Annotated in this window: 96 protein-coding genes and 1 tRNA gene (1 of these 97 running past the window's edge); 55 read left to right on the forward strand and 42 right to left on the reverse strand. The window is 46.0% G+C overall.

Going from position 1 to position 115,343, the window contains the following annotated elements:
- Positions 1-353: 353 nt before the first annotated feature.
- Positions 354-430, reverse strand: a tRNA-Arg gene (locus BUB19_RS20150).
- A 186-nt stretch (positions 431-616) separates the two neighbouring features.
- Between BUB19_RS20150 and BUB19_RS20155 the strand changes: the two genes are divergently transcribed.
- Positions 617-1,360: a porin family protein gene (locus BUB19_RS20155; RefSeq protein ID WP_073097201.1), complete on the forward strand. Its 744-nt coding sequence runs from the start codon at positions 617-619 to the stop codon at positions 1,358-1,360.
- A gap of 53 nt (positions 1,361-1,413) precedes the next feature.
- Here the strand turns inward: BUB19_RS20155 and BUB19_RS20160 are convergent, their stop codons facing one another.
- On the reverse strand, positions 1,414-2,037 hold the full coding sequence (locus BUB19_RS20160) for a PA-phosphatase (RefSeq protein ID WP_073097202.1): 624 nt from the start codon (positions 2,035-2,037) through the stop codon (positions 1,414-1,416).
- The gene (rpoN, locus tag BUB19_RS20165; protein ID WP_073097203.1) at positions 2,037-3,491 is read right to left on the reverse strand and encodes an RNA polymerase factor sigma-54; all 1,455 of its coding nucleotides are present in this window, start codon (positions 3,489-3,491) and stop codon (positions 2,037-2,039) included. The genes BUB19_RS20160 and rpoN overlap by 1 nt, the downstream gene beginning before the upstream one ends.
- A 177-nt stretch (positions 3,492-3,668) precedes the next feature.
- Between rpoN and asnS the strand changes: the two genes are divergently transcribed.
- Both asnS and BUB19_RS20175 read left to right on the forward strand, forming a co-directional pair.
- Positions 3,669-5,120 carry an asparagine--tRNA ligase gene (gene asnS / locus BUB19_RS20170; RefSeq protein WP_073097205.1) on the forward strand — a complete coding sequence of 484 codons (1,452 nt, stop codon included), beginning with the start codon at positions 3,669-3,671 and terminating at the stop codon, positions 5,118-5,120.
- Between the two features lie 224 nt (positions 5,121-5,344).
- Positions 5,345-5,797: a hypothetical protein gene (locus BUB19_RS20175; protein WP_073097206.1), complete on the forward strand. Its 453-nt coding sequence runs from the start codon at positions 5,345-5,347 to the stop codon at positions 5,795-5,797.
- Positions 5,798-5,811: 14 nt separating this feature from the next.
- Here the strand turns inward: BUB19_RS20175 and BUB19_RS20180 are convergent, their stop codons facing one another.
- From BUB19_RS20180 to BUB19_RS20190, 3 genes are read right to left on the reverse strand one after another with little or no spacing between them, the layout of a single operon-like run.
- The gene (locus BUB19_RS20180) at positions 5,812-7,302 is read right to left on the reverse strand and encodes a TolC family protein (RefSeq protein WP_073097208.1); all 1,491 of its coding nucleotides are present in this window, start codon (positions 7,300-7,302) and stop codon (positions 5,812-5,814) included.
- Positions 7,295-8,608, reverse strand: coding sequence for an ABC transporter permease (locus BUB19_RS20185; protein WP_073097210.1), 1,314 nt, complete (start codon positions 8,606-8,608; stop codon positions 7,295-7,297). The genes BUB19_RS20180 and BUB19_RS20185 overlap by 8 nt, the downstream gene beginning before the upstream one ends.
- 42 nt (positions 8,609-8,650) lie before the next feature.
- Positions 8,651-9,991, reverse strand: coding sequence for an efflux RND transporter periplasmic adaptor subunit (locus tag BUB19_RS20190; RefSeq protein WP_073097382.1), 1,341 nt, complete (start codon positions 9,989-9,991; stop codon positions 8,651-8,653).
- A gap of 470 nt (positions 9,992-10,461) precedes the next feature.
- Here BUB19_RS20190 and BUB19_RS20195 point away from each other — a divergent pair, with 470 nt between their 5' ends.
- On the forward strand, positions 10,462-11,223 hold the full coding sequence (locus BUB19_RS20195; RefSeq protein WP_073097211.1) for a class I SAM-dependent methyltransferase: 762 nt from the start codon (positions 10,462-10,464) through the stop codon (positions 11,221-11,223).
- A gap of 190 nt (positions 11,224-11,413) precedes the next feature.
- Here BUB19_RS20195 and BUB19_RS20200 read toward each other — a convergent pair whose 3' ends face one another.
- The 4 genes from BUB19_RS20200 to BUB19_RS20215 all read right to left on the reverse strand — a co-directional run bounded on the left by BUB19_RS20200 (position 11,414) and on the right by BUB19_RS20215 (position 15,346).
- Positions 11,414-11,743, reverse strand: coding sequence for a hypothetical protein (locus BUB19_RS20200; RefSeq protein ID WP_073097213.1), 330 nt, complete (start codon positions 11,741-11,743; stop codon positions 11,414-11,416).
- 408 nt (positions 11,744-12,151) lie between these two features.
- The gene (locus BUB19_RS20205; RefSeq protein WP_073097215.1) at positions 12,152-13,822 is read right to left on the reverse strand and encodes a BF3164 family lipoprotein; all 1,671 of its coding nucleotides are present in this window, start codon (positions 13,820-13,822) and stop codon (positions 12,152-12,154) included.
- 107 nt (positions 13,823-13,929) lie between these two features.
- Positions 13,930-14,220, reverse strand: a complete 291-nt coding sequence (locus BUB19_RS20210; protein WP_073097216.1) for a hypothetical protein — start codon at positions 14,218-14,220, stop codon at positions 13,930-13,932.
- Positions 14,221-14,494: 274 nt separating this feature from the next.
- Positions 14,495-15,346: a hypothetical protein gene (locus tag BUB19_RS20215; protein ID WP_073097218.1), complete on the reverse strand. Its 852-nt coding sequence runs from the start codon at positions 15,344-15,346 to the stop codon at positions 14,495-14,497.
- 21 nt (positions 15,347-15,367) lie between these two features.
- Here BUB19_RS20215 and BUB19_RS20220 point away from each other — a divergent pair, with 21 nt between their 5' ends.
- Complete coding sequence (locus BUB19_RS20220) at positions 15,368-16,270, forward strand: lysylphosphatidylglycerol synthase transmembrane domain-containing protein (protein ID WP_073097220.1); 903 nt, start codon at positions 15,368-15,370, stop codon at positions 16,268-16,270.
- Entirely contained in the window at positions 16,267-17,874 is a 1,608-nt protein-coding gene (locus BUB19_RS20225) for an ArnT family glycosyltransferase (protein WP_143156112.1), read from the forward strand. Before BUB19_RS20220 ends, BUB19_RS20225 begins: the two co-directional genes overlap by 4 nt.
- Before the next feature lie 93 nt (positions 17,875-17,967).
- Here the strand turns inward: BUB19_RS20225 and BUB19_RS20230 are convergent, their stop codons facing one another.
- The 11 genes from BUB19_RS20230 to BUB19_RS20280 form a co-directional block, all read right to left on the reverse strand.
- Positions 17,968-19,086, reverse strand: coding sequence for a 6-bladed beta-propeller (locus tag BUB19_RS20230; RefSeq protein ID WP_073097224.1), 1,119 nt, complete (start codon positions 19,084-19,086; stop codon positions 17,968-17,970).
- A gap of 63 nt (positions 19,087-19,149) precedes the next feature.
- Entirely contained in the window at positions 19,150-19,389 is a 240-nt protein-coding gene (locus tag BUB19_RS20235) for a hypothetical protein (protein WP_073097226.1), read from the reverse strand.
- A 285-nt stretch (positions 19,390-19,674) separates the two neighbouring features.
- Positions 19,675-20,760 carry a BF3164 family lipoprotein gene (locus tag BUB19_RS20240; RefSeq protein ID WP_073097228.1) on the reverse strand — a complete coding sequence of 362 codons (1,086 nt, stop codon included), beginning with the start codon at positions 20,758-20,760 and terminating at the stop codon, positions 19,675-19,677.
- Between the two features lie 76 nt (positions 20,761-20,836).
- Complete coding sequence (locus tag BUB19_RS20245) at positions 20,837-21,100, reverse strand: hypothetical protein (RefSeq protein WP_143156113.1); 264 nt, start codon at positions 21,098-21,100, stop codon at positions 20,837-20,839.
- A 217-nt stretch (positions 21,101-21,317) separates the two neighbouring features.
- Positions 21,318-22,268 (reverse strand): HipA domain-containing protein, encoded by a 951-nt coding sequence (locus BUB19_RS20250; RefSeq protein WP_073097231.1) that lies wholly within the window; start codon positions 22,266-22,268, stop codon positions 21,318-21,320.
- On the reverse strand, positions 22,261-22,596 hold the full coding sequence (locus BUB19_RS20255) for a HipA N-terminal domain-containing protein (RefSeq protein WP_073097233.1): 336 nt from the start codon (positions 22,594-22,596) through the stop codon (positions 22,261-22,263). Before BUB19_RS20255 ends, BUB19_RS20250 begins: the two co-directional genes overlap by 8 nt.
- Entirely contained in the window at positions 22,583-22,831 is a 249-nt protein-coding gene (locus BUB19_RS20260) for a helix-turn-helix transcriptional regulator (protein ID WP_073097384.1), read from the reverse strand. The genes BUB19_RS20255 and BUB19_RS20260 overlap by 14 nt, the downstream gene beginning before the upstream one ends.
- A 346-nt stretch (positions 22,832-23,177) precedes the next feature.
- The gene (locus BUB19_RS20265; RefSeq protein WP_073097234.1) at positions 23,178-23,513 is read right to left on the reverse strand and encodes a hypothetical protein; all 336 of its coding nucleotides are present in this window, start codon (positions 23,511-23,513) and stop codon (positions 23,178-23,180) included.
- Between the two features lie 273 nt (positions 23,514-23,786).
- Positions 23,787-24,884: a non-hydrolyzing UDP-N-acetylglucosamine 2-epimerase gene (gene wecB / locus BUB19_RS20270; RefSeq protein WP_073097236.1), complete on the reverse strand. Its 1,098-nt coding sequence runs from the start codon at positions 24,882-24,884 to the stop codon at positions 23,787-23,789.
- Positions 24,885-24,972: 88 nt separating this feature from the next.
- The gene (locus tag BUB19_RS20275) at positions 24,973-26,565 is read right to left on the reverse strand and encodes an amidase (protein ID WP_073097238.1); all 1,593 of its coding nucleotides are present in this window, start codon (positions 26,563-26,565) and stop codon (positions 24,973-24,975) included.
- 1 nt (position 26,566) lies between these two features.
- Complete coding sequence (locus BUB19_RS20280; RefSeq protein WP_073097240.1) at positions 26,567-27,196, reverse strand: class I SAM-dependent methyltransferase; 630 nt, start codon at positions 27,194-27,196, stop codon at positions 26,567-26,569.
- Positions 27,197-27,400: 204 nt separating this feature from the next.
- Between BUB19_RS20280 and BUB19_RS20285 the strand changes: the two genes are divergently transcribed.
- Positions 27,401-27,934: a DinB family protein gene (locus tag BUB19_RS20285; protein ID WP_073097242.1), complete on the forward strand. Its 534-nt coding sequence runs from the start codon at positions 27,401-27,403 to the stop codon at positions 27,932-27,934.
- On the opposite strand, the gene BUB19_RS20290 is transcribed toward BUB19_RS20285, so the two are convergent.
- From BUB19_RS20290 to BUB19_RS20300, 3 genes are all read right to left on the reverse strand, one after another.
- Positions 27,921-30,590 (reverse strand): hypothetical protein, encoded by a 2,670-nt coding sequence (locus BUB19_RS20290; protein ID WP_143156114.1) that lies wholly within the window; start codon positions 30,588-30,590, stop codon positions 27,921-27,923. The two genes, BUB19_RS20285 and BUB19_RS20290, sit on opposite strands and share 14 nt — an antisense overlap.
- 120 nt (positions 30,591-30,710) lie before the next feature.
- Positions 30,711-31,463, reverse strand: a complete 753-nt coding sequence (gene yaaA / locus BUB19_RS20295; protein ID WP_073097246.1) for a peroxide stress protein YaaA — start codon at positions 31,461-31,463, stop codon at positions 30,711-30,713.
- 2 nt (positions 31,464-31,465) lie between these two features.
- Positions 31,466-36,595: a T9SS type B sorting domain-containing protein gene (locus BUB19_RS20300; protein WP_073097248.1), complete on the reverse strand. Its 5,130-nt coding sequence runs from the start codon at positions 36,593-36,595 to the stop codon at positions 31,466-31,468.
- Positions 36,596-36,675: 80 nt separating this feature from the next.
- Here BUB19_RS20300 and BUB19_RS20305 point away from each other — a divergent pair, with 80 nt between their 5' ends.
- The 3 genes from BUB19_RS20305 (at position 36,676) to BUB19_RS20315 (ending at position 39,969) form a co-directional block, all read left to right on the forward strand.
- Positions 36,676-37,725, forward strand: a complete 1,050-nt coding sequence (locus tag BUB19_RS20305; RefSeq protein ID WP_073097250.1) for a PorP/SprF family type IX secretion system membrane protein — start codon at positions 36,676-36,678, stop codon at positions 37,723-37,725.
- 12 nt (positions 37,726-37,737) lie between these two features.
- Entirely contained in the window at positions 37,738-38,967 is a 1,230-nt protein-coding gene (locus BUB19_RS20310) for a M48 family metallopeptidase (protein ID WP_073097252.1), read from the forward strand.
- A 222-nt stretch (positions 38,968-39,189) separates the two neighbouring features.
- Entirely contained in the window at positions 39,190-39,969 is a 780-nt protein-coding gene (locus tag BUB19_RS20315) for a phytanoyl-CoA dioxygenase family protein (RefSeq protein ID WP_073097254.1), read from the forward strand.
- Here BUB19_RS20315 and BUB19_RS20320 read toward each other — a convergent pair.
- Both BUB19_RS20320 and BUB19_RS20325 read right to left on the reverse strand, forming a co-directional pair.
- Positions 39,966-41,024, reverse strand: coding sequence for an NAD(P)H-dependent glycerol-3-phosphate dehydrogenase (locus BUB19_RS20320; RefSeq protein WP_073097255.1), 1,059 nt, complete (start codon positions 41,022-41,024; stop codon positions 39,966-39,968). The two genes, BUB19_RS20315 and BUB19_RS20320, sit on opposite strands and share 4 nt — an antisense overlap.
- On the reverse strand, positions 41,002-42,696 hold the full coding sequence (locus BUB19_RS20325; protein ID WP_073097386.1) for a 1-acyl-sn-glycerol-3-phosphate acyltransferase: 1,695 nt from the start codon (positions 42,694-42,696) through the stop codon (positions 41,002-41,004). The genes BUB19_RS20320 and BUB19_RS20325 overlap by 23 nt, the downstream gene beginning before the upstream one ends.
- 119 nt (positions 42,697-42,815) lie before the next feature.
- Here BUB19_RS20325 and BUB19_RS20330 point away from each other — a divergent pair, with 119 nt between their 5' ends.
- The 14 genes from BUB19_RS20330 to ftsZ all read left to right on the forward strand — a co-directional run bounded on the left by BUB19_RS20330 (position 42,816) and on the right by ftsZ (position 59,397).
- Positions 42,816-43,790 carry a polyprenyl synthetase family protein gene (locus tag BUB19_RS20330; RefSeq protein ID WP_073097257.1) on the forward strand — a complete coding sequence of 325 codons (975 nt, stop codon included), beginning with the start codon at positions 42,816-42,818 and terminating at the stop codon, positions 43,788-43,790.
- A gap of 327 nt (positions 43,791-44,117) precedes the next feature.
- Entirely contained in the window at positions 44,118-44,567 is a 450-nt protein-coding gene (mraZ, locus tag BUB19_RS20335) for a division/cell wall cluster transcriptional repressor MraZ (RefSeq protein WP_073097259.1), read from the forward strand.
- Positions 44,560-45,465, forward strand: coding sequence for a 16S rRNA (cytosine(1402)-N(4))-methyltransferase RsmH (gene rsmH / locus BUB19_RS20340; protein WP_073097261.1), 906 nt, complete (start codon positions 44,560-44,562; stop codon positions 45,463-45,465). The genes mraZ and rsmH overlap by 8 nt, the downstream gene beginning before the upstream one ends.
- A 2-nt stretch (positions 45,466-45,467) precedes the next feature.
- Positions 45,468-45,848 (forward strand): FtsL-like putative cell division protein, encoded by a 381-nt coding sequence (locus tag BUB19_RS20345; protein ID WP_073097263.1) that lies wholly within the window; start codon positions 45,468-45,470, stop codon positions 45,846-45,848.
- Positions 45,845-47,953, forward strand: a complete 2,109-nt coding sequence (locus tag BUB19_RS20350; protein ID WP_073097265.1) for a penicillin-binding protein — start codon at positions 45,845-45,847, stop codon at positions 47,951-47,953. Before BUB19_RS20345 ends, BUB19_RS20350 begins: the two co-directional genes overlap by 4 nt.
- The gene (locus BUB19_RS20355; protein WP_073097267.1) at positions 47,950-49,416 is read left to right on the forward strand and encodes a UDP-N-acetylmuramoyl-L-alanyl-D-glutamate--2,6-diaminopimelate ligase; all 1,467 of its coding nucleotides are present in this window, start codon (positions 47,950-47,952) and stop codon (positions 49,414-49,416) included. The genes BUB19_RS20350 and BUB19_RS20355 overlap by 4 nt, the downstream gene beginning before the upstream one ends.
- A gap of 1 nt (position 49,417) precedes the next feature.
- A complete protein-coding gene (gene mraY, locus BUB19_RS20360; RefSeq protein WP_073097269.1) occupies positions 49,418-50,629 on the forward strand; it encodes a phospho-N-acetylmuramoyl-pentapeptide-transferase in 1,212 nt (403 codons plus the stop codon).
- Positions 50,630-51,976, forward strand: coding sequence for a UDP-N-acetylmuramoyl-L-alanine--D-glutamate ligase (gene murD / locus BUB19_RS20365; RefSeq protein ID WP_073097271.1), 1,347 nt, complete (start codon positions 50,630-50,632; stop codon positions 51,974-51,976).
- Positions 51,976-53,148, forward strand: coding sequence for an FtsW/RodA/SpoVE family cell cycle protein (locus BUB19_RS20370; RefSeq protein WP_073097273.1), 1,173 nt, complete (start codon positions 51,976-51,978; stop codon positions 53,146-53,148). The genes murD and BUB19_RS20370 overlap by 1 nt, the downstream gene beginning before the upstream one ends.
- A gap of 4 nt (positions 53,149-53,152) precedes the next feature.
- Entirely contained in the window at positions 53,153-54,265 is a 1,113-nt protein-coding gene (gene murG / locus BUB19_RS20375; protein WP_245802915.1) for an undecaprenyldiphospho-muramoylpentapeptide beta-N-acetylglucosaminyltransferase, read from the forward strand.
- Positions 54,262-55,659 carry a UDP-N-acetylmuramate--L-alanine ligase gene (murC, locus tag BUB19_RS20380; RefSeq protein ID WP_073097275.1) on the forward strand — a complete coding sequence of 466 codons (1,398 nt, stop codon included), beginning with the start codon at positions 54,262-54,264 and terminating at the stop codon, positions 55,657-55,659. Before murG ends, murC begins: the two co-directional genes overlap by 4 nt.
- Positions 55,649-56,416, forward strand: coding sequence for a cell division protein FtsQ/DivIB (locus tag BUB19_RS20385; RefSeq protein WP_073097277.1), 768 nt, complete (start codon positions 55,649-55,651; stop codon positions 56,414-56,416). The genes murC and BUB19_RS20385 overlap by 11 nt, the downstream gene beginning before the upstream one ends.
- Positions 56,417-56,427: 11 nt before the next feature.
- Positions 56,428-57,744 (forward strand): cell division protein FtsA, encoded by a 1,317-nt coding sequence (ftsA, locus tag BUB19_RS20390; protein WP_073097278.1) that lies wholly within the window; start codon positions 56,428-56,430, stop codon positions 57,742-57,744.
- A 54-nt stretch (positions 57,745-57,798) separates the two neighbouring features.
- Entirely contained in the window at positions 57,799-59,397 is a 1,599-nt protein-coding gene (gene ftsZ / locus BUB19_RS20395; RefSeq protein WP_073097280.1) for a cell division protein FtsZ, read from the forward strand.
- Positions 59,398-59,399: 2 nt separating this feature from the next.
- Here ftsZ and BUB19_RS20400 read toward each other — a convergent pair whose 3' ends face one another.
- Positions 59,400-59,924: an NADPH-dependent FMN reductase gene (locus BUB19_RS20400; RefSeq protein WP_073097282.1), complete on the reverse strand. Its 525-nt coding sequence runs from the start codon at positions 59,922-59,924 to the stop codon at positions 59,400-59,402.
- A 116-nt stretch (positions 59,925-60,040) separates the two neighbouring features.
- Here BUB19_RS20400 and BUB19_RS20405 point away from each other — a divergent pair, with 116 nt between their 5' ends.
- From BUB19_RS20405 to BUB19_RS20420, 4 genes are all read left to right on the forward strand, one after another.
- Complete coding sequence (locus BUB19_RS20405) at positions 60,041-60,877, forward strand: purine-nucleoside phosphorylase (protein WP_073097284.1); 837 nt, start codon at positions 60,041-60,043, stop codon at positions 60,875-60,877.
- Positions 60,878-61,092: 215 nt separating this feature from the next.
- Positions 61,093-61,758 (forward strand): SDR family oxidoreductase, encoded by a 666-nt coding sequence (locus BUB19_RS20410; protein ID WP_073097285.1) that lies wholly within the window; start codon positions 61,093-61,095, stop codon positions 61,756-61,758.
- A gap of 79 nt (positions 61,759-61,837) precedes the next feature.
- Positions 61,838-63,007, forward strand: coding sequence for an FG-GAP repeat domain-containing protein (locus BUB19_RS20415; protein WP_073097287.1), 1,170 nt, complete (start codon positions 61,838-61,840; stop codon positions 63,005-63,007).
- 44 nt (positions 63,008-63,051) lie between these two features.
- Positions 63,052-64,092: a DUF3500 domain-containing protein gene (locus tag BUB19_RS20420; protein ID WP_073097289.1), complete on the forward strand. Its 1,041-nt coding sequence runs from the start codon at positions 63,052-63,054 to the stop codon at positions 64,090-64,092.
- A 233-nt stretch (positions 64,093-64,325) separates the two neighbouring features.
- Here BUB19_RS20420 and BUB19_RS20425 read toward each other — a convergent pair whose 3' ends face one another.
- Positions 64,326-65,189 (reverse strand): glycoside hydrolase family 16 protein, encoded by an 864-nt coding sequence (locus BUB19_RS20425; RefSeq protein WP_073097291.1) that lies wholly within the window; start codon positions 65,187-65,189, stop codon positions 64,326-64,328.
- A 37-nt stretch (positions 65,190-65,226) separates the two neighbouring features.
- A complete protein-coding gene (locus BUB19_RS20430; RefSeq protein WP_073097293.1) occupies positions 65,227-66,099 on the reverse strand; it encodes a sterol desaturase family protein in 873 nt (290 codons plus the stop codon).
- A 354-nt stretch (positions 66,100-66,453) separates the two neighbouring features.
- Here BUB19_RS20430 and BUB19_RS20435 point away from each other — a divergent pair, with 354 nt between their 5' ends.
- The 4 genes from BUB19_RS20435 (at position 66,454) to BUB19_RS20450 (ending at position 72,527) form a co-directional block, all read left to right on the forward strand.
- The gene (locus tag BUB19_RS20435; RefSeq protein ID WP_073097294.1) at positions 66,454-68,388 is read left to right on the forward strand and encodes a fumarate reductase/succinate dehydrogenase flavoprotein subunit; all 1,935 of its coding nucleotides are present in this window, start codon (positions 66,454-66,456) and stop codon (positions 68,386-68,388) included.
- Positions 68,388-69,125: a succinate dehydrogenase/fumarate reductase iron-sulfur subunit gene (locus BUB19_RS20440; protein WP_073097296.1), complete on the forward strand. Its 738-nt coding sequence runs from the start codon at positions 68,388-68,390 to the stop codon at positions 69,123-69,125. The genes BUB19_RS20435 and BUB19_RS20440 overlap by 1 nt, the downstream gene beginning before the upstream one ends.
- Position 69,126: 1 nt before the next feature.
- On the forward strand, positions 69,127-70,659 hold the full coding sequence (locus BUB19_RS20445; RefSeq protein ID WP_073097298.1) for a Ppx/GppA phosphatase family protein: 1,533 nt from the start codon (positions 69,127-69,129) through the stop codon (positions 70,657-70,659).
- Between the two features lie 128 nt (positions 70,660-70,787).
- Positions 70,788-72,527: a SulP family inorganic anion transporter gene (locus tag BUB19_RS20450; RefSeq protein ID WP_073097300.1), complete on the forward strand. Its 1,740-nt coding sequence runs from the start codon at positions 70,788-70,790 to the stop codon at positions 72,525-72,527.
- A gap of 141 nt (positions 72,528-72,668) precedes the next feature.
- On the opposite strand, the gene BUB19_RS20455 is transcribed toward BUB19_RS20450, so the two are convergent.
- On the reverse strand, positions 72,669-73,028 hold the full coding sequence (locus tag BUB19_RS20455; RefSeq protein WP_073097302.1) for a response regulator: 360 nt from the start codon (positions 73,026-73,028) through the stop codon (positions 72,669-72,671).
- 178 nt (positions 73,029-73,206) lie between these two features.
- Positions 73,207-74,082: a glucose-1-phosphate thymidylyltransferase RfbA gene (rfbA, locus tag BUB19_RS20460; protein ID WP_073097304.1), complete on the reverse strand. Its 876-nt coding sequence runs from the start codon at positions 74,080-74,082 to the stop codon at positions 73,207-73,209.
- A gap of 299 nt (positions 74,083-74,381) precedes the next feature.
- Between rfbA and BUB19_RS20465 the strand changes: the two genes are divergently transcribed.
- Both BUB19_RS20465 and BUB19_RS20470 read left to right on the forward strand, forming a co-directional pair.
- On the forward strand, positions 74,382-75,101 hold the full coding sequence (locus tag BUB19_RS20465; protein WP_073097306.1) for a hypothetical protein: 720 nt from the start codon (positions 74,382-74,384) through the stop codon (positions 75,099-75,101).
- 90 nt (positions 75,102-75,191) lie between these two features.
- Positions 75,192-76,205: a pirin family protein gene (locus BUB19_RS20470; RefSeq protein ID WP_073097308.1), complete on the forward strand. Its 1,014-nt coding sequence runs from the start codon at positions 75,192-75,194 to the stop codon at positions 76,203-76,205.
- Between the two features lie 45 nt (positions 76,206-76,250).
- On the opposite strand, the gene BUB19_RS20475 is transcribed toward BUB19_RS20470, so the two are convergent.
- Positions 76,251-77,126 carry a sugar phosphate isomerase/epimerase family protein gene (locus BUB19_RS20475; RefSeq protein ID WP_073097390.1) on the reverse strand — a complete coding sequence of 292 codons (876 nt, stop codon included), beginning with the start codon at positions 77,124-77,126 and terminating at the stop codon, positions 76,251-76,253.
- Positions 77,127-77,317: 191 nt separating this feature from the next.
- On the opposite strand from BUB19_RS20475, the gene ppgK reads away from it, so the two are divergent.
- The 4 genes from ppgK (at position 77,318) to BUB19_RS20495 (ending at position 80,757) form a co-directional block, all read left to right on the forward strand.
- On the forward strand, positions 77,318-78,079 hold the full coding sequence (gene ppgK / locus BUB19_RS20480) for a polyphosphate--glucose phosphotransferase (RefSeq protein WP_073097310.1): 762 nt from the start codon (positions 77,318-77,320) through the stop codon (positions 78,077-78,079).
- Positions 78,080-78,159: 80 nt separating this feature from the next.
- Positions 78,160-79,086: a phosphotriesterase family protein gene (locus BUB19_RS20485; protein WP_245802916.1), complete on the forward strand. Its 927-nt coding sequence runs from the start codon at positions 78,160-78,162 to the stop codon at positions 79,084-79,086.
- A 44-nt stretch (positions 79,087-79,130) separates the two neighbouring features.
- On the forward strand, positions 79,131-79,733 hold the full coding sequence (locus BUB19_RS20490; protein ID WP_073097314.1) for a 3-keto-disaccharide hydrolase: 603 nt from the start codon (positions 79,131-79,133) through the stop codon (positions 79,731-79,733).
- A gap of 196 nt (positions 79,734-79,929) precedes the next feature.
- A complete protein-coding gene (locus tag BUB19_RS20495) occupies positions 79,930-80,757 on the forward strand; it encodes a universal stress protein (RefSeq protein ID WP_073097316.1) in 828 nt (275 codons plus the stop codon).
- Positions 80,758-80,913: 156 nt separating this feature from the next.
- Here the strand turns inward: BUB19_RS20495 and BUB19_RS20500 are convergent, their stop codons facing one another.
- Complete coding sequence (locus BUB19_RS20500) at positions 80,914-82,557, reverse strand: Na/Pi cotransporter family protein (protein WP_073097318.1); 1,644 nt, start codon at positions 82,555-82,557, stop codon at positions 80,914-80,916.
- A 316-nt stretch (positions 82,558-82,873) separates the two neighbouring features.
- Between BUB19_RS20500 and BUB19_RS20505 the strand changes: the two genes are divergently transcribed.
- From BUB19_RS20505 to BUB19_RS20515, 3 genes are all read left to right on the forward strand, one after another.
- A complete protein-coding gene (locus BUB19_RS20505; protein ID WP_073097319.1) occupies positions 82,874-84,259 on the forward strand; it encodes a 3-keto-disaccharide hydrolase in 1,386 nt (461 codons plus the stop codon).
- 413 nt (positions 84,260-84,672) lie between these two features.
- Entirely contained in the window at positions 84,673-87,696 is a 3,024-nt protein-coding gene (locus tag BUB19_RS20510) for a SusC/RagA family TonB-linked outer membrane protein (RefSeq protein WP_073097321.1), read from the forward strand.
- Between the two features lie 24 nt (positions 87,697-87,720).
- Positions 87,721-89,391, forward strand: a complete 1,671-nt coding sequence (locus BUB19_RS20515) for a RagB/SusD family nutrient uptake outer membrane protein (RefSeq protein WP_084097507.1) — start codon at positions 87,721-87,723, stop codon at positions 89,389-89,391.
- A 198-nt stretch (positions 89,392-89,589) separates the two neighbouring features.
- Here the strand turns inward: BUB19_RS20515 and BUB19_RS20520 are convergent, their stop codons facing one another.
- A complete protein-coding gene (locus BUB19_RS20520; protein ID WP_073097322.1) occupies positions 89,590-90,504 on the reverse strand; it encodes a sugar phosphate isomerase/epimerase family protein in 915 nt (304 codons plus the stop codon).
- A 244-nt stretch (positions 90,505-90,748) separates the two neighbouring features.
- On the opposite strand from BUB19_RS20520, the gene uxaC reads away from it, so the two are divergent.
- Entirely contained in the window at positions 90,749-92,182 is a 1,434-nt protein-coding gene (gene uxaC, locus BUB19_RS20525; RefSeq protein ID WP_073097324.1) for a glucuronate isomerase, read from the forward strand.
- 132 nt (positions 92,183-92,314) lie between these two features.
- On the opposite strand, the gene fucP is transcribed toward uxaC, so the two are convergent.
- The 4 genes from fucP to BUB19_RS20545 are packed head-to-tail and all read right to left on the reverse strand — an operon-like array spanning position 92,315 to position 96,522.
- A complete protein-coding gene (gene fucP / locus BUB19_RS20530; RefSeq protein WP_073097326.1) occupies positions 92,315-93,619 on the reverse strand; it encodes an L-fucose:H+ symporter permease in 1,305 nt (434 codons plus the stop codon).
- 26 nt (positions 93,620-93,645) lie between these two features.
- Complete coding sequence (locus BUB19_RS20535) at positions 93,646-94,686, reverse strand: aldo/keto reductase (RefSeq protein ID WP_073097327.1); 1,041 nt, start codon at positions 94,684-94,686, stop codon at positions 93,646-93,648.
- A 28-nt stretch (positions 94,687-94,714) separates the two neighbouring features.
- Complete coding sequence (locus BUB19_RS20540) at positions 94,715-95,668, reverse strand: glycine N(alpha)-acyltransferase GlsB (protein WP_073097329.1); 954 nt, start codon at positions 95,666-95,668, stop codon at positions 94,715-94,717.
- A 5-nt stretch (positions 95,669-95,673) separates the two neighbouring features.
- Entirely contained in the window at positions 95,674-96,522 is an 849-nt protein-coding gene (locus tag BUB19_RS20545) for a lyso-glycine lipid O-acyltransferase GlsA (protein WP_073097331.1), read from the reverse strand.
- Positions 96,523-96,939: 417 nt separating this feature from the next.
- Between BUB19_RS20545 and BUB19_RS20550 the strand changes: the two genes are divergently transcribed.
- From BUB19_RS20550 to BUB19_RS20565, 4 genes are all read left to right on the forward strand, one after another.
- Positions 96,940-97,764, forward strand: coding sequence for an SDR family NAD(P)-dependent oxidoreductase (locus tag BUB19_RS20550; RefSeq protein WP_073097333.1), 825 nt, complete (start codon positions 96,940-96,942; stop codon positions 97,762-97,764).
- Positions 97,765-97,858: 94 nt separating this feature from the next.
- On the forward strand, positions 97,859-99,199 hold the full coding sequence (locus BUB19_RS20555; RefSeq protein ID WP_143156115.1) for a TolC family protein: 1,341 nt from the start codon (positions 97,859-97,861) through the stop codon (positions 99,197-99,199).
- A 117-nt stretch (positions 99,200-99,316) separates the two neighbouring features.
- Positions 99,317-100,537 (forward strand): efflux RND transporter periplasmic adaptor subunit, encoded by a 1,221-nt coding sequence (locus BUB19_RS20560; protein ID WP_084097509.1) that lies wholly within the window; start codon positions 99,317-99,319, stop codon positions 100,535-100,537.
- Complete coding sequence (locus BUB19_RS20565) at positions 100,534-103,701, forward strand: efflux RND transporter permease subunit (RefSeq protein ID WP_073097338.1); 3,168 nt, start codon at positions 100,534-100,536, stop codon at positions 103,699-103,701. The genes BUB19_RS20560 and BUB19_RS20565 overlap by 4 nt, the downstream gene beginning before the upstream one ends.
- A 16-nt stretch (positions 103,702-103,717) precedes the next feature.
- Here the strand turns inward: BUB19_RS20565 and BUB19_RS20570 are convergent, their stop codons facing one another.
- Positions 103,718-104,548, reverse strand: a complete 831-nt coding sequence (locus BUB19_RS20570; RefSeq protein WP_073097340.1) for a DUF4249 family protein — start codon at positions 104,546-104,548, stop codon at positions 103,718-103,720.
- 4 nt (positions 104,549-104,552) lie between these two features.
- Entirely contained in the window at positions 104,553-106,961 is a 2,409-nt protein-coding gene (locus tag BUB19_RS20575) for a TonB-dependent receptor (protein WP_073097342.1), read from the reverse strand.
- A 195-nt stretch (positions 106,962-107,156) separates the two neighbouring features.
- Between BUB19_RS20575 and BUB19_RS20580 the strand changes: the two genes are divergently transcribed.
- The 9 genes from BUB19_RS20580 (at position 107,157) to BUB19_RS20615 (ending at position 113,962) form a co-directional block, all read left to right on the forward strand.
- Positions 107,157-108,122 (forward strand): vWA domain-containing protein, encoded by a 966-nt coding sequence (locus BUB19_RS20580; protein WP_073097344.1) that lies wholly within the window; start codon positions 107,157-107,159, stop codon positions 108,120-108,122.
- Positions 108,123-108,140: 18 nt separating this feature from the next.
- Entirely contained in the window at positions 108,141-108,800 is a 660-nt protein-coding gene (locus BUB19_RS20585) for a tetratricopeptide repeat protein (protein WP_073097346.1), read from the forward strand.
- Positions 108,778-109,407 (forward strand): hypothetical protein, encoded by a 630-nt coding sequence (locus tag BUB19_RS20590; RefSeq protein WP_073097348.1) that lies wholly within the window; start codon positions 108,778-108,780, stop codon positions 109,405-109,407. Before BUB19_RS20585 ends, BUB19_RS20590 begins: the two co-directional genes overlap by 23 nt.
- Before the next feature lie 48 nt (positions 109,408-109,455).
- Positions 109,456-109,707, forward strand: coding sequence for a hypothetical protein (locus tag BUB19_RS24015; protein WP_143156116.1), 252 nt, complete (start codon positions 109,456-109,458; stop codon positions 109,705-109,707).
- Between the two features lie 77 nt (positions 109,708-109,784).
- Positions 109,785-110,579 (forward strand): toxin-antitoxin system YwqK family antitoxin, encoded by a 795-nt coding sequence (locus tag BUB19_RS20595; RefSeq protein WP_084097511.1) that lies wholly within the window; start codon positions 109,785-109,787, stop codon positions 110,577-110,579.
- A 100-nt stretch (positions 110,580-110,679) separates the two neighbouring features.
- Positions 110,680-111,615, forward strand: coding sequence for a phosphoribosylaminoimidazolesuccinocarboxamide synthase (locus BUB19_RS20600; RefSeq protein WP_073097396.1), 936 nt, complete (start codon positions 110,680-110,682; stop codon positions 111,613-111,615).
- A gap of 237 nt (positions 111,616-111,852) precedes the next feature.
- Positions 111,853-112,233 (forward strand): STAS domain-containing protein, encoded by a 381-nt coding sequence (locus BUB19_RS20605; RefSeq protein ID WP_073097352.1) that lies wholly within the window; start codon positions 111,853-111,855, stop codon positions 112,231-112,233.
- Positions 112,234-112,244: 11 nt separating this feature from the next.
- Positions 112,245-113,159, forward strand: a complete 915-nt coding sequence (locus BUB19_RS20610) for a ribonuclease Z (RefSeq protein ID WP_073097354.1) — start codon at positions 112,245-112,247, stop codon at positions 113,157-113,159.
- Complete coding sequence (locus BUB19_RS20615; protein WP_073097356.1) at positions 113,156-113,962, forward strand: queuosine precursor transporter; 807 nt, start codon at positions 113,156-113,158, stop codon at positions 113,960-113,962. The genes BUB19_RS20610 and BUB19_RS20615 overlap by 4 nt, the downstream gene beginning before the upstream one ends.
- Here the strand turns inward: BUB19_RS20615 and BUB19_RS20620 are convergent.
- Together BUB19_RS20620 and BUB19_RS20625 are read right to left on the reverse strand one after the other, a co-directional pair.
- Entirely contained in the window at positions 113,955-114,935 is a 981-nt protein-coding gene (locus BUB19_RS20620; protein WP_073097357.1) for a bile acid:sodium symporter family protein, read from the reverse strand. The two genes, BUB19_RS20615 and BUB19_RS20620, sit on opposite strands and share 8 nt — an antisense overlap.
- Positions 114,936-114,937: 2 nt before the next feature.
- Positions 114,938-115,343, reverse strand: partial view of a serine hydrolase gene (locus tag BUB19_RS20625; protein WP_073097359.1) — the 3' portion only. Its footprint extends 497 nt past the window's final position; the window shows 406 of its 903 coding nt (coding positions 498-903); its start codon lies off the right edge, out of view; its stop codon occupies positions 114,938-114,940.

Below are 115,343 nucleotides of genomic sequence, written 5' to 3' on the forward strand. Positions count from 1 at the left end.
TTGTTTCTGTACCCAAAGAAATGCTATTTGCTTATAAATAATGTCTGACAAAACTTCAAAGAACTTGGCCCGATTCAAAGAAAACCTTCCGCTTTCTGATCGGCTTGACCTCACTTTCTGACACCTTCTTTTTGGTGATTTTCGGTAAGGGAGTGCAAAGGTAATGAAACTTGTTACTCTTGCAAAAATTTTGAGGATAAAATTTGAAAAGATTTCTAAACGCCTCTCCGGTGTTTCCTCGATTTCCCCGTTTGGGATCACAAAGATGATATCTTTTTTCCGGTTTGCAATGAGAAAAATCTGTTTTTTTCAGGAATATTTTTCTATCGACGCTTTTTCGAAATAGATCCTAATGGTGACCTCGCCAGGATTCAAACCTGGAACCTCTTGAGCCGTAATCAAGTGCTCTATTCAGTTGAGCTACGAGGCCATTCCCTGTAGAAGGAATGCAAAGCTAAAGAATAATCACAATATTACAAAGCGCTGTTATTCATAAAATCGTCAGATCCACAATCAGACAGCGTTATTATTTAAGAATAATTAAGATGTTTAACACTCCAAATCAATCAATATTTCATAATTTAGCCGATCAATTGATCAAGTAATCATTGTATTCATGAAAAAACTAACCATACTACCCTTTGTCATTTTACTTTTACTTTCGACTTTTCAACTCCAGGCCCAGGAGAAAGAAAGAACACCCATCGGAGGCAGGCCGAATATAAAGGGTGATTTGTTTCTGGATTTTGGCTTTAACATGCTTAATAACCGGCCGGACGAATTGAATACCAGATTCATTGCATCGCGGGTAGTCAATATTTATTACCAGACCCAACTGCCGATCGGCGAAAATTCAGGTTTTACTTTCAATCCGGGATTCGGTTTTGGGCTTGAAAAACTGGCTTTTCAGGACAACCTCACGCTAATCCCCGATCCCGAAAAAGGACCCAACTCGAGTCAGCTTGTTCCCATTTCAGAAGTATATGGTGAAGACATCAGGGTAGAAACCAACACCATGGCCATCAATTATATTGATATCCCCATCGAATTCAGGTACCATGCCAACAAAGACGACTTCAATAGCGGATTCCGGGTTGCAGTCGGTGGCAAATTCGGGTTTCTATACAATGCACATTCCAAGATAGCAGTAACCAATAGCGAAGGTTTTAGCCAAAAGGTAAAAAACAGCCAGGAATACGGACTCAGTCCTATTCGCTATGGGGCCTATACCAGACTGGGATTCCCCGGATTTAACCTCTGGGCCTATTATGGGCTGAATGAGCTGTTTGAGGAAGATCAGGGACCCTACGGCACAGCAGCATCCCAATTTAATTTCGGAGTTTCTGTAGCTTTATTTTAGACGAGTGCAATCAGGCAATCATGCAAAGCAGGTTTTTAAAGAGCCTGCTTTTTTTATTGCAGCAAAAAATAATAATAGGCCATAAAATTAAAACAGAAGCCCATGAGAAAACCCCCATATACTTCTCCGGGCTTGTGGGCATTGAGGTATAGACGGGAGGTGCCCACCAGCCCGCTGATAGCAATGATCAACAACAGGTAATAAAACATAGGAGCAGAATAAAATTTCATGGACAATACCGCCACCAGGGCCACCCAACCCCCCATTGCGGTTTGATGCGCACTGATTTTCCAAAAAAATGTCACCAGAGTAAGTGCCACCAGACTAAGCGTAACCGTGCTTAGCGTGAGGATCAGGAGTTCATCCACATTGAGCCTCCAGTAAAAAAACCCGGCAGTCATGCAGTAAAAGACAGCGACCAGAGAGAAGGGGATGAAGCGGTCCCGTTGGCCTGAGAGGTGAAAACCAGGAATGGTGTCTGCGTATTTCATGCCTACCAAACCCAGCAGCGGCACCAGAAAAGTCGAAAAACTGATCAGCAACAAAATGGACCACTTGGCCGCCTGTGGCACCACCGTTGCTTCAGGTACAATGTAAAATAACGTAGCTACCATCAATGAAGGGATAAGCAGGGGCTGAAAAACCACAGATATCCCGAAAGCCAATTTTCTATACACTACAACTCCTTTCTAAGCCTTGCTACAGGAATCTGCAATTGCTCCCTGTACTTGGCTACGGTCCTTCGAGCGATATTATAGCCCTTTTGATTTAATAATTTAACCAGTTTATCATCGGAGAGCGGTTTCCTTTTGTCTTCCTCCTCTACCATCTTGTTCAGCACGCTCTTCACTTCGCGGTTACTTACATCCTCTCCCCCCTCTGTGGCTATACCCTCAGAAAAGAAGTACTTTAACGGGAAGACACCAAATTCCGTCTGGATCGACTTGCTGTTTGCTACCCGCGACACGGTGGAAATATCCATATCGATCCGTTCCGCAATATCCTTGAGAATCATGGGCCGCAATTTGGTTTCATCTCCATCTACAAAAAATTCCTGCTGGTAATCCAGGATGGCCTGCATGGTTTTCATCAGGGTTTGTTGCCTTTGTTTGATGGCGTCAATAAACCACTTGGCCGAATCCAGTTTCTGCTTGACAAAACTGACCGTCTCCTTTAATTTCTTATCTTTCTTGTTACTCTTGTCGTAGGCATTGAACATTTCCGAATAGGACCTGCTCACCTTCAACTCAGGGGCATTTTTGGAATTCAGCGTGATCTCCAGCTTTCCGTTGATATTGTTCAGGATAAAATCCGGAATCACATAATGATTGCGTACCATTCCATCTGCCACCCCGCCGGGCTTGGGATTTAATCTGGTGATCAGGTGAATTACCTCCTTGAGCTCTTCCTCATCTATTCCGGCCTTCTTCAATATCTTGTCGTAATGCTTTTTGGTGAATTCCTCGAAGCAACTTTGTACGATAAAGATGGCTTTCTGCACCAGGGGCTCATGAGGGTCCTCTCTTCTTTCCAATTGGATGATCAGGCACTCCTGCAGGTTTCGGGCAGCTATTCCGGGGGGATCAAAGCTCTGGATCTTGATCAATATCTCCTCTATCTCATCCAGATCAGTTTCTATATTCTGACTGAAGGCCAGATCGTTGATAATGGCTTCCAGGCTTCTCCTGATATAACCATCACTTTCTATACTGCCGATCAGTTGCTTGCCGATGATGCGCTGCTCTTCATCGAGCTTCAGGAAATTCAATTGGGACAGCAGTTGCTCATGCAGGGAAGAGTAGCTCGAAAGTGGCATCTCCCGCTCTTCTTCATCATTGGAATAATTGCCATCTCCCTGCATCTTGTACCCGCCGTACTCCTCATTCAAATATTCCTCTATATTGATATCCTTATCCTCTTTGACATCTGTATTCTCAGCCGCATCCTGAAATTCGTCGGCCTGACCATCGGCATCTGTTTCCTTCCCCTCCTCCAATGCTGGATTAATCTCCAACTCTTCTTCAATACGGGTTTCCAATTCAGCGGTGGGCACCTGAAGAAGTTTGATAAACTGTATCTGCTGGGGAGACAGTTTCTGAGATAAGATCTGACTTAAATTCAGTTTCTGCATATATCTTTAACCTAATGTGGGTTTGTATTGGACTGTTTTTATTTTCCTTAAATTCCTTTGAACTCTCAAATTTAGGAAATAAGATCAAAATTTTGATAAAAAGCTTATTATATCGTTTTTTTGCATTCACTTTATAGCTAACCATTCAGGCAGTGTATTCCTAAAGCGAAATCAGATATGGCATTCAACAAGCGAATAAAAATAAAATCCCTGCTGGAAAACGCTTCAGCAGGCGAAAAAGCCACTTTAATGGGCTGGGTAAGGACCAAAAGAAGCAACAAGCATGTAACTTTTATTGCCCTGAATGACGGCTCCTGCATCCAAAACTATCAGGTGGTGGCCGACCCGGCAAGGATCAGTGAGGAGATATTAAAAAAAGCAAATACCGGGGCCAGCATCAAGGTTCATGGCAGCATTGTAGACTCCCAGGGTGCAGGGCAGCAGACGGAAATACTTGCGGAAAAAATAACGCTGCTGGGAGAGGCTGATCCGGAGAAATTCCCGATTCAGCCCAAAAAACACTCTTTGGAATTCCTTAGAGAAAACGCGCATTTGAGAGTAAGAACCAACACTTTTGGCGCCATATTCAGAATCAGGCACCACCTGGCCTTTGCCGTACACCAGTATTTTCACGACAGGGGGTTCTTTTATGTCCACACGCCCATCATTACGGCCTCAGACGCCGAAGGGGCCGGGGAAACCTTTCAGGTAACCACCCTGGACCTGAAAAACCCGCCCAGGGATGAACACAATAACATCAACTTCGGGGAGGACTTTTTTGAAAGAGCCACCAATCTTACGGTTTCCGGCCAACTTGAAGGCGAACTGGCCGCCCTTGCCCTGTCGGAAATATACACCTTTGGCCCGACTTTCAGAGCCGAAAATTCAAATACTACCCGCCATCTGGCTGAATTCTGGATGATAGAACCGGAAATGGCGTTTTACGATGCAGAAGACAACCAGGACCTGGCGGAAGATTTCCTGCAGTACATCATCCGTTTTGCCCTCGAACACTGCAAAGAGGATTTGGCATTTCTGGACAAAAGGGCAGCAGAAGAGGAAAAAGAGAAAAAAGCGGAACTGAGGAGTGATATGGGTCTGTTAGACCGACTGGAATTTGTGACCCAAAATGAATTTGTCAGGATCAGCTATACAGAAGCCTTTGAGATACTGAAGGATTCCAAACCCAATAAAAAGAAGAAATTTACCTTCCCAATAGTTGATTGGGGCACTGACCTCCAATCCGAGCACGAGAGATTTCTGGTCGAAAAACACTTTAAAAAGCCGGTGATCATTTCAGATTATCCCAAGGCCATAAAATCATTCTACATGAAACAGAATGAAGATGGGAAAACGGTTGCTGCAATGGACATCCTCTTTCCAGGTATAGGTGAAATCGTAGGTGGCTCCCAGAGGGAAGAAAGGCTGGACAAACTCACTGAAAGAATGGAAGAACTTGGCATCAGCCAGGAGGAATTGTGGTGGTACCTGGATACGCGCAGGTTTGGGACTACCCCCCATGCTGGATTTGGGCTGGGTTTTGAGCGCCTGGTACAGTTTGTGACCGGCATGGGAAATATAAGGGATGTGATTCCATTCCCCAGGACACCTGGTAATGCGGAATTTTAACGAAATAGAAATGCATTTAAAAAATAAAAATCCATTTTCCATCTCACAGGATAGAACCGCCCTAAAATGAACCACACCAGGATTCGGCAGGCTACGGGATAAGCCATTCCCTGGGCTAAAATACTTTGCCCTAAAATGGATTGTCTATTGTAAGCTTTTGGTCTTGTTTTTGACTTCTCACCCTTTCATAATGCATTATTTGGGATTAATTCTTAAATTGAAGGGTGGAAAAATTTCTAAAATATCTCAAAACCGAAAGCGTCGGCGGTCACCTGATCCGCATTTCCCTGGCTTGCCTGCTTTTATTTGGCGGGTTCACGAAGTTAAAATTAATCGGTGCGCTGGACTACAATCTTTTCTGGGCCATTTTACTGGCAGGCATCGAAACCTTTGCGGCTTTTGGCTTGCTGATACATTATAAACGGCCGATCCTTGGCCTGGCAGGTGGAGTATTGGCCTTGTTGTCCATCTTTATCAGAATAGTATTTTCGATCGGCTGGGTCAGGGACAACGTATTACAGACAGACTCTTTCATCGTCGCCTTAAATTCCATTTTTGGAATTTATAATAACGGACTTTTTCACATTACCCTGCTGTTCGGTGCCGGTATTTACTGTCTGGGCAATTCCTATAAAGCCTACATCAAGGAAAGAATTACCCGGCCCTGGCCGCATTAAGTCTGATTTACGATTTATTCTTCCTGAAAGCTCATTTCCGGCGTGTACAACAATTGCTGGTTCTCAAAATCATAAAGTGTCAATTTTCTGAGTTCATAATAGGCTGTCCAGTAATCCCTCAAAGATTCTATATATTGCCTTCTGTTGATATCCTTATCTTCCTGGGCAATGCCCAGGTCTGTAATGGAAACATTCCCACTCTGATACCTGCGGAAAGAGATTTCATACCGTTTTTCAGCTACTTCATCGGAAGCTTTGGTGATCTCCAGCCTGTCTTTCAACATGATAAAATTCCGAACGCGTGTAAAAATTGTCTGCTCAAAATTGATGATCTCCTGATCGATTTCATATTCTGTCAGCTTCTGGAGGGACCTGGCGATACTCATTCTGGCCTTGTTTCTGCCCCAGTCCAGGATGGGAACCTCAATACCGAGGGTGACCAGTGCCTGGGTATTGGGGTTGCTATAAATATCTCCCCACATCAAGGCAGCCTTGTTATAGCCATAGCTGGCGTTCAGATTCATCTGGAACCTTTCTCCCCTTCTTTGGGCCACCTCAGCCTGGGCCTCCAGACGCTGTCTGTCAAACCCAATGGCCTCTGACCGGTTTTGAAAGGCATACTCTAAGGCATCCTCCACATTGACCTCAAATTCGGGAATATCATCCGGAAGAGCCAAATTCAGGTCGACTTCCTCATTCAGTCCTATATAAGATTTTAGTCTTAGTGAACGGGCTTCCATATCCAGTCTGGCCTGTGCCACGCCTTGTTTGGCTTTTAATACCTGCAATTCCACCTGCAATAGCTTGTCTTCATAGGTGGTTCCTATATTGTACCTACCCCTTTCGATTTGAAGTATGGCTTCGGAATTGGCCAGGTTCTTGGTAGCAATATCCAGATTGACCTGGGCCACCAAAAAATCAAAAAACATTTCAGTAACAAACTGGCTGATGTCCTCCATCTCCTCTACAAATTCTCTTTTGCTTTCTTCAAACCTGATCGGTTCTATCTTTCGGTCCCATTTGTAGGGATTGTATGCAAATATCGGTTGGTTCAACCGCACATTTACGGGTACTCCACTCCACCGGGTTTGGTTGGCACCATCTGCAGCCAGGAAATTATCAAACCTATTGGTAGAACTATTTACTGAAATCACCCCACCAGTGGGGCTGATCACTTGCCTGAGGCCCAATTCCAGATCCACCAGGTTTTGTCTCACCTCTCTGAATTCAATAGTTCCATCAGGTTGGGTCACATTACTGAAGGCCTGAGAGTATTGCGGGAGGGTGCCCTCCAATCTGAGCTGTGGATTAAAATTGGACTGATACAGCCGATAAAGCCAATAGCGGTTTTCCCTCTGGGTATCTGCCCTCAGGGCTGCGGGGGATTGGGATCTGGCCCGCTCGATAATATCTTCAAGGGTATAGCTTACGGTCTGCTGACCTTGCACAGAAAAAATGGCCAGAAAAAATATCATGGCCAGAAATAGAGTAGCGGTTTTATTCATAGCGTAAAGAGGTTATCGGATCCTGGCTGGCGGCTCTTTTGGCTGGGGTAATACCAAAAACCAAACCTACTGTGGCTGCGACGCCAAAGGACAACAGTATGGAACTCATCGTTATCACAGTAGGGAAGTCTGCAAAAGTAGACACCAAATGGGCCAGTACTATGCCCAAAATCACACCTATTAAGCCGCCGGAAACACTGATCATTATGGATTCAAATAGAAACTGATTCACAATATCGTTCTTTTTTGCTCCCAACGAAAGCCTTAGGCCGATTTCTTTTATTCTTTCCATCACAGAGGCCAGCATGATGTTCATGATGCCTATTCCTCCTACCAGTAAAGAAATGCCCGCAATGGCCCCCAGGACGATATTAAAGATGTTTTGGGTGCGCTGTTGCTGTTTGAGTAAAAGTTCAGGAATGGTGATTTCAAAATCCACAACATTGAAGTGCCTCCGCTCCAGCATCTTTGCCAAAACCTCTGCAGTGGGATTCAGCAATTCACTTTCAGCTACCTGTACCACCATTTTATCAATCTGGTGGTAGTTGCTGGTACCCCCTCCTTCATCATCATTCAACCTGGCCTCTGTCACCAGGTCTCTGTTTTTGTAGCGGATCAACATGGTCTGAATGGGAATGTAAACGTCCATGTTGAAATCCCTGATACCCAATTTGGAAATACTGGATTCTGAGACAATGCGTTCTTCCAGTATTCCTACCACCTCCAGCCATTGACTTCCGCTCTTTAACATTTTCCCAATGGGGTTTTCATTGGGAAAAAACCGTGCAGCCACATTTCTTCCGATGATACAAACCGGATCACCTTTGATCAGGTTCTTTTCGCTAAACATTTTCCCTTCCCGCAGATCGAAGTCAAGTACTTCAAAATAGGCCGGACTGACGCCCACCAATTTGGCGGATCTTCTGATTCCACTTTTTACGATATAGGTATCTAATACGATTTCAGGACTGATTTTATTGATGCCGGGAATCACCTTGCGGATTGCCTCGGCATCCTCCAGTTTTAATCCGGGCGAAAATTTATTTTTCTCCCTTTCCAGATTGCTGTTCTCGTCAATTTGCTCTTCGGTTTGCTCTACTACAGGTTCAATCACAATGTTGTTGACACCCACCAGCTTGATTTGCTCCATGATTTCCTGCTGTGCCCCCGTACCGATGGCCAGCATGGCGATGACTGCCGCAACTCCAAAAATTATACCCAATGCGGTCAGCAATGAGCGCACTTTATTGGCCAAAACCGCTTCAAAGGCGATGTAGAAGTTGGCCAAAAGCCTTTCATTAAACATATTTGACAATTTTTTACTGTTCAGGCTACAATTGACCGAACATCAAGGGGTGGAACGTTTCGGAACAGCGCGTGAGGAAGACAATGATGCCTCGGCAATAGGCTCTTCCTCTTCCTGCTCGTCCAGATTTCTTTTGCCATTTAACTCTTCCAGCAGGTTCACGGCGAGATTTTCTCCCCAATCGGGTGTATTCAAATAAACATAGTCTCCCTCATTCAGCCCTTTTTCGATGACCACATCATTGGCATTGGTAAGGCCAAGCAAAACCTCCTGCTTAACCCCGTTTCTGAGGTAGACATAATTGATACTGTCGTTTTCTACATTCACTGCTTCCAGCGGAACATACAGAACTTCATTGAGTTGATCAGCGATAATCGTATTGCTGGACGTCATGGAAGGTCTGAGCATGGGATCGCTCTCATTCACTTCTATGATCACCTCAAAAACTTTTGCGTCAGAATTGGGCCGCTGCTGTCCGACGTTCGCTACTTTCGTTACCTCGCCGGTATATTTTTTGTCTGGAAAAGCATCCATCCCCAGCTCCACTTTCTGACCTACTTTTACCCGGCGGATATCTACCTCATTTACATAGGTGATGCTTTGCATGGTGGTCAGATCCGGAAGAGTGGCTACGACAGGGTTCCAGGTACTGATCTGAGAGCCTTCCTTCACTTTACTGCCCCTGTAATCTACATATATGACCATCCCCTCCTGCGGGGCCGTCACCACAAACTTATCCAGTACCTCGACCATCTGGTCTACTTCCAGTTGATCCTCCCGGAGTTTGGCAGCAATCTCCATCATCCTGGCGCGTTCCTGAAGCGTTTTGATCCTGTACCTTTCTCTGGCCTGATCCAGCTCCCGCTTGGCCTTCTCTACATTGTATTCGTTCTGTTTGATTATGGCAGGGGGTTCGAACTGAGATTGCTCGAGAATCAATTCCTGCTCCTGAACGATGTATTCCTGATTGAGGATATTGTCCCGCTCTACCCGGAGATTGAGAGAAGTATCGAGCTGAATTTGCTCAAATTGCGCCTTTGTTTGTTCCAGATCTAGTCTCCTGTCTTCCAGGCGGCCAAACAGCTCCGTTTTGTCTATGGAGCAAATGAAGTCCCCTTTTTTTACTACGGTCCCCTCATCCACCATCTTGTCTATGGTAAAGTTTCCTATACGAAATCTTCTGGCTTCTGCCGGTCCAAATACCTGGACGGATCGGAGTGCTTCCAGCTCACCGGAAGTGGTAATCTCTACACGAAACTGCCCTTTATTTACATTTGCCAGAATATTATTTTCGACTCCGGCGCTGCCGGAGGCAAAGAAAAAATACAGGGCCCCGATTACAATCACACTACCGAGAGCGACGTATATTAGGTTCTTTTTCATTTTATCATTATTTATACATACAAAGATATGGTTTTCATTACCAAAGCAGCTCCCAGTGAGCATTTTATATGGCCATTGAAATAAAATCATAATTGTTCATTTATGATTTTAGTTTTCCATTTTTTAAACGTGAAAAAAGGAAATCCGGCGCTATTCTACACCTTTAAAAGGTTACATGTATATTTGCCAGTAGAAAGAAAGTCACATTGAGCCGCGCCGGCAACAGGACCTCGCTTTTTCCGGATCGAAATCCAGACTGGCAAGGACTATTGTAAGTAAGGCTTCGATCTGGCTACTATTGAAATTTTAGGTCTTGCAAAATTGACCACCTGGCGCTGATGCCTGACTTACCTTATGTAGCGGATTCGGATACCTGTACAAAATTTAGCAGAATTTGGCCGTCTCCCATGCCAGGCAGTGCAGTACAGCAACGAATTAGCATGAATAATTACCACCCCTAACTCAAACCTATGAAGGCATTAATCAGTTGGACCATCAGAAATATCCCAAGAAAATACCTGCAACGTGTCAGTCATGTATTCCTGAGAATGGCTGCTGTTTTTTACCGCGGAAAAGAGGTTCAGTGCAATATTTGTCTCCGAAGTTTTCGCCGTTTCCTGCCTTACGGGAGGCAGGCAAGGGAAAATGCCCTCTGCCCCAATTGCCTGGGCCTGGAAAGACACCGGCTCATGTGGCTTTTTCTGAAAAAGAATACAGGTTTTTTTGAAAAACAACTCAAGGTATTGCACGTAGCACCAGAGTTATGCTTTTTGAACCGCTTCAAAAAACTACCTAATCTGGAATACATTACCGGAGACCTGGAATCCCCATTGGCTCAGGTCAAAATGGACATCCACCAGATCCCCTTTCCTGACAATTCCTTTGATGTGGTTTTCTGCAACCATGTTTTGGAACATGTGGCCGACGACCTGCAGGCCTGCCGGGAAATCAACCGGGTATTAAAACCAGATGGCTGGGGCATCTTGCAATCACCTGTATATAACCTGGAGCAAACCCTGGAAGATCCTGAGATCAAAGAACCGGCGGAAAGAGAAAAGGTATTTGGCCAAAGCGACCATGTAAGGAAGTATGGAAAGGATTATGCCAGCAGACTTAGTAAATCGGGGCTAAAGGTAACTGAAAATGCATTTGTAAAAACCCTGCATCAAGACCGTATAAAAAAGCATGCCCTTCCTGAAAACGAAATGATTTTCTTTTGTCAGAAAGGGTAAAAATTACCTTTCTCAGATTAGAGGTAACATCTCCTTAAAACAACCAAATTGACACTAGGACCCTTATTATTGGGAGAGAATGGCGTATAAAATCACCGATTAAACCGTCACTGCAATCTCTATCTGGAAGGTTGCAGATTTGGAAAAGGGTGTGTGGTAGTCTCCTGTCCCCTGTGCTTTTCGAATTGACTCACGATATTCTCCAGTCCAAACACTCTTTGATCTTTCTGATGACACTTTTGTTTAAAAACTGTAAATCAGTGGGCTGACTTCCAAAGTATTCTCCATAATATTCCCTATATACAGGAATATATTGAATCGTGCACAAATCCGGAAAATAGATTACCTCGCAACAATCTGCGCTTCCACTCCCCGCAATCGCCTTCTCCAAGGCCACGTCCTTTTCCGAAAACGGTGCTTCCGTACCACTGACCCCAAACTGCCAGCCGGCCACCAGCATAACCGCTACAGCCCCAAAGGCTGCCATTCCTTTTTTCGAATTTTTAATCCATTTCATCATAATCTTATTACATTTAAGTAAAACATTGATTTAATGGCAGTTAAATTGAAAAAAAAATGATAGTTGCAACTATTTTATTAAAAAATGCAAAGAAATATATAAAATAATCTTTATTTAAGCGTATACGCTGTTTTTTGGGTTAGTAAATATAATTCGATAAAAATTGGAATAGAATTTTCTTCCATGGAGCTAAATAAACAGAAAGATGCATATCTACAGTGAAGCGCTTCTTACATTTTGAAACCTTTCATTTATTCTATTTTCAAGCCTTTTACCCCTTCTATATATTTTTCAGCTAGAATGGAGTCGAAAACAACCAGTTCCGGGTCTTTTTATTTATTTTTTCTAAATATTTGTTGGCTCCTTCCATTTACTGGCAAGCAGCTTTTAGAATCAAGGTTTTAATTTTTACTCCCAATCAGGAAATTTGTCTTTTACGGTTAGGGAAGCAAGAGAAGCTTGCACATCATTATAATAATACTCATAGTTGCAACTGGTAAAGCTGGTATAAATTATTCTCCCCTCTTTTTCGAATAATGTCACCTCAGAACGCGAAACATATTTTTGACCGTTTGGATCAGTTAGTTGGTTGGAAAAATTTATTCTGTATCCTTTTGAATCAGTGTACCCATCTAATTCTTTGACAGTAAGCCCAGCTAAATTTTTATTGGCTTTGTAGCGATTTGCACGTGATTTCAAATAGTCATCAAAATCGAAAGCCGCTCCTTTAGGAAAAGCAATCTTCACCTGCATCGAAGCACCACCACAAAAGGTATTTCCCTGAAGCTTTTCACTATTAAAAATGGCTCCGGTCATGTACATTTCGTCACTTTCCCATAATTCATTTTTCACTTCCAGACTTGAGGGGGAATATTTCCAGCCTGACGGCAACTCCATTCGGTAATAATCGTTCTCAGCAACGTTTTCACTATTTGGATTGGCACCCTGACCTCTTTTTTTCGAGTCTATATCTTTTGCGGATGAAAACCCCTTAAAGCTTTTATCCATATTAAGCCCGGATATCATGCTTCCTTTTAAATCATACTCAAAAAATAGATCTTCTTTAAAATAAGAAAACCCGTATAATTTTTGGAATTCCTCAGAAACAGCAAACGAAGTGAGTGGTTGATCAAGTGTAAAGCGTTCCAATAAGATCCCATCCCAATCCCAGATTTCCAGGAGTGGTCTGAAGATCTCAGGTTGTTCCATCACTTCACTTTTTGGTTTGCCCACATACATCACATAAATATGTGTTGAGGTGGCAAAAGGTTCCACCCTATACATGTTCAATTCTTCCTCCAAATCATTCTTTGGAGGCGTTTCAATTTCTATTTCATGCAATAGCTCGCCCTGATGGTTATAGTACTTAATTTGATTTTGAAAAAAGTAAAAGGCCGCAAGCCTCCCATCTTTTGGGTTAACCACTGTCCTCTTCCCGAAATCGCGGTATAGACGATCTAATTGTCTATTGTTTTCAATATTGGATAGTTCGGGAAATTTACCGAACGTTGTGAGTTCTTCTCCCCGTTGCAGATGAACCAATTGGTGTTCCGGTCCACCTGGTTTGGCATCCATTATATCGCTAATATAGGTGGATTCATCGATCATAACTAACCCATTTACAGGCGAACCATTTGACATGAACAGCTCAACACTTTCACCCATCACCGAACTGTCATTTTCCAGCCTTATTTTTATAAGGTTTGTTCCAGAGACCACTACCAAATGATCATCCATGGCTTGTACCGAATTTTCATTTACATAACTAAATTCATTGGGACCTTCTCCAATTTCCCCAAAGCTGTACAAAAAGGTGAATTCAGGCAATCTGTACACCTTGAACAAATCTTCTTTACCATTGTCAAAAATAACCGCCTTGTCAGGAAACACCAGCATTTTTGAAGGTATCAGAACAGTACTGTCTAAAGTTATTTCCTTGGACACTAGGCTTCCTGAATCCGGAATCTCACTGATCAACCTCTTTGAAGAATCGTTGGATTGACAAGAAAGAAAAAAGAGGGCAAGGACCGGAAGTAATAACAATTTTTTACAATAGATATCTCTCTCGAGGGAATACATAGGCAATTCCTTTAAAATGTACAATTTTGATAGCTAAATAGCATTCAGATTGGGTATAAAAGGGATGGTCTCGCATATACCTTGAGACCATTCCCGATATTTGTCGATTAGCAAGTTCCTGGATCCGACCATGCATCTGCTCTTTGTTCTTCACAGGGGCCATATGGTTTACACCGATAAAAATACGAACAGTTCCAAAATAGGCATGAGTTGTAGGAAGCATAGCAGGTTGTACCTGCACCACCGCTTCCCTCTATCGCCTTCTCCAAAGCCACTTCCTTTTCCGAAAAGGGCACTTCCGTACCACTAACCCCAAACTGCCAACCGGCCACCAGCATAACCGCTACAGCCCCAAAGGCTGCCATTAATTTTCTTGAATTTTTAAGCCATGTCTTCATTTTTTTTTGGTTTAATGTAAAACATTGATTGAATGGCACTTAAATTGATAAAAAAAAAAACGAGAGCTGCAACTATTCTTTTAAAAAAACCTGAAAAAAATTACAAATAATCTGTTTTAAAGCGCATACGGGAGATTTAGATTGAGAAATCAAACTTTTTACTAAACACTTCAGGTTCAGCTAACCTTCAGTCGGTAAGGGAAGATGTAACGGGGACAGGTTCGGATAACAGACCAACTTACCAAACCTTAATAGTTCTGGTGTATGCACTATATTATCTGGCCGCTTTTTTTCTGCTGTTTTCAGTAAAGAATTCTAACCACTCACTTTCACTCCTCGGAGCATCCTGTTGTAAGTCTTGTAGCGTTTTTTGGATACTCTCCTTACCGTACATTTGGTACCTTTCCCACCAGAGTGTGGACCAGAATAAGGGACCGTTTGGAAAATACTTTCCTCTAAGGTTTTCAAATTCATCCGGGTCATTGGACTGCGACCATTCTTTTTTCATCTTGTTCCATCGTTCATTTTTTTCTTGCATGTATTCTAAATAGGGTTTACCGTTTATGGGAGCGACTTTCATTTTCAGTTCGCTGACTAGGATATCCCTAAAAAAAACAGCAAATCCGGTACGGATATCATCCATTTCTTGCAGTTTAAAGTCGCATGGCTCATAAAACCAAAAGTTCCTTCCCAGCTCGTAAAAAAACAAATGGTCATATTTATCTTCTTTTACGAACTGATCGTATATCCGCCTGAACTTCTCCTCGGTTATCTCTATGCCCTTCCTGCCCAGTCTGCCACAGCCCGAACCACAGGTAGAAGGTACTAACGCCAATGGAAGCCTATCTCCATCCAGATGAGACGGATCCGGTTCCCTCCCCGAAAGCTCAGTAGCCAGTTCATAGGCTTGGTCATAGGTGCTAAGAAGTGCTGCAAGTGTATCGGTATTATAATTTCCCACAGGAAATAGCAAAAGTATTTGGTCACTTTTCTGGAAGGACAAGTCAAGTTGACTACCCTGAAAGGAGGGATACGAAACCGAGTCAGTGTTGCAGCTTTGATTTAGTATCAAAGAAAAAATAAAAATATACCGTACTATTTCACCCTTTTTGTTGGATTTCAACATTTTTATTATTTAGTTAACCATGTGAATAAAGCCAAAAAGAAAGATATAATCAAATGGTGCTTAAAATTTTTGCTCTCTGGCATTGCGCTTTATTTTGTCTTTCGTATAGTCGATCCCAACGCTATTTTTGACGCTTTTTTTTCCTCACATCCAGGTTACCTGTTATTGGCTTTTGTTGCATTCAATGGATCCAAAATTGTTGCTGCGTTTCGTCTAAACCGGTTCTATAAAGTAATAGGTGTTTACCTAACCAGTCGCTACAATCTTTTACTTTATTATATCGGCATGTTTTATAACCTGTTTTTACCTGGAAGTGTAGGTGGAGACGCTTATAAAGTGTTTTTACTCCAAGAACAAGAAAGGGCGCGGACGAAGCCCCTACTATTGGCTACGCTTCTCGATCGGGTAAGTGGACTGGCAATGCTTGCCCTGCTCACCTTTGGACTCATTCTTTTGAGGGAAGATTTGACCGGGATACCCTATTTATACCCCCTTGCCTGGTCAGGACTTCTGCTTACAATTCCTGCCTATTTGTTATTGAAAAGAATTGTCTTTACACGTTTTATGCCTGTATTGTGGCCCACCTTTTTTCTTTCTTTCTGGGTACAACTTGGCCAACTGATCTGTGCTTATTTTATCTTAATGGCATTGGGCATTCAGGGAGGTTATTTGGATTACCTGATACTGTTTATGGTATCTTCGGTGGTGGCGGTCTTGCCTTTTACCATTGGAGGAGTGGGAGCCAGGGAGTTGGTTTTCCTTTACGGGTACCGTTTTCTGGTAATTGATGAAAGTCTGGCGGTGGCTTTTACCTTTCTCTTCTTTTCAACCCTGGCAATTTCTTCTCTGCCGGGGCTGGCCTTCTCATTTAGTCCCCTTCCTGCTCCAAGCGGAGCACCAATCTCTCAAATCAAGAAATCATGAACAATTGGATAAAGTTTGTTTTCCTGGCTTACCTTCTTTTTGGTACAATACTAGTGGGAGATTATGGCCTCAGCATGGATGAGCCGGTGCAGCGAAAACACGGTATTGTGGCCTTTGAGTATGTGAACGATCTATTTGGATTTTATCCAGACCTACCAAATCTCACAGTAGAACACCTTCCAAGCTATGATCATCGGGACTACGGCATGCTTTTCCAAATGGTGGCTTACGGCTTGGAGCTTACCATGGGCATTGACAACACCCGGGATGTATTCAGGCTAAGGCATTTGATGGTCTTTGTGCTTTTCTGGGCAGCCTCCTGGGTATTTTTTCGGATTCTTTATTCCAGGTTCCATTCAGTTCCACTGGCCTTAGCCGGGGTACTAATGCTTGTACTCAGCCCCCGTATCTTTGGGAACAGCATGTACAATCCCAAAGATATCCCACTGCTCTGCTGGTTTGTTTTCGCCTTTTATACCCATATTCGCTTTGTGGACGGAAAGGATCGGTATGGACCAGTATTACACGGGTTGGCCTGCGCCCTGGCTATTGGTAGCAGGATTGTGGGTGTCGTATGGCCGGTATTATCACTCGGATACCTCTTATGCCACCTGATTATCCAGAGAAGTTCCAAAGCGGAATTATTGTTATACCTCAAAAGAACCACTTTTTATCTGCTGTTCCTCCTGGTTTTTACCTTTATGCTCTGGCCAGTTCTATGGGAAGATCCAATAGGAGGTTTTTTACATTCCTTTAATAGCATGAAACAGTTTCGCTGGTATGCAGAAATGCTTTACCTGGGTGAAATGGTTCGGTCCACGGAGTTGCCCTGGCACTACATCCCTGTTTTAATAAGTGTGACCACTCCTTTAACGATCCTTTTGGTAATTTTATCAGGATTATTTGTCATGTTTCGTAATGCTTGGAAGTACAAGCAAAAATTATTTATCCAAACCAACTTGGGTCAGGACACGGTAGCATTAGGTGCAGCATTAATTCCCTTAATGGCGGTGGTTTTGTTCGGGTCGGTTTTGTATAATGGTTGGAGACATTTGTATTTTATTTATCCTTTTTTGGTCTATTTGGGTGTATTGGGTATCGATACGTTTATAAATGTGTATAGGCGAAAACGGTCTAAGTTAATTGTGAAGGTATTTGCTGTAGGATTGATAGGCCTGGCCACCTGGGACATAGGTAATACGGCTTATTTTCTTGTAAAATACCATCCCCACCAAAGCGTGTATTTTAACTTTCTTGCCGGTGATGTGGAAAAGAACTTTGAAAGGGACTATTACGGAATGTCATACAAGGAAGGGTTGACTCAGCTTTTAAAGCGGTATCCAGATAAAATTTTGCAAATTTACACTAGGAATGTTTTAGGTAAGATAAACATGATGGTATTCACCAAACAAGAAGCTGCTAGACTTGTCTTTGTGAACAACCCTAAAGATGCTAAATTTTTCATTACCTTATTTATTTTTCGTTCACAGAAAGAATACCGAGAATTTAAGCGAAATGATTACCCATTTAATCAACCAAGTGAATTTGCTATTAGGGTCAAGGACTATAAAACCTTAGAAGTCATTAGACTTAAAGATCCATGATGTGTTCTTAAATTAAGAAAATATTACCACTTTAAATCCTTGAAATTAACTTTCAAATTGAAAAAAATTTGTAAACCTAATTACTAAAATTATCTATTTTAATTTCATTATGCGTACAACAAATTCATCTGCTTTAAGATGATCCAAAACAAAATCAGGCAAGTCCTCAAAATTATCTTCTTCCACATACTCAGGGTCAAAAAAAGAAATAACACTCCCTCTTTCAAACCCCACAAATTGGCCGGTGAATCCATAAAAATCTGATTTTTGCCCGAGATAAATTTGGTTTTTAAGGGTATCCATTAGAAAGACCCGATAACCTCCCTGATCGTACATGCTACCCAAATAACCTTTGTCAAAACCAACAAGAAAATTTCTTAAGTACCGGAAATTCTGAATTTCTTCGATATTTTCTTCTAAGTTATATTTTAGGTTATTAGGAACATTTAAAACATTAAAGTCAAATAATAATATTTGATTGAGTTTGCCTAATCCATCAAATATGTATACATTGTTATCAATGGGTTTATTATAATATACATTTGTTCCGGAAAATCCAAATTGATAATCCATCCAGATAGATTCTACAAGTTCCTCATCAAATCTCAAATATGGTTTCATATTACCTAGTCTCAAATCAGTTTTTAGTATTTTTCTTCCTTCAAAATCACCCCTGTTCCAAGATGACAGTCCGAACAAAAGAAATCCATCGGTGGTTATTTTCACCACATCTGCCTCGAAAGGTAATTCTTCTACCTTTTGCAGCTCAAACATTGAATCGAATATAAATAGTCGGTCTTTGTCCCTAAATCCATCCAGAATATAAACCGCACCACTTTCGTCAACGTCAAAATCCGAAATAGCCATCAACTCATCAGGTCCATTGCCAAAAACTCCGATATTTTGTAGATGGTCCCCTTTTTTATCAAAAACACTGAGTATTTTTTTCGATTTATCAATAATGAAAAATTTATTTTGTTTAAACTGGATTTTATCTATGAATGAAAAATTATCTTTTGTATAATCTCTCTTTAATAAAATGTATTCGGTTTCTAAAATATATTCCTTTGGAAGAAACTCTGTTTGTTGAATTTCAAAAGAAGAAAAGGAAATAGATTTTGTAGTACCATCAAATGCGGTACCATTTTCATCGGAACAACCAAATGATATAATTAATAAGCAAATAATAGTAAATAATTTCATGAAATTCATAAATACTTTATTTAAAAGTTAAAAGGCCTAAAATTGATATAATTTTAGGCCTTCACAACATTTTTAATCCTGGCATCCAGAAGTGTCTTTACAATTAATAGTATTAAGAGATAGACACATAAAAGTCGCTTCATGCTTAGGACCTCCACAAGGTGTCCCTGAACTAGCATATGCAACAATTTCTTCCTTTTCTTGAGCGTTCTCATCTTCAGATACCCCAAACTGCCAGCCGGCCAGCAGCATAAATGCTGCAGCCCCAAAGACTGCCATTCCTTTTTTTGAATTGTTAACCCATTTCTTCATGTTTTTTTTGGTTTAATGTAAAACATTGATTGAATGGCACTTAAATTGATAAAAAAAACGACACCTGCAACTATTCTTTTAAAAAAATATAAAATAAATTACAAATAATCTGTTTTAAAGCGCATACGGGGGATTTAGGTTTCAGCATAGGAAATCATAAGAGTTAACCATTTACCCTGACAGTTGAATTGGCTTTCCTATTGGAAAATTGCTTCAAAATACCCCTCATCCAAACAGCTTACTTGTTTGGCTTAAATTTAAGGGAAAACAAAGCCGCATTTACTACTAATCAGTGTATTCAAATATCACCACATTCGGATCCTCATCGGATGAAATACCAAAAAAACGCTTGTTTTTCTCGTCCACTGCCAGGGAAATCAGCGAATAGTCCAGGGTATAGGTTTCTACCAAATTACCATCGTAATCAAACACATAGATTTCTCTGGCCGTTTCACCTTCCTGAAAGTAAGCATCCATGGACTTCCCAAAATACAAGGCATAGATATATTTTTCTCCTGCCACAACATCCTTATAAAAATGTGATCTGCCCATATCCGTGAATTGCGCCATGGGATAACCTGCGGAATAATCTACCTCAAATTCCGGGATATTATGTTCAGGCCCGTTAACAGAAGTGATCTTTCCGCTGGGTAAGTCCAGAATTTCAATGTAATCCCTTAAAAGCCCTACCTGCACGTACTTTCTATGGTCTGGGCTTATGGAGGTTTTTCCTTGGTGGACAGCACTTACCACATTGGGGGGAGGGGAGCGGTCTTCCAGCATTTGGCTCCATTTACCATAAGCGGAAAGCTGATTTCCAAGTGTATCATAAATCACAAATTGATCGTCCCCATCTGCCAATTGACATATAAGCGTACTGTCCGAATTCCAAAGCATATCCACTGCCAGGAACATGTTCTCTGGCTGACGAAAAGCCTTTTGGTACAATTTACCAGGCGAATTCAGGTCAAATAAGGCCATCAATTTTTGGGTATGGTTGTAAACCCAACATTCGTTGACCGATTTCCCTCGCTGTAATTGATAGGCAGCAACAATTTCCCCTGGACCAAAACCGTCTTTACCCGTTGTATTAATCAGCCTTACGCTATCTGGATCGACCACATGCAGGTGGTAGTCCAGAACCTTGCGCTCTCCCACCACCAGGTATTTCCCTGTCCATAAAATTGATTTGGGATTTAACAAGGATGTTATATTGAGTTTCTTACCTATTAGTGAATCCGGTATGGAAACATCTTCAGGTTTAAAAGTGCGAATGATGTAGTCTTTATCTTCAGATTCACTGGGTGCTTTACCACATGATAAGAGAAATCCAAAAACCAGGAGTATCAAAAACGTTTGTGGGGTGTACATAGGTATATAGCGATAAAAAGGTTTGTACCTTATAATGAGGAAAGATTAAATGTTACCTCTCCTCATTTTTTTAATTTTAAGGGCAATCGGAATAACCACCATACCAATAGGAATCAGCAAATTTCAGACCTATCGGGTGATTACAAGACTCATCCTCAAACTGACAACAAAGTCCTCCATATCCTCCACTCCCCGCAATCGCCTTCTCCAAAGCCACTTCCCTTTCCGAAAACTCGGCTTCCGTACCACTAACCCCAAACTGCCAGCCAGCTACCAGCATAACCGCTACAGCCCCAAAGGCTGCCATTAATTTTCTTGAATTTTTAAGCCATGTTTTCATGTTTTTTGATTTAAAGTAAAACATTGATTGAATGGCACTTAAATTGATAAAAAAAAAAAATTGATAGTTGCAACTATTCTTTTAAAAAAATACTGAAAAAATTGCAACTCATCTGTTTTAAAGCGCATAAGGGGGATTTAGGTACCAAACTTTCAAGGTTGGAAATGGTCAGTTAGTTGGCTTATCCGTCTTTGTTGAATAATTTTAATCAATTCGGTTATAGTCCTATTTGTCTGGCTTTTTTATCAATCATTACTCGATAGGCTTCCTTCAGTTCATCCGGAAGAAAGCTTTTTTCCACAAACCCATGCCATTCAGGTATCGTCTTTTTGAAACGCTCGAATATATTATCGAATGCTTTATAATCGATTTCAAACCTTCTCATAGCTGCTTCAAAATCCCTTCGTGTCAGTTTCCTTTTTTTTCCGTTAAGGGTGAGTGCCAATTCTTCGCTATCTCCTTCAACCACCAATTGGGCAGCTACCATGTCATAAGCGGGACTCAGGTTGTATCCCCTCTTCGGATCTTTAAACAAGGAGAAGTTTTTCAGATGCATGTCATTGTTACCGGTTAGGAAGCAAAATACAACCTGCTCAAAGAAGCTGATGATGTCAAATCCGGGATTGGTCGAAAAGTGAACCAGTGCTTTTCCAATCTGTTCATAGGAACCCCGATACTTCGATTCTGTTAACCGTTCGGTCAGTTGGCACATGTCTTCCATGTGGAATTTTTGCTTTCCTTTTCTATCTATTCGTTTGGTGATATAAGCAAGTTCACCTGACTTTAACTGAATCAGTGAATGCGGAACAGTCCTTATTCCGGCTATGGCTGCCAGGTGCATCGTCAGGTCTTCCAGCTCGGGCAAACTTGGATAATGTTCACTCGGCGGTTTCAATATGTATCCGCCCCAAACACCCATAATCGTCAGTTTTTGAGGCGTATGTTTTTCAGTCATGGTTTCCAGCCCTAAAGAAAGCTTTGCCTGTACGCCGGTTACGGACGACTGGCGCTGTATGACCTTTTCAGCCAGTTCGAGCATCTGATCATTGGTATATTCCAATAGGGGAGGAACGGGCTTACCGAATAGTTTCTTGCTGCATTTTGAGTGAAAATCCATTTCGCCTCCATCCAGTTCCTTGTAACAATATAGACAGCAATTTTTACTCATCTTCTTTTTCCTCTTCCATTGGTTCAATGCTCACTGCACCAATGCAATCGTGACATGTTTTAAGTAACAAACCCATCCGATCACGTGCACTTAGTTTCCAGTTTTTTTCAGCAATATCCAATAACCAACCCTCCGGTATCAGACCGTCAAAAAACGGAAAGAGCACTTTATCCTGAAATGGTTTTTCCTGTAACGGAAGTGTCAAACTTACCGGCTCTGCATTATCTCTTTTCAAGTAAACATCCCTGTATTGAAAATGATATCCTTCCTCATCTTCTTTCAGAATTCCTGCCCAATCTGTGTGCATATACACTTTAGCCTTTCTCATGGATCAGTTTATTGCGATCAATTGGCACTGGGCCGAGTTCATAACCAAACAAAACCAAAACCTGGTTGACCTTATCCTTTTGCAGGGATGGTTTATCACGTTCTAATTCACGTACAAAACGTAAACCTACGCCAGCTTTATCTGCAAGCTCTTGCTGGGTAAGCCCTAGTTCCTTTCTCTTGGCTTTTACAAAACTGCTTAAGGGTAATCCAGGATAGTTATTTCCGGTATTCATAAGTATAGTATTAACCCGTTCGGGTACAAATATACACATTTCAAATGAAATATACCCCATCGGGTATAAATTAGTGAATTTAAACAGATATTGTACCCTTTTGGGTATAGCTTTCATTTCTAGCTACGGATTATACCTGTATGGGTATATTTCATAAGAGAACAGGATCTGCTTCTTAAGCTTAATTTACGTAAATTGAACTGCTAAAATTGGCTTGTCACAAGCAGACAATGTAAGTACTGCAATAAGAATGTTAGTAAATTTATTTTTCACATGATGTTAATTTAGAACATCATAAGGTTTTGACTAAATCTCCTAATAATCAAAAATCACCACATGCGGATCCTCATCGGATGAAATACCAAAAACTCAGCTGTTCTCCTAACACATATTTTTTAAGCGCAGGATTAACGGAACTACGCCCATGATGAACAGATTTGATGACATTGGGCGACAGGGAAGGATCGTCCATCAATTGACTCCAGGTACCAAAAGTGTAAAGCTGACTTCCAAATGTATCGTAAATCACATATTTATGAATAATATGGTTTTTTTCTTGAGTTTCACTTGGTCCTTTACCACAAGAAAAGAGAAAACCAAAAACCAGGGGTATCAAAATCCGGTATGAACCCTGCACAGAAAAAAAAATGAGTCGAGAAAAAATTGGTTTATCTCTACTCATTTAAAATTTAGCATATTAAAAGCAGTCAGAAAAACCACCTTGATCCAATAGGTGGCAAGGTGGTACTAAGTTTGTAGCTTCCAATATTTCCTATTCCAATTGAAATCTCAGTACCAGTCTGGAAAGCTTTCTGGAATAGTATTGAGATTTATTTAGTAAAAAACTGAGTTACTTTCCAGTCCCTTTTATCATTTCAGCACCTGAATGACGGGTATGACCCCAGCCACATGTTCCTGTTGTTTCAAGCCTTTGAATACAGATTGAGCGGGATAATCAACCTAATTTATCTAAAAGAATTTCAACAATCCTTCCTGCGGTATTGCCATCCCATAAATGAGGAACTTTACCGGTTTTCCAGCTTCCGGAAAACAGTTTTTCCATGGCGGCTGGAATGGCTTTGGGATCGGTTCCGATCAGCTCATTCGTACCCTCTGTAATGGTTTCTGGTCTCTCGGTATTGTCCCGGAGAGTCATGCATGGAATGCCCATTACGGTAGTTTCTTCAGTAATTCCCCCTGAATCGGTCACTACTGCTTTGGACCGTTCTACCAGATAATTGAATTCCAGATAACCCAAAGGCTCTATCATGTGCAAGCGCTCATGGCTGATGCCTATCTGTTGCAGCATCTTTTTGGTCCGGGGATGTACCGGGAAAATGAGGGGTAGATCCAGGGTATGGTCGACAATTTTCTGGATCAATTCCTTCAGTTTCTCCTCCTGATCTACATTGGCCGGCCGGTGTAATGTCATGACGAGGTATTTGCCTTTTTCCAGTCCCAATTCGTTCCAAACTTCCGGCTGCTGAAACCGGGGACGGTGCTTGAGCAGGGTATCGATCATCGTATTGCCCACGTAAAAGATGCGTTCCTCTCCTACCCCTGAGGCGCTGAGGTTTCGATTGGCTACTTCGGAGGTAGTGAAAAAATAATTGGTAATGCTGTCGGTCACCATACGGTTTATTTCTTCCGGCATGGACCAGTCTCCTGACCGGATGCCTGCCTCCACGTGGGCCACCTTTACATGCAGCTTTTGTGCGGTGATGGAACAAGCCATGGTAGAAGTAACGTCTCCGACCACCAGGCAGAGGTCAGGTTTTCCTTTTTCCATCAATAATTTTTCGTAGCCGATCATGATAGCAGCTGTCTGTTCGGCCTGTGTACCTCCTCCAGCGCCCAGGTTTTCATCAGGTTCCGGTATGCCCAGTTGCTCAAAAAAACTACCAGACATGTTTTTGTCGTAATGCTGACCTGTATGGATCAACCTAAAAGATATTGCTTTTCCTTCTCCGGAGGCCTTTTTAATGGCGTCAATTATCGGAGATATTTTCATAAAATTGGGCCTTGCCCCTGCAATCAAATCTACATGTACCATAGGTCAAAAGTTATTAATCCGCAAGTTTACCAAATAAATTCGAAAAATTAAGAGAAGTACACGTGAAATATTCCGATGAAAGACCATTTCAATGGTTCCCGCCAATAAATTTGGGAGGTTTACGGTAATGGGTACCTTGTTCGTAGGCATAAGCTATTTCCAGCAATGCCGGCTCAGACCAGGCCGTGCCAAAAACGGAAATCCCCACAGGCAAACCTCCCACAAATCCCATGGGAAGGGTAATGTTGGGATACCCCGCATGGGCGGCCGGAGAGGAACTTCCCAATTGAAAGCTATCCCCATTCACCCAATCCGTTTTCCAGGCCGGGCTGCCCGTGGGAGCGATGATGGCATCCAGATCATTTGTTTGAAGTGCCTTGTCTATTCCTTCCTCCCTGCTCATCCGGTTCAATGAAGCCAGGGCATCCAGATACGCTTGCTCCCTCAGATCACCCTTTTCCTGCGCCTGCTCCAGGTAAACCTGATTGTAATTTTCCAGAGAAATGCTGTCTTCCTTATTGAACCTTATCAAATCTTCCAGGCTCCTGATAGGAGCATCGGGTCCCAAACCCGCAAAATACCGGTTCAAGCCATCCTTGTATTCGTACAACATCACCTCAAAGGAATGTGCGCCGGTACCGGAAGGCTCCACTTCCTCAATGGGAATGATTACAGCCCCCTGACGTTCCATTTCAGCTACGGCTTCCTGCATGAGTTGATCCACTTTAAAATTTCTGCCGGAGGGTCCTTTAAACCAGCCGATTCTTTTATTCTTTAAACCATCTTCCTTCAGAAATGGCAGATAGTCGCTTTGGTAATTTCCTGCGCTGGCCAGGGTTTTTTCATCTTCAGGATCTACCCCTACCAGACATCCCAGGGCAATGGCCGCATCCCTGACTGTTCTGGCCATAGGGCCAGGCGTATCCTGGGTAAAAGAAATGGGGATCACCCCTGAACGGCTCACCAATCCTACTGTGGGCTTGATCCCTACAATACCATTGGCATGAGAGGGACATACAATGGATCCGTTGGTTTCGGTTCCTATTGCCAGAACGGATAAATTGGCCGAAACTGCTACGGCTGAGCCCGAACTTGAACCGCAGGGATTTCTGTCCAGGTAGTAGGGGTTTTTGGTTTGACCGCCCAGCCCACTCCACCCACTGCTGGAAAGCTCCCCCCTGAAATTGGCCCATTCGCTCAGGTTGGCCTTTCCTAGTATCACAGCTCCAGACTCGCGCAACTTTTTGGCCACAAAACTATCCTTTAGAGGTTTGGACCCCGCCAGGGCTCGGGAACCTGCGGTAGTCGCCATTTGGTCATGGGTATCCAGATTATCCTTGAGCAAAACAGGTATGCCAAAAAGATTTCCTGAAGCATTGCCTTCAATGCGCAATAGATCCAGTGAGTCCGCTATAGCCAGCGCATCAGGATTGACCTGCAATACCGATTTTAATTCCGGGCCTGCCTGATCAATGTCCTCAATGCGGCTGAGATAAGCTTCCACCACCTCTCTGACGGAAAGGGAGCCGTCTTCATAAGCCCGGTGGAAGTCCTCAATGGTCCATTCTTCATAGGGAAAATCCATTACTCCATTCTCATTTTCCTGCTGCACTGTGCAGGAATAAAAAAGTACCAGAAATAAAAAGTAATGGAATTTAACCAGCCTAAATAGTATATTCATATCATTCTTTTTTATTTGTTTTTTTCTTTCTGCCAAATGCCCGGATCAAAGCTGCCTCCCCCATATGGTAACTCCCCTCTTCCAGGCTATCGTTTACTTCTTCCAGCACCTCCCATTCAAAATCCGTAAAATCTCTTTGTATCTCTGCCAATGAAAAAAGCATTCCTTCATTTTTTGGTCCACCGGCTTTCGGATTTACCGCACTGAACCGAAGATGGGCCTTGCTGAAGCCCTCCAGAATCAAATATCCTCCCGGTTTCAGGAAATTACCAAGCTTTTGATGATAAGCCCTGCGATCTGATTCCGGGAAATGGGCAAATACCAGGCCCAGGGCATCAAAGGTTTCGGGTTCGTAATGGACATCTTCCATGGCTCCCAGCCGATACGAAATATGAACCTTTTCCCTATCCGCCAGCTTTTCTCCTTTTTTCAATCCTTCCTCACTCCAATCAAAAGCATGCACCTCCCAGCCAGATTTGGCTGCAAAGACGGCATTCCTGCCCTCCCCTTCAGCCGGTAACAATATTTTCCCCGGTTTTAGCCCTGACAGGCTTGAAGCAAAAAAAGCGTTAGGTGCTTCCCCATAGACATAGCTTTCAGCTTTATACCTTTCATCCCAAAATGATTTCATGATCTCCAATTATTAAATGTACGCTTAAAATGGTATTTTTAATGAATTTATGACTTAAATAACGTATGGTAAAACGTACCGCTTACAATAATTCAAAAGAATCATGAAATCGACACGATTAAAATCATCATTAAACACACAGGGCAATGATTATTTTAATCGTCAAAGATTCCATCTGACCATTAAAAAACAAATTATAAACAGATGAAAGTTAAAGTGACCTTTATCCTATTCCTGATGAATGCCCTTGCTATCGCAGGTATGGGACAGGAAGATCCATTCCTCAGGGATTTTCTGGAAAGATGGGAGAATTCCAAAAAGTATTTTATTGCCGTGGCAGAAGCCATGCCGCAAGACAAATACCATGAAATCGTCTATGAGGGGGGAATGAGTTTTGCCGGACAACTCATGCATGTAGCGCTGATCATTGACTGGCATGCTTTCAGCAAATTTGACGGTCAGGATTCCCCCATTCGCCGGGAAGAATTTACTGTTGAAGGAAAAACCAAACAGGAAATGATCCGGGTAGCTGAAAGGGAATTTGATCGTGCGGGTAAATTAATTGCCGCTTTTGACCCTGAAAGATTGGAGGAAAAAGGTGATTATGCCGACTTCACCAGAACGCGAAGGCAATTTCTGCTTTTACTGGCAGACCACGTAAGCCACCACCGGGCTCAAATGATTGTCTTCCTCAGGCTGCAAGGAATAGAGCCGCCCAATTATATCAATTACCAATAACGGTGATCGCACTCTTCTCCGTCTTTTCGAGACCTAAAACCTCGCTGCGGTATTTGACAATTACCGGATAGCTTCCTGTGACAGCCTCGGTTCCGTCTACCATACCTTCCCATTGACATAATGGAAGGGAACCTCCCTCATTCTGGCTTTCGCAGTGATATACCAATGCACCGTTTCTATTGTAAATAAAGATTTCCACCCAGTCGATGTCCTCATCGGCAAAAACCACAAATTTCCGGTCCGGATCTCCCGGAACCAGCGCATTGGGATATCTTACCAATACGGCACAGCCCTCCTCCACATCAAAAGACTGCACCTGCCGGCATCCATTGTTGTCAATTACTGTAAGTTCATAGTTTCCCGGGGACAAAGGCCTGAAACTTGACGCATCGCTTACTTCTGCTCCTTCAAAAACCCAGGAATAGGAGGCAAAGTCACCCGGAGAAATGTTCGGACTGATGTTTTCAGCACTGCACAACTCATAAACATTTTCCAGATTCAAGGACTGAGTCTCAAATTGGGTCACTTCGTATACCGCACTTTCCAGCTGGCAGTTGATTTCATTTCTCAGCACGGCTTCGTACACGCCAGGCTCTTCTACCTCAATTTCCAATTGGCCATCCAACTCAAAGAGCCAGGTATTTCCCGCTTCTGGATCCACGCGGTACCATTCCACCTTATTGGACGGGTCACCTGTGACCACTGCCTCCAGCCGGGTGAAATTGTCTCCACTGCACAGCGGTGATCCTTCTATCGAAATAGAACCGTCATTGGCCTGAATGCTCACTTCAAATGAGATGGGATTTACTGGGCAACTGCTACTGGCACGGGGCTGCACCTCCAGTAAAAATGTGCCGGTAGATGGGGGGAAAAATTCCACATCTCTGCCCAGTATTGTCCTGTCAGGTGCCATCCATCGAATGATCACGTCATTCGGATTGGCATCAAAGAGTTCTGCTGTAAAGATCTGATTTCCAAAACAATCGATGATCCGCTTACTGAAATCGTATTCCAAAGGCTCATTCACAACCACATCCATGGTTCTGGTCCTTGGACACAGGGGAGAACCCGGATCTGCAGAAGTTCCCATGAGCCGGTAGCTACCTGTTTGGTCAATGATAAAACTGCCATCGTCTTCCGAAGCTACTTCATTGCCTGAAGGGTCTGTAAGGGTAAAAAGGAGGTTTTGAGACGTCTGCGGGCTAAGGGCATAGCGTTCGCAGACGGTGAGTGAGGAAGGCACGGAAAAAGAAACCTGAGCCGGACCTGCCACTTCATAAAACTCAGATTTGGTATTGCTGCAGGCATCATTGTCACTCACTTCTACCCGGTAATTTCCTTTGGGCACCTCCACTTCTATCTGGGTTTGATTTTGGAAATCATCCGAATAACTGTTGCCATTCTCTGAAGAAATCCGGTAGCTTCCGGAAACAGAAAGCCCTTTAAAATCGAGGAGCAGTATACCTCGTCCGGCTCCTGCCTCGGTACATTGGGAAGGGGTAGAACTGACTTCAAAATCTATTCCTTCATCTGGATTTTCGTTTTCAATGCTGATCGACTTTCTGATGGTACAGGTACCCACCGAAGCGGAGACGGTGTACAATCTGGGCTCAAGACCAGTGATGGTTCTGGTATCACCAGCAGGGATTTGATTGATGGTTTCCGGCGTTGCGCCGGGAATCGTAATGGATGAAATCGTGGTGTTGGCGGTGATTTCAAAAATGCCATTGCCGGAAGCGCAGCTCTCCGCATCACGTATTTTGGTCAGGCTGAAATCGGGTGCCGCACTAACCGTAAGCGGAAAGGATTTCTCCACATTACAGCCAGGCCTTTCCGGATCTTCCACGCTAAAAAATATCGTATAATCTCCCAGCCCCTCTAAATCGTCCGTATCCAGATTCAACTCATAGGCTTCCGCTATAAGAGTCCTTTGTTGCTGACCGTCTTTACTGTAAGACCATGAGGCCAGGTACGGGGCGTCCGGGCGATAGCTTACGGTACTACCCAAACATGCCTCCCGGGCAGAAGCATTGACATCCACCGCAATAGAGGGGCCCACAAAGGTGGTGGCTACGGCCTCACAGGCTACCGAACTCACTTTGGCATAATACCTTCCGGGTTCGGTGGCCAGGTAGGTATTGCCGGTACCCAAAACCGTATTGGCAGGGTTCAGCCACTCTATCGTGTACCGTCCAAAGTTGGGATCGTTGGGATCCAGGGCCTGCAGGGTAACGGGATCGTTGCCACAAAACACCACATCCGGCGGCAACACGAAGGAAGGCCCACGCTCCACGGTGACGGTCAGACTACCCTGATAATAATTCTGGTTGTCAGCACGAATGACACGCAGGTTTACCTGATAGGTACCAGTCGATGTGAAGGGAAAGGAAATTTCCTGGGCCTGAGCTCCACCCGACTCATAAAAGATTTCAAACCCGGAGGCATCCAGAATACTCCAGATGTACCTATCCGTAGCTGGATCTCCACCTGCTGAAAAGTCGCCATATGCAAAAGCGCCGTTGAGACAAACGCCCTCCGGCCCCTGAAGGTTTGGCTCTGCCCGGAACGATGGGGAAATTACCGTTGATGTGTTCCCCATAAGGAGTATCATTGTTACAGCGAGTACAGCAGTTGAAAGCCTTATGGGTACCGACATTTTCATTTTATGTTTAAATCAGGTAAATTTAATCAGACGCTGCAAATGAATAGCATATTTGGTACCAGTTTTTAATGCCACCTGATTGTATGTAAATCCCGCCATCTTACCATTCCCCGGCTAACGGACAAAAACCCATTCCTCTTCACTACTTTTGTTTACAGAAAACTCATACCCCCCTTTATCAAAGGTTTTCAATTCTTCGGGATTTTCGATTTTATTTTTGATAATAAAGTCAGTCATTAAGCCCCTGGCTTGTTTGGAAAAAATACCAATATTCTTGTATTCTCCGTCTTTAAATTCCTTAAATATAACATCGATCACCCTGGACTTTAAGGCCTTTTTGTTTACTGCTTTAAAGTATTCCTTTGATGCCAGGTTGATCACCGGATCTCCCTTGGCACTCTCATTGATGGCACTTGCAATTTTATCCCCCCAGAAACTATACAGGTCCTTACCCTTTTTATTTTTCAATTTCGTCTTCATTTCCAGGCGATAGGGCTGTATCAGGTCCATAGGCCTAAGCAAGCCGTATAGCCCTGAGAGTATCCGAAGGTGTTTTTGCGCAAAGGCAAAGTCAGCTTCTGAAAAGGCATCCACATCTATATGGGTATACACATCTCCCTTAAATGCCAACAGGGCCTGTTTGGAGTTTTCAACCGTAAATTCATCCTCAAATTGCCGAAACCTCTCTTCATTCAGACTGGCAATATTGTCGCTCACATGCATGAGCTCCCGGATCGCCTTGCTTGATTTTTTCTTCAGAATACCAACCAGCTCTTTGGTCTCCTTTTGAAAGGCAGGTTTGGTGTTTAAACCGATGTCTGTGGTGCTGTAATCCAGTGTTTTTGCGGGTGAAATCAATACTATCATCATCAATCTATTACTACTATGGCTTTTCTTATGGTTCTTTCAATCATTTGTTCTTCGTTTGTAAACTTCACAACCACGGGATATGTTCCCACAGGCACCTTTTTACCATTGACTATACCATCCCAACTGCACACCGATACATTTTCAGCTACTTTGGTTTCCTCACAGACATAAAGTAGTTCACCCCAGCGGTTATAAATGTAAACCAGGAGAGTATCTATTTCTCCCTGCGTGTATATCACAAAATTACGGTTGGGATCTTCCGGTCTTATGGCATTCGGAAACCTTACGTTGATATCGCAGGTTTCCTCCACTTCAAAGTTTACCGTAAACACACAACCTGCCTCGTCAGTTACACGCAATTCATAAGCACCGGCCCGCTCAGGAACCAATACCGCCTCTTCGCTAATCAACACCTCATCCCTGTACCATTCGTACGAAGCCCAGCTGCCTGGATCCAAACTTACCAGATCGCCTGAAACGTTACATATCTCATACCGGTCAGACAACACCGGCGGCACCGCATCAGAAAAAATAATTTCTATATTTCCTGTACCGAGCACACATCCGTTCTCACCGAGAAGCCGGATCTCATAAACGCCCGGGTTGTCGATCACAAGGATAGAATCCGACTCCCCTTCAATCAGGCTTATTCCGGACCCAACACGGTAATACCACTCAATTTGTTCAACCTGTGAAAAGTCGGCCTCAGCCCTGATCTCTGTTTGCGGGACGCCGCACAGTCCGGGACTGCTAAGTGTGACTTCGGCTTCATTTCCGGTACCGATGGAATAGGTTTCCGGATCGGGGATGGCGCAGCCTCCCAGGTCGGTAACCTCCACCAGGTATTCCCCCTGGGGCAAGTCCACACGTATGCTGTCTTCTCCTGTAAAAGCCGCCTCTATTTCCTCTCCTGTTGCCAGGTTCAGAATCCTGTAATTACCCGAAGCCGCTCCGCCGCTGAATGAAATGAATACAGCTCCCTCCAGCACTCCATCCGCTGTACAGGATTCCGGAGCAACTTCCACCTCATAGAGGGTGTTTGCCGGAGGGCTGGCATTTTCTATGACCGCCACCTGCGATGCAGGGCAGCCTCCAGAATAACCCGTAAAGGTGTAGGTACCGGGCGCCAGTCCGGATAAGTCGATTTCGTCCCCAGCTTCCAGGTTCTGGAAAACTTCATCCGTATCTACTGAGATCAAACTGTCCAGAGCGGTGCCCGCTTGCAGAACCAGGCTTCCATCTACTATCTCACAACTTTGCGCGGGACTGATTGCTGTGAGCGTGAATTCCGGAATGGGATTCACCAGCAAGCTGGCCGTTCTTTCTACCGTACAGGTACTATCCTGAGGGTCTCTGGCTTGAAACAAAAGGTCAAAGCTCCCCGGCCCTTCAAGGTCTGCCGTGTTGATTTCCAACACCTCAGTTTCTCCCAATAATTCGTAATCACCTTCTCCGGCTGATCTGATCGACCAAAGGCCGGAAACAGGCGTGTCGGGATTGAAGGAAACATCCTCCCCATAGCACACCTCCTCGGCAGACTGTTCCAGTTCGAATTCAAATGGGGGACCTACAAATACGGATTGAGTAACCGGACATGCTTCAAATATTGCTTCATCCTCCCCATCTGGCAGCGCATAGGATACTGTTACAGTATAGATACTTTCTTCCGTTACCTGAAGTTCATTGGTATTTCCGATGATTTCACCGGCAGCATTTTCCCATACAAATTCGTATTCTGACAAACGCGGATCTTCCGGATCTACTGCGAACAGATTTTTCACATCTCCGCAAAGCGACACCTCATCCGGCAGAATGATTTCCGGTGAAGCCACCACCTCCACCTCTACAGAGAAAACTTCTTCCCAGGGTGTTCCACACCGGTCCACTTCGAGCTGTACGGTAAATACTCCAACCGTATCAAAAGCATATTCCAGGTCCTGAAATTCTTCGCCCCCGTTGAGAAACTCGTCTACCACTTCACCCTCCGCATTAAAAATGGTCCAGTTGTAGGTATCAATATCCGGCTCCCCACCACCTTCGAATAAGCCCACCGCACCTTCCTCATCGGACAGACACAGTCGGTCGGGTCCGTTTAAGCTGGGGTCTGGTATATTACTCCCGGAATTTTGCACAAATGAAGGAAGACCCAGATTACTCGTTCCCGGCATGGGATCTACCGCATTCTGATTGAAGGTGGAAGGGTTACATCCCGAGCCAATCTGGATCTGACCAATCTGATTTGAACCGACTACAGCCACATAAATCTGGCCGTCCGGCCCTATCTGTACCGCTCCCAAATCCAGACCGCCGGTACCGGAAACGGTGGCCCTGCTATCCAAAATACAGCGCTCTATTGCATCCTGGTCAGCTGCACTTTGAAAGCATTCCGAACAGGAGGATGTGTCCGGACTATCCGGATCATCTCCTGCCTCCGTCTCCTGTATATAAAATTCTTCTACACCCGGGCCGCCATTTCTGTAGGACACAAATATACGGCTTGCATCTGAGGAGAATTCCAATCCATAAATATCACCGTCTGACCCGAGATCCAGGCTGGCATATTCCTCCATTTCCCCGGTACTCTGATCAAAATCAAAAATATCGACTTTATTGGTGCCATTTTCCGTATAAGCTACTGCCAGTTTGCTCCCATCTCCTGAAATCTTCATGGTTCCTATGCCGTCACCAAAATCATGATTTCCGCCGATAGAATTAAAAACAGGCTGACCTATTCCTTCACTGGAGACCGGATACATCCTGAAGGTATCATTGCCCTTTTCGTGAAAAACTACCCAGGTGGTGTCTCCGGAATTAAAAGCAGTAGCATGCTCTGTGCTCGGACTGAAAAGAAAATTATCTTTGGTGACCACGTTGCCAATACCATCAGGATTGTCTCCCTTGATGTCCACCACTGAAAAATTTACTTCATTTTCCCCACCTGCACCCTGCTGGGTCGTAAAAAGATAATACAGCGTTTCGTCGGAAGCCACTGGAATCGCCAGTACGCTACTCGCAGACAGGTTATCCCCTCCTATATCCTCTCCGTTCTGCATCGGGTTGCCATTGAGGTCCCAGACGGTCTGGCCATCGGTGTAAAAAAGCACCTGGCCGGCCTGATCCGAAACGGTGGTGACTCCGGCGGGAATATTCTGGGGATGGGGATTTTCAATGGGGCGGGGAGTGGGTGCGTCCGGATCATCCGGGTCCGGATTGAAGTCCAGTCCGGCACCGTCGCCAAAATACCAGATATTGTTCGACTGGTCTTCCACATCCCACATCTTCACGCGTATGCTGGCGTAGGCGTAGCAACTGGAACCCTGCTCCCGCACAAGCACCCAATAAAACCCCGGCCTGCATATTTCATTGGGCGCCTCCGGTCCCCATCCTTCTTCCCTTTTATTGGACCAGAAATACTCAAAATTCTGTTGCTGCTGACCCTGTCCGCCACCAGGCTGCTGCCCTACTCCCGGAATTCCACCAATACCGCCACCACCAATGCCGCCACCAGGCTGACCTCCGGGCTGGCCTCCTCCTTGCCCGCCTCCTTCGCCACTCTGAGCTTCTACAAGCGGCATCAGGTCGAGGCAGGAGGGATCACATAAGGTTGTATCGGCCGGATTAAACTGGGCGGTGAGGTTGTTTTCTATGAATGTTATGTTTTGCGTTACATTGCTGGTCTCTCCGTTGGCAAAAGTAACCGTAAGATTTACTGTTACCTGCTGTTCTGAAGTGGCATCCCTGGGTAAAAGCAGGTGTTCGGCATTCAGATCCATTTCAATTTCTTCTCCCTCCTCATCGGTCAGGGGAGGCAATATTTCCCATTCAAAGCTTACCGGCTGGTAATTCTGTGGCATGACCGTACTGGTAAGCTGCAGGGGATTGTTCATGCAGGGCATCATGGGCTCCCAGGTAAAACCGGCCATTGGGTTTAGATCGGCATTGGGGGCAAAGCGTGGGAATACCGTACCACAAAAATCTGTACCATTAAAAGGCAATTCCTCTACATCCACATCGGCCAGGATCCACTCATCCGGATTGATCACCCTCCCCACGTATTGGGGCCCGCCTTCCACTTCTTCGTAGATATAATACAGTTGATCATCCGGGCCGTACTTGATGTCGTAGATTTGATGTATATCGTTTGCAAGGGGAATATTGACCGGACCTGTTTCGGGGATTTCAGAAGGATCCAGATCGGGATCAATGTCTCCCTCATCGATAAAAACCCGAAACAGTTCATTGCCCTGGCCGTAATACAAAAAATCGCCCTCAGGAGAAACGGACAGGCCTCCTATCGGTTCAGCTCCTCCCGTCCCCACTATAGGTTCTGCGGCACCAAATACACCCGTATCCGGATCAAAGGCCAATGCGACAATGTCCTCACCCGCGTCCTGGGGAATCAGGTAAACGGTCTCGGAAGCTTCATCAAAAAAGAGAGAAGCTGGAGCGATATCCAGTGAAAGCCTGGCGGTCTCGGTAAATAGCCCCTGAGTATCTTCTACCCGGCGGGAAACAAGATCTCCGTTTTCGAAGCTTAGCAAATAATTTGGGGAACTCCCGGATTTGACTACCAAAAGGGGGCCGCTGGCGTTTCCTATGGTACCACCCGATTCGACCGCTCCGGCGGGCGGTTGGTTTGCAGGAGCTCCGCCCTGTTCGTTCATGTCCACCAGACTGTATTCCAGTTGCCCTGCGGGACTGATATAAAAAATGTAAAACTCCCTGTCTCCTCCCGGATTGGGATCATAGCTGAGAGAAGCGATTCCGACAGACTGCCGTTCTGTCTCCTGTCCTCCCAATTCTCCCACTACCCCCTGCATGGCATCGTTCAGATAATTGTACACCAGGGCACCATCTGTGTAAAAAAGAATCTCGCCGGAAATGGGATCTATGGCCATGGCCACGTTATCTTTGCCTAAAGTCAGGCTACCGGGGAGGGTCGCAACCTGAGCCCTTCCGTCCTTACCAAAAGAAATGTAATTGTTTTCTCCCCCCTCGCAGTATCCAAAAACCCATTCATTGTCATTAAAACCCTGAGCATTACCCACCAAGGGAGTATTGATACCAATAAACAAAAATATTGCCTTAAAAATAAAATCAAATATGCTGTTTAAATAGTTAGATTTCATAATTTACATGCTGCTTTACATACACTGTGAAGCAGCAAAACGTTTATAAACTGTTTGGTATTCAATAAACGAATAAAACTTTGTTTCAGTCACAATTAAATACAGTTTTTTTAACCTTGCTGGGAATGCTCGTTACCATGAGCGTTCAGGCACAGGATCCCCAGTATAGTCAATACTATGCGGCCCCGCTGTACCTCAACCCGGCTTTTGCCGGTTCGGAGATCGCCACAAGGATCGGCGTCAACTACCGCAACCAATGGCCGGGGCTGGATGCCAGCTTTACCACATTCTCCGCCTATGGGGATACATTTCTCGACCAGTACAACACGGGAATTGGCTTTTTGGTTACCAATGATCTGGAAGGTGCTGCAGGATTGAGGTCGACCCATATTTCCGGATTGTTTTCCTACGAACTGAGACTGGCTGATGATCTGTACCTCAGACCCGGCTTTCAGGCGAGCTACATGCGGAGAGATATTGGGTTTTATGAAAACCTGGTTTTTGCCAATCAAATCAATCCTTCGGATCCCTTCGGCCCCATATTGCCAGGCAACGATCTGCAGGGTTTTGGAGAGCCTGTAAACCTGCTATCACTTTCATTCGGAGGACTGATTTTCACAGAAAATTTTTGGTTTGGACTCTCCACACATCATGTAAACCAGCCCAATCAAAGTTTTATAGAGGAGGGCATCAGCAGATTACCCATCAAGTATTCTATCCATACCGGGTACCGGATCTCTCTGGGCAGAGGTGCTCCCAGAAGGGATTTTACCCACACCTACAAGGAACGCTATTTTACGCCTACGATCAACTACAAGCGACAGGGACCTTTTGAGCAATTGGACCTGGGGGCCTATGTCTATACCGAGCCCATTGTTTTTGGTCTATGGTACAGAGGCCTGCCCTATAAGCCCATCGAAAACCAAAGCAACAGGGATGCCCTGGTGATGATGGTAGGCTTCAATCTGCCCTCCGGGCTAAATGTAGGGTATAGTTTTGACTACACGGTTTCGCAATTAGGCATACAATCCGGCGGAGCTCATGAAATCAGCCTTTCCTATATCTTTCCACCCAGCAATCCGGGGGCTCCCAGAAAACGAGATACCATTCTTCCTTGTCCTAAATTTTGATAAGTTTGCAAAATGGACCAGGAAAGTTTAAAATACCTTTTGATGGGGATCATTACCCTGACGTTTATTTTTGACAAAACCATCAACTTTCTCAACATCAACAGGGGGATAGGCGAAGTCCCGAAGACGCTGGACGAATATCTGAGCCGGGAAAAACTAACTGAAAGCAGAAGGTACCAGCAAACCAATTACACCTTTGGCTTATATACCGGGGGCTTTACGTTTCTGCTAACACTAATTTTTATTGGTTTTGGCTTTTTTGGGTGGCTGGACGAATGGTTGCGGGAATTTGGCCTTACCGGCATCCCCTTGTCTCTGGTTTATTTTGGTGTGCTCTTTATCGGATCAGATGTATTGTCCATTCCTTTCGATTATTATCACACCTTTAAAATAGAGGAGGATTTCGGGTTCAACAAAACCACCGTCAAAACCTTTTTCACAGATAAAATCAAAGGATACCTGCTATCTATTGCGATAGGAGGAACACTGCTGGCGATTTTGGTATGGCTGATCATGGAGATAGGACAGGATTTCTGGTGGATCTTTTGGCTGATAGCAGCCCTGTTTATGCTTTTTGTCAATATGTTTTATGCCGGACTGGTACTCCCCTTATTCAATAAACTCACTCCTTTAGAAGACGGTGAGCTCAAAAACACGATCATGGACTATGCCAGGTCGGTAGAATTCCCCCTGGAAAATGTATTTGTCATGGACGGCAGCAAGAGGTCTTCCAAGGCAAACGCCTTTTTCTCGGGACTTGGAAAAAGAAAAAAGGTGGTCTTGTTTGACACTCTGCTCGAACAGCATACTACCGAAGAACTGGTTGCGGTCCTTGCCCATGAAATCGGCCATTACAAAAAAGGGCATATCCGAACCGGCATGATCACAGGAATATTGCAAACGGGCATCATCTTGTACATCCTTTCTTTATTTATATTTAGTGAACAAATCAGTTACGCTCTGGGAGGAAACCAAATGGCGATCCACCTGAATATCATCGGTTTTACCATGCTGTTTTCCCCCATATCCACTATTCTTGGGATCTTTATGAACTGTCTGAGTCGAAAGAACGAATTCGAGGCCGACGCATTTGCCAAAAAAACCTATTCCGGCCAACCGCTGGCAGAAGCATTGAAAACCCTATCGGTAAAAAGCCTGTCCAATATCAACCCCCACCCCCTGTATGTGTTTGTCAACTACTCCCACCCCCCATTACTTAGCAGGCTGGCAAGATTAGAATAAGACCTAAGGACTGCAGGATTGATTGCTGGCCTGGCCGGAACAAATCGGCTCGCCGGTATGCCAGGGGCTGCCGCCAGACTCCGGTCAGGCTTTTTGGAAGAAACTTGAAATCTGCCGGATTTTTTTGCATTTTTACTGCTATCAATCTTTGATTGCAGCGGGGATAGCATAGTTCTACCCGATCCTGTGTTGATAAATTGAACCCTTCACCCGTTTAAAAACATGCAAGAGACATTAGAAAAAATCGGTGCCCATCAACAACTGCTCTCACCAGAAGAAAAGAAATTTCTGGACGACAACGGTTACCTGAATCTGGGCAAACTCCTTTCGGACGATCAGCTGAAACAAATTCGCCTGAAAACCCGAAAATTACTGGAATTGGAAGGAGAAAAAGCCGGTAGTGAACTTGAGCAGTCCGTTAATATCAGGCATTCCAAAGAAACTGGTGCGCACAGGTTGGCAGACCTGGTCAATAAGGGAGAAGAATTTGACCTTTTTTACACCCAGCCACGGGTATTGGCGGCAATAAGCCAGGTTTTAGGTAATGACTTCAAGCTGTCCTCCCTGAATTACCGGGCCGCATTGCCCGGCGCCGGATTGCAGAAATTACATGCAGATTGGCCGGTGGCTGTTGACAAGGGTAAGTACCAGGTATGTAATTCTATATGGTTGCTGGATGATTTTACTACAGAAAACGGTGCCACCAGAATTGTACCCGGCACCCATTTGCAAAACAAGCTGCCGCAGGACCTTATGGAAAACCCGATGGATCCGCATCCGGAGGAGGTCCTTATAGAAGCCCCGGCAGGATCTGTATTTATTTTCAACTCGCATACCTGGCACGGGGGCACCACAAACAGAAGTGAGGCACCAAGAAGAGCTATTCATAGCTATTTTTGCCGCAGGGATCAAATACAGCAAACAGATCAGAAGAAATACATCAAAACGGACACGCTTCAAAGAATCAGCAGGGAGGCAGCATTTATACTTGGTCTCGATTAAAGAAAATTTATATCGGTATAGATCGGATATTTCATCAGGTATTGCAGTGCCGTCTCTACTTTAAACCCTTCAAAAAGCACTTTGTACAGGTTTTCGGTGATGGGCGCTCTGGTATCGGTTGATTCCAGATACAGCTTGATCAGCTTGACAGTGTTGATCCCCTCTGCTACTTCCTCCATATTGGCGACGATATCATCCAGGCTTTCTCCCTTAGCCAGCCGGTATCCCAGGGTATAGTTTCTGGATAAGGTAGAATTGCAGGTGGTTACCAGATCTCCAATCCCCGCCAGGCCCAGAAAGGATTTCGTTTCTCCTCCCATGGCATTGCCCAGGTGGATCATCTCCACCATTCCGCGGGAAACGAGCAGGCCCTTCGCATTATCTCCCAGTCCCATTCCGGAAAGTGCGCCGGCAGCAATAGCAATGATGTTTTTGAGCACCCCGGAGAGCTCAACGCCCACAATATCCGAATTGCCGTACACCTGAAAATTATCAGAGCGCAACAGCCTTTGTCCCTCGCGGATCACTTCATCGTATCGACTGGCAACGACAGTGGCGCCTGGCTGATCCTCCAGCAATTCCTTCGCCAGATTGGGACCTGCCAGGCAACCGATCCTTTCCACCACCGTTTCCTGGAGGATCACTTCGCTCATGGTACAGATATGCTCCCGCTTGATCTCTGCCATGTTTTCAAGAGTTTTTCCTGCTGCCAAATTCAGGGATAATCCTTTGGTACCATGAATCAGCATATGATAGGGATGCAGGAAGGGCGCAAACTGCACCATTACTTCCCGGAAAGCAGCAGAAGGAATCATGGGAAACATGATATCACAAGCTTCGCAGAGTATTTCAGGGTCACTGGTAGCCATTATCCTTTCAGCCAGTTTCCTACCTTTAACCATGTGGCGTTCATTGATGGCATCAACTACGCCCTGGTCTCTGGCATATACCATTACCTCATTCTTTTCTGCCAGTAAATTCGCGATGGCTGCACCAAAACTACCGATGCCAATCACGCCTACAGGTCTGGCTTCAGATGACTTTTTCCAACTCATACCCATCAAGTCTGTTATGGTAATAGTACAATAAACTGATATCTTCTGTCACTATGTTTCCCTGATCATTGCGGATCAGTGGCCGTCTGGCATGATACATGCCCACATTTTCCAGTCCATGCCGGATGATATCCTCCAGGGGCATTTCCAGATGCGGAGCCATATGAAGCTTTCCTTCAGCCCGGAGTTTTTTGATGCATTCCAGCACTTCTGCTGTCGCTTCCTTAAACGTGTCGTAGGAAAGGTAAATATCTTCTTCCGGTAGCCGCAACAGGCTAAACAGATCCAGTTTTTTATTGGCCCGTTTGATCAGGCGAAAGGCGGTAAAAGCCACCAGGTGACTACTGAAAACCCGGTTAATCTTATGAAATTCTTCTACTATGCGCCTCCCGAGTTTTTTGGTGTACTCCTCCTCCCGCTGCAGATCGACCGTTACTTTGCCATTGGAAAGAAAATAATCCCGGCAGTCTATCAGTCTTCCCTGTCTGTCCCGGCTATTGCCCTCGGCATCTACGTGATTTCCCAGAATGTCCATCGCACTTCCGATGGACACAGAAATATCCGACCCTTTGGTAAAAAATTTGACCAGAAATTTAGATATTTTGTAGGAGGTAGAAAATTCATCCGATTCGCTGTAATACCGCTCCTGTCCCGTATAGTTGAGGTGATCATGAATCAGGCTTGGCGCCTCCAGCACAAAATGATAATTGATGGTAACCGGCACAATGAAAACCTTCTCAAATTCCTTTTCGCTTTCCTGATAATTGGCTCTCTGGGCTTCTATGGCAGTACTCAGCAATCCCAATTTCAGTTTTGATTCGATATTTCCATTTCTGGATCGGGTGCCTCCCGGAAAAAACAGGCTGTGGCAACCAAATTGAATGGCCTCTCTGGAATAGGTCTTCAAGGTCTCCAGGTAAACCTGGTTTTTTTTCCTCCTGTCTACCTTGTATGCTCCCAAAGCATTCATGAAATAGGCAAAAATCTGAATATTGAACAAGTTCAATCCGGCTCCATAGATAAAAGGCGGCAAGCCAAGTGTGCTGATGGTCCAGCCAATCAATATGCTGTCCAGATTGCTGAAGTGTGTCGGTACCATCACGATAGTCCCCCTTGACGCAAGCTCCCGAAGCTGGTCGGTTTCTCCTATGATCTGAATTTTGTCCTGCAGGCTGTATTGATTGCTGAAAACAGACTTAAATCCCTTTACCCTGGCGGTATTCAGCAATCTGGAAAAGCCAAAAGTCACGATGCTTCGTGTCATTTTATAATGGCTATGCTTGAAATTGCTCGCAATTTCCTCTGCATACCGGAGTATAATGGATCTTAAAATTTCAAAATATTTTTCCTTTTTCTCTGTTTCGCTCGCCTGTTGCTCGGCCCCTATGGCCAAAAGTGAGGACTTTACTTTTGACCAAAACTTCGCCTCGTCATCGGGATCTACTAGCCAGGGATTTTGCTTGATCCGCATCCTTTCCCTGTACAGCGTCAGTTCCAACTCCTCCTTCAGCGCCTGTAACTGATTGCCGGTCAGGCTTCTGATCCTCTCCATACTTGACGCTACTACTTGCTGTATAAATTCTTTCCGGCTTTTACTCAGCTTCACCACGGGCCACTCGTCTTTTTTGGGTAGTATGGGTGTATACTGATGTTTGATATAGTCGTCTGTCAAGAGCTTGTCATTTGTTTGTTCAAAGATAGCCAAAAATAAAATTCCTTAAACAGAATATTCAGGAAGGCAGTTTTGTCAATGATGTAATAGATTGTATTATTGCAGCATCCAAAACACAAATGAAGCAGGATTTACAGCAGATACAAACCCCGATAGCCACGGAAATGGCTGATTTTGAGAAAAAATTCCGCTCTTTCATGCAGAGTAAGGTCAAGTTGCTTGACCATATTACCAGCTATATTGTGCGGAGGAAGGGCAAGCAGATGCGGCCCATGTTTGTTTTTCTCAGCTCCGGATTGAGCGGGAGCATCACGGAAGCTACCTACCGGGGGGCTGCGCTCATCGAGCTGCTACACACAGCCACTCTGGTCCATGACGACGTGGTGGACGATGCCAACTACAGACGCGGTTTTTTCTCTATCAATGCCCTTTGGAAAAATAAAATAGCCGTGTTGGTGGGGGATTATCTGCTGTCCAGAGGTCTGCTTCTGAGTGTGGAAAACAATGATTTTGACTTACTCAAAATCGTATCCAATGCAGTAAGGGAAATGAGCGAAGGCGAACTCCTGCAAATTTCCAAGGCAAGAAAACTGGACATCACAGAAGATGTCTATTATACCATCATCAGGCAAAAAACTGCCAGCCTGATCGCATCCTGCTGCGCCGTGGGAGCAGCCACCGCCGGCGCAGACACAGAAAAAATCGAAAGAATGCGGCTATTCGGTGAGAAAGTAGGTATGGCGTTTCAAATCAAAGACGATCTCTTTGATTACGGGGAGGATGTAGTGGGCAAACCCGTAGGCATAGACATCAAGGAGAAAAAAATGACGCTTCCCCTGATATATGCACTCAGTAATGCCAGTTGGATGGAAAAGAAAAAAATCATTTACCTCATCCGCAACAAAAGTGAAAACAAACGCACTGTCAGTGAGATCATTGATTTCGTAAAAGGTTCCGGCGGTCTGGAATATTCACAAGATATCATGAATAATTTTTACCAGGAAGCGCTGCGCATATTGGACGATTTTCCAGCTTCTGACTATAAGTCTTCACTTTCCTCTCTGGTGACCTATACCATCGAAAGAAAAAAATAAGGCTCCCATTATTTGGTTTCTATACCATTTTCCTGAAAGCTATGGGAAAATGTCCCACCTTTTTTGCCAAACACCAAAAACCTGATTTCCTCTACAGAGCCAATGAAATCAGTCCTGAAAATGGACGCTCAGGCTTGTACTGGCTGCATCTAGCCACTGATCCCTAGTAGCTTGCGCACAAAACAGTCCAAATAATTTTACACTAAAAAATTGTGTTTGTGGTTTGTTTTGGATACTTTTATAATAATGTGGTAAAAAGTGGGGCAAAGTGGTAAAAAGTGTTAGGCTATTTACTACTTTTGTAATCAAAAATCAGGCAGTAGCAGTATGGCATCTTTCACCGGTGAGTTTGAATGTAAACTGGATGCCAAGGGCAGGTTGGTATTGCCTTCAAAGATGAAGGCTTTATTGCCAGACTCCTTGGGTCAGGAGATGATGCTGCGCAAAGGTCTGGAGCCCTGTCTGGAATTGATCCCCATGCTGGAGGTCCGCAAAGACCACAGCAAACTGGCCAGTCTTGACGACACCGATGATGAGGTCAGGGCGTTTAAAAGGTCATTTTTCAGGCGGGAATCGCCGGTGGAGTTGGATGCCGCAGGGAGATTTGTCATTCCAAAAAACATGCTTCGCCATGCGCAACTGGAGAAAGATGCTACAGTAATCGGCATAGGAACGAAAGTTGAGATTTGGAACCCTGATCTTCATGAAGAATTTTCAGCCAAAGAAGAGGCTACCTATAAAAGTTTGAATAAAAAGTTTTTAGGCAAAAGTGGATAACCCAGAATACCATATTCCGGTAATGCTCGAGGCCTGTATTTCGGGCCTGGCCATAGACCCCAACGGGATCTATGTAGACCTCACCTTTGGCGGAGGAGGGCATTCCCGCGCTATCCTCAGCAAACTGAAAGAGGGGCATTTGTATGCCTTTGATCAGGATCCTGATGCGGCCCGGAATGTACCTGAAAATGAGCATTTCACTTTTATCATGGCCAATTTCCGTGACGTGAAAAGGTATCTGAAGATTTATGGGGTAAGCAAGGTAGATGGCATACTGGCAGACCTGGGGATATCGTCGCATCAGATTGATACTGCGGCCCGGGGTTTTTCCACGCGCTTTGAGGGAAAGCTGGATATGCGCATGAGTCAGTCAGGAGAGCATACAGCGGCAAGCGTACTGAATACCTATTCGGAGGAGGAGCTGCACAAAGTATTTGGAATCTATGGTGAGGTGAAAAATGCCAAGACCCTGGCAAAGGCAGTGGTGAGCAGCCGGACTGGTGCTCCATTTGACAGCATCTCGGATTTTAAAAAGCTGCTGGACAAATATGCTCCGAAGGGCAAATACGCCAAGTATGCTGCGCAGGTATTTCAGGCGCTGCGCATAGAGGTCAATCAGGAAATGGCAGCTTTAGAGGAAATGCTCGAACAAAGCATTGATCTGCTACGTACCGGCGGCCGTCTGGTCATCATGAGCTATCATTCCCTGGAAGACCGGATGGTTAAAAACATGATCGCCAAAGGAAAACTGTACGGAGAGCTGGAAAAAGACTTCTATGGTAATCCACTCAGACCCTTGGAGCCTGTGAGCCGCAAGGCCATAACCGCCGATCCGAAAGAAGTGGAGATCAACAAACGGGCCAGAAGTGCCAGGCTGAGAATTGCACAAAAAAATTAATCATGGGAAAAAATACCTTTAGAAAACCGATAAAGCCAACAGGGAAAACCAAAAAATCCTGGTTTAATCCTTTCGCATTTATGGAAGACAAGCTCGATGTGAGCGGTCTGCTGGGAGAGAGTGTACCTGTAAAATTGGTGCCTCCCTTTTTGTATGCGGCCTTTCTGGCCATGATTTATATCTGGAGCAACCACCAGGCAGAGAATACAATCAGAAAAATCGACCGGATGCAGCAGGAAGTGGAAGACCTACGCGCAGATGTGACCACGCTGGAAGCAGAATACATGTTTGCCAGCAAACAATCGGAAGTCGCCCGGCGGATCAAACCCTTGGGCATAGAAGAAATTGAAGAACCTCCATTGAAAATAGTTTTGGAAAAGTGAATATCAAAAAATCCATATTGCTCCGGGTCAGGCTCTCCTTTTTGGTGGTAAGCCTGATCGCTGTGGCTATTTTTTACCGCATAGGTACCATACAACTGGTGGAGGGAGAGAAGTGGCGCCAGATGTCCGAAGACATCAACCTGCAATACCGTCCGGTAAAAGCTACCCGTGGCAATATCTATAGTGCCAACGGAAGTTTGCTGGCCACCAGTCTGCCCTTTTACCGGGTGGCCATGGATCCCTCTGTCGGTAAAGCGAGTGTGTTGAAATCCGGTGTGGACAGCCTGGCTACCAGGCTTGCCGGCTTTTACAGAGACCGGTCTGCTGCTGCCTATAAGCGGATGATTATGGATGCCAGAAATCAGGGAAAGAAATACCTTATCCTAAACAGAAAACAAATCGGCTACCAGGAGAAACTGGAAATGATGACCTGGCCCGTATTCCGGGAAGGCAGAATGGGCGGAGGTGTAATTTTTGAAAAAATCGATAAAAGGTACCGGCCTTTTAAAAACCTGGCGGGAAGAACGGTTGGTTTTTTGAACGAAGACCAATACGGCGTGGGCCTGGAATACAGTTTCAATGAATATCTGGAGGGACGAAACGGAGAGGCCTTGTTTCAGAAAATTGCGGGGGGAAGTTGGAAACCCCTGCATGATGCGGAAGACATCAAGCCTACCGACGGCTATGACATCGTGACCACCCTGGACGTGAACATACAGGATGTCGCCGAATCGGCTTTGCTCCGGCAATTGATGAATAAGGATGCAGCTTACGGATCCGTGATCGTGATGGAAGTAAGCACAGGACATATCAAAGCCATCGCCAATTTGCAAAAAAACAAAAACGGCTACGGTTATGGCGAGTACTACAACTATGCAGTGGGAGAACAGGGGCTTACAGAACCCGGCTCCACCTTTAAGCTACTATCTATGCTGGCACTGCTGGAGGAAGGCAAGATCAACCTGCGCGACAGTATTGATACCGGGAATGGTTCCTATAAGTTCTATGACCGTTTTATGAGGGATGCCAAAAACGGAGGCTATGGCAAGATCAGTGTCAGGGAAGTTTTTGAAAAATCTTCCAATGTAGGTGTTTCCAAAATGGTGCATGAACATTTTGGGCACCAGCCACACCGCTTTATAGAATACATTAGCCAGGTAAAACTGGATCAGCCCCTGGGTTTTCAACTGCAGGGCGAAGGAATGCCTTATTTCAAAGACCCTAAAAACAAGGACTGGTATGGCACCACCCTTCCCTGGATGTCTATTGGTTACGAATTGAAAGTCACCCCCTTGCAGACTCTTGCCTTTTACAATGCCATCGCCAATGACGGGAAAATGGTTAAACCACTTATCGTCAGGGAGATTTCAAGGGGCAACAGCGTAGAGAAAAAATACCAAACCGAAACGATCAGCAAACGAATCGCCTCCGAGAAAACTGTCAAACAACTGCAAAGCCTTTTGAAGGGAGTAGTCGAGAGCGGAACGGCAAGAAATATCAAAAACGAAACCTACAGCATTGCCGGGAAAACAGGCACAGCCCAAAAACTGGAGAATGGCAGGTACACGCAAAAGTACTTCACATCTTTTGCCGGGTATTTTCCTGCCGACCGGCCTAAGTACAGCGCGATTATTGTAATCGACAGCCCCAAGGGCTTCAATGCCTATGGAGGGGATATATCTGCGCCGGTATTCCGGGAAATTGCCGATAAAATTTATGCCCAAGACATGGAAGTACAGGATAAACCGACCTTGGAAGCCAGGCATCCTGCCTCCGACCCGGAAGCCTTTCCTTACATCCGGGCGGGAAATGTAGAAGAATTACGCATGATCTGTAACAGCATGGGGATATCCAACCACTATACGGGAAATGAGACCTGGGTGCGGTCTACCATTTCCAACAAAGCCATTCATTGGGTGAGCAATGCGGTAGAAGCTCCGACAGTACCAGATGTTAGCGGTATGACCCTGAAAGATGCCATTTACATACTGGAAAATAAGGGGCTGCGGGTTCAATTTTCAGGCAAGGGAAGAGTTACCGGGCAATCGCTGCCGAAAGGCAGCAGCTATAGAAAAGATCAGGTCATAAAACTAACATTAAGTTGAGCCAAAAACTTAAGGACATATTGTACAAAGTCTCTCTGGTATCTACCAGGGGTGATATGGAAACTGCAATCAGCCATCTGGCCTTTGACAGCCGAAAGGTCCAGGCAGGGTCGGTTTTCATCGCCATGCCCGGCACCCAGGTAGATGGCCATGACTATATCGAAAAGGCCCTCGACAGGGGTGCAGTAGCGGTGGTCTGTGAAATCATGCCCAGGGAACTCCGGGAGGGTATTGCCTATATACAGGTTCTCAATAGCTCCAAAGCTTTGGGACTGATGGCCGGCAATTTTTATGGTCAACCCTCCGGAAAACTCAAACTGGTGGCAGTGACAGGCACGAATGGCAAGACGACTACCGTCACACTGCTACACCAACTTTTTTCGGAGCTGGGATATACCTGTGGGTTGATCTCTACAGTAGAAAATAAGATCGACCACAAAACCATTCCTGCCAGCCATACTACTCCTGATGCAATAGCCATCAACGAACTCCTGCTCCAAATGCTGAAAGCGGGCTGTACCCATTGCTTTATGGAAGCCAGCTCCCATGCCATAGTACAGGAAAGAACAGCGGGATTACGGTTTGCCGGCGCCATGTTTAGCAACATCAGTCACGATCACCTGGACTACCACGGAAGCTTTGATGCCTACATTCAGGCCAAAAAAAAGCTCTTTGACGAGTTGCCGAAAGAAGCCTTTGCGCTCGTCAATGCGGATGACAAACGGGGTATGGTCATGCTGCAGAACTGCAAAGGCCGGCATTTTACGTTCGGACTGCGCTATCCGGCAGATTTTAAAGGCAAGATCCTGGCCAATTCCCTTCAAGGTCTGGAAATGGACCTGGAGGGCAAACAGGTTTGGTTCCGCTTGATCGGAGAATTCAACGCCTACAATCTTTTGGGCGTACTGGGCATTGCCCTGCTATTGGGTGAAGAGGAAGATGAGATTCTCCGCCAATTGTCCAGGCTGAAGGGTGCACCGGGGCGGTTTGATCAGGTGGTACATGCAGGCATTACCGCCATCATAGACTATGCCCACACCCCGGATGCCTTAGAAAATGTTTTGACTACTATCCAAAAACTAAGGACCGGCGGTGAAACGCTGATCAGTCTGGTGGGTTGCGGAGGCAACCGGGACAGGTCCAAACGCCCGATCATGGCAAAAAAAGCCTGTCAGCTCAGCGACCAGGTCATCTTCACCTCCGATAATCCACGGGATGAAGACCCTATGAATATCATTGGAGAAATGGAGGCAGGTATCAGTCCTGTAGATCATAAAAAAACCCTCATCATTGCAGACCGGCGGGCTGCCATAAAAGCGGCCTGCAACATGGCTAAAAAAGGGGACATCATATTGATTGCAGGGAAAGGACATGAAACCTATCAGGAGATCAGAGGAGTAAAACACCCTTTTGATGACAAGGAAATTGTAAAGGAATTTTTGAATTTATTACATCAGGAATAATATGCTGTATCATCTTTTTGATTATATCGATCAAACCTCTGATTTTCCGGGTGCCGGAGTATTTCGATACATATCTTTCCGCGCAGGGATGGCGGCATTTTTCTCCCTGCTGATCACAATTACTTTAGGTAAGACGATCATCGATTGGATCAGAAAAAAATCTATCGGAGAATCTGTACGAGAACTGGGCTTACAGGGGCAGATGGAAAAAAAAGGAACTCCGACTATGGGTGGATTGATGATCATGGCCGCAATTGTAATCCCTACCCTGCTGTTTGCCAATATCTACAACGTCTACATCATTTTGTTGCTGGTCACCACCTTATGGCTGGGGGGGATCGGCTTTCTCGACGATTACATTAAAGTGTTCAAGAAAAACAAGGAGGGTCTGGCCGGCTGGTTCAAGATTGCGGGGCAGGTGAGCATCGGCGTTATCGTAGGCGTGACCCTTTACTTCCATGAAGACGTAGTGGTACGCGAATTCCAGGACACTGTCTCCATAGCAGAAGGCATCGTAGATACCCCCGCATTCCAGGATGTCAAATCCATGAAAACCACCATTCCATTTCTGAAAAACAATGAACTGAATTACGATGTGGTTTTCGGCTTTCTGGGAGACAGCCTCACCCCTTTTTTTTATATCATTCTCGTAATATTCGTCGTAACTGCCGTCTCGAATGGTGCCAATATCACTGACGGTATTGACGGGCTTGCGGCTGGCACCTCTGCCATCATCGGGCTTACCATTGCCATTTATGCCTATATCAGTGGCAATGCGATTTTCTCTCAATACCTGAATGTCATGTTTATTCCCAATTCCGGCGAGCTGGTCATTTTCTGTTCTGCTTTTGTGGGGGCATGTGTAGGTTTCCTCTGGTACAACTCCTACCCCGCCCAGGTATTCATGGGCGATACCGGCAGCCTGATGATCGGAGGGGTGATTGCGGTACTTTCCCTGACATTGAGAAAAGAGCTTTTGCTGCCTGTATTGTGCGGGATATTTCTGATCGAACTGCTTTCCGTGATCATTCAGGTAACATATTTTAAATATACGAAAAAGAAGTATGGAGAGGGCCGGCGAATTTTCCTGATGTCTCCTCTGCACCATCATTATCAGAAAAAAGACATTCCGGAGGCCAAGATTACAGTAAGGTTCTGGATACTGGGGATTTTATTTGCCATCATGGCATTGGCCACACTAAAACTGAGGTAAATGCAGCAGACGACCATCATCGGATCAGGAGAAAGCGGCTTTGGCGCAGCTTTATTGGCCCATAAACTGGGGCACAGGGTATTTGTGTCTGATGCCGGCGCCATCCGGGAAGACCGGAAAAAAGTGTATGCGCAGGTGGGCATTTCCTTTGAAGAGAGGCAGCATTCTATGGATAAATTGATGCAGGCAGACGCCTTGATAAAAAGTCCGGGCATTCCTTTTTCAAATCCCGGCATAGCCAGATTGCTGGCCGCGGGGAAGCCGGTTATTGACGAGTTGGAGTTTGCCTATGCTTTTACCAAAGGCAAAGTCATTGCCATCACAGGTACCAATGGCAAAACAACGACCACCTTACTCACTCACCATTTGATGGCCTCCGCCGGGATGGATGTGGGCCTGGCTGGAAATGTAGGCAAAAGCTGGGCCTTACAGCTTTGCGATGAAGATCATGCCTGGTGGGTTTTAGAGGTAAGTAGTTTTCAGATAGAAGGGTTTGTCCGATTCCGGCCTGAAATTGCGGTATTGCTGAATATTACCCCGGATCACCTGGACCGGTACGATTACGATCTTTCCCGGTATGCTGCAGCCAAAGTAAAACTCACCGAAAATATGGATAACAAGGGCCATTTCATTTACCACCGGGAGGATGAAAATATACAGGCTGCCATCCACAGGATAAAAGGCAGCCCCAGGCATTATCCCTTTGCCCTGGAGCCTGCTCCCGGGAATAACTCTTACCTGCAGGAGCAAGAGCTGGTGATCGAGACAGTGGAAGGCAAATGCGCCTTCCCGCTCACATCAATGGCCATTAAAGGCAAGCACAACTACCTCAACACCATGGCCGCCCTGCTGGCAGCCAGACTGGCTGGGGCTGGCGCAGAAAGGCTCGAAGAAGGCCTTAAAACCTTTAAAAACGCTGCACACCGGATGGAAGTGGTGGCCCACATCCATGGCATTGAATTTATCAACGACAGCAAGGGTACCAATGTGGATGCCACAGGTTTTGCCCTTCAGGCATTTGAGGCGCCGATAATCTGGATAGCAGGAGGAGTGGATAAAGGAAATGACTATGGCCTGTTGGAAGACAGGGTAGCAGGCAGGGTTCGACTGCTGATTTGTCTGGGCAAGGACAATGAAAAGCTGAAGAAGGCCTTTGCCGGAAAAATCCCGGAAATACTCGAAACGCAGCAAATTGCCCAGGCCGTAGAATGGGCCCTGGAAAAAGGCAGATCAGGAGACGTGGTGTTGTTGTCTCCAGCATGTGCGAGTTTTGACCTATTCAGAAATTACGAAGACCGCGGTGACCAGTTCAGGGAAGCGGTCTTACAAATGAAACAAAAACAGTGATGGTGAGAGTAAAAGTTTGGCTGGAAGAAAACCTCAAGGGTGACCCGATCATTTGGGCCATAGTGCTGCTCTTGTCCCTGATCAGTGTGCTGGCGGTTTACTCTGCCACGGGTTCGCTTGCCTACCGCAAGATGGGTGGCAACACTGAGATTTACCTTTTTAAACACAGTGCGCTGATAATAAGTAGCCTGGTGGTCATGTGGGCGGTACACAATATTCCCTACAAGTACTTTTCCAAGCTAAGTTTGTTTGCCTTGTGGGTCAGTGTACCCCTGCTATTGTTCACCTATTTGTTTGGCTCAAAGATCAATGAAGCCAGCAGGTGGATCACCATCCCGATAATAGACCAGGCCTTTCAGCCTTCTGACCTGGCAAAACTGGCTCTTATCGCTGCGGTCGCGGGCATGCTCGCCAAAAGACAGAGGCAAATTACAGATATCAGAATCACCTTTATCCCTCTGCTCATCTGGATCGGCACCATATGTTTGCTGATTGCCATCGCCAACATGTCAACGGCTGTCATGTTGCTCTCTACCTGCCTGCTGCTCATGTTTATTGGCCGGGTGCCGGTAAAATACCTGATGGTGGTATGTATGGTAGGGGCCATTGTACTCAGCACCGCCATCTTCATGGGGCAGAGAGGTGGGGTATTCTTTTCGAGAATCGAAAAATTTATAGACGAGGACCCTAATGAGATTCCCTTTCAGGCAAAGCATTCCTACATCGCCATTGCCACGGGAGGTATCACCGGTAAAGGCCCTGGAAAAAGTGAGCAAAGGAATATACTTCCTCATCCCTATTCAGATTTTATTTATGCCATTATCATTGAAGAATATGGCATGGTAGGCGGAGGTGTTGTGCTCTTTCTCTATCTGGCCCTGCTGTACCGGGGTATGCGGGTGGTAGCGATCTCTACCCGCCCGTTTGGGGGCTTGCTCTCGGCAGGACTTAGCTTTTCGCTGGTCATACAAGCCATGATCAACATGGGCGTGGCTGTAGGTTTGGTACCGATTACGGGTTTGCCATTACCGATGGTAAGCATGGGAGGCACCTCGCTGATATTTACGGGTATATCTCTGGGCATCATTCTCAGCATCAGCAGAGGGGATCATGAAGATGCCTTTTTGTCTGAAGAGAAAGCAATGGGAAACATGGTAAAAAAAGTAGCTTGATATCTTGAAAGGTAAGGGAGAAACATATCGGATCATCATCAGTGGAGGCGGGACCGGAGGACATATCTATCCGGCCATCGCCATCGCCAAAGCCTGGAATGAAAAATATCCTGAAAGTGAGGTGCTGTTTGTCGGTGCTGAAGGAAAAATGGAGATGCAGAAAGTACCGGAGGCAGGGTATAAAATAGAGGGTCTTCGGATTGCAGGGCTGCAAAGGAGATTGACCATAGAAAACCTCTGGTTTCCCTTTAAGGTACTTGACAGTCTCCAAAAAGCCCGGAAACTCATTAAAAACTTTAAACCTCACCTGGTAGTCGGGGTGGGCGGATATGCCAGTGGCCCCATACTGTTTGCTGCACAACGAAAAAATATCCCCACACTGATCCAGGAACAAAACAGCTATGCAGGTCTGACCAATAAAATCCTGGCCAAAAGGGCGGATGCAATATGTGTGGCCTATCCGGATATGGACCGTTACTTCCCCGCCAAAAAGATACGGTATACCGGCAACCCGGTACGAAAAGACATCCTGGAGCTTGCCGATAAAAGAGAAAAAGCACTGAGGCATTTTGACCTGGATCCCTCAAAGCCGGTCATTCTATCCATTGGAGGAAGTCTGGGCGCCCGTACTTTGAACCGGGCACTGCTGCACAATATGGACACATTTGACAAACACGGATATCAGGTACTCTGGCAAACAGGAAGCTTTTATCATGACGAAATCAGCAAAAAGGTACAGGATTCAGGTTTGAAAAACATACGGCCACTGGAATTTATCAAAGACATGGACCTGGCCTATGCTGCAGCGACGCTGGTCATTTCAAGGTCAGGCGCCCTTTCGGTATCCGAATTGAGCCTGGTGGGTAAGCCGGTTATCTTTATCCCCTCGCCCAATGTGGCAGAGGACCATCAAACCAAAAATGCGATGGCTTTCGTGTCACAGCAGGCCGCAGTATTGCTCAAGGATGAGGATGCGGTTTCAGAACTTGCAGCTATGGTACACGACTTGCTGCAGCATCCTGAAAAACAAAAAACCCTTGCTGATGCCATCAAAACACTGGGGAAACCAGGAGCAGCAAAAGAAATCGTTAAAACCATGGAAAACCTCTTGCAATGAACCTCAGAAACCTCCATAGCGTCTATTTTCTGGGTATTGGTGGTATCGGCATGAGCGCCATCGCCCGTTGGTTCAATCACCTGGGTATTCCCGTGTATGGCTACGACAAGACCCCTTCCCCACTTACCGAAGCCCTGCAACAGGAAGGGATGCAGGTAAGCTATGCCGACGATAGCAGCCAGATCCCGGGTGAATTCACCCAGGAGGCTGGTGAGAAATTGGTGGTTTGGACCCCGGCGGTACCCGAAAACAGCCGGCTTTATACCTATTTTAAAAATAACGGCTATACCATCAGAAAGCGATCCGCAGTATTAGGACTGATCACCAAAGACATGGAGTCTGTGGCTGTCGCAGGTACCCATGGCAAGACGACCACCTCGTCCATGATCGCTCATCTGCTCAAACATGCCGGACACAATACGGCTGCATTTCTGGGTGGGCTGACCCAAAACTACCAGAATAACCTGATCCTTCACGATGAGGGCAGCAAAGAGGCGCCTGTAGTAGTGGTGGAAGCAGATGAATTTGACCGTTCCTTTCTTCAACTGCACCCCAATATCAGCATTGTCACGAGCATAGATCCCGATCATCTGGACATTTATGGGGATGCCGGGCAACTAGTGGAAGGTTTTGTCTCCTTTATCCGGCTTACCAATCCACAGGGACATCTGTTTATTCACCACAAAGCCTACGACAAAATCAAAGACCTTGACCTGGGCGAGGCTGCCGTTCACTTGTACGGGTTGAACGCCGGTACCGTCCATGCGGAAAACATCAAGGCCGGTACCGTTTCCTTTACGTTCGATTACGTTTCCGAAAGTCACAGAATTGACCAACTGGAATTGAAGGTTCCCGGCTTCCACAATATAGAAAACGCGCTAGCAGCGATTGCTGTAGGACTACATTATAAATTATCCGAGACCGCCATCAGAGCAGGCATATCCAGCTACAGGGGTGTGAAAAGAAGATTTGAGTGCATTCACTCCAGTGAAAAAATTACCTATATCGATGACTATGCCCACCACCCGGAGGAAATAAGAGCCTTTCTGGAATCTGTTCGTGCGATGTACCCGGGAAAAAAACTTACAGCGGTATTTCAACCCCACCTCTTTACCAGAACCAGAGATTTTGCAAAGGGTTTTTCCGAGAGTCTTTCTCTGGCAGATGAGGTGATTTTGCTGGACATCTATCCGGCAAGAGAACTACCGATTCCCGGTATCAGCTCCTCCATGTTGCTCCCGGACATTAGCAGTCCGGAAAAACAGGTGTTGGCCCGGGAAAACCTGCTAGCCTATCTGAAAGAGATAAAACCCGAAGTGCTGGTCACCATCGGGGCGGGTGATATTGATCGCCTGGTTATTCCAATTGCTAAATGGATAGAAGATGGAGAATAAAAATCGGTGGAAATATAGGAAATCGATGCTTATGCTTTTCGTAGGGCTGATACTGTTTGGCTTTATCGCATTCGCTGAGCACAAAACGACCTCCCGCAAGGTTGCCGGCCTGGAGGTTTATGTGGAAGGAGTGAGTGATGTCTATTTTGTGGAAGAAAAGGAGGTCATCGCACTGCTGAAAAATGCATTTCCAGGCTTGAGCGAACCGGCAGGCACTGCTGATATCTCCATTGAACAGATGGAGAAAAAGGTGGAAGCACATCCCCTGGTCAGGAATGCGGAGGTCTATCAGGATCTGAAAGGTACCATTAGGGTTAAAGTGAGTCAGCACGTGCCCATGGCCAGGATCGTCAGGCCCCTGGCGGCGGATGGGTACATCAGTACCTCGGGAAAGATCCTGCCCACTTCACCAAATTACACCTCTCGGGTACTTATCCTGGAAGGCAGCCGTGCCCCATCCCTGCTCAGGGAAAAAGACCTGACAGAGAAGGAAGCCCAGCTCCTGGAATTGATCCGTCATATCTACCAGGATCCCTTTTGGAGCGCGCAGATCAGTTCTCTGGAATTGTTAAAGAATGGGGAGGTCAACCTTTACCAGCAAGTGGGTCGTCAGGTCATTGAATTTGGCAAACCAGAAAACATCGGATTGAAATTCAGGAAAATAAAAACCTTTTATAAGAAAATATTGCCCGAAAAAGGGTGGAATACCTATGCAAGGGTAAACGTAAAATATAAGGATCAAATCATTTGTGAATAATTGTTAGCGCTATGGAAAACGAAAAACTTATTGTTGGACTGGACATCGGTACGACGAAAATCTGTGCGATTATCGGCCGTAAAAATGAATACGGAAAGTTGGAGGTACTGGGTATGGGCAAAGCAGTATCAGATGGTGTGATCAGGGGCATTGTCACCAATATTGACAAGACTGTCAATGCCATCACCAAAGCCGTGAATGAGGCCTCCGAGATGTCCAATGTGGACATTGGAGAGGTAATCGTGGGTATTGCGGGCCAGCACATCAGGAGCGCCATTCACCACGGTGTGATCATCCGAAACCCAAAAGACGATGAAATTACGGTAGAGGATGTCCGGCGGCTGGCCAATGACATGGAAAACATAGTGGTCCCTCCGGGAAACAGTATCATTCACGTCATGCCACAGGACTACACCGTAGACTATGAAGAAGGCGTACGGGATCCGGTGGGAATGTCCGGCGCCCGCCTTGAAGCCGACTTTCACATCATCACTGCTCAATCAGCCGCTATCAATAATATTGACCGATGTGTAAAGCGGGCCAATCTGCAATCCAAGGCACTGATCCTGGAGCCACTGGCCAGTTCACTCTCCGTATTGAGCGACATGGATAAGGAGGCGGGAGTTTGCCTGGTTGATATCGGAGGAGGTACAACAGACGTGGCGATATTTTATGAAAACATCATTCGCCACACTGCTGTGATTCCTTTTGGTGGCAACATCATTACCGCAGACATTAAGGAAGGCTGTATGGTCATGCAACACCAGGCAGAACTATTGAAAACCAAATTTGGCAAGGCCATTTCAGAGGAAGCCAATCCCAACGAGATCGTCTCTATTCCGGGATTACGCAACAGGCCTCCCAAGGAGATTTCGGTCAGGAACCTGGCCTCCATCATCGAGGCAAGAATGGAAGAAATCATCGAGATGGTACAATCGGAAATTGCAACCAGCGGCGTATACAAGAAGCTGGCCGGAGGAATCGTCCTGACAGGAGGGGGTTCCCTGCTGCATGGCGTTGGCCCGTTATTTGAATACATGACCGGACTGGATACCCGGATTGGCTACCCCAATGAGCACTTGGGAAAATCAAAAATCGAGGAAGTCAAAAGCCCCATGTTTGCCACTACGGTAGGGCTGGTTTTGGCCGGCTTCAAAGCGCTGGATGACCGCGAAGATACCTATAGGTTAAAAGAAAGTACCGGTAATTCCGGCCTTAAAAAGGGATATAAATCCGAACAAATGGGCCGGGATATTTTCGGCTCCATCACCAAAAAGCTCAAAAATTTCATCACTGATGATATCGGAGATGATCAGCAACAGTATTAACAATCCAAAAGCTAACAATATTTAATTACTGACCGAGGAAAAATGTCAAGCGCCATGAAAGACTATAAATTTGATATTCAAAAAAATCACCGTTCGATCATCAAGGTCATCGGTGTAGGTGGTGGGGGCTCAAATGCCGTAAACCACATGTTTAACCAGGGGATAAAAGACGTGGAGTTTGTTGTGGTCAACACAGACTCTCAGGCACTGAAAAGTAGCCCTGTCCCTTTAAAATTACAAATCGGTGCCCATCTGACTGAAGGCCTGGGAGCGGGTGCAAATCCGGAAAAGGGCAAAAATGCTGCCCTGGAAAGTAAGGAGGAGATCAGGAAGCTCCTGGAGGACAATACCAAAATGGTATTCATCACGGCCGGAATGGGCGGGGGTACCGGAACTGGCGCCGCGCCTGTGATTGCTAAGATTGCAAAAGATATGGATATCCTTACGGTAGGCATTGTCACAGCCCCTTTTGTTTTTGAAGGACGTAAAAAAACCTTTTCGGCACAGGCTGGCATAGAGTCCCTGCGCGAAAACTGCGATACCGTACTGGTAATACTGAATGACAAGTTAAGGGAGATGTATGGCAACCTGCCTATCCGGCAGGCGTTCGGAAAAGCAGACAATATCCTGAGTACTGCTGCCAAATCTATTGCTGAAATCATCACCGAAACCCAGGAGGTCAACGTAGACTTTGAAGACGTCAAAACGGTAATGAAGGACGCCGGCGCCGCTGTGATGGGATCGGCCATGGAGGAAGGAGAAGGCAGAGCGCTCAAGGCCGCCGAAAAGGCCATTTCCTCTCCCCTACTCAACAATGTGGACATCAAGGGAGCAGAAAAAATCCTGCTGTCCATCATGTCCGGCGAAGAGGAAGAACTGTCCATGGACGAATTGGTAGAAATAACAGAGTTTATACAGAACCGTGCCGGAGATATGGCAGACGTCATCTTCGGTCAGGGCATAGATCCGGATCTGAAAAAAGGTATTCGTGTGACGGTGATTGCGACTGGGTTTGAAACAGATTCCCTGGCAGAGCAACCCTATTCCGGCAAAAAGGATGAAGAACAAACCCGGAAGGTCATCCATCTGGAATCCGGAAAAACCTCAAAAGTGGACGAAGATGTTACCCATTCCGGACAAACTGTGACCTTTTCCGTACAACCACCGCAGCAGTCTCCTCAGGCCTCGGAAACACCAAAGGAAGAAGAAAACAGCCATTCTGAAAAAAATAAGCATGAAACCAATGAGGGGCAGAAAGGAGCGGACGAGGAATTCGAATACGTGTCCCCAACGCCTGCACCCGAGCCCAAGAAGGTGTTGACCCTTTTCGATAAACCGGAGCAGTCCTCCCCGCAACAACCCGAAAAAAAAGAGGAAGAGTCCAATGTCTATCAAAACGATTATTTTGAACAGATCAAGGAAAAGGCCATGAAACGTGCCCATGACCGATTCGAAAAACTTCGGCAAATGAGATCGGTCAATCAAAGTCCGGAAGAGTTTAAAGAAAAACTGGAGATCCCGGCCTATCAGAGAAAAAACATCAAACTCCATCAGGTGCAACACAGCTCGGAGAGGAGCTTGTCAAAATTCAATCTCAACGATGACAACGAAATCATCAGCAACAATAGATTTCTCCACGACAATGTGGATTAAGGTTAAAAATCGACTAGCAACCTGGCCTGCTCATGCAATAAGCTCAGGTACAGCTTATTGCTGAGCAGGCCATCTGTCATATTTTCCTCAATCCTGGCCAGCTTGATCTTGTTGGCCAGAACATGCATTCCCAGGTAATTGAAAATATCGGTCAGGTGGCTCAGCGCAATGCCACCTCCACCGATGCCTGAAGAAATGCCCACCAATGCACATTTTTTGGATCGAAAACTATTGGGATAGGTCATTCCGTCGATAAAGGATTTGAGGATTCCGGGAAAAGATCCATTGTATTCGGGAACAATAAATACAAATTTTCTTCCCTCTTTTACCCGGTTGTGGATCAGGTTATATGCTTTATTTTTACCATTATTTTCGTAGAGTGCAGTGAAAACAAAGTCGTCCGGAAGTTCTGTTAAATTGATGATCTCACTGTTTACACCGATCTGACTCAGTATTTCGCTGTAAAGTACTGCTATCCTGGCAGAAACAGCTTGTTTCCTGTTCGTACTTACTATTATTTTTATCATAGACCTTTGTTATCGATGACATAAATACAAACACACCCACCATAAAGTTTCTTATTTGCTATATTTGAAACCGGTCAATTTATCTTTACCAGGCAGCAGCCTCTTCCCTTATCAGCATGCGAAAAGAACCTGAAATCACCTATACGGAAAAAATCAATCATGCCGCCAGGCACTTGCAGGATCTCATAAAATCAAAACCGGAAACCGCTATCATTCTGGGTACCGGGCTGGGTAGCCTGATCAATGACATCAGCGTTGAGTTCAAAATCAGCTATGAAGATATCCCTTATTTCCCGGTCTCTACAGTCACTTCACACCATGGTAAGCTGATCCTGGGTACGCTTGCAGGTAAAGCGGTATTGGCCATGCAGGGACGGTTTCATTATTATGAGGGGTATTCCATGAAGGAAGTAACCTTTCCCATTCGTGTGATGAGAAAATTGGGCATCAAGCATTTGCTCATTTCCAATGCATCGGGGGGCTTGAATGCGCAACATCAGATCGGTGATGTGATGATCATCAATGATCACATTGATTTGTTTCCCGAAAACGCCCTCCGCGGACCCAATGTGGAAGGGTTTGGCGAAAGGTTTCCCGATATGAGCGAGGCTTACCACCCCCAATACATCGCCTGGGCCCTTGAAATCGGAGAAGCAAACGGAATCCGTACGCATCAGGGCGTATATGCCGGAGTACAGGGACCTAACCTGGAAACACCTGCAGAATACAAATACCTGAGCAGAATTGGTGCCGATGCAGTGGGAATGAGTACCGTTCCTGAGGTAACGGTTGCCGTACATAGTGGCATGAAAGTCTTTGCCATTTCGGCGATTACCGATTTGGGCGTACCCGGTAAAATAAAAAAAATCAGCCTTCAGGACGTATTGCAGGCGGCAGCACATGCCGAACCCGCCATGCGAAAAATCATGCTGGGATTGCTGGAGAAATTGTAAGGGCATCGCCTGCTTGGGTTTTTGCTTTGCCGCTTTGGGGATAGTCCGGGGGCAAGTGGGAGATCTGCAGTCCCCAGGTCCGGTTGCTTCAGATCACAAGTCTGTCCATTTCCAGGACCAGAATTGGAGCAAAATTAGATTTTCGGAGAATTTTAAATTTTTATTTTGTCTTGGAACAATTTTTGGATGGCTTTAAAAAACTAATTTAAATTATTATGGAAAAAATATTGATTATTGGCGCAAATGGAAAAACCGGCCGTTTGATAGCCGAACAATTGTCTGCTCATGCTGACTATACGCCCGTTGCGATGATTCGCGACAAATCCCAGAAATCGTTTTTTGAAGAAAAAGGGATAGCTACCGTTTCCGGAGATTTAGAAGAAGATTTTAGTGGAGCATTCGATGGAATTGAAAAGGTGATTTTTGCCGCCGGCTCCGGCTCCAAAACAGGGAAAGACAAAACCAAACTGGTAGATGAAATCGGCGCTATCAGGAGCATCGATCTCGCAAAGCAGAAACAGATAAAAAAATATGTCATGCTAAGCTCCAGAGGTGCTGAAAATGCCGAAAAAGCGGATGAATCCATGCAACACTACCTGCTCGCGAAAAAAGCGGCAGATGAACACCTGAAAACTTCAGGCCTGCCTTATGCCGTAGTGAGACCCGGCAAACTTACTGACGGACCCTATACCGGAAAAATAAAGGTGGCACCGGTTTTTAACGAAAAGGGAGAAATATCCAGAGCGGACGTCGCTGCAGTTTTGATCCATATGCTTGATACCTCTCTGGAAGGTACGCAGGTCTTCGAAATCCTGGGAGGAAAGGTGGACATACCAGAGTCCGTTCATCTGTTTCTAAAATCTGGGCAACCCGTAGTTTGACACCTTTGCATGCTATCAATTAGGTAAATATCACTTTTATTGGTTACATTTAATGTTGACAGAACCCAAACCATAAATCATGATATTCCTCCCACTTATTTTAGCAGCTTCGGTTTTTATGCAAAAGGAGGCCACACCATCTTTTGCAGCAGAAACCCTGGATGATCAAATTGAAATCGGGTACGGACTGGGCATAGGAGATGTGGACGGAGATGGAAAACCCGACATATTGCTGGCGGACAAAAAAGAATTTGTCTGGTACAGAAACGGAGATTGGAAACGGTTTGTGATGGTAGAAAATCTCACTGACAATGACAATGTATGCATTGCTGCCAGAGACATCGACGGAGATGGAAAAGTAGAAGTGGCAGTGGGTGCACAGTGGAACCCGGGTGAAACCTCAGACCCCAGCAAGTCCGGATCCGTGCACTACCTGATCCGCCCAGAGGATCCCACCCAGAAATGGGAGCCAGTGCAATTGCACCATGAACCAACAGTACATCGCATGCGGTGGATTCAGGCGGACGAAGGCAAATTTCATTTGGTCATGCTTCCCCTTCACGGTAGGGGTAATTCAGGCGGAGAAGGTGATGGCGTGAAGGTGATCGGATATGAAATGCAGGACAAGACAGGCCGGGACTGGAAGCATTGGGTAATCGACCAATCCATGCACATTACCCACAATCTGGAAATTGTTCCATCAGATAAATCCAGCGAATCGCTCTATATCGGTGGAAAAGAGGGTGTGAAGACCTTCCATTTTGCCGGTGGCAAGTGGAGCCCGCACCCTGATGGTGCCTGGCTGGTAGACGATTATGGCTTTGGGGAAATACGGGTAGGCAAGAACGCCGCGGGACAGCATTTCCTTACCGGGGTTGAACCCTTTCACGGTCCTACCCTATCGGTTTACCTTCCCGGGGATGGAAGATTTTCGCAGGACAATCTGGAACGGAAAGTACTCACCTCTGAAATGAAGCAGGGACATGGTCTGGCCACAGCTGATTTACTTGAGCAGGGTGAGGATCAGATCGTTATTGGTTGGAGAGAAGCAAATGATGCAGGAAATATCGGTATCAAGCTATTCTATCGCGACGAAAACCAATCCTGGAAAGAGCACTGGGTAGACCGGGACGATATGGCTTGCGAAGATTTGAAAGTGGCAGATTTAAATGGAGATGGCAAACCCGACATCATAGCGTCCGGGAGATCTACACATAACCTTAAAATATACTGGAACAAGAGCCTTTGAGCGGGTTTGGTCCAGTCCGCAATACCCAGCTAAACCATTCCCCTATGTGTGACCGCATCAAAATTATCTTCGCTTTGGCATTGCTGCTGTCTGTCAGTATCCCGGGCTCGGGACAGCAACTGGCTCCCCTGGCCAACGGATTTATCAAAAGCCTCGATCAGGAGCTGAAGGCCCAGGCATGTTTTCCATTTGACCACACCGAAAAATTCAACTGGCATTTTATCCCCCGGGAACGAAAGGGCCCTACATTCCACGATTTCAACGGCCAACAGAAAGCCGCTGCCTTAGCCCTGATGCGGGCATCTCTGGGAAAAGCCGGTTCCGAAAGAGCCGAGGCCATCATTGAACTTGAAAACGTATTGCGCGAGGTAGAAAACCGACCCCCGGACGATACCTACCGCGACCCCTTAAATTACCACTTCAGCATTTTTGGGGACCCCGATGGTTCCGGCGAATGGGGCTGGCGTCTGGAGGGGCATCACCTTTCGCTCAATTTTACCTCGTCCAGAGGTACCCTGGTTTCTGCCACCCCTTCATTTATGGGCAGCAATCCAGCCATTGTACTTTCAGGTCCTCAAATGGGCAAACAGGTATTGGCGGAGGAAACCAACCTCGGATTCGGTTTACTCTTATCGCTCACAGATGCACAGAAAAAATTAGCTAAATTCAGCGAGGAAGCGCCTGCAGACATCATTACCTCCAATGAGCGCCAGGCGGGTCTGCTGGAGCCACACGGGATCCACTTCTCCTCCCTGCAGGGTCACCAGAAAGAGTTGTTAAAAAAACTTGTCTTGCTGTATCTTTCCCGAAATACGGCTGAATTTCAGCAAAAACTACTGGACCGTATCGGGCAGGCCGGATGGGATTCATTTTCCTTTGCCTGGGCAGGGAGCGAAACCAATCAGGTCGGAGAAGCCCATTATTACAGAATACAGGGCGCCGATTTGATCATTGAATACGACAATGTGCAAAACAACGCAAACCATGTACATACCGTCATTCGTGACCTTAATAATGATTTTGGTGGCGACTTGCTTCGTGCTCATTATGAGCAGGATCACAATCCTCCAAAAGCCGATGAATAGTAAAATTTTGACACCCATGCCGAAGCGATTAAAAGAGCTCCTTCTCAGCCTTTTGTCAGAACTGAGCGGCACGGGAAGGACTGGAAGCAATTTTAATGCTGCTCGCGGACAGAATGGGACTTCGGAATAAGCAATTTATTTCAAAGAGTTTTTTTTAGGCTTCGATTGCAAAGAAAGATGGCCTAAAAATTATTTTCGGATATCTTACTCCTGATCTTCCGCAATGGCGAGGATCATTTCCTTTGATACACCCTTACATAATCTACCACATAATGACTGGGGAACGTTGAGTCTGTGGGGTCACCTCCATTGCTGCCAATGGCCAGGTTGAGCAAAATATAATGGGGCTGATGAAAGGGATTGGTTCCATCAGGATTTACGGTCTGCTGCAGGTCAACTTCATTGAGCAGCAGCTCATCCAGATAGATCCTTATGTAACTCTCTGTCCAGTCTAATTTCCAGATGTGGAATTTTTCCGACCATTTGGGATCTTTTGCCAGCAAATCCGCAAAAGGCAATTTGGCTTCATCCCAACTGGCTCTTTTTTCAGCATGGGCCCATGCGGTATTGGCAAGGATGGTAGGTTGTCCGTCCGATAAGTAGTACTCCATCACATCGATTTCCCCGTTGGCTGGCCAGGCTCCTGCAATACCCAGCGTCCAAATGGCAGGCCACAATCCTTTGGCTGTGTCAATTTTTGCCCTCACTTCCATCATACCGTACTGAAAGGAAAATTTGCCATTGGTATTAATGCTGGAAGACGTGTATGTCGCGTGGGATCTGCTTTCCTTCCAGTCCTTACTTCCCTTTGCAAAAGCCGGATTTCTTACCCGCTCCCGCCTGCCTTCAATGATCAGGTAGCCTTCTGCTACACGTGCATTTTCAGTTTGATACCACTGCAATTCCCTGTTTCTCTGGAAGCCGTGCTCAAAAGACCAAAACCGATGATCCGGTACCCCTTCCTGTGAAAATTCGTCTGCCCAGACCAATTTGTAACCAGGCTTGTCAGGAATCGGGTCCGGAGATGTAAATGGCACTACCTGGGCATTACTGCCCAAATGGAAAAGAAAGGATATTACCAAAAGGAGAAATTTCATTGGTTCTTGCTTTGTTTGGCTGCAAGTTAGTCCAATTTTACTTTTTCTTTTTATAGGGATAGGTTATCTGCTCCCAAAATGTTTTTGGAAATTCTTCCATCCCCTCAAAACCAAGGGGGATATCTCTGCCTTCGTGAGGAATGTAGGCTGTCCCAAACAAATAGTCCCATACACTTAACGTCAAACCATAGTTTACGCCGTAGGAGCCTTCAGGTAGTTTTTTGGAATGGTGCCAGATATGCATGATAGGGTTGTTCAAAACATATTTTAAAGGACCATAGGTGATCCGCAGATTGGCGTGATTCAGGTGGCCGATGGCTGTGGCAAAGATATGCACCAGGAAAAAATCAACCAGGCCAAACCCTATCATGGCGAGGGGAATATACTGGGCGCTCTTGTACAAAATGGTTTCCATCCAGTGAAACCTCAGGTGGGCCGCAAAGCCCATTTGTTCGACGGAATGGTGCACCTTATGAAATTCCCATAGCGCCGGTACCCTGTGGAGCATGCGGTGTACATTCCATTGTATAAAGTCTGCCAGAATGAACAGCAACAGGTACTGCCCCCATTTCGGCCAGGAGCTTACTTCAATGGCTACCAGATTGGTAATGCCAAAAATGCCCAGAAAATCATTAAAAGCTTCTACAGCGACATTAGAGATGGCGTTGTAGGCGATTAAAGAAAAAAGAAAGAAATTAAAAAACATGTAAAATCCATCCAGCCAGAAATCTTTTCGGAGCGCCGGCTGCGACTTTCTCCAGGGAAATACGAGCTCAAGGAGCCATACTGCCAGGGATAAACCCACGAGCCACCAAAAGTAATTGGTCCAGGAGGGATACATGATTTCATTGATCAGGTAATTGAAATACCCGTAGTAGGCATCAGAAACAATGCGGATGTACTTTTCCATCTTTCTCTAGTCTCAATACAGGATGCAAGCAGCGATATGAAGGCTTGCCTGTTCCGTTTTGCATCCAATCTGATTGCCGTTTAACAGCTATTCACCGTTGCCTTTAACAGGCAGCAACTGGCCGGAGTCTTGGCGAAACACAAGCTACTTGCAAACAAATTAATCCCAAATACAGATCACAGGGATTTTTTTATAACACCTCACAAAGGTAGCGAATCCACTTCTTCTGACAGTGACAGAGGTTACATTAGATACCCTTGCCTGACAAAATCAGCCGACTCACCGACTCTACCGTTGGGAACAGTGCGGAATATTTGCTATTATTAAAGTTATTCCGACAGCCAAATAATTTAGATGTATTTCACCACAGACACCGCCACTTCTCCCAACGCGAAAATCCCTGAAGGAGATTTGAAAGACAAATGGTCGAATTTCAAAGACCAGGCACGCCTGATCAGTCCGGGCAACAGACAGAAATACCATATTCTGGTGGTCGGAACAGGGCTTTCAGGGGCGTCGGCAGCGGCCAGTCTTGCGGAGTTGGGGTACCAGGTGTCCACTTTTTGTTTTCAGGACTCTCCGAGGAGGGCCCATTCCGTTGCCGCGCAGGGAGGGGTAAATGCGATGAAAAATTACAAAAATGACGGGGACAGCATATACAGGATGTTTTACGACACCTTGAAAGGCGGCGATTTCAGGGCCCGGGAAGCAAATGTATACCGGCTGGCAGAATGTTCTTCGCATTTGATCGATCAGGCGGTGGCGCAGGGCGTGCCATTTGCCAGGGAGTACAGCGGTTACCTGGCCAACCGTTCTTTCGGAGGAGTTCAGGTGAGCAGAACTTTTTATGCCAGGGGGCAGACAGGCCAGCAATTGCTGCTGGGTGCCTATCAGGCCATGATGAGGCAGGTGCATCTGGGAAAAATCAGAAGTTATACCCGCCATGAAATGCTGGATCTGGTCACTGAAAATGGATTGGCCAGAGGAATCATCGTGCGCAATATGGACACCGGCGCAATCAGTCGGCATGCTGCAGATGCCGTAGTGCTGGCCACCGGGGGATTTGGTAAAATCTTTTATTTGTCCACCCTGGCCATGGGATGCAACGGCTCCGCCATTTGGCGCGCCCACAAGAAAGGTGCCTGGGCCGCTTGCCCCAGTTGGACACAAATCCACCCTACCTGTCTCCCTCAGGCCGGAAATTACCAGTCCAAGCTAACGCTCATGTCTGAGTCACTGAGAAATGATGGCCGGATATGGGTACCACGAAATAAAAATGAAAACAGAAAAGCTGTAGAAGTTCCGGAAGAGGACCGCGATTACTATTTGGAAAGAAAATATCCCTCCTACGGTAACCTTGCGCCCCGGGACATCGCCTCAAGAGCGGCAAAAGAGCGCATCGATGCCGGGTACGGGGTAGGCCCCTTAAAAAACGCTGTTTATCTGGATTTTAAAGATGCCATCAGCAAACATGGAAAAGGTACCATAGTAAAACGATATGGTAATCTGTTTAACATGTATGAAAAAATCACTGGTATAAATGCCTACGAACAGCCCATGATGATTTCACCCGCAGCACATTTTTCTATGGGAGGCCTTTGGGTAGATTACGAGCTGAGTACAAATATCCCTGGACTTTACGCCATAGGAGAAGCCAATTTTTCCGATCATGGTGCCAACCGGCTTGGTGCCAATTCCCTTCTTCAGGCCTGCGTAGATGGATATTATATCCTTCCACAAACCTTACCCCAATTTCTAGCCCAACAGGGAAAAGCAAACCAACCTGATAGTGACTCGGAGGCATTTTTCCTGGCAGAGCAGCAGGTTCGAAGTAGACTGGAAGGGCTTTGCGCCATCAATGGCAATAAAACTGCAGATCATTTTCACCGGGAGTTGGGAAAAATTCTTTATGACAAATGTGGCCTGTCCAGGTCTGCAAAGGGACTCACCGCCGCGATCGAAGCAATCCGTATGTTGAAAAAGACCTTTTATGAGGAGCTGAAAATCCCGTCGGTGCTGAACGGAATCAATGAGGAACTGGAGAAGGCTGGCCGAGTAGCAGATTACCTGGAAATCAGCGAACTGATGTGTGTTGATGCCCTGAGCAGAGAAGAATCCTGCGGGGCGCATTTCAGGGAGGAGTACCAAACTCCGGACGGAGAGGCCAGGAGAAATGATAGCGAATATAGCTACATTTCCTGCTGGAAAAACAGCGGTGATATACCTGTACTCATCCGGGAGCCGCTACATTTTGAATTTACCAAGCCTACAGAAAGGAGTTATAAATAATGAATTTTAAACTAAAAATCTGGCGTCAGGACAATGCCCAGGCAGCTGGCAAACTGGTAGACTATGAAGTTGAGAACATCTCAGCTGACACCTCATTTCTTGAAATGCTGGATCAGTTGAATGAAACACTCATCCTGAGGGGAGAAAATCCCATTTCATTTGATTACGACTGCCGGGAGGGTATCTGCGGCCAATGCTGCCTCTTTATCAATGGGAGGGCACATGGACCGCTGGCCCATACAAGTACCTGCCAACTGCACATGAGATCTTTCAGGGAAAGTGAAACTATCTATGTAGAACCTTTTCGTGCCGGGCCATTTCCGGTTAAGAAAGATTTGAAGATAGACAGAAAGCCACTTGATGAAATAATCGCTTCCGGCGGTTATGTCTCAGTAAACACCGGACAGGCTCCGGAGGCCAACGCTACGCTTATTGATTCCGACACAGTTGAGCAGGCGTTTGATGCCGCTTCCTGCATAGGATGTGGCGCCTGCGTGGCCGCCTGCAAAAATGGTAGCGCCGCTTTGTTTACGGCTGCCAAAATCAGCCACCTTTTCCGCCTGCCACAAGGCAAAATAGAACATAAACAGCGGGTGAAAAATATGGTAAAAACCATGGATAAACTGGGATTCGGTGCTTGCTCCAATACCGGAGCATGCGAAGTGGAATGTCCCCAGGGTATTTCCATCAGCCATATCGCCCTGATGAATAGAGAATATTTTAAAAAATCACCCTGACATGAACCTGGCGGCAATAGATATCGGTACCAACAGCATACACATGATTATCGTAAAGGTAATCTCCGGAAACCATTTTGACATCCTGATGCAGGAAAAGAACATGGTCAAACTAGGTCTAGGTGTTTTTGCCAACAACAAACTCAGCGACAAGGCTGTGGAAGATGGGGTGGCTACCATCAAAAAGTATGTTCAACTCGCCGACCAATACGGGGTAGATGATATCATCGTATCGGCCACGAGTGCCACCCGGGAGGCGAAAAACGGACGGGAGTTTTTGGACCGGCTGATCCACGAGGCTGGTGTATCGCCCAGGCTAATTTCGGGAAAAGAGGAGGCCAAACTGATTTTTCTGGCTGTAAAGGAAGCCATCTCCATCAAAAAGGAAAAAATTCTGGTCCTGGATATTGGAGGAGGTAGTACTGAAGCTGTTCTGGGAGATGAAAACCAGATCCATTTTGGACATTCCATGAAACTGGGCGTACTGCGCCTGCTGGACCAGTTCGGTCACCAGGGCATACTGACCGGGGAGGAGCAGAAATCTATACAATCCCATATCAGGCAGGCAGCATCCAAGATAATGGAGAAGGCCATGTCCATCGGCTTCGACAGGGTAGTAGGTACATCCGGGACCATCCGATCCCTTGCAGAAGCCTGTCTGGAGAAAAAAGACAATCCCTCCCCGGAAAGTGTCAATGCCGAAGAAGTACAACTGGAAGACCTGATCAAACTGCGCGACAAGCTTCTGAACCTGTCTCCTGAAAAACGAGCTGAGGTACCGGGAATAAGCGCCAACCGCACAGACGCAATCCATCTGGGTGCCATATTGCTGGTTGAGCTGCTGCAGATGGCGGGTGTCAACAGCCTCACCATATCGGATGCTTCGCTTCGGGAAGGTATGATCATCCACCATATCGGAAAACGGGAGCTTGCCGTGGACGAAGGCAATCAGGGAAAGACCTTGAAAGAAAAAAGCTGTTTCCTGCTGGCAAGCCGGTATGAAACCGAGCTGGAAGCCAAAAAACATGTTTCAGGCCTGGCCCTCCAACTATTTGATCAACTCAAACACCTCCACCAGGCGGGAGAACAGGAACGGAGTATGGTGTACCACGCTGCACTGATCTACGATGTCGGTCTTTTTATCCAGTTTCAGGATTTCCACAAGCATTCCAGGTACATTATCAAACACAGCCAGTTGAGGGGCTTTACCAATGAAGAAATACTGCTACTCGGGCACCTGGCACGGTACCACAGAAAAAAGGGCCCAAAAAAAAGACACAAAAAATTCAAAAAACTATCTGCAGAACAGCAGCAAAAAGTAAGGTTGCTCGCGGGTATCCTAAGGATTGCTATCGGATTGGATAAGACCAAAAACCAGTGGGTTCAGAACATTTATTGCCTTCCCAAAAAAGAGAAGCTACAAATACAGGTATTTTCCATCGAAAATATCACACTTGAAATATGGGAAGCACGACGCTTTTCGGACACCTTGTCAAAGTACCTCAAAAAAGAAATTGAGATCGTTGTGGGCTAAGTAAGATGCTTCCGGTGATAAAAATCACTTTTTCCGGCCGAAAATAGGGTCACATTTGTAACTCCTTTATGCTGGCTGATCCGTGTATATCCCGGATTAGCTGATCGACAAAATAAATAAAGATACCGATGGACCTGAAAAAATATATACCTTCCCTGCAATGGCTCCCCTACTACAATCAGACTCAGCTCAAGGGCGATTTATCGGCCGGAATAACCGTTGGCATTATGCTTATCCCCCAGGGAATGGCCTATGCCATGCTTGCCGGATTGGAGCCCATACACGGTCTGTATGCCGTAACTGTGCCCCTGGTCATCTATGCCCTGTTCGGGAGCTCCCGGCAACTGGCTGTAGGACCCGTCGCGATGGTTTCCCTGCTTACCGCTGCCGGTATCAGTAGCCTGGGGCCGGACTCTCCGGAAGCATACCTGCTTTATGCACTCACCCTGGCATTTCTGGTGGGAGCGATTCAATTTTTTATGGGCGCCCTTCGTTTGGGCTTTGTAGTCAACTTTCTTTCCCATCCGGTGATCAACGGATTTACTTCTGCCGCAGCCATTATCATCGGGCTCAGCCAGGTCAAACACCTTCTAAACATTTCTCTTCCCAATAGTGAACACGTACAGGAAATGGTTGTGGCAATCGGCCAGCATATCGGCGACATACACTGGCTCACCTTTGGATTGGGCGTTCTGGGCATTCTTATTATCAAGTTTGGAAAAAAAATTCACCCCGCTCTTCCGGCGCCTTTGCTGGCGGTAGCTCTGGGAATACTGCTGGTATGGGGTTTTGGGCTGACAGACAAGGGAGTGAAAATCGTAGGTGATGTCCCTGGTGGCCTTCCTGCGCTCTCATTTCCCTCCTTCGACATGAGCACCTGGAGCACCTTGCTACCTATAGCGCTTACCATTTCCCTGGTTGGTTTTGCCGAGAGTTTTGCCGTAGCAAAAACCATACAGGCAAAACATAAAAACTACAGATTGGACGCCAATCAGGAACTGGTAGCTTTAGGTTTATCGAATTTTGGGGCAGCCTTCTTCAGTGGTTATCCGGTCACTGGCGGTTTTTCCAGAACTGCGGTGAACAATCAGGCCGGAGCAAAAACAACACTGGCTTCCGTTATCAGTGCCGGCCTGATACTTCTGACTCTGCTCTTTTTTACCGGTCTGTTCTATTATTTGCCTTCTGCCATTCTGGCGGCAGTAGTATTGGTAGCGGTAGCGGGCTTAATAGATTTCAAAGAACCAGTTAACCTCTGGTACAAGGACAAAGCGGATTTTGCCATGCTCATCGCCACCTTTCTCATCACCCTGACCATGGGCATTGAGACTGGTATCATTATGGGCATGATCTTGTCGCTGCTGGTAGTGATATACAGGGCTTCAAGGCCCCACATGGCCCAACTGGGCCGGGTGCCTGGTACCAAAATTTACCGGAATATCCGCAGGTTTAAAGATCTCGAAATCAATAAAAACCTGCTCATCGTCAGGATTGATGGCCCCATTTATTTTGCAAATGTAGAATACATCCGGGATAAAATGGACCTGTGGCTTTCTGAAAGAAAAAATCAAACCAAAATGATCATATTCAATATGGAGAGCATTACCAGCATAGACAGCACCGGAGCCCATGCCTTATACGAGTGGATACAAACCTGGCGCTCTGACAAGATCGATGTATGCATCACCGGCACCAAAGGACCCATCCGCGATGTACTGGACAAATGGAAGCTGATCGAATGCATAGGTGCAGACCACATGTTTATGGATGACTATTCCGCTACAGCGTTTTTTGAGCAGACCCTGGACACCAAAAGTCAGGAAAAATACGCCCCCTATGCGCTTCAGAGCAATGCGGAGAAAAAATAAAAAGACGATAAGCAACCGGAAGATCCTGCCACATGGTAGGGAAGAAGGCCGATTGGGATAACAATAACATTGGCCTCCGGCAAAGCCAGAGGCCAATGTGCTTTCGATCAAAAATTAATCTTAAACCCTACAAAAACTTTTTCAATCCCGGAAAATTTCCGGTATGCTTTCCTTCACTGAAAGTTTGGAAAGAAATTTCTTAATATTTCGATGCTTTCTGGCCTTCTCCTTATCTGTACGGTCCATGGATCCGCTCAGGATATAAATTTGAGAACCCAATTTTTCGGTGTCAATTTGCTCGAGAAAATCCCAACCACTCATCTGTGGCATCACAATGTCAACAAACATGTATTGGGGATTGATCTCACCAATTTTTTCCAGGGCCGCCGCAGCCGATGAAAATTTGAATATCCGGTAAGGAGAATGGATATTTTTATGAATGTATTTCTCCGTAACGAAAGTACTTACCTCATCATCGTCTATCAATACAATATTAACCATTCGAAATACTTTTGCCCTGTTATGAAAAACATTTTCAACAGGACAAACATAAAACAAAAAATAAATACATCCAAATTATCAGGAATTATTTAGCGTATTTTTTGTCTTTCAAATGTTGTTTTTTGTATTTAATACCAAAACAGATGACTGGGATAAGACCAGAAAATCAGCCGTTGTTTCAGAAATTGTACTTCTGACTTACCAAATTTTTAAGGTAGTCGCCGTAGCCGCTTTTCCCTAGCCTGCGGGCAGATTCCAATAATTTTTCTTCATTGATAAAGCCATTCCGGAATGCAATTTCCTCAATACAGCCGATCTTCAAGCCCTGCCTTTCCTCTATCACTTCCACAAACTGCGCAGCCTGAAGCAGTGATTGATGGGTTCCGGTATCAAGCCAGGCCGTCCCCCGGTTCAAAATGGCCACATTCAGCTTACCTTTTCTCAGGTATACATTGTTTACATCGGTAATCTCAAGTTCTCCCCGGGAGCTCGGTCGGATATTTTTGGCAATTTCCACCACCTCATTGTCGTAAAAATAGAGGCCCGGAACCGCAAAATTGGACTTGGGTGCCTTCGGTTTTTCCTCTATACTCAGTACCTTATTCTGCCCATCAAACTCCACTACCCCATATCGCTGAGGATCATTGACATGATACGCAAAAACCACACCCCCTTCAGGATCAGTGTGTTCGGTAAGCGTCTTGTACAAACCTGTACCATAAAAAATATTGTCTCCAAGGATCAATGCCACTTTATCTTTACCAATAAACTGCTCCCCTATGATAAAGGCCTGTGCCAGGCCCTCGGGCTTTGGTTGTATTGCAAAGCTGAATGTGCAACCCAAATCTGATCCATCCCCAAGTAGTTTACGGAAGGCTTCATGGTCTTCAGGTGTGGTAATGATCAGGATATCCCTGATGCCAGCCATCATCAACACCGATAGGGGGTAATATATCATGGGCTTGTCGTAGACAGGCATCAATTGCTTACTTACAGCGATGGTCAGGGGGTAAAGCCTGGTTCCTGAACCTCCGGCCAAAATTATTCCTTTCATGAATTTAATGGTTTGATACTTTTAATCATGTAATTTTCCGCTTGCATGAACAAAAATTTCTACCCGGCAAAACGGTAAAAAACTGATAAACTAAATTATTTCATCCTATGCTATCATAAAAATATGACCGTTACTAAATTATGAATTATTTCTTATCCCATGAAATTTACTTTATAAAACTTCAATTTGACGGGATTCAAGTTCAATATTTACGGGAGAATTGATAATTTTGACCCTTTGTCATGCGTTTGTTCTCATGGCTGCGCAACCTGCTTTCCTAACCTACACAAAACCTGCAAATGAAAAAACAAACAAATATTTATCTGATAGTCCTCTTAACCGGCTTTTTTTCCTACCAATCGCTTTCGGCACAGAATTTTTACAAAGAAAAAATTTCCAGAAATCAATACTTTCAGGCTGGCCTGGGACTCGGAGCCATGTATGCCGATAATTCCGGACGTTTTCGCGGCCTTGAAGTCAAGACGGGGCCTTCGGTGAGCTTTGCTTACGGCCGGAAGATACATTCCAATATAGACCTGCGTACAAACCTGGGCTACCAAAGGACCCAAAGCCAGGATCAAAATTATTTTTCTGATCAGGTAGTTGCGTCCTGGCGGGGCAGTGGTGAAGCTATCGGAAGCAAAAACAACATGATTTACCTCGATGTCATGCCTACCCTGCATATAGTAGGATCTGAAAACCATACCCAGCGAAAGCGTGTCAATTTGTATATCGGAACCGGCATAGGTATGCTGCTCAATTTTAATGAGACGACAACCATTGACGCAAATGGCAGCGAGACCAATAACAGAAGCCATGTTGTGGGTTACATTCCGGTTAGGGGTGGCCTCAGTTACCGATTAAACCTATACACCGACATCGCGCTTGAGGGCAGCATTCTGATAACCTTCTCTGACGAACTTGATGGCAATGTAGGATTCAATCGCTTCAACGACTACCCGGTGTCCGGACAGGTGGTCTTCAGAAGATACCTGAACCCTATCCGGGGCATGGAATAGCAGGCTTTCAGGCCAACCCTTTTTACCTGCAGGAACTTTTATTTGCCAAATCAACTTATTAGATGTATATACACATAAAGTGATTTGTTTATGAATGCAACGATAAAAGCTATCCGCCCACTGGGCTTTCAGTGGCAAACTCAGGACCCATTTTTGTTTTGTGCCCATCACCACGATTTCTTTCCGAGGGGAAAGTCCGACATGTCTCCGGCCGACGGACTCGAAAACCGCATGATCGGCCAGGATTTTTCCGGAAAAGACGGCTGGAGCATGTACCATGGCAGCAAGGTTCCGGGTTTTCCTGCACACCCACACAAGGGGTTCGAAACCGTCACTATTGTAGAAAAAGGATTGGTAGATCATTCCGACTCGCTGGGGGCAGCGGGCAGGTTTGGCAATGGTGACACCCAATGGATGACCGCCGGAAGAGGGGTGATGCACTCAGAGATGTTTCCCCTGCTCAATGAAAAAGAAAAAAATGAACTGCACCTGTTTCAAATTTGGCTAAACCTGCCAAAAGCCAGCAAACAGGTACCGGCTCATTTTAAAATGATGTGGAATGAAGAAATACCGGTGGTGAAGACGACGGATGCAAACGGGAGGCAAACCACGATAAAACTGATTGCGGGCAAATACGGGAATCAGGGTGCTTTAGCGCCCGCCCCGGATTCGTATGCGGCCAACCCTGCCAATGAGGTGGGCATATGGTTGATCCAGGCAGATCCGGAGGCATCTTTTACCCTTCCGCAATCCTCAGCGGGTACCAACAGAAGCTTGTTTTTTTACGAAGGCGATTTTATCGATATCGGGGGAGAAAGGATTGCAGATGCGCATTCCGTTGATCTGGCTGAAGAAAAAGCCATAACCGTTAAAAATGGAGGTCAGACCGGATATTTCCTTTACCTTCAGGGCAAGCCCCTTTCGGAAAAGGTGGTACAGCACGGCCCCTTTGTGATGAACAGCAATCAGGAAATTCAGGAAGCGGTACACGAGTTTCAGCGAACACAGTTTGGGGGCTGGCCCTGGGAGAGCCACGAACATACTCACGGAAAGGAGAAAGGTCGCTTTGCCATACATGCTGATGGCAGGGAGGAAATCAAGTAGAATAATTAGCAAAGCCGGCAGCAGAAAAACTGCCGGCTTTTTTATTTATTTCACATATCTGGATGAGGCGAGATAATCGTAGCTCATGGCAACACTTTTGATGGGTTCGTAATTGTACCTTTCAACCTCTACATAATATCCCTTCATGCCCTGTGCGTAAGCGGCTTTGAAAATGGGTTTGAAATCCATGTCTCCACTCTGGCCGATTTCCTCTTCGTCTTTAATGTGAAGCAGGGGAAACCTACCCTTGTATTTTTTAAGGTAGTCTACCGGATCAAATCCTCCTCTTTTGGCCCAATAGACGTCCAGCTCCATACAGAAAAGGTCTGGATCCGTATTCTCCAGCATGAAATCGTACATCACTTTTCCCTCTATTTTTTCAAATTCTCTGGCATGGTTGTGAAAACCGAACACCAGCCCATTTGCCTTTGCGACGGCTCCTACCTGGTTATAGTAGTTACACCAGATCTCCAGTTCCTTTAAAGTATCCGGCTTGGGCATGGAGGGTTTGATGAGGTAATCGGCCCCCACGGCCTTATGGGCTTCGGCAGCTTTTTTCCACCAGTCCATGGCAGCCGTATGGTTGGCTCCCCGGAAGTCCCTGGGACCACCGACATGGGCGCTTTGCATGGTCATCCCCAAATCAGAAACCATCTTGCGGATCTCTGAAGGAGACATCCCGTAGATAGTCCCATCTGAGTAATTGGCCGCTTCAAGGTTCTTAAAACCAATGTCGGCAACCTGTTTCAAGACCCCCACGACATTGCCTTTGATGTCCTCTCTCAGGGAATACAATTGCAGTCCGATTTCCTTTTTGGCCGGAATGCCGCCCAGCGCCCACTGACTCCCCGCAGTGACCGACAGCAGGCCCAGCGCTCCTGCTTTCTTTAAAAATGCCCTTCTTTGACGATTATTTTCCATAGGTTTATTATTTGGTATTTTTATTAAGAATACATACATTAATTCCGGCCATAAAGCTAGGGAGAAAATTAGATTTACGGATCGAAAACATTTGTTTTCGGTTTTTACCGGTCATCTGGAATAAAGTCAGGCGTTTTTTTCCTAACTTGAAAGGCAAAATAAATTAAAATTGAATTATTAATGGAATTTGAATGGAGATATTAGGATTGGACATTGGGGGTTCCGGCATCAAGGCCGCTCCGGTAAACATTGAAACGGGAGAGCTTACCGCTGAAAGATTCAGGGTTCCGACGCCCAAACCTACCAAGCCGGAAAGTGTGGCAGAAGCAGTTCAGACCTTGGTCCAACATTTCAACTGGAGTGGCCCTATTGGTTGCGGATTTCCTACCGTGGTCAATAATGGGAAGTGCATGACAAAAAGCAACATTCACAAAAGCTGGGTAGGTGTGCAGGTAGACCAGTTGCTTGCAGAAAAAACCGGATTGCCTGTTACGGTCATCAATGATGCCGATGCGGCAGGACTTGCGGAAATGACTTTTGGTGCGGGTAGGGGCAAAATGGGTCTTGTGGTGACAGTGACCATAGGTACCGGATTAGGCACAGGCGTTTTTTACAACGGACAGTTGATCCCCAACTTCGAATTGGGGAGGATCTATTACAAAAACGGAGAAATCATAGAATATTTCGCTGCGGACTCGGCCAGAAAAAGTGAAAACCTCAGCTATAAAACCTGGGGTAAACGCTTCAACAAATTCCTGAAGCATACTGTCAGGATCATTTCACCGGATCTGTTTATTCTTGGTGGGGGCGCCAGTAAAAAGCTGGACAAGTTTGAAAATGAAATTACGGTGGATGTGCCCGTCATTGTTGCGGAAAACAAAAATGAAGCCGGCATCATCGGGGCTGCGGTTGCTGCCCATCTGAAAATGCACAAAGCCCAGACGGTATCATGAGGTCCTGGAATTTTTTTGTAGGAATGTACTTTTTATTCTTCGCAAGCCTGTCGGCGGGATTGTGCCAAAAAGGAACGATTATGACCGTAAAAGGACCGATTCCAGCCAATCAATTGGGACAAACCCTGATCCATGAACATGTCCTGGTAGATTTTATCGGGGCAGACAGCATCTCTTCTTCCCGCTGGGACGAGGAAGAAGTACTTAAAACGGTTGCTCCCTATGCTGCCGAAATCAAATCACTTGGCCTCAACAGCCTGATAGAATGCACTCCGGCCTATCTGGGACGAGACCCTGCATTGCTATTGGCATTATCAGAAAGGACCGGACTACAAATCCTTACCAATACCGGCTACTATGGCGCTGTTGACAACAAATATCTTCCGGAACAAGCTCATACGCTCTCTGCAAGGGAGCTGGCTGATATCTGGATATCCGAATGGGATTCAGGGATTGACCATACCGGCATCAGGCCCGGATTTATCAAAATAGGGGTGAATAGTGACAGCCTCTCAGACATGCACCAAAAGCTCATTTTGGCTGCAGGCCTCACCCACCTGCAAACCGGCCTGACCATAGCTTCTCACACCGGACCCTATTTGCCAGCCAGCCAGCAAGTCGCTATATTGAAGGATAATGGCATCCATCCATCTGCATTCATCTGGGTTCATGCCCAAAACGAGCGCGACATGGAACGCTATAGCCTCCTGGCCAAAGAAGGTGTGTGGATAAGCCTGGACGGCATCCAACCTGAAAATCAGAACACGTATCTGGAAAAACTTAAATTTCTAAAAAAGGAGGGCTATCTGGATCAGGTTTTGATTTCTCATGATGGAGGTTGGTACAGCCCCGGCGAAGAGAATGGTGGTAATTTCAGGGAATACACCACCATATCCAGGGAATTTATTCCATTGTTGCGGGCAAATGGCTTTACCAGGTCCGATATCCGTAAGCTGTTGGTGACCAATCCCGCAAAGGCCTTCACTATCCGCAAAAAAACATTATAAAATTAAACTATAAATCAGATACATTAATTAAAAACCCAAATAACATGAAAAGAAAGAGCATTTTACCCCTACTGCTGATTGTTTTTCTAATCGCGCAGGGCAGCTATGCCCAGGAGCCAAAAATGAAAACGATATTCAATGGCAAAAATCTGAAAGGATGGACGGTAGAACCGGAAGATAACATATGGTGGTCCGTAGAAGACGGCAACATAACGGTGGAAAATGATCCTACCAAAACCGGTTCTACGCTCTGGACCAAAAAAGAGTATGGTGATTTTGTATTTCAAATGGATTTTCTGATGGGAACCGGCACCGTTGACTCGGGTATTTTCCTCAGATCCGAAAAAGACCAGATCCAGATTGGAATTTCAGGATCCCTGAAAAGAGACATGACCGCATCACCCTACATTCCCGGAAAATCCTACCCCGTAGAAGCGAAAGGGGTAAAAGAGGTATTGGATAGGGAGGACTGGAATACAATGAAGGTAAAGCTTGTGGATCAGACCTACACCGTCTGGATCAATGGGCAGGAGGTAATGACCTACACCTCAGAAAACATGCCGGACAAAGGTCCTATAGGACTTCAGCTTCACCCTAATAATGAGATGAGCATCGCATTTAAAAATATACAGGTAGGAAAATTATAAGCTCATATCCGCCCGTTAAGGATAAAAACAAAACCTCTCTATCTATCATTTAATTACGTGACATTGATCATGTTTTTTGTAAAAGCCTTTTGTTTATTTTGAAAAGTACCGGAAAGTCGAGTGTCCGCGTATTTCCCGGAAAAACCTGGCGGTTTTTCCGGGACAAAATATAGCTTCTAACCAAAAAACCATAATCATGAAACGCATCATCGTTCCCGTAGATTTTTCTCCGTATGCTGAAAACGCCTTTCTCAGCGCCGCAAAGATAGCGGCAAGAGGAGATGCCAGCATTTCCTGTGTAAATGTAATTACATCAGATCTGGATTGGAAAAATCTCTCTGAGAAAGAGAAGGCCAAATACCCTGAAATCCTGGACCTGGAGGCGGAAGCAAAGGATAAGTTAAAAAGCTTTATACTAGACCATAAGGTAAAAAGCACTCCTGTTGAAGGTCTGGTAGAGGTGGGTGTTCCAAATCAGGTATTGACGGAATTGGCACACAAGCAAAAAGCTGACCTGATCGTAATCGGCGCATATGGTAAGGGATATGAGGAGGGTAAATTTATCGGTTCTACGACCCAGAAGGTAATGCGAAATGCAAACTGTCCCGTACTGGCCGTTAAAAAAGTACTGGATGGCAGGGCAATGAAAAAAATGGTATTTGCCTCTCTGTTTAACGAAGTCAGCAAGCCGGCCTTTACCAGGATGAAGCCCCTAATCAAAAATATCGGCGCTTCGGTTTATTTCCTGTTTATCAATACCCCTTCTAAATTTACAGACAGTGGAAAGGCGGAAGAGCAAATGCGGAAATATGCCATCGGGCAGGAGGACCTGATCATTCACCGCCATATTTTCAACCATGAGGATGCGGAAAAGGGAATAGTGGCTTTCGCAGAAAAGGAAAATGCCGGAATCATTGGCATTGCTTCAAATGTAAGAAAAACCAATGCTTCCTACCAGATCGGAGTCACGGATACCGTCCTGTTTAAATCAGACATTCCCGTTCTGAGCGTAAAATTTGAATAGCCATTTTTTCCACCCGGCCGGACCTGTATAAAATCCGGCCGGGCATTTGCCCCCATCAGGTCAGGTCTACTACTACCGCCCGCGAAAAACACCACTACTAACAAACTCATCGCATTGAGCCTGGTCAACCGCTCAGGTGCCATACCTGGACTTTGCCTACTTCACAGAATCCATTTTGCTTTTACGAATGGATGCAATCCCTTCCCATACCTGCGCCAGTCCGGAAAATACCTGCTCGATCACATTGGCCATGGTAGAAATACTCACATCTGCTTTTTTTGTTTTTAGCTGACTATACAATCGCTGAAGCAGGCTGGAGTAGTTGGATTTCAACCTGGCTCTTACGGTCTGGACTACAGATTCATCTGTTTCTCTCATGGCAACGTAATCCTCAAAGACAGTGAGAAAATCCTTCACTTCTCCCTGCAGGCTCTGAAGAATTTCAGCTACGAACGGTTCTGAAGCATCCTCCATTTCCTTCAGATTATGAACGATATCTTTAAATTCTTTCGCACCCAGGACCAGCAGACGCAGGGTTTGCGTCAGTTCCGATAGCCGGCTTACCTCGCCTGCCGTCAGGTTCTTTTCCTGGAGATGAAGGACAAACTGGAAGACTTCCACTTCCCTGTTTTTGAGCTGCTGATAATCCAATAGCAGGTTTTTGGGTTGAAAGGTGATTTTTCTCCATACAGAGGCATCTTTTTTGGGACTCTTGTGCTTGTGTATGATTTTCCAGACCAGTTTCAATGTATCCTTTAGCATGCCGTCCATTTCCTTTTCCAGCGCCACCATGGCTACAGCAGGCAGATCCAGAGGCACACTTTTGACATATCTGGTGCTGCCTCCGGGGACATCAGACCGAAACCTTCTTTTCAACCAGGATTCCAGGGCTGTCAGAAAAGGGAAAAAGCCCAGAATCATCAGGCCATTGATCAGTGAATTCAGGAAAACCAGCTCCATAAGTGGATCGCTGATCTCAAACAGAAATACCGACACCGCAATCAGCTGGTCGATCAGAAAAAAACAAATGGAGCCAGTGAGAAAATTAAATCCAAAATTGGCCAATGCCAGGCGCTTTTTATCAGCAGTACCTCCGATAGCCCCCAATACCAGCGTGAAAGTGGTACCAATATTGGCGCCTATCACCATAGCCATGGCCTGGCTGATACCTATCAATTGGGCATTCAGGGCACTCAGGACAATTACGATCAAGGCCGAACTGGATTGAATCATTGCCGTAATAAAAATACCGGCAATCAAATACAGCCAGAGTCCGTAATGATTGTAAGCGCTCAGATCCACTGTGGCAGCGAAATCCTCGATCGCCAGTTTCATGTAATCCAGTCCCAGAAACAATAATCCGAAGCCCAGTAAAAATACGCCGATATTTTTAAGAAACGGACGGCTGTTCATAAAAAGGTAAGTCATGACACCGATGGCCAGAAAAGGAAAGGCAAAATCTGATACGCTGATCTTAAAACCAAATGTGGCGACTACCCAGGCGGTAAACGTAGTCCCCAGGTTGGCACCCAATACCACACCAAGACTATTGCGTAAACTGATTAACCCGCCACCGAGAAAAGCCAGGACCATCAGCGTGACCAGTGAGCTGCTCTGCAGAATGGCCGTGATCACTGTTCCTACCAGAATGCCCTTCCAGGACCTGTCAGTAAACCTGTGAAGCATGTCCCTGAATGAGTTTCCTGCCAACTCCCTGAGGGACTGTTCCAACTGGCTCATTCCCCATAAAAACAGGCCTATACCTGCTAAAAACTCCCAATAATCAAATACTCCTTCCATATGTATCAACTATTTCTCTGCCAGCCTTCCAAAAGCTCATCCCAAGCCGCTGTAGCATGTAAGAACCGATAAAAAATACTTTTTACGGATCATTTGCAGGCAAATTACCAAACCTTTAAGTTGCTTGCTGCACTTTTGCCCTTTAAAAATACAATACTTAAACAAATTTGTGGAACATCACCCTCACAGCTGATTTATGCAATCGATTGTCTCGAACTTATTAAATCTAAGTATATTGTTTATATTTACTGTCTGCAATGAAAAAAGAAAATGATCATCATTTATTTACTATAAAACACTTAAAATAACCCCTATTATGAACAAACAACGTTATAGCCTGCTTTTTTTGCTCACGCTGCTCCTGGCAGCTTGTGGCAAACCTACTGTAGAAACCAGAGAGGGATGGACAAATCTCTTTGATGGTGAAAGCCTTGATGGATGGAAGCAGTTGGATGGAGAAGCGGAGTTTAGCATAGAAGACGGTGTAATCGTCGGCTCAGCAGTAGCCAATACCCCCAACACTTTTCTGGTCACCGAGCAAACCTTCGAAGACTTTATCCTTGAATTGGAGATCCGGGTAGACGATGAATCGAGCAATTCCGGAGTGATGGTAAGAGGCCAGTACAATCCGGATGCCAACGATGGCCAGGGAAGGGTCTTCGGCTATCAGGTAGAGTGCGATCCCAAGGAGAGGGCCTGGTCCGGGGGCGTTTACGATGAAGCCCGAAGAGGCTGGTTGTATCCGCTGTCTTATAATCCGGATGCCCGGAGTGCTTTTAAACTAGGCGAATTCAACACCTACAGGATTGAATTTATCGACAATACACTTAAGACCTGGGTGAATGGCCAGGAAGTGGCCTACCTGGTGGACGAGATGGATCAGTCCGGCTTTATTGGTCTGCAGGTACATGGCATTGGAAACAATCCGGAAAATGCAGGTAAGAAAACCTATTTCAGAAACATCCGCATCAAAACCGAAGACCTGACCCCTACCCCATTTGAAAATGATGTATTCGTGGTGAGTACGGTAGACAACGAACTCACTCCCCATGAGGAAGAAAATGGCTGGAAACTCCTTTTCGATGGCAGTAGCAGTGAAGGCTGGAGAAGCGCCCGGGCAGAGACCTTCCCCGAGTCTGGCTGGACCATCAATGACGGGGTCCTGACAATCGAGGCTTCTGACGGAAGGGAATCGGCCAATGCAGGAGATATCGTTACGGTAGATAAATACAGCGCATTCGACCTTGCCTTCGATTTTAAATTGACAGAGGGTGCCAACAGTGGTGTAAAATACTTTGTGACACTCAATGAAAATAACTCCGGATCGGCCATAGGTCTGGAATATCAGATCCTGGATGATGAGAGACATCCGGATGCAAAGCAAGGCAAAGACGGCAACCGAACCCTGGCCTCCCTGTATGACCTGATCAAGGCGGACAAACAATCCCGCTTCGTGCGACCTATTGGGGAATGGAACAAAGGACGGATCATCGTGTATCCGGACAATAAAGTGGAGCACTACATCAATGGCCTTAAAGTAGTGGAATATACCCGAGGATCAGACGCCTACAGAGACCTGGTCGCAGATAGCAAATACAAGGTCTGGGAAAATTTCGGAGAGGCAGAAGAAGGCCATATCCTTCTGCAGGACCATGGTGACGAAGTTCACTACAAAAACATCAAGATCAAAGAGCTGGAATAATCCGATTCCCGCTCCCGGCAAAAGGCAAACCGAATGGTTTGCCTTTTTTTATACCCCTAATACGAACACTTTTTTACTGTTATATTCATTTGATTGCGTACAGAAAACCCTGACTTTACTGCCATTAGACTGGTTCAGAAAAAAATTTGACCCGATCGAATAAATAATCATTAAACCATTAAAAATAAGATGAAACCGTTTATGTATATTTATGCAATCGATTGTTGTTCTGTAATCAAAAATAAAATCTTTCACCAATTAATTATTAAATTGACGACCTAAAACTATCTTACAACAAATCCTTAAAGTAAAATTATGTAAGCAAAACCGAAAACTCAAACCATGCTGCAAGGTGACTGGCACCAGGTGCCGGACCAGCAGAAAATCAATCAATTAACATCAAACCTAAAATTATGACCTTGAAAACTTACCTGAAAACAGGCTTGTTGCTATTTGCAATGGCCTTAAGTATCCAGTTGACCCAAGCGCAAAATGTGGAGGTCCGCGGACAGATTACAGATGAAAACGAAATGCCCATCCCCGGGGCATCCGTGCTGGTAAAAGGCACGTCTACCGGTGTAGCTGCCGACCTGGATGGCAACTATTCCATTTCTGCACCGGCAAGTGGAACCTTGGTATTTTCCTTTATCGGATATGCCCCTAAAGAGGTAGCCATTGGCAACCAGTCTCAAATCAATGTACAGTTGGAGCCGGATGTTTCGGACCTGGATGAAGTGGTAGTAACCGGCTATGGAACCACGCGTAAAAGTCAATTGACGGGTGCCATTTCCTCAGTTGGCAACAAAGAGATAGCCGAACTTCCCATTGTGGACGCCAGGCAGGCCCTACAGGGGCGGGCTACCGGAGTAGATGTGACCCAGGCGGGTAGCAAACCCGGATCTGCACCCCAGGTCAGGATCCGTGGCCGCCGATCCTTTAATGCCGGCAATGATCCCTTATACGTTGTGGACAATATTCCTATCGCCGGCGGGATCAACGATATCAACCCCCAGGACATCGTCTCCATGGAAGTATTGAAAGATGCTTCCGCAACAGCTATTTACGGATCCCGCGGAGCCAATGGAGTGGTATTGATCACCACCAAGAGAGGAGAAGCAGGCAAAACTGTGGTGTCTGTTGATTCCTATTACGGTATCAACAAGAGTTTGGGAAGAATCGAGAATTTTAACGGCGAGGAATTTGCCGAGTATAAAAGAGAATCCAGAAGAGCCGTAGGTGAGTACCCTGAAGGTCCGGCCACCCAGGAAGCTGACGAGGGACTTTTTGAGCCCAACGAATTGGAAAGCATCAGATTGGGCAGAAGTTTTGACTATATTGATGCACTTACCCGGACAGGCTCTATTCAGAGTCACCAGATAAGTGTTTCCGGAGGCAGCGAAAAAACCACTTTTTTCCTATCTGGCAATATGTTCCGCGATGTGGGTGTGGTCAAACTGCAAGACTTTTCCCGCTATTCCTTCAGGGCAAATATCGATCACAAGTTGAATAATAAATTCAGTATCGGTACATCTACTTTATTTACCTACAGCGAAAGAAATGGCGAAAACTTCAACCCGCTTGGGGGCGCACTTCAGGAAAACCCGCTGGGCAAGACCTTTAATGACGATGGCTCCATTAATTTTCAGCCTACTCAGGATGGATTACGGACCAATCCTCTGGCGGAGATCGTTCCAGGTGCCCACGAAGACCTTACCAAAAGGTACCGGATATTTAACAGCATTTATGCGCTTTGGGAAATTACTCCTGGTTTGACTTTCAGGACAAATTTTGGCCCTGACATTACCATTAGGCGAAGTGGTAGATTTATCGGATCTCAGACCAACAACCGAAGGGGCGGAGATCCTACCGGAAGCATTTCAGAAGAATTTCAGGTAAACTATACCCTGGAAAACATCCTTAACTGGACCAAGATCTTCAATGAAAACCACACTTTTCAGTTTACAGGCCTGCAGTCTCTTCAGAAGGATAACCGGGAGTTTTCCAGTATCAATGTATTGGGCATTCCTGCGGAAAGTCAATTGTTTCACCGCCTGGGTGATGCCAGCCAGATAACAGGGGCAAATACCGACCTCATTCAGTGGACGCTATTATCCTACATGGGTAGGTTGAATTATGACTACAAGGGAAAATACCTGCTGACCGCTACGGTCAGAGCCGACGGCTCCTCCAGGTTTGGTGAAAACAACCGGTTTGGCTACTTCCCTTCTGTAGCTTTTGGATGGAATATTGGCGATGAAGATTTTCTGGCAGGAAGTACCTTCCTGGACCAATTGAAGCTGCGAACCAGCTACGGTTCCATCGGCAACCAGGGGATCGACCCCTATCAGACCCAGCCCTTACTTGCCCGTACCGCATACGAATTTGGAGGCACAGCGGCTTTCGGGTACAGACCGGGGACCATAGGTAATCCCGATTTGAGATGGGAAACGTCTACCACGGCCAATGCAGGCCTGGACTTTGTGCTTTCTCAGGGCAGAATCTCCGGTACAGTAGAATACTATGTTACCACCACTACAGATCTATTGGCTCCCCAACCGCTACCTAATTCCACCGGATTTGGCGGTTATATTACCAATATTGGTAAAACCCAGAACAGAGGAATTGAATTGACCTTGAATACCATTAACGTCGATAGAGGTGGATTCAGGTGGTCAACGGATTTCATCTTCAACAGAAACAGGGAAGAGATTTTAGAGCTGGCAGACGGAGATGATGTTGGTGCCGGACGATTTGTCGGTGAGCCGTTAACGGTGTTCTTCGACTGGAACAAAATTGGTATCTGGCAACTGGACGAGGCGGATGAAGCCCAGGTTTACAGTGACCAGCCAGGTCTGATTAAAATAGAAGATACCAACAATGACGGTCAAATCAACGCAGACGACCGACAGATACTGGGCTCAGCCGTTCCGGATTTTAGCGGAGGTATCACAAACCGTTTTTCCTATAAAGGAATAGATCTTTCCTTTTTCCTTTTTGGCAGAGTAGGTTCAATGATCAGAAGTGCTTTCCATACCGGTGGATTCAACGCCCTGGCAGGCAGGTACAATAACCTGAATGTAGACTACTGGACCCCTGATAATCCTACCAACGATTATCCTCGTCCCAATGCCAACCAGGAATTCCCCAAATATTCGAGCTCGCTACAATACTTTGACGGTACTTTCTTAAAGGTGAGGAACATCAATCTTGGATATACACTGCCCGCAGCCACAGTTTCGAGACTTAAAATGGAGAGCCTGAGGGTGTATGCCAGTGTGCAGCAGCCCTTTATATTCTCCGAATACCGGAGCCGCCATGCGGGAATTGATCCTGAGACTTTTATTGACGGAGAACAGGGTGTAGAAGGCGGTGTGATCAATTCCAATATTGCTCCTGCTGTAACCCAGATTACCTTTGGTATCAACGCTAAGTTTTAAAGTGGAACCTCAAATTATTGAAAAATGAAATCAACAATCAAAAATATAATTGCTAAGTATTCCAAGATCAGTCTTATGGGAGCTGCCCTGTTTGCTGGGGTTAGTTGCGAAGGCATTTTGGAAGAGCAGGTGATTTCCAATATAGGAAATGATTACCTGAACACCCCCGCAGGATTGAATGATGGCCTGCATGCTGCATACAGTTCCTTCAGGGCCTGGTACGGCACCGAAAGGGGAAACAATTTTACCGTATTCGGTACCGACACCTACACCAACGGTGCGGATGGAGGATTTAAATTCATGAATTTTTATACCTCCGATTTTGATTCCCAAAATGCCCACGTTCGTGAACTTTGGGATCAATTTTACCAGGGTATCAATACCGCCAATGCAGTGATAGACCGGGCTCCTGAAGTGGAAGGGCTTTCAGAAGAAATAAAAGCCAGACGAATTGCCGAGGCCAAATTTATCCGTGCGCACCACTATTTTATCCTCGTCCAGCTTTTTGGCCCGGTCGATCTGCAACTCAGCGAGTCTGTTGTTCCTTCCACTGAAGTAACCCGATCTCCGGTGGCCGATATTTATGCTGCCATCATCAATGACCTGCAGGCGGCTATTCCGGATCTGGAAAATGTGGGACAATCCAGCGACTACGGCAGGGCCACACGGGCTACAGCAGAGCATTTGCTGGGTAGGGTCTACCTCACCAAAGGTACCTCTGAAGCTGCTGAAAACGATGATTTTGCCAATGCCGAACCACTCCTGCAGTCGGTGATCGACAATTACAGCTTCCGCCTTCTGGATAACTTTGGCGATGTGCATGCTTTTGGCAATGAGGTAAATGACGAAGTCGTTTTCGCTGTACAATACGGGCGAAATCAGTTGACAAATGGAGGGGGAAACAATTCGCACGTGTTTTTCCTTATGGAATACGATGTGCAACCCGGAATGAGAAGAGATACTCAAAACGGCAGGCCTTTTAAACGCTACATGCCTACCGATTATACCTACAATGTGATTTTTGCAGACCGCGAAAATGACAGCCGCTACGAAAATTCCTTCAAACAGGTATATTATTCCAATAATCCGGGCACCTTCAACACGACCTTTGACCAGTCCAAGGATCAGGTGACTTTCGCTGCGGGAGACACAGCCATTTATGTTCCCGGCTATGAAATGTCTGAGGAGGAAAGGGCCCGGAAACCCTATCAGGTACTGGTACCTAGTGCCTATACTGAGCGGCTCTTTGCTACAATGAAAAAACACATGGATCCGGGAAGAGTGGACCTGACCCAATTTGAAGGTGGAAGAGATTACATCGCTTTCAGGCTGGCAGATACCTATTTGCTCCTGGCAGAAGCCCAATTGAGGCAGGATAAGATTGCAGAAGCTACTGAAAATATCAATGTGGTCAGACGAAGGGCTGCCTTCCCCGGTAGGGAAGAACAAATGGAAATCACCCCGGCCGAAATGGATATGGAAATGATCATCGAAGAAAGGGCGAGAGAACTTCTGGGAGAACAACAGAGGTGGCTGGACCTCAAAAGGTGGGGTATCCTGGTCGAGAGAGTGACTGCGCACAACTCCAAAGCTATCGGAATTGAAGACTATCATGTTTTAAGACCCATCCCTCAAAACCAAATCGACCGTACAGATGGAAATGAAGCCAATTTCCCTCAGAATCCCGGTTATTGATTAAAACAACAATGAATACAAAGGGCCTGGGAATTGCTCCAGGCCTTTTTTTATGCCTTAAGCATTATTTTATTTCCGAAATCAATCAGATCTCCGATTGCTAAGATCCAAAGCGTATAAATACGCCCTGAATCAAAGGCAGATAAACATCAGCCCGCAATAGGAAATTGCTTCGGTGTTCAATCTGCCAAAAAAACATCAACCAGCCAATCCCGCTCCGCGCAGTGCTGATTTTACATTACCAAGGAACTTGCTGACCTTTTCAAAAGGATCTCCAGGACCCAGCGTTTCTATAGGCAAATAACCCTGGTAATCACTTTTCCGGATAATGGCCATCAGCCGCTCCAGGTCAACGGCTCTCTGGCTACCGAAATGATTTACATTTTCTTTTATCTGCCAGTTAACAGCATATTGAATATTTTTGCTGATCTCCGAATAAGGGTCATGCTGGGAATAACTCCCGATATCCAGCACCAGGCCAAACCATTCTTCCCCTACTCCCTCCATAATATAATCTACCTGTTCCGCAGTTTGTACAAATTCGTTGTGGTTTTGCAGGGCTACGATCACACCATGCTCCGCAGCGTAGCGGGCGCATTCCCGGCAAGACGCAATCACCAGTTCTGCCTTTTCTTCCCAACGCTCCCCATCTTTCAGACTTGGACCGGCAAATACCCTCAGGACCGGAGCGCCTAATTTGGCTGCGGCTACTACCCAACGCTTGACCAAATCAATCTCCCGCATCCGAAGCGTACGGTCTGTCAGCGTAAAATCATTCCTTACCCCGGTACCGCTGATGTGTAAGCCCCGGTGATGGGCCATTTTCCTGATACCAAACAGCACCTGGTCTGCCGGAACCTCCGGATAATCAGGAATGTAGTAGGCCGTAAGATCCACTGCCGCAAATCCCTCCCCGGCGCAGTAGTCAAACAGTTGCTCTAAGGACAATGAACCGGAACGGAGCGCCGCATTAAAAGAGTAGGCATTGAGGCTTAACTTCAGGTTTTTGGCAGCAATGGCTGTCATTTCGGGCCGGAAAAATGGATACACAAAAGGAATTCCTGCCAATTGAATTCCTTTCCTGATAAATCCTCTTCTGTTGATTAAAATCATATTTTCCTGGTCTGGCTACTGACTTGTTTAAATTCCGTAAAATTGATAGTAAATAAATACCCTTTTGTCTATTTCCGATATTTATCTACCTGTATTTAGGAAATTTAACTTATAAAAATAAGAAAAAGTAGCATTACGTAAAATTTTAAATTAATTTGTGCAATCGATTGCTTAAATGCCTTGTTTGTTGGTTTAAAAGCAAATTAATCTTTATACTTACTGCGATTAAAAAAGTCTAGATAAAATGGAGAACATATTAAATGCTACTAAAAGCACCTTTTTGACCGATGATTTTCTTTTAAAAAGTGATTTTGCGAGAAAACTCTATCACGATCATGCCAAAAAGATGCCCATCATCGACTATCACTGTCACCTGTCCCCACAGGATATCGCCACCGACCGGCAGTTTGAAAACATCACTTCCATTTGGCTGGAGGGAGATCATTACAAATGGAGGGCCATGCGCACCCTCGGTGTAAATGAAAAATACATCACGGGAGAGGCTTCCGACAAGAAAAAATTTGAAGTCTGGGCAAAATCTGTTCCTCATACCATGCGTAATCCCCTGTATCACTGGACACATCTTGAGCTGTTGCGATACTTTGGAGTAGATCAGTTGCTGAACGAAAGCTCGGCAGACCAGGTCTATGAGACCAGTACCGGATTATTACAGGAATCGGATTATAGTACCAGAGGCTTGCTTGAAAAAATGAACGTAGAGGTTGTCTGTACCACAGATGATCCCATAGACTCCTTGAAATACCACCAAAGCGCCAAAAAACAAAACCTGGCGCTTAAGCTATTGCCCGCTTTCCGGCCGGACAAGGCCTATGCTGTAGAAAATCCAAAAAGCTACCAATTGTATCTGGATAAACTGGCCCAGGTTTCCGGGATTGAAATCAATAAATACGATGACCTGCTGGCTGCATTGGAAAACCGCGTGGCTTATTTCCATGAAAATGGTGGCCGGCTGGCCGACCATGGCCTGGAGCAAATGTATTTCTTTGATGAAAACAAATACGACATCTCGAGCCTTTTTTCCAGCGTACTGGGCGGCAAAGTGCCCCAGCCAGAGGAGGCAAAGTTCTTTAAATTCATGACCCTCACTGCACTAAGCAAAATGTACCATGCCAAAGGCTGGACACAGCAATATCACCTGGGGGCATTGCGAAATAATAACCAGCGGATGCTGAAGCAACTGGGCCCCGATACTGGATTTGATTCCATTGGTGATTTCCCCCAAAGTGTAGCCCTCTCCAGCTACCTGAACAATCTGGACAGCAGCGATCAGCTCGCCAAAACCATATTGTATAACCTGAATCCTGCAGACAACGAAGTAATGGCGACCATGGTCGGAAATTTTAACGATGGCTCTGTAAAGGGAAAAGTACAGTTTGGCTCCGGATGGTGGTTTCTGGACCAGAAAGATGGCATGGAGAAACAAATGAACACACTGTCAAACATGGGCATATTGAGTTGTTTTGTGGGCATGCTGACAGACAGCCGGAGTTTTCTTTCTTTCCCGAGGCATGAATATTTCCGGCGGATCCTGTGCAACCTAATCGGTCAGGACGTGACCAACGGAGAACTCCCCGCAGATGAAAGATGGCTGGGACAAATGGTAGAAGATATCTGCTACAATAATGCCCGCGAGTATTTTGGATTTTACGAAGTCTGAAGCCGGTAGATTTTCCTCTTAGGCAGACTCATAGAAAATGCCCCACCCGGTCAGCGGGGCATTTTATTTGTATTTTTTTCTGGCTCAATCGCTTGAATAATACCGGGCCAGCAATAGCAGGACCTGGGCGACCTAAAGGGCCATGGTCTTTTCTTTTGATTCCGGTTTATGAAAGTAGTGAGATATTCCGAAATACATCACCACCGCAAAACAGATCATGGGAACATAATAGGAAAGGTGGATATTGCCGCTGATATCAGAAACCTGACCCTGGGCTGCGGTGATCAATGCCCCGCCAAGTATGGCCATGATCAGTCCCGATCCACCCAGCTTGGTATCGTTACCCAGGTTTTCTGCAGCAAGGCCATAGATGGTAGGAAACATCAGCGACATGCAAACCGAGATTAAAACCAGCGCAATCACAGCCAGCATACCACTGGCATAGATGACCACAAAGCTCAGCAAAATGGCCACAAAAGCGGACAACGCCAGCAACAGCGAAGGCTTGAAAAATTTCATCAAAGCGGTAAAGAGGAATCTGCTAAGTGCAAAAAGGACCAGGGATGCCAGGTAATAGTCCGAAGCATCACTTTCCATCATATCCAGCTCTGCCATCACATACCTGATGGTAAACGACCAGACACCGATCTGAGCACCGACATAAAAAAACTGGGCCATCACACCTCTTACATAGTTTTTGTTTTTGGACAATCTCCTGAATCCGGCAATAATCCCGTCCTTTTCCACGATCTCAGAGGCCACCGGCATCCGCACTACTTTGATTACAAACCAGACAAAAATCAGGAATAGTGCCACTCCCACATAGGTACTTACCACTCCGGCCAGTTCCTCGGCCTGGATGGCTTTGAGTTGCTCCGGATTCATGTTGACCCGGTCGGCGGCTTCGGCTGTATTCAGTTGGGACAAAATAAAAACCTTGCTCAGAAATACGCCCAGAACCGATCCGATGGGGTTGAATGACTGCGCCAGATTAAGCCGCTGGGTGGCCGTTTCGGGAGGGCCAATTACCAAAATGTACGGGTTTGCGGCCGTTTCCAATATGGACAATCCTCCTGCAAGGACATAGAGCGCCAAAAGGAAAAAGCCATAGGACATCATCATGCCTGCGGGATAAAACAAAAGCGAGCCTATTGCAAATAATCCCAGCCCCAGCAGAATGCCGGATTTGTACGTATACTTTCTGATAAATATCGCAGCCGGCAGTGCCAGACAAAAGTAAGATCCATAAAAGGCCAGTTGGATCCAGGAAGTCTGGAAATCCGTCATACTCATGATCCGTTTAAATGCCGCCAGGAGGGTATCTGTCATGTTGTGGGCCACGCCCCAAAGCATGAATAAGGTCGTGAGTAAAAGAAAAGGCCAAAAGTTCTTCCTGGAAATCAATTCGGCCCTGGGTGGTGCTGGCTGCTGATTCATGGGTTTTGTGTCATTGATTATTGAAATTAAATAAATGCCAATCGGGAAATTAGGGATTTATCTTTTAACTCCTCCCAAAATGCCTTGGGAATTTTTTCTTCGGCGGCCTGAAGGTTTTTCCGGATCAAATCAGGCTTGGAAATGCTAAGGGCAAGGCTGCAGACGCCCGGTACGGAGAGCGCAAACTGTATGCAGGCATGAAAAGGCGCTATGTCATGCCTTTTGCATGTGCCAAAAAATTGCTCCCGCCATTCGTACTTTTTCTGTCCTTCGGGGCTTTTCGAATCTATTTTTTTGTAGTCAAAATGGTCTTCTCCCACCAAAAATCCAGACTGAAAAATGGCTGCATTGATGATACCTACCTGGTGGCTGCGCAGCATGGCAACAAAGTCCAGCAGATCCGGTGGATGAGAGATTATGGTAAGGCTATTGGCCAACATCACATAATCCAGCGGAAGCGGAACCTCCGCATAAATCTTCCGGATGACGGTCCAGTCCTTCGCTCCAACGCCGATTCCCTTTACCTTACCCTGCTCCTTGAGCCGGCTAAGTGCTGTAAATGCGGCTTTAACCTGCTGCCAACGGTCTGCCCTCTCCTGTTCATCGCTTGCTGCTGCCAAAAATTCATCCGGATCATGAAGAGAGACCAATTGAGGCCTGTATCCCTGAAGTAGCGCATTGTCCTTTTCAAAACATTGCAGAATACCCTTCTCACTTATTTGTTGTACCGCATCGTGCCGGAGTCCTTTCCAAACACCCGGTTCGAAGGTGGGCTCGGGGCTTTTTAGTGCCACACGCATCCATCCCAATTTGTTCGTTATGATCACCTGATCTCTGGAAATGTCGGATTCTGCCAAAAACTCTCCAAGTACCTCCAGGGCAAGGCCGGCCCCATATTTACCTGCCGTATCAAATACGGTATGTGGCGCTGTTTGCCGGAATATTTCCCTCAGTATGGCTTTTTTTTCTGCTTTTGGATAGGCACGGAAAAGATTGCCCAGGGCACTAGTCCCGAAAATGATCGGAGGAAATTTTAAACCTGTACGGCCCAGCGTCTTTACTTGCATCTGTTGCTCATTTCGATCCCTCTGCCGGTCACTTACTTTTCACACCAAAGTGACGGTCCCTTTCAAAAGTCTCCAGGTGGCGGTGCTTTTTGGATTCGTATATGTCTGAAATGGTGATCAAAATACCCGTTTCCTCCACAGCTCCAAATTCGTAATTCATGGCAGTGCCAAATGTCTTCATGGTTGAAGACAGATTCATGTAGGTATTGATAAGGGGTGGAATATTCTCTCCCAGCGACCTCACAGTTGTATTGAGCAGCTTATATCCCTCTTTGTAACTGAGTCCGTCAAAAAATCCACGGAAGTTACTCTCTTCTGTTTTGTATCCCAGAGGGTCTATAGGAAGGATAAGTGCATCCTTATCCGGAAAATAATGGTTCATGAAATAGATCAGCAAATCCCTGGCCCTGGCCTGGTAGTGGGGGTACATGGTGACCTTTCCGAAAAGGTATTTGACATCCGGGTTGAGCATGACCACAGCGCCCAGACCGTCCCACAGATTATCCAGTGAGAAAATTCCTTTTCGGTTATCCACGCTTGGCTGATACTTGGGCTGGACAAAGGATCTGCCCAGCTCTATGGTGTGGGGCAGGTAATCTTTAATGAAGCGATCTGAAAACCTGAACAGGTGGGCAGTAGACAAATTAACGGAACCATTCCTCGAAAGCCCAGCATCTGCACATTTGATCAAGCGGTAACCAGCAATGATCTCCTTATCTTCCGGATTCCAGGCGATTAGCTGCTCGTAGCAATTCTGGCAGGTATCGTTATCGTCAATGTCCAGGGCAAGACCTGTACCCCCGCCCGCTGCCCTGAAGGATACTTCCCGCAGTCTGCCTATTTCCCTGACTACATTGGGTGCATTGTGGTGATTGACCAGATAAATCTCATTTTCTCCATTGTTTACATATCTTAAAAACCGCTCTGGCGTCAATTCACTCTGTATAACCTCCCGGTCGATCGGGTTGATAATATCTTGCATAAATCCTACTTGTCTTGGACAATCCTGTAAACTATTTCTTTGACCTCTTCTGCCCAGTATTTGTCCGTTTTGGAGGCATCAAAATACTTGTAAGAAATCAGTTTTCCTATGTGCACTACAATTTTTTTGTTTTTTTGACCGAACATTTCATCCGCCAAATAAAACATTTCAATATTGGCTTTCACACCGATTTTTTTTCTAATGTGTGCCAAATTATAAAAAAAGGATGAGTTTCTCCCTTCTATGTAAATCGGCACTACATCTTTTTTATATTTTTTTGCCTTGTTGATGAAACTCTTTTTCCATTCCAAATCCCGGATTCCCTCCTCCTGCTTTCTGGATACCAGGCCGGCAGGAAATACAATGATGCCATTTTCGGATGCATAAGTCTCCTCTATGACTTCAGCACCCCGCTTTCCATGCGTGCCATGTTTGTTTACCGGCACAAAAAGTCTACCGAAATGAGGAATATGCATCAACACATCGTTGACAAGGAACCTGAGATCCTTTCTGTATTTGCCCAAAACATGCATGAGCACCACGCCATCCAATCCTCCAAGCGGATGATTGGATGCAAAAATCACACTTCTGTCTACAGGAATATTTTCGGCGCCTTTTACTTCGATATCGGCACCAAACTCCTTTACCAGGGCATTGACGAAGTCCAGTTCCTTCAGATCACCATGTTTGGCCATGATCTGGTTTATTTCGGCTTCATGCACGATCCTTTTTATATAGTTCAGCACAAAGCCTGGCATCCATTTCATCAATTCAGGATTCTTTTCCTGAATCACTTTCCTGATATCAATAAATTTTTTGTCTTCCACTCCGGATAATCTTGCGATTGGACCCATGCAGGCTTACTGAATTTTGTATGCCCCTGAACCACAACCCTGTAAATTTTTACTATCAAATGATAAATTAACCACCATCAGCCTGGCAGCTTTTTTTCTAAACAAAAATAGGGAAAATTAATTGATTGCGTTTCAAAATGCCAGCTAACCTGCTGCATTTCGGCCATGAAAACCCAATCAGCATGCAGGCAAAGAGCATCCTGAGCCTGATCCTTTGACATCTGTTTGCCAACGGCATCCCCCTATCTTTGCTGTACTTCAGGCAATCGCATGCGTCTTTGCGGCCGAAGTCCGGCAAATAGCAAACAACAGTACCGGAAAGGTATTGCGAGAAAGGCAAACCTAAAATATCTGCAAGCACAAGTGAACAATCGACCTACAGGGGGCGTTGTCTTTATTTACCAAACCCTCACCAGCATGAAACTCGCAATTACAGGCGCTACCTCAGGAATAGGAGCGGAAAAAGTCAAGGCCCTCGCAACGAATTTTGACCAGGTGTTTCTATTGGTCAGAAACCTCGGTAAAGCCCGGACCCTTGTTCAAAGCCTGAACATTCCGGAAAAAGACAACAAATTCATTCCGATTCATTGTGACCTGGCGGATCTGTCTTCCGTCAAAAAAGCTGCCGATGAGATCCGCAGCCATACCGACAGCCTGGATGTGCTGATAAACAATGCAGGAGGCATATTCCCAAAAAGAATCCAGACAAAAGACCAATTGGAGCTGACATTTTCGGCCAACCACCTGGGTCACTTTCTGCTTACAAAGGAGCTGATGCCGCTCCTGACCAAAGATCAGGGTGCAAGGATCATCAATGTCAGTTCTGAAGCCCATAAAGCCGCATCGGTAAATTGGAATGACCTGCAGTTTGAAAAGGGCTACAGCTCTTTTAAAGCCTATGCCAATGCCAAACTCTTTAACATTCTTTTCACCAAGTCGCTGGCAGAGAAATACGGAGATCAAAAGATAGCAGCCTATTCCCTGCATCCCGGTGTAGTCAATACCAACTTCGGGGAGCAAAGCAAAGGCCTGTTTAAACTACTGCTCAAGCTTTTTAAGCCCTTTATGATCAGTCCGAAAAAAGGAGCAGAAACCGGTATCTTCCTGGCCAGTACCCCAAAAGTACCTGGTGAGAATGGTGCCTATTTCAAGAAATCTAAAGTGGCAAGACCTTCCCAGACTGCCGAATCTAAAAAACTGAGGGAGCGACTCTGGGAAAGGAGCGAAAAACTGGTGGAATAGCTCATTTAAGCTTGCTGTTTTGGTAAAATCAATTTATTTTGAGAAATTCAGAATCTTTAACCTTCCCGATCCAACAGCCGATAAATGCTACCTGATGAGGACATTGTTTGTCATATTTACTTTTTACATGTTCCATGCAGGACAGGTTTTCTCCCAGGAGCAGGAAACAATGGAATTGGACCTGGAGGAAGCGATCTCTCTGGCATTCGAAAACCAACCGCTTTTACAGCAACTCTTTAATGAACGTGCAAAAACAGGCTACTCCATCAAATCCGGAAAAGCAGCCTGGTTACCGCAGCTCAATCTGGATGGTTCACTGAACCGCTATTTTCAGCAACCGGTGGCCATCTTTCCTGATTTTGACAATCCCGAGTCCGGTGAATTTCAGGAAGTCAGGACCGGGGTTCCGCACAATGCCAACCTGAATTTTTCCCTCAGCCAAAACCTGATCAATAATGACCTTATTCGGATAAGTGAGCAGGCGCCTGACAGGAAATTGGCTGCTAGCCAGACAGTGGAAGATTTCAAAATACAATTGGTCGCCAACCTGAGCCGCGCTTTTTATGAGGTGTTTGTGGCCCGGGAACAGATCAGGTTAGCAGCAGAAGATATCAGGAGGCAATCCAGGCAATTGGAAGATGCAAAGCTGCAGCTGGAGGCAGGTCTGACAGACAATATAGATGTAAAACGAGCTACCATTACGCTACAGAATACCCAGAGCCAGTTGTACCAGTATCAGGAAGAAGAAAAAATAAAGATGGCTGCCTTGAGGTACTGGATAGGATTGGACGAGAATATTGAGCTCAAGGTGCAGGCCACCGCCAGGGGGCTGGAGGAGCAACTGACCCCTGATACCCTACGGGTTTTCCAACCCCGGGAACGCATTGAATTCCGGCAATTGAAAAGCGAGGAAGCGCTACAGCAGGCAGAAATAAACTATCAGAAAAGGCGCTACCTACCAAACCTTTCTGCTTTCTACGACTACAACTTTCTCTTTCTGAGTCCTGTGGGAAGTGAACTCTTCGATCAGATTTATTCATTTTCCCTTTTTGGCCTGCAGCTTAACCTTCCGCTTTTCCTGGGGGGCAGGCGCAAATATGATGCTAAAATGGCAGGGCTGGATCTTGAAAATATTCGTTTGGCACAGGAAAATCTGATCCTGCAGGTAAGCCTGGAAGTGCAGGAAGCGCTGAGTGCCTATAAAAACAGCCTTTTCCTGCTCGAAACACAAAAGAGCAACCGGAAACTTGCTGAAGAAATCTACGAGACCATAAGCCTGCAATATGAGCAGGGGATAAAAAACTTTCTGGAGGTAATACAGGCAGAAACCGATTTGAGGACCGCCAGGATCAATTACCTGAGATCGCTGTTCAACGCGACCACTGCCAGAATCGAACTTAAAAAGGCCAGGGGAGAACTGATCATTGAGTACTGACGATCTGAAATCTGTAGATGAGGGGACAAATAGTACAGTTCGCGGGATAGAAATTGATAACAAGCTTCCTACTCTACAAACAGCCTTGTATATGAGTTACATAAATATTGTCCATAGATGAAATCAAGCATGACGAAAGCGACCCACGGAGGGATGATTATAATTCATGCGAAGATTCCCCGTCCGACTGGTGTCATCCGGGCGGGCATGTGGCAACTTAAAGACAATTATAAACACATGAAAAAGAAATTGTTACTGTTGGGACTGTTGGCACTTCACTATTCCTGTAATGAGAAGGAAAATACGGAAAAACAGGTAACCATGGTGGAGACAGCACCAGTAAGCAAACAAACAATAGTGCTGTCGGATCAGTATCCTGCGGCGACGGTAGCCCTGCAGGAAGTGGAGCTCCGTGCGGATGTGAGCGGCTACATCACCAATATCCTATTCCGGGATGGGCAACAGGTAAAAAAAGGGCAATTGCTTTATGAAATCGATAAAAGCAGGTACCAGGCAAATCTGGATCAATCCCAATCCAGGCTGAGGATCGCCGCTTCCAACCTGGAGCGGGCGGAAAGGGATCTCGACAGGTACCAAAAACTGAAAGAAGGAAATGCCATCGCTGGACAGGTATACGACAACGCACTCACCGATCTGCAGAATGCCGAATCCGAGATGATGGCGGCCCGTGCTCAGGTAGCTAACGATCAAACCAACCTTCAGTATGCATCCGTGCGTGCGCCATTTGATGGAACGATCGGCTTTTCGGCGGTCCGTCTGGGGGCATTGGTAAATCAGGGTGAGACCTTGCTCAACGTAATCTCTTCCAATGATCCGATAGGCGTAGACTTTTTTGCGAGTGAAAAAAACCTGTCAAAATTTCAATCGCTGATGAATGACCGGGAAGGTACGCTGGCAGACAGCACCTTTACGATCAGTTTACCTGACGGAACGCTTCACCCAGAGCCAGGTAGCCTGGAAAATATGGACAGAGCCGTAGATCGCGAAACCGGAACCATTCAGATCAGGCTGCATTTCCCAAATCCCGACGGCACACTCAAACCTGGCTTGAGTACTACGCTAAGGGTAAAAGCCATAAACGGAGCGCCGGTGCTGACCATCCCGCAAAGGGCCACAATGGAGCAGATGGGTGAAATCTCCGTTTTTGTAGTGGAAGACAATACTGCCCGGGAAAGGAAAATTCAACCGGGAAGGAAATTTGAAGACCGGGTAATTGTGGAAAATGGACTGGAAGAAGGGCAGCAAGTCATCATTAGCGGTATGCAAAAATTAACCAACGGGGATAAAATCACTACTCAAAACAGGAATCCTGAATGATCTCATCCACTTTTATCAAGCGCCCCAACCTGGCCATTGTCCTTTCGCTGGTTTTGTTGCTTCTGGGCACGCTTGCCATCTTCAATCTTCCGGTCTCGCAGTATCCCAATATCACTCCTCCCATCATACAGGTCACTGCCACCTATACCGGTGCTGATGCAGAGACTATAGAACAAACGGTGGCCACCCCGCTTGAAACGCAGATCAATGGTACTCCGGGTATGGCTTACATAGAAAGTACAAGCAGCAATGAAGGCCGGATGACCATGAACATCACCTTTGAGGTGGGTACAGATATCGATATTGCAGCGGTAGAAGTTCAAAACCGCATCAACGTAGCGGAGGCCCTGCTACCCGAAGAAGTCCGGAGATTGGGCATCACCATACGGAAGCGGAATCCAAGTCTGTTGATGATCGTTTCCATGTTTTCTCCGGAGGGAACCCATGACATTGATTTTCTAAACAACTATGCGAATATCTACGTCAAAAATGAACTGCTGCGAGTCCCCGGAGTGGGAGACATATTCACCCGGGCGCAGGACTTCAGCATGCGCATTTGGCTGCAACCCGACAAACTCTACCAAACCGGCCTTTCTGCCGGCGAGGTGATCGATGCACTCAGAGGACAAAACATACAGGTAGCTGCAGGGGCTCTGGGTACTCCTCCCCAACAGGGTTATCAATCTTTTGAATACACGCTTTTTACCAATGGGAGGCTAAATAGTGAAGAGGAATTTGAAAATGTCATCGTGAAGTCCGCCTCAGACGGCGACAAACTCGTCTACCTGCGGGATGTGGCCAGGGTGGAATTGGGCAGGTTTGACTATTCGGTCAATAATTTTACGGATGGTAAACCTGCTGCCTACCTCATCGTCTACCAGACTCCAGACAGCAATATCCTGGACGTGGAAGAGGGTATTATCGAAACCATGGAGGTCATACAGGAAAATTTCCCCAGTGACATGGAGTATGTCATTCCCTTCGAATCGGCATCTGTGGTCCGCGTATCTATCGGGGAAGTGGTGGAAGCATTGGTTCTGGCCCTGTTGCTGGTCTCTCTGGTAGTGTTTATCTTTCTTCAAAACTGGAGAACCACCCTCATCCCAATTCTGATCATTCCGGTATCCATTATCGGAACTTTTGCCCTTTTCATACCCCTGGGATTTTCTATCAACAACCTGACCCTGTTCGGTTTTGTGCTGGCCATAGGTATCGTGGTGGACGACGCCATTGTGGTGGTAGAAGCTACAATGGGATACATGGAGAAGGAAAAACTAAAGGCCAGGGAAGCCGTCAGCAAAGCCATGAAGGACATTTCGGGACCAGTCATTGCCATGTCACTCATCATTGCGGCCGTTTTCATCCCTGTAGGCTTTATTCCAGGAATAGTCGGCAGGCTCTATCAGCAATTTGCCATGGCTATTGCTGCTTCCGGTCTGATTTCCGGTTTTGTCGCCTTATCGCTGACGCCTGCCCTTTGCTCCCTGATTCTGAAGCCTTCAAAATCGGCACAAAACGGCAGGGGTATCCAGCGGTTTTTTGCCTGGTTCAACCGCAAATTTGAAGTGTCTGGCAATCGCTATATCCAAAGCGTTGAAAAAAGTTTTTCCCGGGCCCGGTATTATCTGGCAGGCCTGGTAGTCCTGATCCTGGTCACCGTTTTTCTTTTCAATATAAAACCTTCGGGCTTTATCCCAAATGAAGATGAAGGGAGGCTGTTTATCACCTACGAATTACCGGAAGGGGCTTCCACTTCCCGGAGTCTGGAGACCATTAAAAAGCTGATGGAGATCCTCGGCGAGGAAGAGGACATTTTTCATTTTACGGCCGTAACGGGCCTCAACGCGATCAATTTTTCAAGCAAATCCAATAGCGGTACGGTATTCTCGCAGCTCCAGCCCTGGAGCAAACGGGAGGGAGAAGGCCAGAACGCCTTCGAAATCCGGGACAGACTCCTGCGCGAGCTGAACGAAAAGGTGCCGGAGGCCAAAATTGTTATCGTAGCTCCCTCGGCCATTCCGGGTCTGGGCAGCACTTCCGGATTTTCTGTAGTCGTTCAGGACCTGGATGGAACTTCCAGCATCAATGAATTTGAAACTGAGGTCAAGGAATTTGTTTCCCTGCTGAATGGGACAACCGAAATTGAAAATGCCTTTACTTTCTTCAGCGCCACTACACCTTCCTACCGGGTAGAACTGGATCGGGAAAAAACCGCAAGATTGGGGGTAAACATCGGCGACGCCTACGCATCCATGCAAACCTACCTGGGCAGTACCTATGTCAACGATTTTATCCTGTACGGTAGAAATTTCAGGGTTATCGCCCAGGCAGACACCTCCTTTCGGGAAGATCTGTCGGCACTTGAGCAGATTTACGTCAAGAACACCTCAGGAGCAATGCTTCCATTGAGCAACCTGGTCAGCACTGAAGTTATCGAAAACGCTCCGCTGATCAGTCATTTCAATCTATTCCGGTCCAGCACGATCAACGGCGATGCGGCCCAGGGGTACAGCTCGGGACAGACTATAGAAAAAATCAATGAGCTGACCGGGACCGAACTCCCCCCGGGATACGGAATTGATTTTGCTGGTGTGAGCCGGGAAGAAATTAAATCTGGTGGGAGTACGATCCTGATCTTTGTACTGTCAATCGTGTTTGTATTCCTGTGCTTGACGGCGCTCTATGAGAGCTGGTCAGTTCCCTTCTCGGTATTACTGGCTGTGCCCACCGGCGTTTTCGGTGCCATCATTACCCTGCTTTTGTTTCCTTCACTCACCAATAATGTGTACGCGCAAATCGGCTTGCTCACACTCATAGGTCTGGCGGCAAAAAATGCCATCCTGATCGTGGAATACGCGAAAGAAAGGGTTGATAGAGGTATCCCTATCCCCAGGGCCGCAGCCATGGCCGCAAAATTACGGCTCAGGCCCATATTGATGACCTCCTTCGCCTTTATTCTTGGTGTTTTACCCCTCGCATTCTCTTCCGGAGCGGGTTCTGTGGCCAGGCGAACCATCGGCTGGACAGTAGCAGGTGGCATGTTTTCCGCCACCTTCTTCACCTTATTTCTGGTTCCGGTACTGTTCTTTCTGGTGAGTAAATTGGCCTACAGCAAGAAAGAGCTGGAAAAGCTTGCAGCAGAAAACAGAGAGTCTGAGGCTTAAAACAAGTCTTAGGCCCCTACTCTTCGTCGGGGATGCTTATCGTCCGGGTGATCACCGGTGCAGTCATAAAGTACCCCAAGACCCTTTCCTCTCCTTGAAGGGACGATATATTGGACCGGGGATTTTCGGGCGGCGGGCTGAAAAGTCCTCCATCTGAAAACAGCAGGGATACCAACTGATTCAAATAGGAATATGCGCTTTCATTCAGCCTGAGCATCCGCAATTTGACTTGGTCTCCTGCTTCAAAGGAGAAAGCCGTTAATTCGAATCCGTTATTCAAAATGGCACTGCCAAAGGTATCGTCAAAAAGGAAATAGTCGGACCGGCGGTTGAGAAGCGTATCGTTCTTACTGAGAATTAACCGGTAGAAATTGTTTTCGGTAAATGGTATTTTCCCATACAGCGTCAGGTAATATCCTTCGCTGGCAAAAAAACGCTCTTCTTCATAGGCATAGATAATGCTGTCGAGCACCGGAGCTTCCAATGTGGTGCCTTCTGAGATGAATTCATTTCCGTCCATTGCCACATAAAGGCGGTATTCATGACCAATGGCAGCAGCCTTTGCATTGAGAGGCAGGTACTTTCCCCGATCTTCATTGAAAATGAAAGGTACCGTTTCTCCGGAATGCAGGTCTTCGACGTACACTTCAGCATTTGCGGCAATCTCATTGGGCAGGGTGTCGTAATAATTTCTGGAGTAGGCCACTTTCACTTCATTCAAAACCGGATCGTCGGTCCATACGGCCTCAATAACGGGAATCTTTTCCGTATTCCCGAGGTCCAGGCTGACCTCCTCCTGACAGGACATCAGGATGATCAGTAAGGTCAATTTCACAAGAGGCTTCATGGTATCAAAATTTAAAATTGTAAGTGACTGATGGTAGTATACCAAAAAGATAGGTCATGACCACTCCCGGCCGGATAGAACTGACTTCCTCGCCCAGGCCCCGGTCAAAGGCAATATCATTGTTGTAAATATCTCTGAACTCATATGAAAAGGGGTTTTTCCTGGCATAAGCGTTGTACACGCTGAAATTCCAGCTTCCCTGCCACCAGCGACCCTTGTCTTTATTTTTCAGTGTGAGGGAGAGATCCAGCCGGTGGTAGTCCGGAAAGCGATCCTTATTTCTTTGTTCGTTGTACAAAGGCACCCGCTGATTATCTACTACGTATGAACCGACCGGGAAGGTCACGGCAACGCCGGTAGTATAAATGAACGTACCAGAAAGCGAAATCCTGTCCGTCAGCTCGTGGGAGAGTACCAGGCTGACATCATTGGGCCGGTCAAATCTGGGTGGGTAGGGATTGCCGCGGTTGATGCCGGAAATCTTTCTGAAAACCCTGGATCGGGTATAACTCAGCCAACCGGTGGTCTTGCCTACATTCTTCCTAAGCAGAAATTCCAGACCGTAAGACCATCCGTTTCCTGTAAGTATCTCTGTCTCCACATTATCGCTAAAGAGCACATTGGCCCCCTGCTTCAGGTCAATTATATTTCTGAAATCCCTGTAGTACCCCTCCAGAGAGAGCTCCCAACGATTGTCACTCAGATTTTGAAATATTCCTGCAGAAACCTGATCGGCACGGATGGGTCGTATGTACCTGCCGGCCGGCACCCACCGATCTATTGGGAGACCTGCAGAACTATTGGACGCCACTTGAATGTATTGATAGTTTCTGTTGTAGCTACCTTTGATCGCTGTAGCTTTTCCGACCAGGTACCGGACAGCAATTCGGGGCTCCAGCCCCTGATAATGTTGCATTTTCTCCCCAAAGCGGTATTCAAGCGTGTCGGTGACCATACCGCTTCCTTCGGGATCGTTGTCTTCATACAGGTAATTGACGCCATTTCCTATTTGCTGGTACAAGGCAAACCTGAGTCCTGCTTCCAGGCTAAGCCTTTCTGAAACTTCCTCCTTTAGTGCTATAAAAAAATTGTTTTGCCAGCCTATTCTGGGGTTGGTTGCCAAAGGGGCGATGCTACTGCCTTCGGCCGGATCCAAATCTACCGGTGAAAAATGATACAACTGTGTGTGCATGCCGGCCTTTATTTCAGAGGCTTCTTTCGGAATAAAGGTCAGGGCAGCACGTATGCCCGACTCTGAGAAATCATTGGACCAGTCAAACCCATTCTCCTCATCGTTAAATCCAATAAGGTATTGGTAATAACTGTAATAGGCCGCCATATCGAGGTACAGGCGCTCACTGACCTGTCTGTTCCAGTTAAAGGAATTGATCCAGTTTTTCCAGCCCAGCCCAAATTGGCCGCTCAGCCCCAGAAAATCACTGCCATAATAAGTGGAAAAGGTAAATTTATTCTGCTCACCCTGACGCCACATCAACTTTCCGCTCAAGTCATAAAAATACAGTTGATTGTTTCGGATGTCTTCATTTGGAGAAAAGGCCAGAAAAAGGTCTGCATAGGTTCTTCGTCCGGAAAGTACAAAGGAGGAATTGTCTGAAAACAGGGGACCATCCACCGTCAGTCTGGAACTGATACTTCCTATACCCCCTTCGCCCTCAATTTTTCGCGTATTCCCTTCTTTCAGGGAAATGTCTATCAGGGAAGACACCCTACCCCCAAACTGGGCGGGGATATTTCCTTTGTATAAAGCCACGTCTGTCAATGCATCCGGATTAAAGACGGAAAAAAAACCGAAAAAATGGGAAGGATTGTATATAGGAGCTCCGTCGATCTGAATCAGATTCTGGTCGGCCGATCCGCCTCGCACAAACAGTCCGGTGGTGCCCTCTCCTGCCGTATTTACTCCCGGCAGCAATTGGATCCCCCGCAGCAGGTCCACCTCACCAAACAATGCCGGAATCCGCTTCAATGTTTCTCCGGAGATTTCATTGCGGCCTATTTCTGTACTTAGTACATTGTGGTCTTCCCGCCTCTCTGATACGACTACTTCTTCCAGGGCCATCTCGTCCGGACTCAGAAAAAATTTCAAATCGGTAGTTTTGTTGTTGATCTCCCTGCTGATTCCCTGGTAGCCCAGAAACCTGATCTCGAGGCTGGCGGGGAGGGTTGGAATGGCAATGGTAAAATTACCTTCAGCATCGGTCACTGCGCCCCTGGCCGATTGGTCTTTCCAGAATATGGTGGCTCCTGGCAGCGGCTCACCACTGAGTTTGTCCAACACCTGTCCCTGTAGCGAGGCCACTTGCTGCCCCATCAGATTTACTGAAAGAGAAAAGAGGCCGATAAAGGTGAAAAGAAAAAAATGCCAGATGTATTTTGCCCGATAATTGAACATTACTAATTGCCTGTAGTTTTTTAGAAAGTAAAAAGGGGTGATCCGCTCATTTGAACCAAAAAAGATAACGGTATTAGATAAAAATAGTTAACTTTTTAGCCGCTTATTCTGCCAGGGAAGTTTAATAATGTCTCTCCCCTTCAATAATTATCCGAGTATCTCTTCGTTTTAAGTATAAATGATTAATTTCAAGCCATGATTTGGGCATATTCTGACAATTATTCGATCTTTCTGCTGGCAGCAGTTTTTATTTTGCTCTATGGCATCTATCTGTACCGGTTTTGGAAAATCAACCAAAAAATCAAGGTCAAAAAAAGGCGCCTGGTATGGAAGATGGTACTGAGGACCCTCTATTTCACCTTATTTTTAATTGCCTTTGCCGGGCCATCTATAGGTACAGCAATGAAAGAGATCAAGCAGGAGGGAAAAGATATCTTTCTGGCCATTGATCTTTCCAGATCCATGAATGCGGAGGATATCAAACCCAGCAGGCTACAGCGAATGAAGTTTGAACTGAAAAACCTGGTAAAAAACTTCAGTTCCGATCGCCTGGGCATCATTATATTTTCCTCTGAGGCATTTATCCAGTGTCCGCTTACCTTTGATCAGAATGTGATCCAGCTCCACCTGGATGGCTTGAACAGCGACCTGGTACCCAACTCAGGTACGGATGTTGCAGCCCCACTAAAAATGGCATATAACAAATTCCTTACCGATGAAAGTCAGGAACCCAAGTCGAAAGCCATCATACTGATCAGTGATGGGGAGGATTTTGGCGATGGATTGGAAGAAACCATCGAGCAGCTCAACCAGTCTGGAATAAAGGTATTCAGCATGGGTGTAGGTACGGGGAGCGGAAGCACCATCCCGCGGGGGAGCGGGGTAGTGATCGATCAGGAGACCAACCGACCGGCCATATCCAGACTGAGTTCCGACAATCTGAGGCGCATAGCCAATCAGACCGACGGGGATTATTTCGAGCTTAGTGATGAACGACAGGAAATCCCTCAATTGATTGATGCCATTGCCAAACTGGAGGGTACGGTCATGGCCAGCCGCACTGTAGAAGCTTCCTCCAATAAATATTTCTACTTTCTTCTGGCAGGTTTTGTATTGGCCATTTTGGATTCCATCCTACCTGTCAGAACCTTATCGATTTAAATTACCAAAACCGACAGCATGTTGTCCAGATATTTACTTTGGATTTTATTGTTCCTGCCAGCCGACTGGAAAAAAATAGCAGCTACCAATGCAGCGATTGAAGCGGCGGAGCGTTCCTTTAAGGAAACCGATTTTGAGAATTCCATCAGAAATCACCTGAGCTTGCTGGAAGAGCATGGCATGAGCCAGGCTGAGGTCCGGTTTAACCTGGCACTGAGCTACCAGAATAACGGACAGGAGGAAGATGCCAAAAAAACCTATGCACCGCTGGCAAATGCGGCAGGTAATGAAATACCGTCCTACGCTGCCAACCAGCAGGGCGTCCTGCTCGGCGATGAACAAAAATACCAGGAGGCCCTCTCCTACTTCAAAACGGCATTGCTCAAAAACCCTGAAAATCAGCAAGCCCGCTACAACTATGAGCTGCTGAGCCGTTGGCTGGAAGGAAATGAAGAGCAGCAGGAAAATGAAGAAGACAGGGAGGATGAAGACCAGATCAAACCTTCCAATTATGCCAAAAGGATGAAAGCACAAGCAGATGAAATGGTGGATCGCTTTCAATTTGGCGAAGCACAGGAAGTCATGGAAAAGGCTTTGGAAATCGATGAAACCGTGGCCTATTATCAAAAATTTATGGATCATTTAACGGATATCAATGAAATCAATACCAACCCATAAGCTGCTCCTTTTATCCCTGCTGTGTTGGGCACCACTCTCGTTGATGGCCCAGTCTGAGGCAGAATATTTTAACCGGGCTGCAAGGCAATATGTAAACGAGGACATTCCCGGAACCAGCCAACTCCTGGCGGAAGGTTTGGAAAAATACCCGCAGGATCCCAAGCTGAATGCGCTCTGGGAAAAATTGCAGAAGGAACAGGAAGATCAGGAGAAACAAGACCAGCAAAACCAGGAGCAGCAGAACCAGGAGCAGGACGAGTCACAGGAACAGCAACAGCAGGAACAGGAAAGCCAGCAAGAGGAAAGCGGGGAAGGCGAAGAACAAACCCAGGAGGATGGAGCCGAGGAATCTGATGAAATGGAGGAGCAAAGGGGAGAACAAACCGAAGAAAATGATAATTCTGAGGATTCAAGCGACATGGAAAGTGACCTGAGTGAACGTGAACAAGCCATGGAGGAACTGAGACAGCGACTGGAACAGATGAATATTACCCCGGAACAGGCTGCCCAGATCCTGGATGCCATGAACAGCAATGAACTCAGGTACATACAGCAAAACCGGAAAAAACCCACGCAACAACCCAAACGGGGCTTGCCTGATTATTGAGCCATTGCGCTCAACCAGTTTTCGCTATCCTAAGCCCAATCGTCATGGATGAAGTTTATAGCCTGTCGGCAGTACGAACACCTCCCGATGGTTTTGCGGATAAGCTATCGGCTTTACCTGGCACGACTTCGGGAGGAGTCGGCATTGAGCGCAGACACATTCGGAAAACGGTCCGCCCTGAGTAGCTCCTCATGGGCAATATCCTTTCCGCAAACCTGCCAGCTTCTCCTGTACAACCCATTAGAGAATTTGCGCTTCTACAATGAAAGCCTTCATGCTGCGGGTGGCCGTAGTCTGTAATGGTGGTAATGGGGCATCGGTCATAATGGTAGAAAAGTTGTGATGGCAGTGCATACCTGCCGGTAAACAGATCAGCAATGAAAATGAGTTTATTTCTTCTCTTAGTACTCAGCCTGACAGGTATCCTGCCTGCTTTGGCCCAGCAGCAAACCAGCTACTATGATGATGAAAAGACAAGGGTAAAGGAGCGGTTCCAGACCAAAAATGAAATCCCCCACGGCCCATACAGACGCTACGATCCGTTTGGGAACCTGACCCAGATCGGGCAGTTTGAAGAAGGTTTGAAATCGGGCACATTTTACGAATTGCATCCCCAGACCGGGGATACGCTCAAAGCAACCCCCTATACGAAGGACATGGTAAACGGAGAGGTGGTATCCTTTTTCCCGGAAGGAGGACTGGCACAAAAGGCATTTTTTTTGAACGGACAGATCCAGGGAACGCTGGAAACCTATTACCCTTCCGGCTCACTCAAAAGCAGTACGGAATTCGAAAATGGAAAGCCTCATGGCCTCAACAAGGTGTTTTTTGAAAATGGAGAAATTCAGGAAACACAGCAATTCGAAGAAGGGGTGCTGCATGGGATTCAGAAGTCTTACGACGAAAACGGACAACTCCGCACAGAACAGCAATACCAGGATGGAAGTTTGGAGGGCACCTATATCAGCTATTTTCCGGACGGTAGCCTGGCTTCTGAAATCGAATATAAAAATGGCCTCCGACATGGGAGTTTTGCTACCTATTACGAAGATGGCACATTGAAGGAACAGGGAAAATACCAAAGGGGCTTGCGTCACGGCGTATTCAGCACCTTCGATCAGAATGGGGAGCTATTGCGCAAAGAGACATTCAGAAAAGGAAACCTCAACTGAGCTGATATTCTAAGTAAAAAGCACTTCCCGAAAGGGATTTCAAATGATTTTCCTGATGCTGAATATTATTTCTTATTTTTGGCCTTTAAATGAAAAACGCATGAAACAAGGCATCAAGGATACGCAATTCAAATTTCCCGGTCAGGTAGATTTTTACCGGGGCAAGGTAAGGGATGTATATATTTTCGAGCAAAGCATCGCCGTGGTAGCCACTGACAGGATTTCTGCCTTCGATGTGGTGTTACCTAAAGCCATTCCCTACAAAGGTCAGGTTCTGAATCAAATTGCCTACCACTTCCTTTCCTCCACCGCTACTCTTGTACCGAACTGGGTTACTGCTTCACCGGACCCCAATGTCACTATTGGGAAAAGATGTGTGCCTTTTAAAGTAGAAATGGTCATCCGGGGCTATCTGGCGGGGCATGCCTGGCGCGAGTACCGCGACGGCAAAAGAAGCCTCTGTGGGGTAGCACTTCCGGAAGGACTCAAAGAAAATGATCCGCTACCCGAGCCCATCATTACACCTACTACGAAGGCCGATCAGGGGCATGATGAGGATATTTCCCGGGAAGACATATTGGCAGGAGGACTGGTAGCTGAGGAAGACTATCTGGTCCTGGAAAAATATACCCGCACACTCTTTGAGAAGGGCACGGAAATGGCCCGGGAGAAGGGCTTAATCCTGGTGGACACCAAATATGAATTTGGCAGATATGGAGATGAAATCCTGCTGATAGACGAAATCCATACGCCGGACTCGTCGCGGTACTTTTACCGGGAAGGGTATGCCGAAAGACAGGAACAAGGTCTGCCTCAAAAACAACTTTCCAAGGAATTTGTCCGGCAGTGGCTGATAGAAAACGGCTTCCAGGGGAAACCCGGTCAATCTATTCCGGAAATGAAGCCCGATATTATTGAAAGTATCTCCAGCAGGTACATAGAACTTTACGAGCACATTACCGGCAAAACTTTTGTTCCCGCAAATGGTTCCGATATGGAGGAAAGAATCAGGCGGTCTATTTTGGAAAACATTTAAATGAAAGGATCATTTTGGACCCAACATATTTTAAGCTAATTTTAGAGCAAATTTGACCCTCCAGGAGAAAAATCTGCTATCAGAAAAGCTTGCTTTGAATAGCTCTTCAATTGCAATGGTGACAGATAAGCGGCGACACACAGGCAGGGTTCCCAGCCTGGGAGATTCTCCCGAAAATCGGGACAGGCTATCCCGGTTCAGGTCAGATTATAACCGTTAAAAGACAATCATAATCCCATGAAATACGCTGTAGATAAAAAAGAACAATTTGTACTTTTCACCCTTATGGAAGAAAAACTGGATTCCACGCTTTCTCCACAATTGAAATCCGAACTCCTCACAGTACATGCCGAGGGCTACAAAAATCTCATACTGGATATGGCTAGTGTGAAATATGCCGATTCCAGTGGCCTGAGTGCCCTTTTGGTGGGCAACAGAGCCTTTGGTGAGGAAGGAGGTATTTTTGTCCTGTCATCACTTCAGGACCATGTCTCTAAGCTGATGAAGATTTCCATGCTGGACAAGGTTTTTAAAGTGGTGGATGACAATGAGGCTGCAGCTGAGGCAGTTTTCATTCATGAAATCGAGCAGGGTGCTGAAAAAGACGAGGAGGAGTAAACGTAAGCTACTTGGACTTCAATATTACCGTTCTGGGTTCCAACTCTGCAGCCCCTGCCCATGGCAGAAACCAGACATCGCAGGTGGTCACCTGGGGCAGTCACACGTTTCTGCTGGACTGTGGTGAGTCTACCCAGCATCAGCTCAGGAGGTACAAGGTCAAATATTTTAAAATCGACCACATCTTCATTTCCCACCTGCACGGAGACCATTACCTGGGGCTGATGGGCCTGATCGGTACCTACCATCTCAATAACCGGAAAAATCCCCTGCATGTCTTTGGCCCCAGGGGGTTGGATGAGATCATTACGATACAGTTGAAATATTCCGGCACCATCCTGAAATTTCCGATTGTTTTTCATCCCACCATACCCACGGAAAAAGACATGTTGCTGGAGCTTGGCGATCTGGAGGTGTGGAGTTTTCCGCTCAAACACCGGATCCCCTGCACGGGATTCAGCTTCCAGGAAAAAACCGGACGGGTAAAGCTAAATAAGGAATTGATCGTAAAAAACAAACCTGGCCTGGAGGCCATCCGCACCCTGCTGAAGGGCCAGGATGTACGAGATATGAGGGGCCAGGTCATCTTCCGGGCGGATGACTACTGCGAAATCAAACCTCCACGAAAATATGCCTTCTGTTCGGACACGGTGTATGATCCGGAACTGGCTGAGTATGTTCGCGAAGCAGATATATTGTATCACGAGGCTACTTTCATGGAAGCCGAAAAAGAGCGGGCAAAGGTAACCCGGCACAGCACCACCCGGGAAGCGGCCTCTATTGCGCTTGCCGCCAAAGCCAAAAACCTGCTGCTCGGCCATTACTCGGTAAGGTATGCAGACCTGAGCCCGCTATTGGAAGAGGCCCGCGCAACCTTTCCCAACAGCTTTCTAAGTGAAGAAGGAACTACTTACCATATCAAATGACGGAAGAAAATCAGGATAAGGTTTTTCAGACAAAAAAAACCAACCTATTCATTATTTTGGGGGGAATATTCCTGACCAATGCGATTCTGGCCGAGATCATAGGCGTGAAAATTTTTTCCGGAGAGACCACCCTGGGTTTGAATGCGGCAAACTGGACCTTTTTTGGTGATTATGTGCTGGACTTTAACCTCACCGCAGGAGCCGTGATCTGGCCCGTAGTATTTCTCACCACGGACATCATCAATGAATATTTTGGCAAAAAAGGAGTACGAAAAATCAGCTTTATCACTGCCGGACTGATAGCCTATTCCTTTATCGTGATCTCGCTGGTTACAGAATTACCACCCGCTCCCTTCTGGCTGGAAGTAAATGCGGTTGGCCCTTCGGGTGCTCCCTTTGACATTGACTATGCCTTCAATACCATCTTCCGCCAGGGGCTTGGTATTATCATCGGTTCCCTGGTCGCTTTTCTGCTGGGCCAGCTACTGGATGTTTTTGTATTTCAAAAGCTCCGAAAAATAACCGGCTCAAAAATGATCTGGCTGAGGGCTACAGGCTCCACTCTGGTTTCCCAGTTTATCGATTCCTTCGTGGTGCTGGGCATTGCTTTCTATGTCTTTGGAAACTGGTCTATTGAGCAGATCATCGCCGTGGGCATCATCAATTATATATATAAATTTGGCGTGGCCATATTGCTGACCCCACTGCTTTACCTGGGGCACGGGCTGATAGACAGATATCTGGGCAAAGATTTAGCGGCCAGAATGACCGCAGAAGCTTCCCGGGACACTTCATTTATTTAGTTTCTGCTGCCAGTTTTTCTGCCAGCGCAGCGCCCAGGATCAACTGCAGCGTATGGTAAAGCATAAGGGGCAACAATACCACTCCAAATACAAGCGGATCGGGAAATAGTATTTTCCCCATCACGGCACCCTGCACCAGGGATTTTTTAGAGCCGCAAAACAAGACGGTAATGCGATCTGCTCTCCCGAATCGAAGCCCTTTTCCAATAAAATACATCACGGCCAACATGAAGACAAACAGGAGTAACATGAGCAGGCCAAGCCCCAGTATATTCTGCCCTGCGAACATGTCTGCCCCGAAGGATTCTGAAAAGGCCGAAAAGACAATCAGTAAGATGACCGCCTGATCAAAGGATTTCAATACCTTGCTGTATCGCTGCACCCATGTACTCAGCCAGCGGTGCATCCAGAACCCGATAAGCACGGGAATAAAAATCTGCTGCACCAGCTTCCAGACGGTAGACAACAGTTCAAATTCACCCTGACTGCTGCTCAGCAGCAAGCCCATCCAAAGTGGAGTGATCAGGATTCCGATGATACTGGATATACTGGCGTTGAAAATGGCTGCCGGAAGGTTACCCCCCGCGATGGACACCATGACCACCGAGGAAGAAACCGTAGAGGGAAGTGCTGCCAGATAAAATGTCCCCAGCCAGAACAAATTCTGCTGGTTCCCAAAAACTGCATACAATGCCAGAATGATCAGCGGAAAAATCAGAAAAGTGGTACTCTGTATGAGCAGGTGCAACTTCCAGTTGGACAGTCCCGTTTTCAGCGTGGCAGGGCTGATCTTTACACCATAGAAAAAGAAAATCAGCGATACCCCATAATAAGTCAGATCGTCCAGGCTAAGTCCCGCAGCTTTGGTCTGGCCCCATTCAGGAAACAGGTAAGCCAGGCAAATCGTCAGTAAGAGTAAAAAGAAAAAAGAATTGATACCGGCTTTGGCCAGTCGGTCTTTGATTGCTGCCATTTTCAGGAATATTCCTTCTTTACAAAATCATATATCAATTTACTGATCTCATTTATGGCCTTTTTGCCGGCTGCCACATCGCTCAGATTTTTGGATAAAATGACCAGTACGTAGCTTGTACCTCCGGGAAGTGTGAGGATGGCGGCATCATGCTGAACGCCCGTGATCGATCCCGTCTTGTGGGCTATCTTTACCTCATCAGGCAGTAACTTTGGGATCAGGTCTTTGTAGTATTGATCATACAGGATATCCATCATTTGACGGCTTTCCTCCTGCCCCACTGCCTCTCCGGTGGCAATAGCTTCCATGATCAGCATCATGTCCAGGGCAGTAGTAGTATTGCTTAGGCCTGCATCGAAGGCTTTCAGGTCCTCCACTCCCCGCAATACCTGAATATCGGCTGCACCC

The sequence above is a fragment of the Cyclobacterium lianum genome (assembly GCF_900143075.1).
In the GTDB taxonomy this organism is placed as follows: domain Bacteria; phylum Bacteroidota; class Bacteroidia; order Cytophagales; family Cyclobacteriaceae; genus Cyclobacterium; species Cyclobacterium lianum.

Excerpts from the sequence above, each read along its gene's own strand:
- BUB19_RS20300 (WP_073097248.1), bottom strand. The coding sequence starts at position 36,595 with ATGAAATCTAACTATTTAAACAGCATATTTGATTTTATTTTTAAGGCA.
- BUB19_RS20620 (WP_073097357.1), bottom strand. The coding sequence starts at position 114,935 with ATGGCAGCAATCAAAGACCGACTGGCCAAAGCCGGTATCAATTCTTTT.
- BUB19_RS20535 (WP_073097327.1), bottom strand. The coding sequence starts at position 94,686 with ATGCAAGTAAAGACGCTGGGCCGTACAGGTTTAAAATTTCCTCCGATC.
- BUB19_RS20445 (WP_073097298.1), top strand. The coding sequence starts at position 69,127 with ATGAACCTGGCGGCAATAGATATCGGTACCAACAGCATACACATGATT.
- BUB19_RS20230 (WP_073097224.1), bottom strand. The coding sequence starts at position 19,086 with ATGAATTTCATGAAATTATTTACTATTATTTGCTTATTAATTATATCA.
- BUB19_RS20435 (WP_073097294.1), top strand. The coding sequence starts at position 66,454 with ATGTATTTCACCACAGACACCGCCACTTCTCCCAACGCGAAAATCCCT.
- BUB19_RS20260 (WP_073097384.1), bottom strand. The coding sequence starts at position 22,831 with ATGAATACCGGAAATAACTATCCTGGATTACCCTTAAGCAGTTTTGTA.
- BUB19_RS20595 (WP_084097511.1), top strand. The coding sequence starts at position 109,785 with ATGAAAATGAGTTTATTTCTTCTCTTAGTACTCAGCCTGACAGGTATC.
- BUB19_RS20410 (WP_073097285.1), top strand. The coding sequence starts at position 61,093 with ATGGAAAAAATATTGATTATTGGCGCAAATGGAAAAACCGGCCGTTTG.
- BUB19_RS20605 (WP_073097352.1), top strand. The coding sequence starts at position 111,853 with ATGAAATACGCTGTAGATAAAAAAGAACAATTTGTACTTTTCACCCTT.
- BUB19_RS20420 (WP_073097289.1), top strand. The coding sequence starts at position 63,052 with ATGTGTGACCGCATCAAAATTATCTTCGCTTTGGCATTGCTGCTGTCT.
- BUB19_RS20560 (WP_084097509.1), top strand. The coding sequence starts at position 99,317 with ATGAAATCAAGCATGACGAAAGCGACCCACGGAGGGATGATTATAATT.
- BUB19_RS20575 (WP_073097342.1), bottom strand. The coding sequence starts at position 106,961 with ATGTTCAATTATCGGGCAAAATACATCTGGCATTTTTTTCTTTTCACC.
- BUB19_RS20495 (WP_073097316.1), top strand. The coding sequence starts at position 79,930 with ATGAAACGCATCATCGTTCCCGTAGATTTTTCTCCGTATGCTGAAAAC.
- yaaA (WP_073097246.1), bottom strand. The coding sequence starts at position 31,463 with ATGATAGTATTGATTTCACCCGCAAAAACACTGGATTACAGCACCACA.
- BUB19_RS20275 (WP_073097238.1), bottom strand. The coding sequence starts at position 26,565 with ATGAATATACTATTTAGGCTGGTTAAATTCCATTACTTTTTATTTCTG.
- BUB19_RS20155 (WP_073097201.1), top strand. The coding sequence starts at position 617 with ATGAAAAAACTAACCATACTACCCTTTGTCATTTTACTTTTACTTTCG.
- BUB19_RS20185 (WP_073097210.1), bottom strand. The coding sequence starts at position 8,608 with ATGTTTAATGAAAGGCTTTTGGCCAACTTCTACATCGCCTTTGAAGCG.
- BUB19_RS20245 (WP_143156113.1), bottom strand. The coding sequence starts at position 21,100 with ATGAAAACATGGCTTAAAAATTCAAGAAAATTAATGGCAGCCTTTGGG.
- BUB19_RS20500 (WP_073097318.1), bottom strand. The coding sequence starts at position 82,557 with ATGGAAGGAGTATTTGATTATTGGGAGTTTTTAGCAGGTATAGGCCTG.
- rpoN (WP_073097203.1), bottom strand. The coding sequence starts at position 3,491 with ATGCAGAAACTGAATTTAAGTCAGATCTTATCTCAGAAACTGTCTCCC.
- BUB19_RS24015 (WP_143156116.1), top strand. The coding sequence starts at position 109,456 with ATGAAGTTTATAGCCTGTCGGCAGTACGAACACCTCCCGATGGTTTTG.
- fucP (WP_073097326.1), bottom strand. The coding sequence starts at position 93,619 with ATGAATCAGCAGCCAGCACCACCCAGGGCCGAATTGATTTCCAGGAAG.
- mraZ (WP_073097259.1), top strand. The coding sequence starts at position 44,118 with ATGGCATCTTTCACCGGTGAGTTTGAATGTAAACTGGATGCCAAGGGC.
- BUB19_RS20430 (WP_073097293.1), bottom strand. The coding sequence starts at position 66,099 with ATGGAAAAGTACATCCGCATTGTTTCTGATGCCTACTACGGGTATTTC.
- BUB19_RS20285 (WP_073097242.1), top strand. The coding sequence starts at position 27,401 with ATGAAAGTTAAAGTGACCTTTATCCTATTCCTGATGAATGCCCTTGCT.
- BUB19_RS20265 (WP_073097234.1), bottom strand. The coding sequence starts at position 23,513 with ATGAGTAGAGATAAACCAATTTTTTCTCGACTCATTTTTTTTTCTGTG.
- BUB19_RS20205 (WP_073097215.1), bottom strand. The coding sequence starts at position 13,822 with ATGTATTCCCTCGAGAGAGATATCTATTGTAAAAAATTGTTATTACTT.
- BUB19_RS20180 (WP_073097208.1), bottom strand. The coding sequence starts at position 7,302 with ATGAATAAAACCGCTACTCTATTTCTGGCCATGATATTTTTTCTGGCC.
- wecB (WP_073097236.1), bottom strand. The coding sequence starts at position 24,884 with ATGGTACATGTAGATTTGATTGCAGGGGCAAGGCCCAATTTTATGAAA.
- BUB19_RS20490 (WP_073097314.1), top strand. The coding sequence starts at position 79,131 with ATGAAAAGAAAGAGCATTTTACCCCTACTGCTGATTGTTTTTCTAATC.
- BUB19_RS20455 (WP_073097302.1), bottom strand. The coding sequence starts at position 73,028 with ATGGTTAATATTGTATTGATAGACGATGATGAGGTAAGTACTTTCGTT.
- BUB19_RS20200 (WP_073097213.1), bottom strand. The coding sequence starts at position 11,743 with ATGATGAAATGGATTAAAAATTCGAAAAAAGGAATGGCAGCCTTTGGG.
- ftsA (WP_073097278.1), top strand. The coding sequence starts at position 56,428 with ATGGAAAACGAAAAACTTATTGTTGGACTGGACATCGGTACGACGAAA.
- BUB19_RS20540 (WP_073097329.1), bottom strand. The coding sequence starts at position 95,668 with ATGCAAGATATTATCAACCCGATCGACCGGGAGGTTATACAGAGTGAA.
- BUB19_RS20515 (WP_084097507.1), top strand. The coding sequence starts at position 87,721 with ATGAAATCAACAATCAAAAATATAATTGCTAAGTATTCCAAGATCAGT.
- BUB19_RS20510 (WP_073097321.1), top strand. The coding sequence starts at position 84,673 with ATGACCTTGAAAACTTACCTGAAAACAGGCTTGTTGCTATTTGCAATG.
- BUB19_RS20570 (WP_073097340.1), bottom strand. The coding sequence starts at position 104,548 with ATGAAGCCTCTTGTGAAATTGACCTTACTGATCATCCTGATGTCCTGT.
- BUB19_RS20470 (WP_073097308.1), top strand. The coding sequence starts at position 75,192 with ATGAATGCAACGATAAAAGCTATCCGCCCACTGGGCTTTCAGTGGCAA.
- BUB19_RS20255 (WP_073097233.1), bottom strand. The coding sequence starts at position 22,596 with ATGAGAAAGGCTAAAGTGTATATGCACACAGATTGGGCAGGAATTCTG.
- murD (WP_073097271.1), top strand. The coding sequence starts at position 50,630 with ATGCAGCAGACGACCATCATCGGATCAGGAGAAAGCGGCTTTGGCGCA.
- mraY (WP_073097269.1), top strand. The coding sequence starts at position 49,418 with ATGCTGTATCATCTTTTTGATTATATCGATCAAACCTCTGATTTTCCG.
- BUB19_RS20600 (WP_073097396.1), top strand. The coding sequence starts at position 110,680 with ATGAAACAAGGCATCAAGGATACGCAATTCAAATTTCCCGGTCAGGTA.
- BUB19_RS20235 (WP_073097226.1), bottom strand. The coding sequence starts at position 19,389 with ATGAAGAAATGGGTTAACAATTCAAAAAAAGGAATGGCAGTCTTTGGG.
- BUB19_RS20465 (WP_073097306.1), top strand. The coding sequence starts at position 74,382 with ATGAAAAAACAAACAAATATTTATCTGATAGTCCTCTTAACCGGCTTT.
- asnS (WP_073097205.1), top strand. The coding sequence starts at position 3,669 with ATGGCATTCAACAAGCGAATAAAAATAAAATCCCTGCTGGAAAACGCT.
- BUB19_RS20280 (WP_073097240.1), bottom strand. The coding sequence starts at position 27,196 with ATGAAATCATTTTGGGATGAAAGGTATAAAGCTGAAAGCTATGTCTAT.
- BUB19_RS20215 (WP_073097218.1), bottom strand. The coding sequence starts at position 15,346 with ATGTTGAAATCCAACAAAAAGGGTGAAATAGTACGGTATATTTTTATT.
- BUB19_RS20555 (WP_143156115.1), top strand. The coding sequence starts at position 97,859 with ATGAGGACATTGTTTGTCATATTTACTTTTTACATGTTCCATGCAGGA.
- BUB19_RS20580 (WP_073097344.1), top strand. The coding sequence starts at position 107,157 with ATGATTTGGGCATATTCTGACAATTATTCGATCTTTCTGCTGGCAGCA.
- murC (WP_073097275.1), top strand. The coding sequence starts at position 54,262 with ATGAACCTCAGAAACCTCCATAGCGTCTATTTTCTGGGTATTGGTGGT.
- BUB19_RS20195 (WP_073097211.1), top strand. The coding sequence starts at position 10,462 with ATGAAGGCATTAATCAGTTGGACCATCAGAAATATCCCAAGAAAATAC.
- BUB19_RS20310 (WP_073097252.1), top strand. The coding sequence starts at position 37,738 with ATGGACCAGGAAAGTTTAAAATACCTTTTGATGGGGATCATTACCCTG.
- BUB19_RS20370 (WP_073097273.1), top strand. The coding sequence starts at position 51,976 with ATGGTGAGAGTAAAAGTTTGGCTGGAAGAAAACCTCAAGGGTGACCCG.
- BUB19_RS20415 (WP_073097287.1), top strand. The coding sequence starts at position 61,838 with ATGATATTCCTCCCACTTATTTTAGCAGCTTCGGTTTTTATGCAAAAG.
- BUB19_RS20615 (WP_073097356.1), top strand. The coding sequence starts at position 113,156 with ATGACGGAAGAAAATCAGGATAAGGTTTTTCAGACAAAAAAAACCAAC.
- BUB19_RS20345 (WP_073097263.1), top strand. The coding sequence starts at position 45,468 with ATGGGAAAAAATACCTTTAGAAAACCGATAAAGCCAACAGGGAAAACC.
- BUB19_RS20425 (WP_073097291.1), bottom strand. The coding sequence starts at position 65,189 with ATGAAATTTCTCCTTTTGGTAATATCCTTTCTTTTCCATTTGGGCAGT.
- BUB19_RS20240 (WP_073097228.1), bottom strand. The coding sequence starts at position 20,760 with ATGTACACCCCACAAACGTTTTTGATACTCCTGGTTTTTGGATTTCTC.
- BUB19_RS20210 (WP_073097216.1), bottom strand. The coding sequence starts at position 14,220 with ATGAAGACATGGCTTAAAAATTCAAGAAAATTAATGGCAGCCTTTGGG.
- BUB19_RS20225 (WP_143156112.1), top strand. The coding sequence starts at position 16,267 with ATGAACAATTGGATAAAGTTTGTTTTCCTGGCTTACCTTCTTTTTGGT.
- rfbA (WP_073097304.1), bottom strand. The coding sequence starts at position 74,082 with ATGAAAGGAATAATTTTGGCCGGAGGTTCAGGAACCAGGCTTTACCCC.
- BUB19_RS20440 (WP_073097296.1), top strand. The coding sequence starts at position 68,388 with ATGAATTTTAAACTAAAAATCTGGCGTCAGGACAATGCCCAGGCAGCT.
- BUB19_RS20315 (WP_073097254.1), top strand. The coding sequence starts at position 39,190 with ATGCAAGAGACATTAGAAAAAATCGGTGCCCATCAACAACTGCTCTCA.
- BUB19_RS20190 (WP_073097382.1), bottom strand. The coding sequence starts at position 9,991 with ATGAAAAAGAACCTAATATACGTCGCTCTCGGTAGTGTGATTGTAATC.
- BUB19_RS20550 (WP_073097333.1), top strand. The coding sequence starts at position 96,940 with ATGAAACTCGCAATTACAGGCGCTACCTCAGGAATAGGAGCGGAAAAA.
- BUB19_RS20450 (WP_073097300.1), top strand. The coding sequence starts at position 70,788 with ATGGACCTGAAAAAATATATACCTTCCCTGCAATGGCTCCCCTACTAC.
- BUB19_RS20290 (WP_143156114.1), bottom strand. The coding sequence starts at position 30,590 with ATGTCGGTACCCATAAGGCTTTCAACTGCTGTACTCGCTGTAACAATG.
- BUB19_RS20475 (WP_073097390.1), bottom strand. The coding sequence starts at position 77,126 with ATGGAAAATAATCGTCAAAGAAGGGCATTTTTAAAGAAAGCAGGAGCG.
- BUB19_RS20485 (WP_245802916.1), top strand. The coding sequence starts at position 78,160 with ATGACCGTAAAAGGACCGATTCCAGCCAATCAATTGGGACAAACCCTG.
- BUB19_RS20585 (WP_073097346.1), top strand. The coding sequence starts at position 108,141 with ATGTTGTCCAGATATTTACTTTGGATTTTATTGTTCCTGCCAGCCGAC.
- ftsZ (WP_073097280.1), top strand. The coding sequence starts at position 57,799 with ATGAAAGACTATAAATTTGATATTCAAAAAAATCACCGTTCGATCATC.
- BUB19_RS20330 (WP_073097257.1), top strand. The coding sequence starts at position 42,816 with ATGAAGCAGGATTTACAGCAGATACAAACCCCGATAGCCACGGAAATG.
- uxaC (WP_073097324.1), top strand. The coding sequence starts at position 90,749 with ATGGAGAACATATTAAATGCTACTAAAAGCACCTTTTTGACCGATGAT.
- BUB19_RS20405 (WP_073097284.1), top strand. The coding sequence starts at position 60,041 with ATGCGAAAAGAACCTGAAATCACCTATACGGAAAAAATCAATCATGCC.
- BUB19_RS20545 (WP_073097331.1), bottom strand. The coding sequence starts at position 96,522 with ATGGGTCCAATCGCAAGATTATCCGGAGTGGAAGACAAAAAATTTATT.
- BUB19_RS20520 (WP_073097322.1), bottom strand. The coding sequence starts at position 90,504 with ATGATTTTAATCAACAGAAGAGGATTTATCAGGAAAGGAATTCAATTG.
- BUB19_RS20590 (WP_073097348.1), top strand. The coding sequence starts at position 108,778 with ATGAAATCAATACCAACCCATAAGCTGCTCCTTTTATCCCTGCTGTGT.
- BUB19_RS20505 (WP_073097319.1), top strand. The coding sequence starts at position 82,874 with ATGAACAAACAACGTTATAGCCTGCTTTTTTTGCTCACGCTGCTCCTG.
- BUB19_RS20320 (WP_073097255.1), bottom strand. The coding sequence starts at position 41,024 with ATGAGTTGGAAAAAGTCATCTGAAGCCAGACCTGTAGGCGTGATTGGC.
- ppgK (WP_073097310.1), top strand. The coding sequence starts at position 77,318 with ATGGAGATATTAGGATTGGACATTGGGGGTTCCGGCATCAAGGCCGCT.
- BUB19_RS20400 (WP_073097282.1), bottom strand. The coding sequence starts at position 59,924 with ATGATAAAAATAATAGTAAGTACGAACAGGAAACAAGCTGTTTCTGCC.
- BUB19_RS20250 (WP_073097231.1), bottom strand. The coding sequence starts at position 22,268 with ATGAGTAAAAATTGCTGTCTATATTGTTACAAGGAACTGGATGGAGGC.
- BUB19_RS20565 (WP_073097338.1), top strand. The coding sequence starts at position 100,534 with ATGATCTCATCCACTTTTATCAAGCGCCCCAACCTGGCCATTGTCCTT.
- BUB19_RS20385 (WP_073097277.1), top strand. The coding sequence starts at position 55,649 with ATGGAGAATAAAAATCGGTGGAAATATAGGAAATCGATGCTTATGCTT.